Raw genomic sequence first — 115343 nt, 5'->3', positions numbered from 1 at the left:
CTGCCTACTTGTTACGCTTTGTCAAATGTTTGGTGTGATTGGTGCAGCGTGGGCAATGGCAATTGGCATGGCTATCCAGAATTTAGCTGCACTGTACTTTGTAAAACGTTACTTAGGCTTCTTTCCAATAGGTTAATTATGGCTTTAATACTGGCACGCACGAGTTTTGTTTTAGTCCTGATGCTAACCGCTTCACTCTCTTTGTGGAAAAGCTCTGACCTACACCATACTGCTTACCTGCAAATGGAAACCTACTTAGGCGGATCAAGTACGCTTCACTTTACTTTCAGTTTATTGATCGGCTTTTTATCGGTCTTCACGTTCCCTTCTCTGGTGAGCTCGAATAAAACCGACGTTTTTGGGATTCGTCTTTTGCTACTGCTGTTAGCTATCGTTTCAATGGAAGAAATAAGCCAACTTTTTATTCCAAATCGATCATTTAGTTTTGATGATCTCAGCACCAACTGGATAGGCGTTATCTCAGGTTACTTTAGTGCCAAGTTAATTCGCTTCATCCGCGCTCGATCGTTCTAGTAATACAGGAATCTCTGGGGGATTTGGGTATATAATTACGCCAAACAACCAGACTAACGAGTACATCATGCCATCTCATCCAACCAAGATTACTTTTTTTGAATTCTTAACCCCGTTGATCACGTCAGGCAAAAAGACGATAACGATTCGAGATGAATCAGAAAGCCATTACGTTCCCAATACAGAAGTCGAAGTTTTTACCTTAGAAACGGATCGTAAAGTCTGCGATATCAAGATACGTTCTGTAGAACCACTTCACTTTGAAGATATTAATGAGTTTCATGCAGAACAAGAAGCCATCGAACTACCAAAACTCAAGCAGTTAATTCGAGAAATCTACCCAAATACCGACACGCTCTTTGTTATTGAGTATGAGCTGATTAAATAACCCACAACAAATACTAGACGACTGGTCTAATCCATCCTATAGTACACTTCATGAACGCAAAGGCGAATGACACACGCCAACATATTCTCGACGTCGGATACGAGTTGATCGTAAACCGAGGGTTCACGAGTGTTGGTCTTTCAGAGCTATTAAAAAAGGCCGCAGTGCCAAAAGGTTCGTTTTATCATTACTTCAAATCCAAAGAACAATTTGGTGAAGCGATGATTCAAGACTACTTTACTAAGTATTTTGAGCGTTTAAACGCACGCTTTACCAATACTGAACTGAGTGGCTACCAACGCCTAATGAGCTATTTCGAAGAAATGGTCAAAGTAGAAGACGACGTGTGTAATGCGAACAAATGTTTATTGGTTAAGTTAAGTGCAGAAGTCTCCGATCTCTCTGAGTCAATGCGCTTGGCATTACGCCAAGGAGCAGACAAAACCATTCAAGCGATAGCGGATTGCATTGACATCGGCATTCAAGATGGCTCAATCCCCAATGGTGACAGTGCGTTATTAGCAAGGCAGATATACTACCTTTGGAATGGCGCTAGCTTGCTGAACAAACTTTATCAAGATCAGGCAGCATTGACGCAAAGTCTGACCTATACTCAACACTTACTGCAGAATACGCGCACTTGACCATAACGGGCGGCGTGGAAGCAGAATGAACACCCTACACACGTTTCACTGTCAGAAAAAGCGTCAGTGTTAACACAGTAAACCTTCCCGCTTTAAATAAGCGGGATATTTTGAAATAAATACTAGACGACCGGTCTAATCAACAAGTGAGATAGATATGACTAACGCAACAAATCGCAGAATCGTACTCGCGTCACGTCCCCATGGTGCACCGACACAAGAAAACTTTCGTTTAGAAGAGGTAACGAAACCGACTCCGAAAGAGGGTGAAATGCTATTGAGAACGGTTTATTTATCTCTAGATCCATACATGCGTGGTCGCATGAGTGATGCCGAATCATACGCTGACCCTGTTGCAATTGATGACGTAATGGTCGGTGGTACAGTTTGTCAGGTAGAAACATCAAACCACCCAGATTACGAAGCGGGTGAATGGGTTCTTGCCTACACCGTTGGCTGGCAAGACTACGCTATCTCAACTGGTGAGATGGTCATTAAACTTGGTAAAGAACCGCAAAATCCTTCTTACGCGCTAGGCGTTGCAGGTATGCCAGGATTTACCGCGTACATGGGTTTACTCGACATTGGTCAGCCAAAACCAGGGGAAACCATCGTGGTAGCAGCTGCTACGGGGCCTGTAGGCGCAACAGTTGGTCAAATTGGTAAAATCAAAGGTTGCCGAGTTGTTGGTATAGCAGGCGGAGAAGAAAAATGCCGTTACGCTAAAGAGGTGCTTGGTTTCGATGAGTGTATTGATCACAAAGCTGAAGACTTTGCAGAACAACTGAAAAATGCCTGTGACAAAGGTATCGATGTTTACTTCGAAAACGTAGGTGGCAAAGTATTCGAGGCTGTATTGCCACTTCTGAATACAAATGCGCGTATCCCACTTTGTGGTTTGATTTCTCAGTACAACGCGACAGAGCTGCCTGAAGGTACCGACCATCTTCCATTACTAATGGGTAAGCTCCTGACCAAACGAATCAAGGTGCAGGGCTTCATCATTTTTGATGATTACGGACATCGTTACGGTGAATTTGCGCAAGATATTAATCAATGGTTGGCAGAAGGAAAGATCCAATACCGCGAACATCTAGTACAAGGACTGGATAATGCGCCAGAAGCATTCATCGGTCTGTTGGAAGGTAAGAATTTCGGCAAACTTGTAGTACAGATTAACGACCCATTATAAAAAGGGATATGTAAATGATTAAACTTCACCACCTCAATCAGTCTCGTTCAAAGCGCATCATTTGGTTACTTGAAGAGCTAGATGTAAATTACGAAATTGTACCCTATGTCCGTGATTCCGTGACCTTCATGGCACCGCCAGAACTAAAAAGTGTTCACCCATTAGGAAAGTCACCTGTTCTTGAAGATAACGGCGAGATTATCATTGAGTCAGGTGCAATGACCGAATATTTGATTGAGAAATACAGTGACGGAGCCTTTGCTCCTGAGCGCGGTACAAAAGCACACACAGAATATTTGCAATGGATGCACTTTGCAGAAAGCTCCGCAATTTTACCTATGCTGCTAAAAATCTTCGTAAGCAAAGAGCCAAATGAAACTCAGTTTTTATCAGGCTATGCCGACAAGGAAGCAATGAATGTACTAGGCTACTTCGAGCAATCCTTAGAAGGCAAAACTTACCTAGTAGAAGAGCGTCTGACTGGCGCAGACATCATGATGTCTTTCATTGTCGAATTGGTTCAAAAGTTTGGTTTAGTTAATCACTTCCCTAATATTGAACGTTATGGGAAACAGCTCGCGACACACCCTGCATTTGCAAAAGCTGAACAACTTGAAGTGAAGTACTCTTAATTACTTCCCCCCTTTCGCCCCTTTGATGACACGTAAAACTTCATTTAAGGGGCGATATTACTAGCATCGCAGACACGCTAACTGGATAGCGCTCCCCCCAGTCAATCGCATTCGAGAACGTCGATTGTTATGTCAATCAAGCTAATGTAGTAAATTTCTGATTCTAATATAGTTTCGACCATAGTCACCATCTATTGAATTGATAAGCAATATCAGTTTTCTCCCCCAGCTTTTCCGTAATAACCTCCTCTACAGTTTCTAAGGTATTGAGCCCTGGAGGGGGAAGAAAAATGACAAACAAGAAATTGACTACAGCAGCAGGTTGCCCTGTCGCACATAACCAAAACGTTATGACTGCAGGTCCTCGTGGCCCTCAACTATTACAAGACGTTTGGTTCCTTGAAAAATTGGCACACTTTGACCGCGAAGTGATCCCTGAGCGTCGTATGCACGCAAAAGGTTCTGGTGCTTACGGTACGTTCACAGTAACGCACGACATCACAAAGTACACGCGCGCTAAGATCTTCTCTGACATCGGCAAAAAAACAGAACTATTCGCTCGCTTCACTACCGTAGCTGGTGAGCGCGGTGCAGCAGACGCAGAACGTGACATCCGTGGTTTCGCACTAAAATTCTACACTGAAGAAGGTAACTGGGACTTGGTTGGTAACAACACACCAGTATTCTTCCTACGTGACCCACTAAAATTCCCAGACCTAAACCACGCAGTAAAACGCGACCCTCGCACTAACATGCGTAGCTCTACCAACAACTGGGATTTCTGGACATCACTACCAGAAGCATTCCACCAAGTGACTATCGTAATGAGTGACCGTGGTATCCCCGCTTCTTACCGTCATATGCATGGTTTTGGTAGCCACACATTCAGCTTCATCAACGCAGAAAACGAGCGTTACTGGGTGAAATTCCACTTCAAAACTCAGCAAGGCATCAAAAACCTAACTGACCAAGAAGCAGAAGCAATCGTAGGTAAAGACCGCGAAAGCCATCACCGTGACCTTTACGAAGCGATTGAGCGTCAAGACTTCCCTAAATGGAAGATGTACGTACAGATCATGCCTGAGCTAGAAGCGGATGAAGTCAACTTCAACCCATTCGACCTAACACGTATATGGTCTCAAAAAGACTACCCACTGATCCCAGTTGGCGAGTTCGAACTGAACCGTAACCCAGAAAACTTCTACGCAGAAGTTGAGCAATCAGCGTTCAACCCAGCTGCAGTCGTACCTGGTATCGGCTTCTCTCCAGATAAAATGCTACAAGGTCGTCTGTTCGCTTACGGCGATGCTCAGCGTTACCGTCTAGGTGTGAACCATCATCAAATCCCAGTGAACGCACCTCGTTGCCCTGTTCACAGCTACCACCGTGATGGCGCAATGCGCGTTGATGGCAACTTTGGTTCAACACTGGGTTACGAGCCAAACTACAAACAAGAATGGGCAGAGCAACCAGATTACTCTGAGCCACCTCTACGCATCAATGGCAACGCTGATCACTACGATCATCGTGTAGACGAAGACTACTTCAGCCAAGCGGGTGACCTATTCCGTCTGATGAGCGAAGAGCAACGTCAAACTCTGTTCGATAACACAGCTCGCGCAATGGACGGTGTGCCAGAGTTCATCCAACAGCGCCACGTTCAACACGCATACGAAGCGGACGAAGCGTACGGCAAAGGTCTTGAAATTGCACTAGGCTTAAACAAGTAAGCGAACGCTGCAATCATTACACTGTGTGATTTAAAGACGAAAAAAGGAGGTACTCTACAGCACCTCCTGATTTCAAATCACTAATCCTTAATCACAAGTCACAAAACATGCTCAAGGTGATTCATTATGATTAACTTAGATTTCTTTAAGCTCTTTGATACCAAAGAACTGTTTATCTATTACTGATTCATCAACTACTGATTTTTAGCTACCGCTTTGATCAGTACTGATGTATCCATGCGACCTAAACCATCACGTTGAAGGTCTGCGTATTGCTCATCCACTTTCTTAGTCAGTGGAAGTTCTAGACCCACTCGCTCAGCTTCTTGCAGACAGAAACCTAAGTCTTTGCGCATCCAATCAATAGCGAAGCCAAAATCGAACTTGTCTTCAGCCATCGTATTTGCGCGGTTTTCCATCTGCCAAGAACCTGCAGCGCCATGCTTAAGTGTTTCTACAACTTGAGCAATGTCCAAGCCTGATTTTTGTGCTAGCAACAAAGCTTCACTCAGACCTTGTAAAACGCCTCCAATACAGATTTGGTTTACCATCTTACAGCGTTGACCCTGACCGTTTTCACCCAGTAGCGTCATCTGCTTCGCGTACACATCCATCGCCGGAGACACACGGTCAAAAATGCTTTGTTCACCACCACACATGATGGTTAGAACACCATTTTCTGCGCCCGCTTGACCACCAGAAACTGGCGCATCAATAAAGTGATTACCGTACTTAACACACGCTTCAGCCAGCTCAACCGCTAGGTCTGCAGAAGTGGTCGTGTGATCGACTAGCACTGCGTCCGCTTTCAAGCCGACCAGAATGCCCTCTTCACCGTAAACAACGCTACGAACGTCATCATCATTACCCACACAGGTAAAAACGATGTCACAGCCTTCCGCCGCTTCACGTGGTGTTTCACAAGCTACGCCTTGGTATTCTTCAGCCCATTTGTCGGCTTTCGCTTTTGTGCGGTTGTATACTTTGGTTTCAAAGCCCGCTTTACTTAGGTAACCAGCCGTTGGGTATCCCATCACACCCAGACCAATAAATGCTACTCGTTGTTTTTCCATTGCACGCTTCCCTTAGTTCACCTGACTGAAATGTTTCGTAACATGCTACTAAAGAATTGAAATCATTACTCGTGATTTCTCTTTCCTCGGTCTCGATGATCCTGCATTGCAGTCCGTTTATTGCGCCTTCTACACCCCTTTACTTGACGATTAGCGTAACAGTCAAAGCACTTACATAGGTTCACTACTGCTTAGCATGGAACATCGCTTGCCCACTCTTGTCCTTGTTCGACCAGAAATTGATGTTGAACTGAGCATCATCGCTCATCTCAATGCGGTGCCAGTACTGCGGTGGACTTGTAGCAAACTGGCCTGCATTAATCACCACCACTACTTCTGCTTCTGTGGCATTTTCATCAGCAAAGCCGTAGTAAGTCACTTGCCCTTCCATGACGCACAGTTGTCCAAACACTCCCTCAGCGGTATTGTGATGAGTCAGTAGCGCTGGTGGCACATTGTCTTTAGTGAAGAAAGGTGTTGAACGTTGAACAGTCCAGTCTTTAGGAATTCGTAGATGCGACATAATGATACCCTCTCTAATTACAATTCTTTTCGTTTAAATCGGTTAAGCCTGACCGGCTTGAGACAACTCTCGAAGTAATGGAAATGCTTGCGTAACTTGTTCTCCCGTCACGACGAAGCCCATGAGTCGGCTATTTTCATCTTCTGCTTTCGCGGCAATGCCAGTTTGAGAAATCTGCACGCTCCAGTTCGTCACCGAACTAAAATCGCCTGCCAATTGAATTGGGTAGCTCGGCGTTTTGACCTTTACCATCATAGGCGGTAGTTTCAACTCTGCTTCTTGCCCCAGTAGTTGTTTGCCCAAAGCATTGGCACTTAGCACGATCGGTTGGAGGTACGGCATCATTCGACCTTGGATCTCAGCACAATCGCCTAATGCGAACACATTGGCTGCTGATGTCTGTAATCGAGCATCCACCTTGATGCCTTTATTGACACTCAACCCACAAGCCTTCGCTAACCAAGTGTTTGCACGTAAACCCGCCGCTGAAATCACTACATCAGCTTCAATTGCTTTACCTTGGCTCAAGCTTGCCACCAGCGAATCATTTGAGTGATTGATCGCGACAACTCCAGTCTCCAAGGCAAGTTGAATACCTTGCTGCTTAAGTTGGTTCTCCAGTGGCAATGCGACGAATTCAGGAATCAAGTTAGCGAGCAAACGGGGATTTGGCTCAACCACCGTAACCGCTTTACCACTGGTTGCGAGATCCATGGCGATCTCCACGCCGATCAAACCACCACCCATTACTAGAATTCGTTTCGCACGACTAATTTGCTCTTCCGCTAATTGATATTCTTGTAGCGAGTTCAGCGTTATCACCTCAGGTGCTGCATCACCAGATATTGGCGGCACAAAGGCTTTCGCGCCTGTCGCAAAGACCAGTTTGGAGTAAGGATAGGTTTGGCCGTTGGCGACCACTTGCTGAGCTTGCACGTCGACATGCTCAATCATGGTATGGGCGAACAGTTCGATGTTGTGTTCCTGTGCGAACGCCTCACCACTTTTAACCACTAAGTCTTGGGCGGTTTGCTTGTTGCTGAATACATGACTCAAATCAGGCTTGTTGTATTCCGCGCCATCATCAGCAGTAAACACTTGCAGCGGAATATGTGCGTCCATTCGACGCACTGTTTTCACCAATTGGTAAGCCGCAAAGCCGCTACCAATAATCACAAGAGGTGCTTGCATATTCCCTCCTAACCGTTGTATTCAACGAAAACGTCTTTACCTAAATGGCATTCTGGGCACAAGAAGTAATCTGGCACTTCCGACCAAGCTGTACCCGGTTCAACACCTTGGTTAGGCTCGCCTTTAGCTGGGTCGTATACCCAATTACAAACCGTACAAACCATGCATTGACAATCTGCGGGATGCGCCTCAGTACTAGGGTTGCTAGGAGCAGCATCTACTACCGCTTGTGTTGTCACTGGCGCAACGGGTTGTGATTGAACTTGTGGTACAGATGCAGTAATCGCAGGAGAAATAACAGGACTTGTCAGGTCATGCTTTGCCCACAATTTTGCGATGTTCTGACCATGTTCGCGACATTCACGCATCGCTTTACCATCTGGTCGCCATTTGGTTTTCAAGCTCACTGCGGTTTCAAAACCTGCGTCAGTCAATCGAGCATGGATACGATCCACCGCGCCACCATTCCAACCGTAACTACCGAATGCTGCGGCCTTCTTCGCTTTAAAGCGCAAACCAGTAATTTCTTCTAGCATGCCTGCGATCTTCGGCATCATGACGTTATTCATGGTAGACGAACCAACCAAGATGCCTTTTGAACGGAATACGTTGGCGAGAATTTCATTCTTATCATGCTTAGAGACATTAAAGACTTTGACCGCCACGCTAGGGTCGACATCGTGAATGCCTTGCGCGATTGCATCGGCCATCATTCGGGTGTTATTTGACATAGAATCGTAGAAAATCGTAATGCGATCTTCTTGATAATTGTCTGCCCACGCCAAGTATTGCTCGATGATTTGAACCGGATTATCGCGCCATACAATACCGTGTGACGTTGCGATCATGTCGACAGGCAAATTGAAACTCAGCACTTCTTTGATTTTTGCGGTTACCAAGCTGCTGAATGGCGTTAGGATGTTTGAGTAGTAACGCAAACACTGTTCCATCAACTCATCTTGATCCACTTCATCATTGAATAAGCGTTCATCGCAGTAGTGCTGACCAAATGCGTCATTGCTGAATAATACTGCATCGCCAGTTAGGTAAGTCATCATGCTGTCTGGCCAATGCAGCATCGGCGCTTCCACGAACACCAATTGCTTACCGTTGCCAATATCAATGCTGTCGCCTGTTTTTACGGTTTTGAAGTTCCACTCAGGATGGTGGTGATGACCCACAATCGAATCAATCGCCGCTTCTGTACAGTAAATTGGCGTGTTCGGAATCTTCTCCATTAATGCCGACAATGCGCCTGAGTGATCTTCTTCTGCATGGTTTACCACGATAAAGTCGATAGACTTAAGGTCGATTTCCATTTCTAAATTTTGGATGAATTGTTGACTGAATCGATGATCGACCGTATCAATCAATACGGTTTTCTCTTCACGAATTAGATAACTGTTGTAGCTGGTACCTTTTGTCATTTTGTATTCTGTACCGTGGAAGTCTTGAACTTCCCAATCGCGTTGACCTACCCAGTGGATGTTGTTTTTTACGTGAATTGTCATAATTACTACCTTGAATGACGGGATAAACAAAAATAATTTCTTCTTGTATTGCACTGGGCGTGCCAACTTTTAATTGCTATACATTTCAATATCTTAATTAAAACTCAACTTTAATAACTGTCATTTAGACACAGTTGAAAATAGTCATTTAGACACTACAATAGTCATATTGACACAATCGGTATTGGCTATGACTTCTTTAATCGCGCAATGGCTACACATCACGCAAGACCTTAACTCGGCGCTCACTCAACAGGCTCGCTTTGATACGTTATTAACCACGATTCGAGACGTATTGAAGTGTGACTCTTCTGCCCTTCTTTTGTATGAAGACCAGCACTTTAAACCTTTAGCGATCAATGGATTGGCGAAGGAAGTGCTTGGACGCCGTTTCTCCATTGAGCAGCACCCAAGGTTAGAAGCCATTGCCCGAGCAGGCGACATCGTGCGCTTTCCCTCCGACAGCGACTTACCTGATCCATACGACGGCTTGATTCCAAACCACGATGACAAACTGCATGTCCATTCCTGCATTGGTTTACCTCTGCTGATCGACGATCAACTGATTGGTGCCATTACGATTGACGCCTTCGACCCCAACCAATTTGATGGGCTACGCAACCAAGAGTTACGTTTTGTCAGCGCATTGGCAGCAGGTGGCTTGCACACTGCACTCCTACTAGAACAGCTCGAGACACAAGCGAGCCTGCCACGCGACTCTTACGCCGAGAAACGCACCTTAAGTAATGAAATCATTGGCAACTCTCAGGGCATGAGGAATCTTCAAGAGCAGATTGATGCCGTCGCCGATACGGAATTGTCTGTGTTGGTCATGGGAGAAACAGGCGTAGGTAAAGAGTTGGTTGCCAGCGCTATTCACCATCGTTCTAGCCGATCGAACAATACTTTGGTTTACCTCAACTGTGCGGCGCTGCCAGAATCAGTCGCGGAAAGCGAGTTGTTCGGCCATATCAAAGGCGCATTCACAGGCGCAATCAGCAATCGTAAGGGTAAGTTTGAACAAGCCGATGGCGGCACACTGTTTTTAGATGAAGTCGGCGAACTGTCGTTAGAACTGCAAGCTAAGTTACTTCGAGCTCTACAATACGGCGACATTCAACGTGTGGGTGATGACCGCCATATTCGAGTCAATACACGCATTGTCGCCGCCACCAACCGTATATTGCATGAAGAAGTGACTGCTGGTCGCTTCCGAGCCGACTTATATCACCGCCTAAGCGTCTTCCCGCTTCATGTTCCACCTCTTCGTGAACGTGAAGACGATGTGGTGTTACTCGCAGGCTTTTTTGCCGAACGTTTAAGAAGCAAATTGGGATTGAACAGCATTCGTTTGTCCCCCACTTTGGTGCAGGCACTCAAAGACTATTCATGGCCAGGCAACGTGCGAGAGCTTGAACATGTCATTAAACGTGCTGGTGTTTTGGCAAAAGCGCGTACCCACGCCATGGACATTGAGCTAGTTGAGCAAGATTTTGACATCCGAACGCCGAATCAGAACATCAAGAACGTTGAAGAAACGGAACAAAAATCTCGGCTTGAGCTACCAGAAGGCGGATTAAAGCCTGCCACAGACGCCTTCCAAAAAGCGATGATTGTTCGAGTTCTGGAAGAGAACCAAGGTAACTGGGCAGCAACGGCACGTCAGCTTGAATTAGATAACGGCAATTTGCACCGATTAGCAAAACGGCTAGGGATAAAATAGACACTAACGAATATCACCTAATATGGCATATTCATCGCCAAATAAAGAGCCGATGCCCAACCGCTCACTCAGCCCAATATAAGTAGTGAGCTGAGTGCTCAGATAGAATAGCCACCTAAGTTTGACGGTATTTTCTTCTAAATTTTATTGTCTTGAACCACCTCACAGATTTAATAACCCTTAACAATAAACACAATAATAGTTAAGGTATTTTTATGAGCCAGATCTAATAAAATTAAATATATAGTATTTATTTTAAGAATCTAAACTTTCAAAGTTCATCATAATAAATACAACCTCTATGTATACACTTTACCTTCAAAAAACATCAAAATATAATCCCTTCGATAAAAACACTTAAATGAATTTAACTGTATAAAAGTGAGGAGAATAAAATATGGGATATGGGGCGACAGTATATTCATTAGATACTGAAAAGGTTTTTAACGTACTAAAGAATGAGCGTAATCCAGAGCTAGAAAAAGCCATCATGGAAAGGTGTCAAGACTCCTTTAAAGTGATTAATGAAATGCTGGAAAGTAGTGGCGAAAGCATCCGAGCTGAAGAGCTTCTTATGCAGATGCTGTCTGAAGAGATAAAATACAGTCACTTGGGTTACGCCTATGCTTACTTGCTTGAAGCTATATGTAAGATCACTGGTTATTACTTATCCAATAACTCTTGGTATCCTTGCGATGTAAACGATTTCTGCGATATTCCATTCACTAATACCGATTATCCCATAAAATTCCCATTCCCTGACGATTTCCCTGTTGTTTTTATGATAAAAAATCAAGATATTCACCAAGATAACGTTGACTTCGGAGGCTTATCAGAGCAACAAATATCTGAAGTCAAGAGCTGGTACACTCATGCAGTCGTAAACAATCGTGACTTGGTATTATTTTATTATTAATTTTAACTATTAATAAATTATCCAATAGTTAAAATAACAATAGAATATTAATAAAACTCTAGCTTATATTAAGATAGAGTTTTATCTATTTAACTGAAATTTTTATAATTTTAAAAATATTATATTTCACACCTAATTTATAGACTCTGTGTATAGTGTGCTCAGAGGCAATGTGAACTCATAGGATCAAAATCAAGTTCTAATTTTTAGAAGAAAAACCGATCTGCTTGTGTCAAAATGCGCCATCCCAACCAAAAAGTCTTAATGTAATGAACTACCAAGCTGCTATTTTTGATATGGATGGTTTGCTCCTTGATACTGAGCGCGTCTGTATGCATATTTTCCAAGAAGCATGTGAAGCCCAGAACCTACCCTTCTATAAAGATGTTTACCTTTCAATCATTGGTCGCAATGCAGCGGGCATTGAAGTGATTTTTCGTAAAGCTTATGGGGATGATCTTGACCGCTTACACCAAGAGTGGCGCGACCGTTACGACGCTGTGGTTAAGCACCAAGCGATACCGGTAAAAGAAGGGGTGATTGAGCTGCTTGAGTGGTTGAAAGGCCAAGGGTTGCCAATTGCAGTCGCCACTTCTACAGCAAAAGAAGTGGCACAGAAGAAGTTGGAGTTAGCGGGCCTAAGCAAGTATTTCGACAACTTAACGACAGGCTGTGAAGTGTCACACGGCAAACCTGATCCAGAGATCTACCTGCTTGCAGCAAGTCGTCTAAGCGTAGATCCAACCAAATGTCTCGCCTTTGAAGATTCAAATAATGGCGTACGTGCTGCGGTAGCAGCGAACATGATCACTTATCAAATTCCTGATTTGGTTGAGCCTTGTGACGAAATAAAGCAATTAGGCCATACTGTCGCACCTTCACTGCATGATGTGTTGCACACGTTAAAGCAAACTCGCTAGGCCTACTTGTCGTCTGTTATCTAGAAGCTCAGCAATTTAGCTGAGCTTCTTTCTTGAAACCTCTCCAATACCGTAAAACCAAACAATTCTGCCACCCGTTTAGAGAGATTATTTTCACCTTAACTCTGGCTAATCACGACTTTTGATTTAACTCACGCAATCGCATGAAATAAGGCATTTGAGTGATCAAATAGCGGAACTGACCAGTACAAGCTTGCAACAAAACGTCAATATACCGATTGAAGCACGTTTTTGGAGTGAAAATTGGCTGATAATGAGAACTATTGGATAAGATCAATCCAAGTCAGCCTAAAATACAAAATGGAGAGTGTTATATGTCTTTACGTTTATTAGCAACAACCTTCGCATTAGTAGGAATGAGCTTTGGTGCCCAAGCCAGTGCCGAGTGTGAAGTGTCATTAGATGCTAACGATATGATGCAGTTTTCTACTAAAACATTGAGCGTACCAGCCACTTGTAAAGAGGTAAAACTAACGCTGAATCACACAGGTAAGATGCCAGCGCAATCGATGGGTCACAACGTGGTCATCTCTGACACAGCCAACCTACAAGCAGTCGGTACTGATGGCATGGCAGCTGGAGCAGAAAATAACTACGTAAAACCAAATGATGATCGCGTCTACGCTCACACAAAAGTAATTGGTGGCGGTGAAAGCACCAGCATTACGTTCAGTACTGAGAAAATGAAAGCCGGCGGTGACTATTCATTCTTCTGTTCGTTCCCGGGTCACTGGGCAATCATGCAGGGTAAATTTGAGCTAAAATAAAAGATTTAGCCAAGCCAAAAGAAGACTCATTATAGGGAAGCCAAGGCTTCCCTTTTTGATAGATAAAATAGCAATTGAGAAAGGTCTAACACGTCTGGAAACGTGACCAAGAAACATAGCAAGTATGAAACCCTTGCTCCATTGAGATTAAGTTCTTTTGCGAAAAGTTATGGTTAAAAATCAGATTTTTATTTTGCCTTTCCGAAACACAACTAAATGATAAAAGTCATTTAATACCATGTAACTCTTTCCAGTTTCCTGGATGAACCACATAGCCGAACAGAGCATGCCCACCATAAACCAATTCAGTCCCTTCCGGTATCCACAGCATCTGACCTGGGTGCACAAAATGTGTTTCACCATTTGCGGTCAGCTCGAAACAGCCTTCAATCACGAAAATAACCTCATCATAAAGCACTGTCCAAGCCACTTTAGCGCCTTCCCATTTAGCAAAGCCTACGCCTATGTTTGGTGAAATTTCTGGGCTTAACGCCCTGGCAACATACGCCATTCCTGGCGTATCACCACGAACATTGAAATCTAGACTTTTACTATCAACAAGTTTGACTGGCTTCATAATTCACTCCGGCTTTGCCATTTTGCTAATTGGATACGCGTTTTTACTCCCAAACCTAAAAAAGGCTCTGGCGGATTCAAACAAGGCATTCCTGTCACTTGCTGTATGTCATCCAATGATTTAGATGTCGCACCAACGACATAGTCAGCTAACAGTGTTCCAGAAATGGTTCCCCACGCAGCACCAACACCATTGTCACAAGCGCTGGCATAAACACCTTCATCTAATTGACCGAAAAAGTTAGTAAAGTTACGAGAGATTGCATACACCCCACCCCATGTGTGAGTAAATGGTACGTCGGCCAGCTCGGGATAACGCGCCAGAAAGACCTGACGATGATCGTCGCGAATTTGTTCTCTGACTTTATCGTTCAAGCTTGAGCCATATTTCGGCACGTGTTTGTAAGTATTGCGGATCAAAATACGTCGATCGGCGGTCATACGTAACGTCGTTCCCGCATGATCAGCTGGAGTTAACCCCCAATTCAGCTCACCTCCGTATCGTTGCATTTCTGCGTCGGTTAATGGACGCGTCCAGCTTGCAAACGTCATCACTGGAAGTAGTCTGTTTTTAAGATAACCAAACTCCCGAGTAAAAATGCTGGTCCCAAGCAGCAGTTCAGGGGCTTCAACAGAGCCACTATCTCCATGTAATACCCAGCAACCGTTTTCTTTACTGAGCTTGCGGATTGGCGAGTTCTCTAACACCTCGACGTTCTCTGGAAGGCTTTCCCCTAGCCCACGCACCAAAGCAGCAGGTTGCATTAAATAACCACCTGGCGTGTAAATTGCGCGGCTGTAGTAGTTTGTTCCCAAGACTCTCGCCAGCTCACTGCCATTAACATGGAAGTATGGTTCGCCAAGGTCTTTCATTAGGTGCTCAAAGTGATCGAGATACGCTTCACCGCGCGCCCCTACGGCTCCTTGATATTTGCCCTTTGCTGACCACTGACAAGAAATACTGTGCTTCGACACTAAAGTGTTTAGCTGAGCAATCGCAGAACGGTTGAGTGATAATAACTTTTGCTTGTGCTCAGGGTCGGGATGCTCAAGTGAAAACTTATGAGGCAAATCGATAACAAAGCCCGAATTTCTTCCTGACGCCCCTTGGCCGATACGTTGCGCATCAATCAGTATAATTCGTGCATTAGGCATAAGTTCAGCTATACGTCTTGCCATAGCTAGGCCTGCGAAACCGGCACCTAACACGGCATAGTCAGCACTTTGTTTACCTTTTAACGCCGATTTTTCTGGAATACTTGGCAACGCATGGTACCAACCACACGTCACGTCATCATTGGGTAAATGAATCATCTTTTTTCTCCGCTACGCTGCTGACAGTTTCAATGACAATTGATCTAGCCAAGGGCCGCGTAATGACTGTACTTTTCTTCCTAGCAACGCAAAACCGAGCATTGCTCCTTCTGGTGAATAAAACGCAGCGGTCAATTCATCTGCTTGGTTCTCGATGTACCATTGTCCCTGTTCTTCAGAGGCTACCGGGAAAATCGTGAGTGGAAGAATCGGCGTTTTTACAATCACTGGAGTTGGTGTTAACGAGATAGGGGCGACATCGCCTAGCAAGCTTTTCGCTACAGAAGGGATCATTTGATTAATCGGTGCAATATAGGGCTGCCAACCTTGCTCAGTTTCAACACAGTCACCTAGCGAGTAAATATTCTCATCACTCGTCTGGCCGAATTGATTCACTTTAATGCCGCGGCCCACTTCGAGCCCTGCTTGCTCAGCCAGAGAAACATTTGGCTTGAGTCCAACCGCGCTCAGCACTAGATCTGCTTCAATCTGCTTGCCACTGTTTAGATGTAAAACCGCACTAGATTCCGACCTTGGTTCGATTCTGGTGATACTGTCTTGTAGAGCCCATTGCACGCCTCGATCGGCAAGTGCGCTTTGTAATGATTCACCCAACTGTTGCGGGATCAAACGCTCCATTGGCCATTGACCCAACCCGATAACTGTTACTTCATAACCGCTTTCGATCAGATCATTTGCGAACTCACAGCCAATTAAGCCATCACCTAGGATCGCGATGCGCTTTTTGTCTTGCAGCTCCGCTCTGAAACGGCAGTAATCAACTAAGTCGTTCACACTCATAACCCAAGAGCGATCGCCCTCAATTGGGATTTCAATCGGTGATGCACCTGTTGCCAGTACCAAGCGGCTGTAGGCGTATTTACCGATGGAGGTATGTAACGTTGAATTGGCACGATTGATCTGTTCAACACGGGTATGCGGGTAAACTCGGATATTGAGACGGCTTTCCCACTCCAACGCGCTCTCACTTTGTAGCGCGTCGCCGTCTTTATTCATGACCAGTGCATTAGACAATGCTGGTTTGCTGTACAAAGCGCCATCATCAGCGGTAAAGACGGTGATAGCAACCGTCTCGGATTGTGCTCTAAGTGCCGCCGCCAACTGGTAACCACTGTGGCCACTACCGATGATAACGATAGGGTCATTTGAGAATACAGGTTGAGTAACTTCAGATGGAAGAGGCTGAGCCGTATTTGGCTGAACAGACGCTTCTACCGACACCGAAGACACCGCTGCAACCTCTTCTAGTGGCGCATCGTCGGTAATTTCGATCATTTCAAAATCGGCCTTACCCACTAAACAGTCAGGACATAACCAGTCATCCGGTACATCTTCCCATGCTGTTCCTGGTGCAATGCCATCGGATGGCCAACCTTGTGCTTCATCATAGATTAAGCCGCAAATAATACAGAGCCACTTTCTCATCACTTATACTCCAACTACCTTGTTCAGAATTTCCGTGTTTACAAACCGTTGTCAGATTTGTTGTGATTCCATCAACCTCGCCCTAGCTTGTGGTCTGAAGTCCAAGCCGGTACGAGGTGATGAAAATACAGTTACACGGTGGCTATACGTTGCTGTCTTGCTGCAAACGAATGGCAATATTGCGTGTCTGGACGTAGCTATAAATCGCTTCTTGTCCTTTTTCTCGCCCAAACCCGGACAAGCCCACGCCACCAAATGGTGTTTCGATGCCACCAGCAAACCATTCATTGATGAACACTTGTCCACCACGCAGTTGCTGTGCCACTCGCAATGTTTGGTTTAGGCTTTCACCAAAGACACCAGCAACCAGGCCAAAATCGGTGCCATTCGCGATTTCAACAGCCTCTTGTTCGGTTTCAAACGGTGTAATTACCAGTACAGGGCCAAACACTTCTTCTTGAGCAATACGCATATCTGGTGAGGCTTCAATCACCGTCGGTGCCACAAAGTAACCCGACAAATCAGGGGCGTACCCACCCGTTAGGATGTTCGCGCCGTCGGCTTTTGCTTGTTCAATCATCTCAAGCACGCGTGCTTGCTGATCAGCGGAAACCAGTGGCGTGATATCTGGTTGGCTCTCGCCTTGGCCAATAGTTAGGCCTTGTGCCATTTCCACTACAGCCGCTTTCACTTCTTCATAACGTTCTTTTTGAACAAGAAGTCGAGACATCGCTGAACACACTTGACCCGCATTAAAGAAGATGCCGACTTGTACGCTTTGTAAAAGCGTTTCGAGACTCACATCTTTCAGTGCGATAGCGGCCGATTTACCACCCAGCTCCATCACAGATGGTGTGGCGCGTTGCGCTGAGTCTTTCAGTATGCGTTGGCCGGTCGGCACAGAACCTGTAAAGACAATTTGATCAACGTCTTGATGCTGCACCAAGTGGCTGCCAACTACGGAGCCTTTCCCACATAGCAAGTTAATCGCGCCTTTTGGGAAGCCCGCTTTTTCAATCGCTTTAATCAACAACGTCATAGCGAGTGGGGAAATCTCTGGCGATTTGATCACCACTGCGTTACCAGCAGCTAATGCAGGTGCTAATGAGCGTGAACAAATAGAAACTGGGAAATTCCACGGCACAATCTGCACTGACACACCAAACGGCACATATTGGGTGAAATCGACATAATCTTTACCCAACGGAATTGACGAGCCTTCCAGCTTGTCGGCCATGCCAGCGTAGTATTCGAAGTAACGTGCCGATTCTAAAAACTCATCTTTGGCATCTTGCAAAGATTTCCCATTTTCACGGCAGGCAACTAGCCCACCTTCATCAACCATTTCACGAATAGCCGCGGCGGCTTTTAACATCCACTCGGTTCTGACGGCTGGACGAACGTCCGAAAGAAGACCTTGATTGACTACTCGACGTGCCGCTGCCATTGCGCGATCTGCATCGATGATAGTGGCTTCTGCAATCGTCGCATACGCTTCGGCTGTGCCAGGGTTCATGACGGTCAGCGCTTGCTCTGAATCGCACCACTCACCATCAATATAATTAAGGTAATGCATCATATTACTGCTCCAGTGCCGCTTTCACTTGCTTTGCCAACCAGGTTTGGAAGAAATGCGTCGGAACATCCATTTCTGGTGAGAACACACCACCACCAAAGCCAGGTGAGTAACGACCTTCCTGCATGCCCTCGACCGCTCCAATATCTTCGCCGAATACGACTCGCCATGACTCAACGGTAGCAGTACGGCACGCAGCGAACTCATCTTTCGTTGCTTCATCACCCACATAGAAGACACGTAGGTGCTCAACACTCTTATTCGCAGTGATTGGTTCAATCATCATCGCAAAGGCATGATCGGCTTGAATACCAAGCAACACGTTTGGAAAGAGTGCAACATATTCTGCATGACGCAGTTTATCTTCTGGCCAGCTTGGAAATTTAGGTAAGTGTGTTCCTGCAGTATCAGAGAGGTTGTATGCGAGACTACCTTGGCCAGCAAAACGCTCTGCAAACATGATGTTGTAGTGATCCTCTAGGCGAGAATAACTGTTCAAACTCGGATGCACCCAAGGTAAGTGGTAAGCTTCACAGTAGTTTTCTACGGCAAGCTTCCAGTTACTTTTCACTTCTATCTCTAAGTTGCCACCCATGTTCACGCGGCGAAGAAGCCCTAATCCTTCTTCACCTAAGAATTGCTGCCAACGTTGCTCTAGCGGCGCGATATGCTCTTCAAAGCTTTCTGCTTTGCCCGATAAGTTGACGAATACCATGTCCATCCAAACAGCTGAACGAAGTGGCTTAAGGCCATGCTTTTCACACTTAAATCGGTCATCTTTGTGTTTTGCGATACCACCGATGTGTGGTGTGCCTTTTAGATTGCCGTCAAGATCGTACGTCCATGAATGGTAAGGACAGCGAATCATGCCTTGAACTTCGCCTGCCTCATGAACCAGCTTCATACCTCGGTGGCTACACACGTTGTGGAAGACTTGGACTTCACCTTGACGATTTCTCATCATGAGTAGTGGAAGATTCATGAAATCAAGTGGCATTACATAACCATTTTTAAGCAGGTCTGATGCAAAACCAATGCATACCCAAGTGTTACCAAACACCTGATCACGCTCAAAAGTAAAATACTCTTCGCTGGTGTAGGCCTGATTCGGCATTCCTGTTGCTTCACTGATTGGGTTCAGTACATTATCAACAAGTTCAACAGGAATAATGGTTTGGTTGACATTGCTCATATTCTTATCTCCGAGAGTCGAGTTGCATCCAGTGCGTACAACATCGTGTTGTGTTAGTGGAGATGATTTTGATTAACAACCCGGCAACAAACAAACGACTTTTTCGCCGGGCTTGGATGAGTTTTTGTCATTCATGCATTGATCTTGAACAAAAAACAACCTTTTAATTAACAATGATCTTCTTGTCATGATTAATACTCATTAACCGATGAGTATTAATCAGTTGAAACACAAAAGCCCTCTCTCTACTCTCTTTCAAAAATTAACAATAACGCAACAAACAATAACGCTAAAACAAACGCACTGTGAGGGATGCCTATGAGAGCAACATCTGGGATATTGAAAGGACTCAATCCGACTGTGACAATCGCATCAAAGATCGTCGTTATCGGTTTTGTACTTTTCTGCGCCATTCTCGCCAACCAAGCGGGCCAATACTTCGAAACGATTTCCGGCATTTTGCTACAGAATATGAAGTGGTTTTACATCGGACTTGTTTCACTCGTTGTCGGTTTTCTTCTTTACCTTATGGTTAGTCGATATGGGCATATTCGTTTGAGTAAAGATGACGAAAAACCAGAGTTTAGTTATTTGTCTTGGGTATCCATGCTTTTTTCCGGAGGCATGGGGATAGGCTTAATTTTCTGGTCGGTCGCCGAACCGATGTGGCATTACGCTGACAACCCATTTACTCAAGGCCTGACCAATGAAGCCGCAACAACATCAATGAAACTGACATTCTTTCACTGGGGTCTACATCCTTGGTCTGTCTTTATCATTGTGGCACTCGCATTAGCTTACTTTTCCTACCGTAAAGATCTGCCTTTTACCCTACGCTCTATCTTGTACCCTTTGATTGGCGATCGTATTTATGGGCCTATCGGACACACGGTTGATATCCTAACAGTCGCGGTGACTGCTTTCGGTATCTCTCAAACCTTAGGGATGGGAGTTATCCAAATAAACTCTGGTTTGAATCAAGCCTTTGGTCTAGACATTAGTTTGGGGATTCAACTCTTTATTATCGTTTCCCTTTGTACTTGTGCGGTTGCGTCGGTGCTATCTGGTGTAGGAAAAGGTATTCGCCGTTTATCAGAATGGAACATGCTGCTTTCACTCGCACTCGTGCTAGTCGTACTTTACATTGGTCCAACTCGCTATATCTTAAATACGCTACTCGAAAGTACGGGGCTTTATGCACAAAACATTGTCGGTATGAGCTTATGGAGCGATGCACAGAATGACTCTGGCTGGCAAAACTGGTGGACGGCTTATTACTGGCCTTGGTGGATGACTTGGGCACCTTTCGTTGGCATGTTTGTGGCTCGTATCTCTAAAGGACGCACAATACGTGAACTTATCGGCGGTGCTCTCATCGTACCCACGCTGATCACGTTCTTATGGATTTCAGTATTTGGTGGTGCAGCGTTGAAGGTAGAGCAAGACGCTCGTGTTGCTCATCAAGAGCAAGTCACTGCGGCACAAGAAGCCAAACAAACACCACCTGCGGATTTTTCTGGCGGCCCGATTCTTGAAGCGACTAAAGCCGATACGACACGCGCTTTGTTTACGCTATTCGACAATCTAGATACAGGTATGTTTGGTAAACTACTTAGCGTGCTTGCGTGTCTATTACTCGGTACTTATTTCATTACCTCCGCAGACTCGGGTACCTTGGTTCTATGTACCCTCGATGCCGCTGGGCACAGTGAGCCTCCTACCTCTATACGCGTATTGTGGGGGATCATGATCGCAGCCATTGCGGGAGTACTTCTATACGCAGGAGGGTTAAAAGCAATGCAAACTGCCTCCATTATTGCCGGTTTCCCTATCGCGATTTTTATCGCGGTGATGAGCTTAACGCTGTTCCATAGTATTCGACGCGAACCTAAGCCATGGGCAATGCTTCCTGAGCATGTTCACCCAGAGCAAGAGAAACTTGATGGTCCTGTTGAACCGCTTGTTGAAAGCAAAACTGTGGCTTTCGAGCCTATCGCTTCAAGATCCTCGCTGAAAGATGATTCCACACTTAATCAGGGACCAGTACTAAGTTAGTGCGTCGTTTCATCAATCAATTAAAAAAGCGGGAACTGATATTCCCGCTTTTTTAACATTACCAAACTCTGTTATTTTCTCTGCTTATTGATTTAAGCTAAGCCTCGATCACCTACCTCATCTGGCAACTGATGCAAAAGCCATTCTCTAAAACGTTTGACGCTGGCTGGGATTAAACCTCTATTTTTAGGTTCAAGCATAGAAAAATTGGAAGGTGTTGAAAGCACGTGTTCGACTGGCCTAACCAAAGCGCCGCTTTGTAAATAGTCGTCCACTAATGACCCCCAGGCTAACGCGATTCCCTGACCATTAATTGCCGCTTGTAACAGCATTGGATAGTTATTGATGTTCATGCGATTACGAGGCGAAATATTTGGCAACCCCACACTTGCAAACCACTGCTCCCAATTCACCCAATCTCTTTGAGACTCTTCCAGATAGAGTAACGTTTTATTGAAGATTTCTTCTGGCTCACTAGGCTGGCCGATTTTCTCTAAATAAAGCGGGCTACACACAGGGAATACTTCTTCTGAAAATAGCGTTGTCACATCCATTTCCGCAGGTGGAGTGCGACAATAAAACAAGGCGAGATCGCAATCCAATCGGCGTAAGTCCAACACATTATCTGAGGCCAATATCCTTATATCGATGTCATCATGTTCATTTTGAAATTGAGCAACCTTAGGCAACAACCACAAGGCTGCCATTGCATTTGTCGTCGCAACCGTGATCTTTTGTTCGCCCTGCCATTTCTTCACTTCACCCGTGATTTGAGCAATATCGAGCAAAGATTGGCTGACAGCTTGATAATATTGAAGACCTGTAGGCGTTAAATTAATGCTTCGATTGGCTCGCGTGAACATAGCCTTGCCTAAGTATTCTTCTAATTGTCTAATTTGGCGACTGATAGCACCTTGGGTCACGTTTAGCTCGTCAGCGGCTAACGTAAAACTCAAGTGCCGCGCCGACGCTTCAAACGCAACGAGGCTATTTAAAGGAGGGAGGGGTTTGATTTTCATGTATCTTCCAGTAAGGCAGTATTGTAATTATTTTTATTCCCGGCAATCTTATGTTGCACGTGGATAATGCCATTCTGGACAACACCTCAAAAACGACAATTTATAAATGATAAAAAATAGAGATGAATCATAAATTGTTGTGAGAGAGACTGCCGTATACAGTTTCGTGGCTACAACGAGCACAAAAAGAGGAGCAGTTACTCCTCTTTTGCCTAGCCTTTTGCTCACTTTCTTCGAGTTAGCCCATCTACCCTATTGCCAGTTTAGTACTCGCGTAACGCGCTTTTTTCTTTCTTGGACTGGCTAAGAAGTACGCTAATGTAAGAGGCCCTAATCGTCCCATAAACATCATGAAGATGATCACTAACTCACCTGGTTCGGACAAACTGCCCGTTAAGCCTCGCGATAACCCAACCGTACCCAGTGCCGAGACCGCTTCGAACGTAATATCTAACATAGACGCTTTCTCTGTCAGTAACAGCGTGAATATGGCAAACCAAGTCACCCCCACCGAGATCAGAGTCAGCGCCAATGCCTTGCTGATGGTCTCTTTGGGAATCTCGCGTTGAAAGGCATAGGTTGCTTCATCGCGACGCAAATAGCTGTAAGTTGCCAAGACCAATACCATAAATGTCACAACTTTAATGCCACTTGCCGTACTCAATGATCCACCGCCGATAAACATCAACACCAGAATGATCGCCGTTGTGGCATCTTCCAACTGATCGATAGCTAAAGTGTTGAACCCTGCCGTTCTTGGCGTCACCGCTTGAAACCACGATGCCCACCATTTCCCTGCTTCGCTCAAAGGGCCAAGCGTATTGGGGTTCTCATATTCAATCAGGTAAATGGCGATAAGTGCCACCACGTTAATGATCACCGTGCCTAAGATCATCATTCGACTGTAAACGGTGAGTCGGTGCCAACGGCGATTGCGTTTTAAGTCAATCCAAACCGAGAAGCCTAAACCACCAATAATGAACAAACTGGTAATGGTGAAGTTAACGACCGGGTCGTCCACATAAGGCATTAAGCTATCGGCACTCAACGCAAAACCTGCATTGTTAAACGCACTGATGGTGTAGAAGAAACCATGGAACAAACTGGTTTTCCAACCCAGCTCTTCACTCCAATAAACGCTCAAAATAGTGAAACCAATAAGTTCAACGAGCAGAGCGAACATCAATACAGATTTAGCGGTGGCAATGAGTGTCGATGAGTCAGTTTGGTTGAACGCCTCTCTCGCGACGGCTCGCTCCAAAAAGCCAATTTTTCCGCCCAGAGCCAGCAAGGTCACGATGGCAAACGTCATTAAACCTAGGCCACCACATTGAATCAGGAAAGCAATAACCACTTGCCCAAAAGGCGTAAACGCCGTGCCCGTGTCTACCACAACTAATCCCGTCACCGTAATGGCCGATGTCGCAGTAAACAGGCTTTGAATCCAAGTGATGGGCTCTGTGGTGGCAATCGGCAGTTTGAGTAAGACCGTGCCGAGCATGATCAAGCACGCAAAGCTGAGGCTAAGTATCAATGGCGGTGCGCCCAACAGTTTTTTGCCCGCTTTGGGCTTTCGTTCTATTGGGATAATAGAGGGATGCCACAAAACCATGTTACACCAACCTTGGAGCGACGTATTTCAGCTCAGCGCGACTACCACAAAGCAACAGCGTGTCGAACTCATTAAGCACAAACTCATCATTGATATTGGTGTAGACGGCTTCTTCGCGCTTCACCAAGATAGGCTGAATGTTGTAACTGCCTCGGCTGATCAACTTAGAAAGCGGCGTATCGTGCAGATTGGATTTAACGTGGATTTCCACCACATACAAGCCATGCCCCATTTCTAAATAGTTGTTCACCATCGGATAGTTGAGTGCCTGCGCGACTCTTACGCCCATCTCCTCTTCAGGATGAATAATACGTTGTACACCAAGCTTAGACACGATGGTATGGTGCGCTTTGGTGCTCGCTTTGACCCAAATGGATTTCACACCCAGATTTTTCAGCGCCAGCGTACACAACAAACTGGCTTGCATGTCTTCACCAATCGCCACCAACACCACATCACTGTTCGCTAGCGCTAACTCTCTGAGTGCACCTTCGTCTGTTGCGTCACATATGACCGCTTGCGTTAACTCTTCGACGTATTTTTCGACGATTTTCGGGTCGCTATCCACCCCCGCTACGGTGTGTCCAAGATGAATAAGTTCTAAGCTGGCGGCAACGCCAAATCGCCCTAAACCAATTACTGTAAAGTGAGCCATATCAATACCTAACTGTGTTTTATGTATAGAAAATGCTAATGCGTTAAGGGCTAGACTGATTTTCCGTCGCGGAAAATAGGCAACACGAATCCTGTTCGAGTGCTGATAACCAGCACTAAACCTTGGCATTAACGTTGATTAAATTTGGAATTTAGTGGTGCTTGGACGTCTCAAGCACTAAACGATAACCCAGCCCCGGCTCGGTTTTTAATAGCCGCTGTTCGTCAGCACTATCGTTCAGTTTTTTGCGTAGTTGACTCACTAGCACGCGTAAGTAGTGAGTATCTTCGACATGACTTTTTCCCCAAATCACCGCTAGCAAATGAGTTTGCTCAATGAGCTTTCCCGGCTTGAGAATCAATTGTTCAATGAAAGAAAACTCTTTCTTGGTGAGTGGAATTTCCCTCTGATCCAACCAAAATTGGTGAGTGCTTTTGATGATTTTGACTCGGCCAGCCACCAGCTCATCAGCGATGGATTGCTCATCCACCAAATCTCGAACCAGCACTTTGATGCGCGCGATGAGCTCTTTTACGCCAAAAGGCTTGCTCAAGTAATCATTCGCGCCCGCTTCTAAAAGGCGGATTTTTTCCTCTTCTTGATCGCGAGCCGTCAGCACTAGCACTGGCGTTTTATACGTCTGACGAAGCGTAGTGAGAAACTCCTTCCCATCGCCGTCGGGCAAGCCTAAATCTAGCAGAATGACGTGTGGCGAATGTGCTTCGAAACACGCTTTGGCTTCTGCAATGGTACTCGCGCCAATGTAATCAAACCCTTCAGCATACAGCGAAATTCGAATAAAGGTATGAATGCGAGGCTCATCGTCCACGACTAAAACTTTGTAACTCACGCCTGCTCTGCTCCTTGATTGAGTGGAAGTAGAATGCGGATCAGCGTCCCTTCTGATACTGGCATAGATTGAATCTCTCCTTGGTGTGCGATGATGATGCCTTTGGCAACCGCGAGTCCCATTCCGGTGCCTGAATCGGCCGATTTGTTGTTCGCGCCGGAATAGAAAAGGTTGAATATTTTTTCCGCATCTTCAGCTTTGATGCCAATCCCCATGTCCCGAACATCAATCACGCACGACGAACCCTGCTTAGAAAGAGAAACCTCAACAGATTCATTCTCTGGTGAAAATCGCATGGCATTATCCAGCACATTAAAAATCGCTTGTTCGATGAGCGAACGACTTACTGACAAATAATCAACGGAATCATCCATATTCATGGACACTTTCTCGGTGTAATTTGGCAAACGAGAAACCGCACCCCGAACAATATCTGCAATCAACTCATCTTTTTTGGTAATTTTTAATGTGCCGTGCTGGAGCTTAGTCGCCTGTAAGAGGTTCTCGATATATTGATGCAAGCGATGGCTTTCTGAAGTCGCACTGTCGAGCAATTCTTTACGCTCTAAGCCATTGAGCTTGGGCATGTACTCGTTGAGTGTGGTCAATGTTCCAATAATGGTTGCCAGCGGCGTGCGTAAGTCATGGGACACCGATAGCAGGATGCTGTTTTGCAGCTTGGTTTGTTTTAACTCGCCCTGCTGGCGACGATAAAGATCCGCAAAGGTGCTGGTGATAAATGCCACCACCATAAACACGACTAAATTAAAAATGTCTTCCGGACGAAACATCTGCAAAGAGTAACGAGGCGTCGTGAAAAAGAAGTTGAAGCTCAACGCTTCGATCACCGCCGCCGCATAAGCGAATCGCGAGTTGCATTGAAACGCCACTACCACGACCGCTAACTGTAAAATCAGCAGGACTGCGGCTGTAGAGCCAAACAGTTGGTCTAACAACCATGAGACGACAACCGCGCCAACAATCACGGTAGTAGAAAAGAGAAAGGTGTTATCTCGCCATTGAACAAACATAAAATACATCAACCAAAATTCGATGTAGAAAACTTTAGCAAAAGCCCATTCGGAGTTCGCGTAAAAAAAGCGTAAAAAATTCAATAACGACAGTGAGTTATAAACATAATCATCATTAAGTTAGCCTAACTTAATGAATAATCACAAGTTAACGTTGCCCATTAACGCCTACTTACTCGGTATAAACGACAGACACAAAAAAGAGGAGCATTTGCTCCTCTTTCGTGTAGCGTCATATTAGATGACTTGCAGTTGAGCATCACCTTGCTCAGACAAAAATCCGCCGGTTTGATGCTTCCACAACTGAGCGTAAACACCACCCAATTGCAGCAGCTCGTAATGCGAGCCTTGCTCAATGATTTTGCCGTCATCCATTACAATCAAACGATCCATCGCGGCAATCGTTGATAAACGGTGAGCAATCGCAATCACTGTTTTTCCTTCCATCAGAACTTCAAGGTTTTCTTGAATTGCCGATTCTACTTCTGAATCAAGTGCAGACGTTGCTTCATCCATGATCAAAATTGGCGCGTTTTTCAGCAGAACGCGAGCAATCGCCACACGTTGACGCTGACCACCAGACAGCTTCACACCGCGTTCACCCACTTCAACGTCATAGCCAACGTTACCTTGCTCGTCTCGTAGAGATTGAATGAAATCATGAGCATGTGCTTTCTCAGCAGCTGCGATAACGGCATCCATTGAAGCACCTGGATCACCGTAAAGAATGTTCTCTTTAATTGAACGATGCAGCAAAGAGGTGTCTTGCGTGATCATACCGATGTGTTGGCGAAGCGACTCTTGTTCAACTTGAGAAATGTCCTGTCCATCAATACAAATCTTACCGCTATTTACGTCGTAAAAACGCAGCAACAAGTTGACCAACGTGGATTTACCTGCCCCAGAACGACCGACAATGCCGACTTTTTCGCCCGGTTTGATAGTCAGGTTCAAGTTCTCAAATACCGCCTTCTCGTCACTGTAGTTAAAACCTACGTGATCAAAGCAGATCTCACCTTGGGAGATTTGCAAAGGCTTAGCATTTGGTACGTCTTTCACTTCAACATCGTTTGAAATCGTATTGATGCCGTCCACTACCGTGCCAATGTTTTCAAACAGCGCGCTAACTTCCCACATGATCCACTTCGACATACCTTGTACGCGCAATGCAATACTGATGGCAATCGCAATAGCACCAATTGTTACAGCGTGATCTAGCCATAGATAAACCGAAATGGCACTAATAGACATCAGCAGCAAATAGTTGATGGCATCCACACTAAACAGTAAACAAGCCACCATGCGCATTTGGCGGTAAACCGTCACCAAAAATTGCTTCATGCTACTTTCTGCGTATTCCAACTCTCGTTGCGAGTGCGCGAATAGCTTTACGGTAGATATGTTGGTGTAAGAATCGACAATGCGCCCAGTCATTACAGAACGAGCATCCGCTTGCTCTGTCGCTACTTGTTTCATTTTAGGGATAAAGTAGAACTGGATAACCGCGTACATTCCTATCCAAATCACAATAGGCAACATTAGCAAACCATCGGCTTCGCCCATCATCCAGAGCATCGAAAGAAAATAAACGCTGATATAAACCAGTACATCCACCAGCTTCATGACCGTTTCTCGTACCGCTAACGCACTTTGCATCACTTTGGTCGCAACTCGGCCTGCAAAGTCACGCTGGAAAAATCCAACCGCTTGTTTTAGCAAGTAACGGTGAATCAACCAACGGATAGACATCGGGTAGTTACCCAATAACGTTTGGTGCATCACCATTGAGTGGACAAAACCGAGAGCTGGCATCACAACCGCCACTAAGAACAGCATCATTAGCATGCGATCACCCTGGTCTTGCCAGAATGTTGCGCGTTCTTGATTAGAGAGAATATCGACGAGCTCGCCCATATAACGCAACAGCGTCACCTCAGTAATGGCAATAAGCGCACTGAACACAGCCATAACGAGTAAAGGGGCTTCAAAGCCACGAGTGTAAAAACGACAAAAGCCAAATAGCGTCTTCGGTGGCTTTTCGGTTTCCATCTGGGGAAAGGGTTGGGTCAGTTTTTCAAACCAATTGAACATAACAATGACTTTAGGTACCGCGAATGAATTTGCGAACGTTTTACTATCTTTTGATACAAAAGTCAGTAAAATACCGAAACAAAAGCTCAAATGATAATAATTACAATTAAGCTTAGCGTTAATCATAATTATCGGGAATAGATTTATGCAAAAGAATAACTCACTGACCATCGCTATCCGCAACGCGTTGGTTTGTGCTTTAGCACCTACAGCAGTGGTTGCATTCACAGCACAAGCTCAAGAAGACGTCGTACAAGATGACGTGATTGCCATGGAGACCATAACGGTCACCGCGCAAGCACTTAAAGTAGAAACCCCGGCAGCAGAAACGCCGCGCAGCGTATCTATCATTTCTGAAGATGAACTTCGTGTTCGTGCACCGAAAAAACTAGATGAAGCATTACGCTACACATCTGGTGTAACCGCTCAGCCTTATGGCGCAGACAACGACACTGATTGGTTCAAAGTTCGTGGATTTGATGCAGCGACTTACCTAAACGGCAACCGCCTATTCCGCGATGGTTACTACACATGGTTGGTCGAACCTTACGGCCTAGAAAGTGTAGAAGTCGTTAAAGGTCCATCGGCTATTCTGTTTGGTGAATCGGCACCAGGCGGTATCGTGAATGCGGTGCAAAAAAAACCAACGTTTACGCCTCAAGGCGAAGTAAAAGTCGAAGTTGGCAACAACCAACACCAATCCGTAGGTTTTGACATTGCTGACGAAGCAAACGACGCAGGCACTGTGCGCTATCGTTTGGTTGGCTTGATGACAAGCCAAGATGGTGAACTGGACGGCACAAACAACGAGCGTTTCTACCTAGCGCCAAGTGTCGAGTTCGACATTTCTGACCGTACAATGCTGACCGTTTTGGCAACTTACCTTCGTGATGACGGTGTACCAACTAACCCATTCTTCCCAGCAGCAGGTACTCTGATTGGTTCTAACTTTGGCAAAATCGATCCTTCGACTAACCTTGGTCAGCCAAACTACGATAAATACGAACGCACGCAGTTTTCTCTGGGTTACTTACTAGAGCACGACATCAATGACACGTGGTCACTCTCGCAAAACCTCAACTACGGTTCGAATGAGTTGTACTTGCGCAGCTCTTACGCGTTCTCAAACAACGATCCAGCGAAAGAAGAATTAACGCAAGGCATCGTATTCCGTGACGGAAAAAACCAGAGCATCACGTTCGATAACAATGCTGTCGGCAACTGGATGACAGACAACGCAGAGCACACAGTGCTTATCGGTATGGATCTGCAATTCCACAAAACCGATGGCGACGAGCAGGACAACTACGCATTTGGCACCATCAATCCGTGGAACCCAGTTTACGGCAACTTCACCCCTCTTGATCCTGCCGACAACGTGAAACGTGAGATTGAGAAATCTCAAGCAAGTCTCTATTCACAATACCAATTGAAACTGCATGAACAGTGGATTGGTAACATCGGTGCTCGTTACGACTGGGTGAAAACAGAAAACTCTGGCAAAGGCGCTACCGTTGATCAAAGTGAATCTCGTGATGATGGTCAGCTATCTCTAAGTGCGGGTGTGATGTACCTTGCAAACAATGGCCTGTCACCTTACGCAAACTACTCTCAGTCGTTTGAAGTGATCAGCACTATTGATACGGCAACCAATGAACTTTACAAACCGCTGGAAGGCGAGCAAGTAGAAGTGGGGGTGAAGTATGAGCCAAGCTTTATAGATGGCTTTATCAACCTTGCATGGTTCGACATCACGCAAAAGAACGCGTTGGTCACTAACCCATCAACATGGATTGCGACACAAACAGGTGAAGTGACATCTCAAGGTGTTGAGCTAGAAAGCACGGCGCAGCTAACAGACGATCTAAAACTGATGGCAAGCTACACCTACACTAAAGCGAAAACAGATGAGAGCTTTGGCCAAGGTAAAAAACAAGCCGCACTTATTCCTGAGCACCAAGCTTCTGCATGGGTAGACTACAGCGCCTACAGCCTGATTCCAGGCCTCAATATCGGTACTGGTGTGCGCTACGTAGGTGAGTCAAAAGATAACCCTAAGAGCTCGAACCTAACGGTTCCTTCAGTCACTCTTTGGGATGCGTCAGTCACTTACGACATCACTTCACAGTGGCAAGCACAGCTAAACGTGAACAACATCCTAGATAAAGAGTTTGTTTCAGGTTGCGATTACTGGTGTTACTACGGCCAGTCTCGCTCTGTTATGCTAAACGCAAACTACCGCTGGTAATTGTACTTCTACTCCCCTCTATTGAGGGGAGTTTTCTCCTAAGAGCCATCCATGTTTCAACTGTCTAATATTGAGATCGTGCGAGGTGGACGTCAGATCCTCGGCATCGAACAACTTAACATCCCAACAAATGAGCTAACGGTCGTTTTAGGCCATAACGGTTCAGGTAAGTCGACACTGGTGAACCTGCTTTCTGGTCAAATGTCGCCAGATAAAGGTACGGTAACACTAAACGATACTTCCCTTTCATCACTTAAAACCAAAGAGTTGGCAAAACAGATCGCCTATTTGCCACAAAAGCTGCCCTCTTCAGCTGGTTTAACGGTCGAAGAGCTAGTGCGCTTAGGTCGCTTTCCGTGGCGTGGGGCACTTGGTCGTTGGAAAACCGAAGACAAACAGATCATCACGCAGGCTATGGAACGAACAGGGGTTACACCTTTTGCTCAAGCTTTGGCGGATGACTTATCGGGCGGTGAGCGCCAACGTGCTTGGGTGTCTATGCTACTGGCTCAACAATCGCCAATTTTAATTCTCGATGAGCCAACCTCGGCGCTCGATGTTCACCATCAGTTTCAACTAATGGCGCTGCTGGCAGAACTGAATCGAACCGAGAATGTAGGCATTATCGTGATCCTGCACGATCTGAACTTAGCACTGCGCTACGCCACCCACATTGTTGCGCTCAAAAAAGGTAAAATTGCCTTCGAAGGCAACGCCGACATGTTGTTAGACGAGGCACGCCTTTCTAAACTATATGAGTCACCAATTAAGCTGATTGAGCACCCAAGCCCGGCTAACACATTAGCGAGCCAAAAGGTGGCTGTTGTATGCGCATAATGGCTCGTTTACTTACCGTGGTTACACAATCTGCTTTTCTCCTCGCATTTTTTATGACCAATGCACATGCAGTCATCACCGTTACCGATGAATATGGTGAGCATAGTTTTGAGCACGCGCCACAACGTGTTGTTGCCTTAAACTGGGACATCTTAGAACAAGTTTTGGCGCTAAACGTAGAACCAATCGCAGCCCCAAATTTACCAGGCTACCGCCAATGGGTCGTCAATCCAACTGCACCAGAGTCAATTGAAGATATTGGAACCCGAGCAGAGCCCAACTTAGAAAAAATAGCCAGTTTGAAACCAGATGTCATCCTTGCTGCGTCTCCACAGCAAGACTTGATTCCGTTACTCAAACAAATTGCTCCGGTAATCTATTTACCTAATTTTTCTGAAAATGAGGCCGCAGCTGAAACGGCCATTCGTCACTTTCGTACGCTCAGCAAGCTATTCAATAAAGAGGCACTTGCTGAACAGAAACTGGCAGAATTAGATGCTTCATTTGCGCAGATGCGCCAGCGAATTCGCCACTATTACTCTGCTCCACTCAGCGTTCTTGTGATGCGATTTTCAACCCCGAATACTGTATTACTTGCAACCGAAAACTCCACCACTGACTACGTGGTTAGAAAACTGGGATTACAGGCTCCAATTAAAGAGGACCCACGTGCGTGGGGAGTAAAGCAAGATCGAATCAATCGGCTTCAGGGCCTCAAAAACAGCTACGTTCTCTACGTACAGCCTTTCCCAGAAGAACGAAAACTGAAAGAGTCGCCACTTTGGCAAGCGATGCCGTTTGTGAAAAAGCAGCGGGTAAATTCAGTCAGAGCAGTGTGGGCGTATGGCGGTGCCATGTCTTTGCAATACACCGCCGAAGCGATTACCGACAGTCTAATAGAGTTGGCACCAGAACAATGAGAACGAAACATTATATTGGTTATCTGGCGCTGATTACGTTACTTAGCGTCTTTAGCCTACAAATTGATACTAATTTATCACTTTTCGAACAATGGCAATTATTAACAAAACCAGAGGTAGCAACCGAGTTTCGTGATGTATTCTTTACGCAAGCGCAGCTTCCTAGGTTAAGTATGACCCTGCTTGTTGGTGCCATGCTTGGTCTCACCGGCAGCTTAATGCAGCAATTAACGCAGAATAACCTCACCTCGCCGTTGACTCTTGGCACCTCTTCTGGTGCTTGGCTTGCATTAGTCGTGGTAAATATTTGGTTCGTCGATTGGGTAGCCGATTACTCTGCATTAGCCGCAATGGTGGGGGCTTTAGTGGCGTTTGGCCTGATCGTATCAATTGCAGGTGTGCGTAACATGACAGGTTTGCCGCTGGTCGTTTCGGGGATGGTGATCAATATCTTGCTCGGTTCTATCGCCACAGCCATTATTATTATAAACGCCCAGTTCGCACAGAATATTTTTATGTGGGGAGCCGGAGATCTTTCTCAATACAGCTGGGATTGGTTTGAGTGGTTATTGCCTCGCTGCGCTATCGCAATCGTAATTTTGATCGTCGCACCACGTATTCTGACCTTAATGAAACTAGGACAAGAAGGCGCAGCAGCCCGAGGCTTAGCGGTATTACCCGCGTTTGGTGCGTTAATGGTGATGGGTATTTGGCTGGTATCTGCCTCAATCACCGCAGTTGGCATTATCAGCTTCATCGGATTACTGACACCCAATATTGCCAGAGCGATGGGGGCAAGAACACCGCGCGACGAATTGATCAGCAGCATGCTTTTGGGCGCAATGCTACTAATCATCACAGACTCTGCCGCTATTTCGCTGAGCTTATGGTTAGAGGAAACCATTCCTAGCGGTGTAGCGGCTGCAGCTATTGGCGCTCCCGCTTTAATTTGGTTTACTCGTAAAAAGCTGACGGCAACCGATCAACTTAACCTTTCAATGAGCCAAGGAAAAACGGCGCTTTCTAAACGCGCGGTATGCAGCATTGCGCTATTCAGTCTGGTTGGGATTCTAGCTTACTCATTCGTTACCCATGGTATAAACGGAATTCAATGGTCTGTGCCAGGTGAGTTCCAATGGCAATTGCGTTGGCCGCGAATGTTAACCGCACTTTCTGTCGGTATTGCGCTATCCGTTGCCGGAATCATTTTGCAACGCATTGTTTATAACCCTCTGGCAAGTCCCGATATTCTCGGTGTGTCTTCCGGAGCCACGTTTGCCATTATAACGACAGGAGTCATCGCTGGGTCGCTTCTCTCCGCATTTAGCTGGGGTATCGCTTTTTTCGGAAGTATGTCCGTATTGATGTTATTGCTGATTATCGGTAAACGAAGCCATTTTAATCCATCTAACTTCGTGTTGTCCGGCATCGCACTAACGGCACTACTAGAAGCTCTTGTTCAATTTTCGCTAGCTCAAGGTTCTGGTGACAGTTACAAAATTTTATTGTGGTTAACTGGTTCAATTTATCGAGTCACAGCCCACACCGCACTGATGTTATGTTTGGCCATAATAGTTCTGCTTGCCGCTGTATTCTCGATTTCTCGTTGGCTAACACTAATTTCCATCGGGCGACAATTCTCAAATGCACGAGGGCTTAACCCTACCGTAGCCAATACGCTTATGCTCACCATCGTTGCTTTGTTATGCGCCTTTTCTACGGCTACAGTTGGTCCAATATCTTTTGTTGGCTTGGTCGCTCCCCATATGGCGATGATGTTAGGAGCAAGAAAAGTGAAAGAGCAACTGTGTGTCGGTGCCTTAATTGGCGCAACCCTAATGTTGTGGGCAGATTGGCTAGGACAAATCGCTATTTATCCAAGTCAGGTCGCAGCTGGCACGTTGGTCGCTATTATAGGCAGCACTTACTTCCTATTTTTAATGCTGAAGAGTAAATTCAGCTAAGTTGGGAATATTGTTACAGCCCAAAAATACGCTAAGAAAAACAAACCCCGCTATTTTGATAGCGGGGTTTGAAATTAAAGGCGAAGTACGATGCTCTATTCTTCTCGCACTACAGGAAAACGCTGCTCATAAAGTTCCATAAAGTCCTTACGAATTAAGTGCTCTAAGTGGTTCGCTTTATCGGTTGGGCAGAAAATCATCACGTGCAGAATTTGTTCACCATTAATGTTGCTAGAAATATGCATATGTGGCTCAGAACCAGGAAGGTCAACACCGGCATGTTTTTCAATCATCGCATTGTAACGATGTGCAACATCAGCAAAGTAACTGCAATGTTCTTCAATTTTATCAGTTAAAATCGGTAACAGTGGATACAAATTGACGAAGTCTTTCACCACTACAGAAAAGTTGTGGTAAACGTACCGCTTCATGAAGTTGAGGTTCTTTACTGGATAGGTAAAGAACATACTATTAGGCAATGTCGCTGTTTTGCCGGTGTAATGATATTGCCCATGATGCAGGTCGATCTCTTGAATCACCGTCGCCATCATATTGTGCTCAATCACTTCACCACACAACTTTCCGACCTCAATCCAGTCTCCAACGCGAAAAGAACGCGAACTTGCTCTTTGAATCGAACCCGTAAAACACAAAATGATTTCTTTGGATGCCACTACAATGGCAACGGCAATCGCCGTTACACTCAGAGCAAACTCGTTAATTTCTGATTGCCATAAAATAAATAAAATCAGTAATGTAACAGCAAAGGTGCCATTTTTAGTTCTGGACATCCAACTACGCTGATCTTCTGAGAGAAAAGCGTGATCACCACGAATCATCGATAAAATTGCACGACGAATTAACCACATAATCGCAAAGATCAGTGCGGTAAAAATCAATTTATGAGTGAGAAGAAAATCGACAACTAACTGCACTTTCTCCATTCCACGGCTCCCTCGAATAAAAATACGGCCCAGTAACAGCTAACGATAACAAATTATTTTGTCTGTTGTCCGTGCTCACTCAAGTCTTTTTGAAATTACTCCTCTCTAAAGGCGCGATTCATGCTTTCCGTAATTGGCTTTATTAGGTAGCTCAATGGCGTTCGTGGCTCAGATAAAATCAGCACTTCGGCATTCATGCCTGAGGTTAAACGATGTTTTGTCACGTCTTCCGGTGAAATTGCAATTCTAGCGAGATAAAAATCTTCTTGGTTTTCTTGCGAGAGCTTATCGGCAGAAATCGTCAGCACAGTACCGTCTAAAGGTGCCAACGTCCGTGCATTCAGAGCGGTCAGACGAACATGCGCTTGCTGGCCTGGATTCACTAAATCAATATCCTGAGGATTAACACGAGCCTCGACTAACAACTTATCGTCTTGCGGGACCAGTTCTAGTAACGTTTCACCCGAGCCAATCACACCTTTTTCGGTAAACACTTGCATGTTGACTACGCGACCAGAAATAGGTGCGTTGATCGTTGTTCTTGCGACAATATCTTGAGCGGAGCGATATTCTTCCCGAATTGCGACAATTTCCGTTTTGGTATTTCGTAGTTCCTCGACAATCTCATTCAGCCTTTCAAGCTTCAACTCTTCAATTTGCGCTAGGTTCTCATCTAACCTTTTTCTAACGGTGAGCGACTGCCTATCTAACTGGCTTAAGGTACTTCTCACCTCCGCTGCTAAGCGCTTGAGTTGAAGTAAAGTAGATTTTCCCGAGAAACCTTTTTGCACCAAGGCTTGGTTGCTGTCTATTTCTTCAGCAATAAAGTTGAGCCGTTCCGTCTCAATCACTTTGGTTTGCTGAAGGTTTTCAAGCTCTAAATTTGCTCCAGAAATACTCTGCTCAATGATACTCAGTTTACTATCAAAGAATCGCTTTCTCGCTTCAAAGATCTTGTTTTGAACCAGTTGTGCTTCTTGTACGATATCGACACGGGGAATGCTTTCAAGATCATCAGACCATACAATCGTTGGAAGCTCATCAAGCTCCGCACTTAAACGGTTTTCCTTTGCTAGAGTATGGATAAAACGACCACTTAACGAGTCCAACTTAGCCATAGCTTGACGCTTAGAAAGTTGAATTAATAACTGACCTTTTTCGACTAAATCCCCTTCCTGTACATATAGCTTTTCAATAATACCGCCTTCTAAATGCTGAATTTCTTGTCGCTTAGTGAGAACTGACAAATCACCATAAGCAATCGCTGCACTTTCTAATTTGGCTGTTACAGCCCAGTAGCCAAGACCTCCAAGAAAAACACTTAAGGTCACCACACCGAGTAAAATTGGTTTTCGAAAGCTTAGTCTCGCTTTGGGGCTAAAACGATATACGATCTCAGTAGAACTCTGATTAACGGTTGGCAGTTGATTGCTCATTTCTTACCCTTGGGATATCTGTTCTTTCTTCGCCCATCAAACGTTTTAATACTTCATCTTTAGCGCCGTATAACTTGACTCGGCCGTCAGCCAAATACAACAGCCTATCCATTTGTCGCAACGTACTCGGATTGTGGGCAATGACGATAATCGTTGTACTCTGTGCTTTTAAATGGGCAATCAAACGTTGATAAGCAGCCTCTCCCTCACCATCGAGGTTGGCATTCGCTTCATCGAAAATCACAATAGATGGGTCGCCATAAACGGCTCTTGCAAGAGCGATTCTCTGCCTTTCCCCCCCAGATAAACCACGGCCATTTTCACCAATAATGCAATCATAGCCTTTGTTTTTCTTGAGTATTAATTCATGACATCCTGCTAGTTGCGCCGCCTTGATGACTTTAGCGGGGTCTTCTTCTTTAAAGCGTGCGATGTTCTCTCGAATTGTGCCAGGAAATAACTCCACCTCTTGAGCGAGATACCCAAAATGTACGCCGCGATCTTCAGATGCCCATACGGAGACTTCCATACCATCAAGAGTCACTTTACCCGCTAACGGCTTAACCGTACCTAATAGCAGCCGAGCAAACGTCGATTTACCCGTACCAGAAGGGCCAATCACCCCAACAGCAACACCCGGAGGAATCGATAAGCTGAGCGATGAGAGCACTGGTTCAGTTGCTCCAGGATGGCGATAGGCCAGTCCGGAAAGCTCATAGTGTCCTTTTGGTTTAGGCAGTGGCATATCTGATTCATCTTGGCGCACGATCGCATCGATTTCTTTCAACCTTTTATAGGCGCCTTTAGCAGACATCGCGCTTCGCCACGTGCCTATCGCCTGCTCCATCGGCGATAATGCCCGACTCATTAATATGGAGCTCGCGATCATCGCCCCTGCCGTTATCTCATGTTGGATAACTAACCATGCACCACCTCCCAGTAAAAATATCTGTAATGAGCCACGCACAAACTTAGAAAAGTTAGCCATGTAGATAGACTTACCTGCAACTCGCTCTTCAAGCACATTCACTTCGCTCACGCGCGACTGCCACTTCTCTAAAAATGCATTCATCATCCCCATTGCGAGAATTGAATTGGAGTTTTGCGTGGCTAATTCAGCGTTGTTGATATGAGAAATCGCTCTGACTTCGCTCTCTTGCATTGTTTTACGCGTCATTAGCTCATTAAGTAGACCTAGGCTAAACAATACGATAGATCCAAGTAACGCGATGTGACCTAATATCGGGTGCAATAAATACACAAATAAAATAAACAGCGGTGTCCAGGGCGCATCCAACAGTGGGTAAGGTGCTTGACTGCTCAAAAAGCTTTTGATGTTCTGAATGTCTCTCAGAGTTTGCGAGGTATAACTCTTCCCGGTATGTGATTGATATTGAATCGTGCGCTTGAGCATGAAAGCGGAGAGTTTTGTGTCCATCCAATAACCAAAAGATTTACTCATTTGTGCTCGTGCAATGTCGATGATGGACATGGTTAACAACGCGACAATTACGATGACAGTGAGCAAGAATAAAGTATCGGTTGAGTAGGAAGATATCACTCGGTTGTACACTTGAAGCATGTACAACGGAATCGAGAGAACCAATAAGTTGATAAAAAGGCTAAAAACGATCAGCAAGCCCGCAAGCGTGCATAGTTTTTGTTTCACTTCTTTGAAAACCGTTTTTTGCACGACTACTTCCGTTTAACGTGAAAATTGTAGGCGCCAGAAATACTAGCGCCTAGCTTAAGGTAACCTCAAATCGCTCTAGAGTGTCCGATTAGTGCACCTCAGCATGGCAGAGCCACGCAAACTAATTCCCATCCAGAGTTATTTTCAGTCGTTTAGATTACGAACAGATCTGCACCATAGGTGTTGATGTCAGTTTCAGTCACGCCAATAAGTTTCACTGTTAGATCAGCCCCATCGGTAAACACTGCATTCCCAACTGCATCGTAGCTAAAGCTTAAATCACCAAAGTCAGTGACAGAGTCGCTAATGATGTGCAAAGAGTCTTCACCAATGGTGAAATCAACAACTTTGGCTTCGCCATGGCCACCAAACTTATCCGTGAACACAAACTTATCGCCATTGCTGCCGCCAACTAAAACGTTGTCACCAGAACCAGCAACAAGAATATCTTCACCGACACCACCATTTAATTTATTGTCGCCCAGCAAACCCAACAGCAAGTCATTACCGGTACCACCGCCGAGGTAGTCGTTTCCTGTACCAGCCCTAAGGATGTCATCTCCAGCACCACCAGTTAGGCGATCATCGCCGTCACCGCCGATCACATAATCATTACCGCCACCGCCAACAAACGAGTCATTACCACCAAAACCGATAAACAAATCATCGCCGCCATCGAAATCAGCAAATTGGTTATTTACACCTGCATCGCCTAAATACGTGTCATTGTCACTTGCGCTCATTTTTATTCCCTCTTAGCTTATTAATTGAATAGACCTTCTGTTCCACGTCTGACTAGATTCGTCACGACATGAGAAGTCTAATAGTCAACTGAATAGGAATAAGTTTGAATATGGGATGATATTTCAGACTGACATTTTAATAATAAATATAAAATTTAGTACTTTATAGAGTATTTTCTTTTTATTACAGCAAGTTAATACTAGTACTACAGGTTTCTCTTAGCCCAACTTGTAGCTTGCGTACGGTTCTTTACTTCTAACTTTCTAAAAATATTGTATAGATGTGATTTAATAGTATGCTCGCTGATAAATAAAGAATCAGCGATTTCCATATTTGAACCACCTTCTTTCAACATTTTTAAAACCTGAACTTCACGCCGAGTAAGCTCAACCTCAATAGCAGGTTCGATAATGCTATTTACTTCTCTGCCTCGATAATAATTTACTAGCTGATCAAGTAATCTTCGAGACAGCCAATTATCCCCTTTTATTATTGCTTTTAATCCCTGACAAACCTTGTCCATTGAATCTCCTGGACCAAATATACCTTTTACATGAGGCCAAGAAGCGAGTTCTTCTGTGTCTAAGTCATAACCTAGATTAAGCATTATGGTTCCTAGCACTTTATTACTATCTTTTAAATAAACTAAAGTTTCGGAAGGAATCTCAACTGAAAAATCAACAAGCAAAAAGTAGCGTTCCGGAATGAGTTCATGATAGCTAGGGTTTTTAGTATCAATGATCGTTATTTTAGTTTCTGTATTTTTAGAAAGCATTTCCTTAAAGTTTTCACTCTGTAAACTTTGTTGAGTGAGCATTAGGATTTCAGGCTTTTCCATATACTGTTCCATAATGTTTCTCATACTTTCAGTGACTTAACATTCTTAAATTAGTAGTTAATCGTCAGCACTTAGTTTGATATGTAAGTGCTAGTTCACAGAGTAAAGTTATTTGCTACTTTTTTAAATTCTAAAGTTATTAAAAAGAGAATCAAAAAAAGTGTTTCTCATAAAAGAAACACTTTTAACACATTCAGGTCACAGAAATTATTAAGAGTTTACTAAATTAGGCAACCTAATATTGCAATAGCATTACACCGTTAACGAGTTGTCTGAAATATTTTCCTTTGCCCAAATAAGTGCTTGAACCCTATTTTTCACATCAATCTTCTTGAAAATATTATGTAAATGCGTTTTTACCGTATTCTCGCTGACAAATAATTGTTCGGCGATTTGTTGATTGGACGCCCCCATGGAAAGAAAGGTAATTATTTGTTGCTCTCGTTTGGTCAGAATAGCGGAAACATTCTTATTTATAGGTTTGCAATGTCGACGAAGGTAAGTAATGTACTGCTGAGAAAACTTACGGCTGAACCACATATCTCCTTGAAGCACCTTACCAATACCAACTTGCAACGTTTTTATATCATCAGAGGTATAGAAAATACCGGCCAAAGTACGCCAAGCAAAGAGATCTTCTGTCGATATGGATTGCTCACAATTAATTAAGATTTCAAGCGTGTCTTTCTGCTTGGCGGCTTTAAACTCCGCATAACGGCGAAAAATTTCATCCGTGATCACGCTGCAATCAACAATAATGGCTGATGCAAGAGATTCATGTAACACTCCGTGAATCAGATTATCTGGCGTGATTAGAGCAACACTAATACCGAGTTTGGTCTCCAATACATCTTTCAACAGAGATGACTGTAGACTTCCCTCCGTGATTAAAATAACGTTTCTTTTTTTTTGCTGCTCCATCCTGATCGCATTCCCTTGGTCGTTTTTATTGAAATACGCAATAGATTTAGATAGAGCGGTAGTATTGTCAAGTATGAAAATCACTAGTACTAATTAATAACTCATTGAAGTGTCAATAATTTTTAAGTGGCAAGTATGTGAGAGGTATTAGCATTTTTCAGACATTAAAAAAGGGAGTATAAACTCCCTTTTTGTGTTTGAGCAGGTGATTTAATCACGCACGTTAGAGGCAAAACACCACCTAACTTAGTGGATTGGAACAGCGTTTTTTTGGTTAAACTTACCAAAGTGTTGTTCTAACACTTCTGGCGTCAGCTTACCTTCCGCTTCCAGCTTTTTCAGCTCAGCGACGATCGCTTTTTGCTCTTCTAGCGACGGCAGTTTTACTTCTGGCTCCTGAGCGGTTTCTTGAGAAATTTGCTCTAGTTCTTTTTCGAAGTCATTCATAGTACTTACCTAAAATTAATGATTGAACTTTTAAACTTCGCCTATTCTATCCAACTCTATAACTTGAAGCTACCAACCATCTTGTCTAAACGAGAAGAGAGCGCTTGAAGATCGCGACTTGCATCCGCCAACTCTTCTGCTGTCGCGGTTGTCATTTCATTTATCGCGTTGATTTCTTCGATATTTTGATTAATGGTATGCACCACCGTGGATTGCTCTTCCGTCGCCGTTGCAACTTGTGTATTACGATCAGAGATGTCGGTGATTCGTTCAGAAATACTGATTAATACCTCGACTGCTTCATCGGTAGAAGTAACCCCTTCTATGGTGACCGCTTTGCCCGCTTCCATAGCATTTACCGCGTCTTGTGCGTCACTTTGAAGCTGATTGATCATGCGCTGAATCTCTTCTGTAGAATCAGCCGTGCGTGAAGCTAGGTTTCTTACCTCATCAGCAACAACCGCAAAACCACGTCCCTGCTCACCAGCACGAGCAGCTTCAATTGCAGCGTTTAGCGCAAGTAAATTCGTTTGCTCAGAGATGTCACGAATTACACCCAGAATCGAGCCAATATCTTTGGTTGTCGATGCCAACTGCGTAACAACAATATTGGTTGTTTCAACATCATCGGCTAGGCGGCTGATCACCTCTTTTGCTTTCATCACAACTTCTCGACCAGTTTGAGTGTTATCTGAAGCCTGATTTGCCGTATCAGCAGCGGTAGCAGCGTTCGATGCAATTTCACTGATGGTCGCACCCATTTGGTTGATAGCTGCAACTACTTGAATGGTTTGATCACGCTGCTCTTGGCTGTTGTCGTGTGTGGATGTTGCTTTCGTTGACACACTTTCTGCCGCTTGACTTAATGAGCCACTGGTTAAAGCAACTTCTTTCATCGTGGCATGAATCTTCTCAATAAATCCATTAAAGCCTTTTGAAAGCTGAGCAATTTCATCATTACCCTTAATTTCAATACGCTGCGCCAAATCGCCTTCACCTTGCCCAAGGTCGGTAAAACGATCGGCAATCAGTCGGATTGGTTTCGTAATGCTGTTTGCCAACCATACGCCCATGAGGATGAATACAACGGCAACAATGATGGTCGTAAACAGCATTTTTTTAGCTGTCGCATTAAGGTCTGCGAATACTTCATCAACGGGAACCACGCCAATAACAAACCAGTTCATTGAAGGAACATACAAACTAGAAACAAAAGTATCCTGCCCTTCAAACTCCACATTAATTAGGTTGAAGCTATTTTTGTTCAACAGCGCACTTGCGTCACTACCAAATAGTTTAGTGATAGAAGTTTGGTTCTTACCTTGTTGGCGGTGTATTTGAATCTGGCCTTGTTCATTAGTGAGGAACACGTAACCCGTATCTTCAATTTTAAACCCATTGAGCAAAGCAACCATGTCTCCCATAGATTTAGAGAGACCTGACATTGATGTACCATTAAGATCTTGGAAATTGGCAAACATTTTCACTTCGCCATTTGCCTCTTGGAACACACTCACGGACGTTTCTTGACCAGACGACGTAAATCCAAAGAACCAAGCATCTTGCGTTCGGTTAAGTTGACGTAAGAATCCGTTTTGATTCCAGTAATATGCCGTTTGACGATTCGCTACCGACGCATCATTAAGACCATACTGTGATTTAACGTTATTGAGCTGCTGAACCAACTGAACTTCTACTGACGGATCACGGTCTGTATTAGATAGGGCTTCAACAATAAATTCGTTTGTAGCCAGCTGTTTTGCCGCTTGTTGCATTTCGACAACTTCGCGGTCAATTTCGGTATTGATTTGCTGCAACATCGCAGGTAGCTCGATGTCAATAAGACGATGGCTCAATACATCTCTCGCATGACGCTGAGCCATAACACCAACAATGATTGTTGATGCTAGAACAGCAAACGTAATGCCAAGTACAACCTTCTGTTTGATGCTCAAGGAATGAAGTTTCAACATATTCGGACCTTTTAAAAGAATCACTTGTTATTGGCCCCACAAGGGGAATCAGGTGCATATCTCATGACACGCACACCACGGAATCTTTATCGGCTCATATGTACAAAACTAGAGGCATTTCTCATTATATTATGAAAAATAAATGTAACACACTGTCAAATAAGCACTTTCAGAGATAGCACGTACTTGCAATTCTCTGTAGCGTCCCAATATTGAAAAGATAAATTGCAATAGAGCGTTGGAACTTTTTTCACATGGAAAATGACCAATACTCAACACGAAAATCACATGGATACCGAGAGTCCAAAGCATGCATAAATCTAACTTCGAAACTCTTCAGCAATACTTAGAGTCGCAGATCATCGGACAGCAAGATCTGGTAAAGCAACTGCTTGTTGCGCTTCTTGCGGATGGGCATATTTTAGTTGAAGGCCCTCCTGGGTTAGCAAAAACCCGTGCAGTAAAATCACTCTCAGACTGTGTTGAAGGCGACTTCCACCGCATTCAGTTCACCCCTGATTTGCTGCCAGCCGATTTAACCGGCACCGATATCTTCCGTCCCGAAACCGGAGAATTCACTTTCCAATCAGGTCCTATCTTCAACTCGCTTATTCTTGCGGATGAGATAAACCGTGCGCCAGCCAAAGTACAAGCGGCAATGCTTGAAGCAATGGCAGAGAAACAAGTCACAGCAGGTCGTCATACCTACCCGCTGCCAGAGTTGTTTTTGGTTATGGCAACTCAAAACCCGATAGAGCAAGAAGGGACCTACCCCCTTCCTGAAGCGCAGCTAGACCGCTTTTTATTGCATTTAGAAGTGGAATACCCAGATGCGGAGCATGAGCTATCTATCTTGCGTATTAACCGCGGAGAAGCAAAAGGCGAAGCAAAGGTTGAACGCCCAATGTTAAGCCAACAAAATATATTCACCGCACGTAAAGAAGTGTTGGATATTCATATGGCGGAAACGATAGAGCAGTACATCGTCCGTTTAGTTATGGCGACACGTCAAGCCAACGAATATGACACTGAGTTGGACAAGTGGTTGTCAATGGGTGTGAGTCCGCGTGCCACCATCGCTCTTGATCGCTGTGCACGTGCGCACGCTTGGCTTGCTGGTCGTGATTTTGTCTCTCCGGAAGATGTTCAAACCATGGCTTATCCGGTACTGCGCCACCGTTTATTGTTGAGTTACCACGCTCAAGCGGAAGGCATTACGGCAAACCAGGTCATCGATAAACTGCTAAACCTTGTTGGCAGTGCATAAACAGGTGAGTGATATGTCCGCTACACATTCATTACCACCTCATGCGAATGGGGTGACATTAACCCTTGAAGAGCTGCTCCAATATCGCACTCAATCTGTACGTTGGTTACCACCAGCACAGAGTCTCTGGTCGCAGATGAGTGGTAACCATACCAGTCGCCAAAAAGGGCGAGGTATGGATTTTATGGAGGTGCGCCAATATCAACCTGGCGACGATATTCGCAGCATTGATTGGCGAGTCACCGCTAGGACCGGTAAAGCACATACAAAATTGTTTGCAGAAGATAAAGAGCAAGCGGTCATTCTTTATCTTGATCTAAGTTCTAGTCTACATTTTGGATCTAAGTATGTACTCAAATCCGTTCAATTGGCCCACTTTGCCAGTGTTCTAATTTGGCTAACTCTAGCTAAAAAAGATCGCATCGGCGCAGTGATTGATGACGGACATCAATGTCTTGAATTTCGCCCCTCTTCTTTACAAAGACAAGGGCTGCGGATTCTTAACGCCATAGTCGACATACATAATGCGCAAGTAACTCGTACTGCAAGCAACGACACTCGTACACTGCCTTATACACAAGTATTGGAGACACTTCATACGCTCACCCCAAAAGGCAGCGAATTGATTATGCTCAGTGACTTTGCCCACGTAACACCAACGGAACTGGCACAACTACGTCGACTCAAACAACACAATAGCGTAAGGGCCGTTCAGTTTTATGATCCGTTAGAAAGAGGCGAAACAGACTTTAGAGGTCAAGTGAAAGCTTCGGATGGGCTGCATAGTCAATGGTTTAACTTTGGCTCTAAAGGACAACGAAGAGAACTCGAAAGCCACTTTACCCAACATCAAGAAACCATTAAGCAGCAGTGCCATTCGATAGCAATTCCATTTAACACGCTATCAAGTGGCTGGCCCTTAATTTCACAATTAAGCTAACAAACTGACAAGCAGTATTTATTAAGCAGTAATAATAATGACAACAAACAACCAAAGCCTAGACCTTGAACCTTTGATTTTGCCAAACGCTCCGGATTGGTTTCCGCTCGCTTGGGGATGGTGGGTGGTGCTTGCAGCCACCTTGCTCTTCGTTTTCGGCATTTGTCTTTATGTGAGATGGCGTAAAAAACACTTACGCGCAAAAAAGACAGCATTAACACTTTTAACTCAACCTACCACGCCTCATACCCCCTCTTCTGCTCTGGAAATATTGCGCCAGGCAGCATTGAGTTACTTTCCGCGTGAAGAGATCGCACCATTAACCGGAATCGCTTGGTATAAATTTCTCGATAGCCATACCAAAGAAAGTCGATTCGTAGACAAACAACATCAGTGGCAAGAAGCGTTGTATCAGAATTCTTCCCAAGGGCAGCATCAAAGCTTGGTAGACGATTGTGTCTTTTGGATAACCTACGCTTTGCCACCAAAGAAAAAGGCAAATAACCGTGACTGAGCAAACACTCATAACCGATCTTGCCCAATGGCTAAACATTGAATTTGTCTGGTGGTGGGCACTGTTTTTGTTGCCCATCCCCTGGCTGGTATACAAGTTTCTGCCACAAGAATCTCAACAAGCCGAGATCAAATTGGCGTACTTACCAACTAATGAGAATCGCAGCAAGCCTAAGCAAGCGCTGCAAAAAGCACTTTCAATCGCGATCTGGGGCCTTCTTGTCGTCGCTTGTGCGCGTCCAGTTTGGTTTGGCGATCCCGTTGAATTCCAACCCAAGTATCGGGACTTGATGTTAGTCGTCGATCTGTCCGGTTCGATGCAGCAGGAAGACATGGAACTCAACGGCGAATATATCGATCGCCTCACAGCAGTCAAAAAAGTTCTGTCTGATTTCGTAGCAAAGAGAAAAGGTGACCGTCTCGGAGTTGTTTTGTTTGGCGACCATGCTTATTTGCAAACACCACTCACTGCAGACCGCAAAAGCGTCATGCAACAGATTAATCAAACCGTCATCGGCTTGGTTGGTCAACGAACCGCCATTGGTGATGGTATTGGGTTAGGCACAAAAACCTTTGTAGACAGTGATGCTCCCCAACGAGTCATGATTTTGCTCAGTGACGGCAGCAATACTGCAGGGGTGCTCGAGCCGCTAGAAGCAGCGGAAATTGCGAAAAAATACAACGCCACTATTTACACCGTGGGCGTGGGCGCTGGTGAAATGATGGTGAAAGAGTTTTTCATGACTCGCAAAGTCAACACCGCAGCCGACTTAGATGAACAAACACTGACTAAAGTGGCAGAGGTGACAGGTGGACAATATTTTCGAGCGCGAGATACGGAAGAGCTCGAAAAGATTTATGACACCATCAACCAGCTAGAACCCGTATCTAGCGACACACAAACTTGGCGCCCACAGTCTGAATGGTTTCCATATCCATTAAGCGCTGCATTTGTATTATCGGTATTGTTATTCCTATTAAGGAGAAAACATGGCTGAGTTTATTTTCCTCAATCCTTATTGGCTTTTGGGGCTCATCGTGATCCCTATAGCACTCTTGCTTAATCACAAATTTAGAGCCCAAAAGTCCACACTGATTGCCCCTCACCTATCGCGGATGCTCGGACAAAACACGCAGTCTAAGCATTACTTCACTCTATGGGGTTTAGCTTGGGCAATAACTTGCATTTCATTAGCGGGGCCAAGCTGGCAGTCCAATGCTCGACCAAGCTTTGAGTTAAACCAAAACCGAATCTTGGTGCTTGATATGTCTCGCTCTATGTTTGCTACAGACATCAAACCCAATCGGTTAGCACAAACACGTTATAAGGCGCTCGATTTGCTGCCTAAATGGAAAGAGGGAGCCACTGGACTTATTGCTTACGCTGGCGATGCCTATAACTTAAGTCCACTGACAACTGATTCCAGCACGCTTGCGGGCATTATCGAAAATTTGTCACCAGAGCTGATGCCTTTTCAAGGAGCAAACCTGCCTGCCGCGATTGAACTTGCGATCAACCAGTTTTCTCAAGCTGGCACGCAACAAGGCGATATCATCGTGTTAGCGGATGATCTTGATACGTCAGAGCTGTCTCGCGCGTTAGATTTAGTCCAAGGTACAAAGTTTCGCATTTCTGTTCTTGCCGTCGGGACTCCTAACGGTGCGCCTATCGCGCTGCCCGATGGCTCTCTGCTAAAAACTGCACAAGGCACAACCGTCGTAGCGAAAACAAACCTGAAAAATCTACAGACGCTAGCGAATAAAACTGGCGGTCTATTTGTTCCTATTCAGCACACCAACCGTGATGTTGAAAATATCGCGGCCTTTACTAATAACATTGGTAGCCAGCTTTCTGCGACCCAAAGCGAAGAAGTTAAAACTGATTCTCGTCTCAACAGTGGCTTTTGGTTACTGCCGTTGTTACTTATTCCTGCGGCTTTACTGTTTCGACGCGGCCTGATTTGGGTGTTAGTTGCGACTGTAGTCCCAGTAACGTGGACACCGCATGCAGAAGCTAATCCGTTCTTAAATGCCGACCAACAAGGAGCGGAACTCTACAAGCAAGGTGAGTATGAACAGGCGCAAAACCTATTTACAAACCCAAGCTGGAAAGGAGCCGCCAGTTATCAAAAAGGTGACTACGAAGCCGCTATCGAAGCATTTTCTCATGATGCCTCCCTTAACGGCCGCTATAACCTCGCCAACTCGCTCGCTCAAAATGGTCAATTAGAAGATGCGGCTGATTTGTATAAAAAACTGCTAGAGGAAAAGCCTAACTTTGAAGCCGCGAAGAAAAACCTATCGGTTGTAGAAGAAAAGCTAAAACAGCAACAGCAACAGCAACAGCAACAGCAACAGCAACAGCAACAGCAACAGCAACAGCAAACAGCAACAGCAACAGCAACAGCAACAGCAACAGCAACAGCAACAGCAACAGCAACAGCAACAGCAACAGCAACAGCAACAGCAACAGCAACAGCAACAGCAACAGCAACAAAAGTCTCAAAACGAAGGGAAAGAAGCGCAAGGACAACAGTCACAAAATCAGCAAGATTCTGAAAATAAAAAAGAAAAACAAAAAACGGAACAACATCAACCGCAACGAGATGACAAGCAAGTGAAGGATCAAGGTGAACCAATACAGGCTAAAGCGCATCCCGAAAAAATGCATCAGGATGATCCTGAGTTCCGTCGACTAGAAGCAGTAGAAAGTGCTCGCGACCCAAGCTTTTTGATCCGTGCGCAAATGCAACTTCAAGCGCAACAAAAACAACCTCCACAACAATCTCAAAAGGAGTGGTAAGCCTGTGATGAACAAAGGCGTAAAACTGGTCTTTATTTTTGTGGCCAGCCTAATATCCAGTTTCTCGGTGATGGCACAGACACTTCAAGCTAGTGTGAATAAAACACAAATAGCCAAGAATGAAGTGATTAACCTCAGAATCATTTCAGATACTGAGCTCAGCTCAGACTCAATCGACTTCAATGTTCTAGAGAAAGACTTCTTCTTGGGTCAACCTCGTTATGGCCGCTCTAGCAATAACATTAACGGAAGAAAATCAGTGCGTACCGAGTGGAGTATCTCAATTGCACCAATGAAAGAAGGTGTTCTGACTATTCCAAGTTTTTCCGCTGATGGTATGAAAACGGAGCCGATCAAACTACGTGTCAACGCGAGCCAAACAGACCCCAATCTTGATGATCTATTTAGCTTCAATATTACGGTCGACAACAGTACGCTCTACCCTCAGCAATCTGCAACATTACGTATACAGCTTCTAATCAAAGCGGACACTCGACGCCTAGATAACCCGCAAATAGTACCTCCGCAAATTGAAGGCATGAAGCTTGAGGCACTGGGTGGCTTACAGCAAAGACAGAAGATCTTAAATGGGTTAGAAGTAGCGGTCATAGAGCAGTCGTTTCGCTTAACGGCCAATCAACCAGGCACTTATACCTTGATAGGTCCTAAACTGACCGGTTCTTATATTTATGGCGACAGCTTGACGGGCTCAACCAAAATAATGCCTATCAATACCAAAGCGGAACGCATGCCAATAACGGTCAAACCGATTCCGAGCGAATTTAAAGGTGAATGGCTTCCTGCTTCAGCGTTAGAAATGACACAGAGCTGGCAAGACGATCAAGGTAATCTACTGTCGACTAACGCGATCAACACAGTAAAACAAGGCTCTTCACTCACTCGAACCATTCAAGTTAAGGCTCGCGGTACACAAGCCGAATATCTGCCACGAGTCAATATTAGTTACCCGAGTTCACTGCGCGTGTATCCCGAACAACCTAAGTTCGATAGCGCGAGAGATGGCACCGTTACCATGACGGTGAAGCAAGTCATTATTCCTACAGAGGCCGGGAAATATACCTTACCAGGATACGACTTGAACTGGTGGGACAGTCAAAATGATGAAGCGAAGAAAACAACGTTACCAGAGCTAACATTAGACGTAGAGAAAAATGACACTGGGCTAATCACGTTGCCGGAATCGCCTCTTTCAGCGCCTTTAGTGTCAGCCCCTAGTCCTGAATCAAGCGGCGATGTAAACAGTCTCTGGCGAACATTAACCTTTGTTTTCTTAGGGCTTTGGATAATGACATTGGGAATCGCTACTTGGGCATGGAAAAAGCGGTCAATAACAGCGAGTGGAACGGTTTCAAATACTGAACAACCACTTTGCATCGACGCGCTAAAAAAAGTCATCGAAGAGGGCGATGCTGCGAAAATTGAACGCTCTGTAAATGAGTATTTAACCACTCATCAAGACAGGTTAAACCCTGGTGACGTACAAGCAATTAAGCAAGAGCTTAATGCCATGAATCAAGCGTATTTTAGTGCTAACCAACAACCTTGGAGCCCTGATTCGCTGCTAGCGAAAATTCAAAACCTTGGCAAAGCAAACGTAACGAAAACCGACCACCAACTCGAAAAGCTATAAATAACTAGATAACAATGGCAGCTCTCATGAGCTGCCCATTCTCTTATGCGGTCAAATTTGCTTTAGCGGTTTTATCTAGAGCACCAACCGCCGCCCCCTTCCCTATCAAGTTGCTCTTATGAACATCACTCACTCAACAAACACTTGGGGCTCGTATTCGTATCGCCTTACACAATTTCGCCCATGATTCTTCGCTTGATAGAGTGCCTTATCCGACAACTGATATAAATGGTCGAAATTAAAGTCTTTGCCTTTCGCTTTATAACAGGAGTAACCGACTGAAACGGTAAGTAACTCCCCTTCTGGGTTATGTCGATGCTTTATCCCCTCGCCCTCGATACATTGACGAATGCACTCTGCTCTCAGTCGAACCTCCTCTTGCTCAGAACCAATCATGAGCAATGCAAACTCTTCACCTCCGATACGGCAAAAAACTTCATCTTCACCTTTGGTATGATGATCCAAGATATAGCCAATTCGCATCAATGCGATATCGCCTTCGAGATGACCATAGTGATTATTGAATAAGCCAAAATGGTCAATATCAATCAGGATCAGGCCAAACGACATGTCGTCTTCACACTCTAGGGCACAATATTTTTGCATCACATGTTCTAACATGCGGCGATTACCAAGACGCGTCAAAGGATCGAGCTTAGAAAGTACCTCAAGCTGTCGATTGGCTTCCTCCAACTCTTTTGTTCGGTTCTGAACCTCCAGCTCTAAGTTTTCGTTTAATTCGCGAATCGCCTCTTGAGCTTGAGTACGTTGCAATACTTCAGCTAAGCTGGACGCGAACATACGAATCACTTCACGTAACTGAGAAGTTAAGGGCGCACGTGTCAGCAAATTATCAACAGCGATAAAGGCGATAGGACCACTGCTATTTGAAGTCAATACCGTCATCGCAGCCCAACCAAAGCCAACAATATTACAGTCATGATAAATAGGCACTGATTCTTCAAATGCGACTTCGTTTGGCATTGAGCGAGCCAGATTTATAAGAGAGAAATCTTGGGTTTCGCCAAAGAAGTAAGATTCATCCACCACGTTACCTTGAATATCGGTACCCCACGTTCCTTGCATGTAAGAGCAATTTTCATCAGTTAAAAACACCGCCATTCGGTCAATGCCAAGATTTTTAATGGCGAAAGTGACGGCCGATTTGCATACTCCACTGACAGTAGTGCAACGTGATAACTCAACCATGCTTGAATGCAACATGCGTACGTTTTGTTCTTGGCGCTTACGAATGTAAATTTGAGAGAAAAGTGAACCAAACGAGTCCAACATCTGTTTTTGATATGCCGTTATCGGCTTACGATGAATAAAGTTATCTAGCGCGAACCACCCAAACGGTTCATTGCCATCGCGTAAAATCAACATCGCATTCCAGCCCTGCCCAATGACCTTGCCTGCTGTGTATATTGGCGCGTCTTCTACAATCACTAAGTTGCTCTCGAGGCTAGATAACGCGGTGATATACTCCTCGCTAAGTTGATGTAAATCGTATTGTGTGTGAAATTCATCAATCGTAATTCCTGACTCATCCGTGCCGTATGTACCACTGAAGCTGCGCTTTTTCATATCGAGAAGCATCAGTGTAGAGCGATCAAACCCAAGTCGTTCACGTAACGCTTCGACGGCTTTGTAGTACAAGTCCTTTAAAGAATCAGGATTAGAGATTTCGAGTGCAACTTGCTGAACTAACTTCATATTTTCGATAAAGCGCTCGCGTTGGCTAATCTCATCAACATATTGCGCTTCACGAATATCTCTGTGCCTGATCTCTTTCGAGGCATTTTTTTCAGCACGAATACATTGCCAACGCGCCGCTGCGAGCTGCATTGCGTCGTAACTTTCTTCATAGATATTATGTGCTGTGCGAGCATGTACAGATTGAATCAGTAGGTAGGTACGTTTGATAGGCGTGTTGTCGAGCATCATGATGTAACTATCACCGCCTAAATCTCGGGTGTGATTCCAGTTACAAGTGTTGATCGCCAGAGGTATGATGCTTTCAGAGGTATCAAACTGACTTGCCCACTCCCAGAATGTCTCAGGATAGTTTTGGGTTGGGTAAAGCTCTCCGCGAGAGAAGCTCATCGAATGACGAGGGTTAATTGAAGGATCTTCAAAAATAGCGAGGGCTTGAGGGGAGAACAGACTCTCTAAATGATCAAAGATTGCCTCCGCTAGCAACCGATGGTCCCTCGTTGAAGACACTTTTCTTGTAAAACTTCTTAAACTCACCCTACCAACCTAATCTACTTTTTTATCCTCGATAAAAAACTACTTAGGCCATGATATGCAATCAATACGTTCAAATTTGAGCTGTTAAGTCATTCGCAAAATTATCAGACTTAGTGTTACATTCGAGAGCTCTTCAGCACTTTTAAAGCCATGTTTCACATAAGTTACATACTTTATAAACTGGGGAGGAAAGTTGTACTTATTTACAAGATTTTTTGTGTTGGTAGGCGTTATAAGCCCACGACTTAAAAAGAAAAAGGCCCCTCATCAAGAGGGGCAAAGTTACCATCGCTTATAGTTATTTAGTTATGCTTGTAAATACGGTGGATTAACCGAAATCACCATTTACGTAGCCTTGAGTACGGTCGTCTTGAGGGTTGCTAAAGATCACTTGCGTATCGTTGTGCTCGACCAGTTCTCCCATTAGGAAAAACGCAGTGCGGTCAGAGATACGACGCGCCTGTTGCATTGAGTGAGTCACGATAACGATGGTGTAGTTCTTCTTTAGCTCTTCCATCAACTCTTCGATTTTGTGTGTCGCAATTGGGTCAAGTGCCGACGTTGGTTCATCCATCAGAATCACATCAGGCTCCATCGCGATTGTACGTGCAATACATAAACGTTGCTGCTGACCACCAGAAAGACCGAATGCGTGTGATTTAAGGCGATCTTTCACCTCATCCCAAAGTGCAGCACCGCGCAGCGAACGCTCTACCACTTCATCAATTGTCTTTTTGTCTTTGATACCTTGAGCACGTAAGCCGTAAGCCACGTTCTCGTAAATGCTCATCGGGAATGGGTTTGGCTTTTGGAATACCATGCCGACTTTGATGCGAAGGTCAGCAACATCAATGTTGCCGTAAATATCTTCGCCGTCCATCGCCAATTTACCTGTAATTTTCACGCCTTCGATTAGATCATTCATTCGGTTCAAACAGCGTAGAAGCGTTGATTTTCCGCAACCTGACGGGCCGATAAGTGCAGTTACTTGGCGAACTGGAATTGGTAAGTTGATCGATTTCAGTGCTTGGTTGTCACCGTAGAATAGGTCTAGGTTTTCAATATCAAATTTGTTCATTGTCTTAATCTCTTAATTCTTGAATTCGTGTCTTTTAACGTGCGTTCTTAATTAGTGTTGTTAGTAAGTTGCGGTGTTAAAACGTCTAGCAATCAGTTTCGTTACCATGTTGATCAAGAGAACAACTACGATAAGCACTGTTGCCGTACCGTAAGCCTGATTCCATTCTTCAACGGTAAACAGTTCGGTAGTCAGTTTGTATAGGTGAACGGTTAGCGTACGACCTGAATCCAATAAAGAATCCGGAATACGTGCAACCATACCTGCTGTCAGGAATACTGGAGCAGACTCACCAATGACACGACCAATACTTAGAATGACCGAGGTTAAGATACCTGGCATTGCGCTTGGAAGAATCAAACGCCAGATAGTGTAAATCTTAGAAGCACCGAGGCCATAAGAGCCTTCACGGTACGTTTGTGGTACTGCCATCAACGCTTCTTCCGTTGTACGGATGATAACTGGCAGGATTAGGATACTTAGCGTCAATGCACCCGACAGAATCGAGAAGCCAAGGCCAAGAATCGCCACGAAGAAAGTCATACCAAACAGGCCGAAAATGATCGACGGGATACCCGCCAATGACTCGGTACAGAATCGGATGATTTTCACCAAACGACTGCCCACTTTCGCGTATTCGGTCAAGTAGATTGCCGTCATGATACCGAGTGGCGCTGCCACTGCGATAGAAGCGATAACCATGTAAATGGTCGCCACAATCATTGGGAAGATACCGTGCTCTTCACCTGTGCGCGTATAGTTATCAGTAATGAAGTTCCAATCTACGTGTTGTAGACCGTTTGATAGGATGTACCAGATAATCCAGAACAAAAAACCTACCGTTAGTGCTGCCGAGATCCAGACAAATGCGTTAAAGACATTATCTTTGAACTGGCGTGCTTTTTTTAGTTTTGCGCGATCCATAATAGTCACCTTTAACGAGCGATTACTTCGCTTTTTCTCGGTTTAGGTACAGTAGTACAGCGTTCAACGACATGATGAAGACCAGAAGTACTACACCTGTAGCGTAAAGTGCGTTCGCGTGAACACCACTTGCGTAAGACATTTCAATAGCGATGTTTGCAGTTAGTGTACGAGCCGAATCAAGGATGCCTTCTGGCATTGCCGGCGCGTTACCCATAACCATGATAATCGCCATGGTCTCACCCAATGCACGACCGATACCCAGTATCACACCTGTCATGATGCCTGAGCGAGCCGCTGGAACGAGCAACTTAAAGATGGTGTAGATTTTCGATGCGCCCAGTGCCAAAGAACCTTCTTTATAAGTACGAGGGACAGCGCGGATAGACGTTTCAGAAACCGTAATTACTGTTGGTAGAATCATCACACCAAGAACAATAATACCGGCCAAGATAGTGTTACCTGCAGGTACATCAAATACTTTCTGAATCAATGGAACGATAATAACCAGACCGAAGAAACCGTAGACCACTGAAGGAATACCGGCTAGCAGCTCAACCGCTGGACGGATGATGTCTGCTAATCGCTTTGGTGCGATTTCAGCGATAAAAATGGCGGTCAGAACACCAATTGGAACCCCAACAATGACAGCACCAGCCGTCGATACGATAGATGCCACAATCATGGTTGCGACACCGTAAAGCGCAGGTGGTAACCAGTTTTGTCCTAAGACAATGCCCGATACGCCTGCTTCTTGGAATGCCGGAATACTCTCTCGAACGATGAAGTATGCAATAACGGCTAATGAAACAATGCCGATTACGGCACTCGTTAGGAACAAGCCGTGGAAGATGCGCTCTTTCCAGTCTACACGACGCTTCTCGCGTAGGCCTGACTTGCTGATAGCTCTAGCGTCAGTATTCATAAGCTTTTCACTATTTGTTGCGATGGTCATTTAAAAATCTCACGGTTCTGGGCAATGCCGTTGAACACAATGGATAGAAAAGGCTCAGCCCGAAACGTTGGGCTGAGCAAACTTTAGAGTCCCGATGGGATTAGTTAACTGAGATGTAACCTTTTTGGTCAACTAGCGCTTGCGCTTCGTCAGTTAGCATCCAGTCTAGGAATTTTTGCGTTTCTGTTGATGGCTTGCCTTCTTTGTAAAGAACAAGGAATGGACGCGCTACTTTGTAAGAACCGTTTTTAACGTTAGCTACCGTTGCATCAACGCCGTCGATTGCTAGCGCATTAACAGTGTTGTCTACAGTACCAAGAGAAATGTAGCCGATTGCGTATGGGTTAGATGCAACCATTGTTTTCAGTGCGCCGTTACCGTTTGCAACTTGAGCACGTTGAGAGATAGCTGATACCTTCTTACCAGAAATCTTCATTTTTAGAGACATGATGTCTTCAAATGCGCCACGAGTACCAGAAGCTGTGTCACGAGTAATGGCTACGATTGGCTTGTCTGCACCACCGACTTCTTTCCAGTTTGATACTTCGCCTTTGTAGATTGCAGTCACTTGCTCGGCTGTTAGACCTGGCAGTTTGTTTTGTGGGTTAACAACCACTGCGATACCATCACGAGCAACCACTTCTTCGATTAGTGTTGATTCTTTTTCAGAGTCTTTTAGATTACGAGAAGACATACCAAGGTCTGCTGAACCATTTTTCGCTGCTTTTACACCAGCTGAAGAACCAGGACCTTGAACTTCGATAAATACGTTAGGGTTCTTCTTCATGTACGTTTCAGAGAAAACTTCCATCAGTGGAGTTACGCTGCTAGAACCCACTGCAGAGATAGTTTCTTTAGCAGAAACAGGAGTCACTGCCATTGCGCCTAGAAGTGCGATTGCACCGATTACTGTCTTTTTCATCACAATTTCCTTAAGTGGCTTTATTGCCGTTGTGTTTCACTTGAACGGTGCTCACTTTAGAATTTGAATATGACAGTTGTGTTTCACTTAGTTGAACCCTCTATGACACGTTGTCATTTCTAACTATTAATTCCGCGACTTATCCCTCTCTCAATTTGAACGTAACGTTTTTATAACGTTGCCTCATGTTCAAGATGATAACCCCATCGATTTTGGTACATTTCATAACAATTAGATATGAGTAACTCATTGATTTGGCAAATGTAACAATTAAAATCGAAATGCTTATTTATAAAAAAGATAATAATCAAACCGATAGAGGGTCAATCTCATGCGTCAATTTCTTAGTACGCTTTCTATTAAACTTCAGGTTTTTCTGCCTGTTCTATTCACAGTTATATTACTCATCATTGGACTGAGTGTCGGAATCGGTAAACTCGATCAAGCATTCAATAAGGTTTCGGCTTCCACCCATAAGCTAATCATTCACAAAGAGGAACTTAGCGGCATCGTAGACAACACTTACGCCATGCGCATCAAAGCCATTTATAGTCTATTTAGAGCCGAAGATGTTCAGTCTCTCAACCAAGAGCTTTCTGAGCGACAAAACAAAAACCGCGATTTTCTTAACTCCATCGACAATCTCCCTGGCGTTCAAAATGAAGTCAATGCTATGCGTAAAGCCATGAATCACTATGTTGATTTCACTCGCGTTACCATGACACCTCTGCTCACCACTAAACACTCTTCTGATTACACCACCTCTGATTTCAATCAAAAGTACGAATCTGCAATGGCTGAGTATCGATTAGCTGGCGAAGCGATGATCAACGCCATCGACAAACTATCTAAACAATTGAATCAAATCGTCACCGATGAAGTCGAAACGAATGGCGAACAACATTCAACCACGCTAACTTACAGCGCCGTCTCGCTTGCGGTGATCTTGAGTGCCGCTTCACTTATTAGTTGGGTACTCGCCAGCTACATCGTTGCGCCGATTCGTAACCTTCAAGTAACGATGCAGGAAGTCGCGAAGGGAAACCTACTAGTTAAGGCCGAAGCCATCGGGAAAAACGAAGTGTCTCAGTTGGCTCGGGATGTAAACCAGACCATAGAAAAACTGCGTGAAACTGTAAGCGCATTGGTTCGCATTAGTGAAGATGTGGCATCAGCATCAACCGAGTTAGCAACTGTTATGACTCAAAGCAGCGTCAACTCGGATCAAGAAAAGCAAGAAGTTGAGCAAGTAGCCTCGGCGATCAATCAGCTAGAGTCGACCGCAGCTGAAGTATCGACCAATGCACAAGAAGCCGATAGTGCATCAAATCAAGCACGTACGTTAACCTCACAAAGTATAAGCATGTTTGGGGAAAGTACTCGCGCAAGTGAAAAGATGGCGGAACAACTTAACGAAGCCGCTGCCGTCGTGACTTCGCTAAAAGATCAATCAGAACACATTGGTCGCGTGATCGAAGTGATTGAAGGTATTTCTGAGCAAACGAATCTACTTGCACTGAATGCAGCGATTGAAGCTGCACGGGCGGGCGAAAGTGGCAGAGGCTTTGCGGTAGTGGCCGATGAAGTACGTATGCTGGCAGCGCGAACTCAGGAGTCCACCAAAGAGATCCAAACCATTATAGAAGAGCTACAGCAACAATCTGGTCACGCAAATGAAAGTATGCATTCCAGCTTAGCCATGTTGTCAGACAACCAAGCTCTTACACAAGAAGTTAGCCAATCACTTGCTAATATCAGTAATGCTATCGCCGATCTGAACTCAATCAACACTCAAGTTGCGACCGCATCAGAAGAGCAGAAACAGGTTACGGCTGATATCAACAACAACTTAACGAACATCTATGAACTAGTGAGCCAGAACGTCACTGGCATTACGCAATCCGCCGCGGCAGCGCAAGAGTTGTCTGGTTTAGCAGAAAATCAAAAACATCAACTTAAGCAGTTCCAAGTTTAAATACTCTGCTCAACACGATAAGTTCCAAAGGTTAGAAAAGAAAAAGCTCCGCACTGGCGGAGCTTATTAACATCTGGATTCGTGAAAATCCAACGGGGTGATTACTCCTCGTCAGTAACCAGCAGAACAGAGGAAATGTTCGTTGACTCTAGTGGGTTCCAGTTGTAAACCTCACCATTAAATGAATCAAACACCATAACGTTTGAGCCATCACCGTTTGGTGTGTTACTCCAGATGTAACCAGCATAGTCACCCACCTCTAGCGTGTAGCCACTTGCGAATGCAGTGCCGTTCATAGCAGGGCTATGGCAAGCACGTTCTGTCAACGCGACTAACTCCTTAATGTTTGGTATGCGCCAATTCTTTTTGCCAGCGAAGTCATATAAAGCATGATTACCTGATTCATTGCGGATTTGCTCAGCGGTTGATAGCGCTAACTGCCATGACATCTTAGTCGCAGCGCCATCACAAGCTTCGTTTGCCGTATTCCACGTTGAACCAACAGGGCAACGCATCCATGTTAGACCTGTTTTCAGGTCAGTTACGGTACCGCTCTCAGAATATGTATAACGCGTGTTAGGTGCCGTTTTAGCAAAGTCAGTAGAACACTCTTGTGCAGCCATTACAGTTTGAGAAGCCAAAGCAAGAGATAGTACAGTTATTAATTTCTTCATCTTATTGGCCCTTTACTGCTATTAGACGGATTGGGAATTGGAATGACGTGCCTGTGTCACGCTCTACTTTGTCAGAATAAATTTCAACAAAGCTTACGTGGCCACGGTCAGCGCCCCTCGCTGCAATCACTGCAAATTGAAGTGCACCTTCGTAGTTAGCAGGAGAGTAATTATTAAATGTGAAATCACTTAGCCAAATAGCACCTGAATTAGCATCTGGGCTGCCTTTACCCTGTTGAGGGAAGTAAGCTGTCGTCATACCATAGACATTGCCGTCGGCATCTTTCTCTGTCTCACCTAAGTCTAGAACATCGTAGAACTCTTGGTATGTTGGTAGGCGCCAGTCACTAATGCCACATAGTGATTGCTTGTTTATATGTTCAACATATTGGCTTGTTGAACAGATGCCATCAGCAGCATCCACACAACCAACGACTTCAAGATCTTCGTAATACGGCTTAAATGTTTCAGACTCAAACGCAAATAGGCGATCTTTAAATTGAACCGAGCTCGCATCCGCACTCTTATTTTCCCAAACAAGACCAGTACGTTCGTCCATAGTACAAGCCCACTCAGTCGCATCTGCAGCTAAAGCTGCACCTTGTGAATCTAGCTTAACGAACTTAAAGCCAGCGCCTGTCGACGTTTGCTTGTCTTCTTTGTCGAAGCCGTATTCTGCATCTTGACCAGGGTAAGACGCTTGAACCTCAGCAACGTCTGCTGCTCCTTCAGCAAAATAAAGAACGGCGCCCGTATCGTTACTACCAACCGTTTGTTCAGCAACCGCTACAATTTCTTCAGCAAATGCACTTACTTCCGCTTCAGACAGAAGATCAGAGGCCAACGATTTACCTTGAAAGCTAAGATTTTGAGCAAGCAGCGCTACGCCTTTGATCATTTGCTTTGGTTGCATCGCAGCTAATAGCACAACCGTGTTTTGCTCTAGCTTGTCTAGCTCGCTAGCTTCTGCGTTAGACATCACCGTACCAGAAAGAGAAACGCCGGCATCGGCGAGTTGCGCTTTCACAATCTCTTCAGCTTGAGCAACGGTTTTACCGTCAATTACAAGACCCGCGAGCAACGTTGTTACACCATTGACCGTGTTACCCGTTGCTAAATTTTGACCCGGAGCCGCAAGACGCAACGTTTGGTTTGAACCTTGATCAACTTGAGCAAGAATGGTGCTGGTTAGTACGTTTTTGTCGCTTGAAGTCAGGCTAAATTTACCGGCATTATCCGTTTTAGCACTCGGTTCAGTGGAATCACAGACGTAGTTTTGGTTTAAATCGATACATACTGGCGTATCAAGAAGTGTACCTGCAGAAACGATGGTGCCAGCTACATCATAGGTCGGTGCCGACGTGTCACCACCAGAACCTCCGCCACAGCCAGCTAGGGCTAGTGACATAGCAACGAAAGAATATTGAAACTTCATAGATTTTATCTTCTTTTGATTTTAATTAACGAGAGCGAATCACTCTCACCATTGAAAGCAGGAAAAGTCCTAACAAGGTCCAAGGCGAACCACTGCCACCTGAACCACCGCCACTGCTTTCTTTAGTGGTATCAGCACTACACTGATACTGAGCAAAGTGACTCACACCCCACTCTTTCAACACCCCAGAGTTCCCTGACACGCGGTCAGACACTTCGAGACGCCAAGTACCCCAACTCGGTTGACCGACAAGTGCTTGTAACTCCTCGTCATACTGAGCGGTGAAGTAACCTTTAAATCCTTTGGTATTGCTTGATTGATGGCTAAGTAGCACGACCGATTTGCCTTGTGGAGACACTAGCGTCACTTGCAGATCTTGCAGTGAGTCATGTTCGATGTTCAGGTAAACCGCAAACGAATCATCAATCGTGCGTGACTTGTCCGATAGCGTCTGAGAGAACAGTCTGTCGCCCTGTTCCGGCAAAGCGGAGTTCACTGGTTGAGGCTGGATATCGAGCTCTGGCGTACCATTAACCAGCATCACCTTTTCACTCCACTGGTGAGTCTTTAGGCCTTCAGAAAATTGATAATCCAATGAAATAGAGGAATCGAATTGCGTGCCACATGTTAGACCGCTTGGTAACGCCACCTTCATTGAGGTCGAGTCAGAAAGCGTTTCATCAAAGTCGAAAACAGATGCGTTGTTTAGCTGCCATTGCCCTTTGATGCTCGCTTCACGGCCAGTTTGGCTCAGGCTCAAACCAACGTCTTGACCTTGTGCGATGTATCGAGCGTCATAGCGAACACGAAGAGGCGCTTTAAGTAAGTTGTGTCTGTTGAAGCTGTCCGTCAGGAGTTGGGCGTAGTTTTTATTTGGGAACAAGGTGTTTGCGGCAAACACGGTCGATTCCGCCAGATCATGCATTTTCACGCCACGACCAATGCCGTACATACCTTCAAGTACAATGGCGTCAAACTCGCGGAACACGTTATCGGTATCATCACCGTATCGTTCAACCAATGCTTTAAGCGCTTGAAACAGCGGCGTTGACCATAGCTCGTCACCTAGTTCACCGCCCACACTGACGTGCGCTGGATACTCTGAGCTCTCGAAGTAACGTGCTCTTTGGTTCCATAAGCTACGAGTTGTTTTGCGTGTTCCGAACACACCGTCCCAGTTGAACACCGTATCTAACTCGAATTCTTGACCACGACGCGAAGCATCCAAATATTGAATGCGGTAGCTCGCGCTGCCCGCCCAGTAATCAGCAAAACCCTCTGCGATAGCACCAGTGTGACCGTACGCCCAATCCGGTACGATTTGGTAATGAATGCCATGCCCAAGCTCGTGTATCACGACATCAGCATCGACTGCATCCGGAGAAACACCACCGACACCCAGCATGAGTGCTTTCGGACCGTAATAGTAAGTAGAGTTATCTTTTGATAAACCGCGAGCGTCAAAACGAAGCGGTTCGTCAAACAAGTCGTAAGTCAGGCTTGTCAGATATTGGATCGAGCTATCAAGATGATAAAAAGCCATCAACTGTGGGAACGCATTGTCACCAAACTCGGTGCTTTGCATCTCATCAACACTGTCAAATGCTTGAACCCCTTCTGCGCTGAGGAAGTCCAACGTATCGAGTACAGGCGCTTCACCAGGTGCTGGGGCTGCAAATAAACCCGTCGCATCCACTTGCTTTAATCTTGGGTTAGAGAGGTAGAACTTACCGCCGGACTTTAAAACCTCAATCGACTTGGTGACGTACTCGATCGGCTGAGGGTAATCAGACAGTGCTGACCACGTCGATTCTGGTGCCGCTTGCTGTTGCATGGTGCGAAGATCTGGGTTGAATAAAGCAACCTCAACATTAACCAGACTTCCAGAGCTCAAAGCAGGTGGCTCTTGTGCTTGCAGTTGGCGAGGTGATTCCAATTCCATTGCAACCGTTGGTTTACCGTTGCGAATGATCGTATCTTCAAGGCTCTTAAACACTCGCACAACGTGATGATTTTTATCAGTTGTTACTACTAAGGTGCGCTGTGCTTGATATTCACCGTTTACCCAAACATCAAAATTGTAATGCTCACCAAGCTGAGACTGGGTTTTGTAACGGAACTTAAACTCACCCGCTTCTGAGTAGTGGCTGTCTAGATAAGTTTTCGCTTGCGCTTCATTGGTCACCACAGAATCCGTTGAGGGATAATCCCACTCTGCAGCCAGCGCCGCAGGGGTACATGCAATAAGCAGTGAAAACGCCAATGGTTTTAGCTTCATGATTTCGTCCTAGAATTCGTATTTTGCAGTCAGCGTGAAGTAGCGCCCTGGCTCAGTTGAGTAACGCTTACTTTCCTCAGCGATACCCGCTACGTCTTGGTATCGGATGTATTCTTTGTCGAACAGGTTGATGATGTTTGCGCTAACACGAAGGTCTTTGGAAACGTGGTAAGTTGCGCCAATATCAAACGTATTCCACGCACTTGTCTGCGCGCAATCTGTCGCTAGGCCAAGCGTGGTCTGGCATTTAGGAACGCGATCCATTGCCGCGGCCCAGTTCCAAGTCACGTAAGCATTGAAGTCTTGGTTGGCGTATTTCAGTTGAGCGTTACCTTCGAATGGCGTAATGCTTCGAACGTATTCACCTTCCGCGTCTTTGCCATCTACGTAACCAAACTTGGTGCTGATGTTCCATCGCTTAGTGATCGCGTAACCCGCAGAAAGCTCTGCACCATACGTCTCGACACCATCGAGGTTTTGGTATTGTTTAATGTAATTACCATTGCTTGAGTCAAAGCCCGTGGTCACAACGTCGATGAAGTTTTCAAACTTGTTGTAGAACAAAGACGCATAGACATACGCACGACCGTTATCGAACTTGTTACCGATTTCAAATGAGTCGGAAGTTTCAGCCTCTAGATCCATGTTTGGTGCAATGACAAACGGCGTGAGCGGCACAAAGTCGTGGCTTACGAAGCCATACGCTTTATCGTATTCCGGAGCACGGTAACCATGGTTATAAGATACATAAGCAATGTTGTTGGCAAATACTTCACGAGAAACCGACAGACTTGGAGATACCTCTGAGCTATCCATATCTTTTAATGGGAAGCCGCCCACTTCACCCGCACCGTCTGGCGTGAGACGGTGCGCATCAAAGCGTAGGCCACCTGTGATGGTCCATTTATCCAGTTCCACCATGTCTCGAACATACAAGCCAATGTTATAAGCACGAGCAGGAGCGAAAGGTTGTTTGGTCGAAGGCGTTACCCCGTTCCAATCAATCTTGGAATCGCTATCTGTGCGCTCGTAATAGTCTGTAGAAAGCTCAACACCGTAAGCCAATTGGTGCTCAGCATTTGCTGCATAAATCGTATTGGTGAAATCGCCACGGAAGCCAATTGTTTCGTCAATGAAGGTTTTGTGTTCCAGCTCGCGACGCTTGGTGATCAAACCATTGTGATCCACTTGGCGCATTAAACGGTTGGTGTCTTCCACCACTTCGGTGTGACGCCAGTAAACTTTGGTATCCAACTCTTCGAACCAAGTTGGATTAATCGGAGTCACCTCTGCACCAATATAAGCGCTGTACTCTTCTGTGGTTTCATCCTCAGCAAAGTCTTCAATATGCCAAATTCCATCAGGTTGAATGGACGGTGAACCCTCCAAACGCTCTTGGTTCTGGGTGTAGAGTTCCGCTTTGGCTTTCAACATCACCTCTTCATTGAAAAAGTGGTTGATCGTATAAGCACCGCTGTAACCATCGAGGTCGCGGTTATACAAATCTTCATCAAAGTTACGTGTCTCTTGTCCTTGCCAGTATGAAACGTTAAACAAACTCTCTGTATCACCGGAACGAAAAGCTAGATTACTCGTGCCTTTGTACTTGTTGCTGATATCGGTGTAAGTACCGGAAACATCGGTGTAGAAGTCTTTGTCTTTTAAGAAATCACCCGGCTGACTGGATTCTAAAATCACCACACCGCCGATCGCGCCAGAGCCATGCACCGAAGAACTTGCCCCTTTAATGATTTGCAGCGATTCAAAATTGGATAAATCAAAAGTATCTCTCCCAACTGCATCATTAATGTCATTCGCACCGAAGCCATCCGCAGAACGAATGCCATCACGAACGATCATAATGCGGTTCCCCGTCATACCACGGATGGTAATGTTTTGCGGACGTCCTGCACCGCCCGTCACACTTACACCAGGTTCGTTACGCAGCACGTCATATAGCTCGGTCTCGCCTCTTTCTTCGATTTGCTCGTTTGTGATAACCGCGACACTACCTGCCACTTTTGACAATGGCTGATCGATTTTATTGGCGGTTACCACCACCTCTTCCATTGAGAAAACCTTAGATTCGGCGTGCACTTGACTGGCAGCAAGTACCGAAAGTACTGCCGCTGACACTGGGGTAAGCTTCATTTACTGCTCCGCTTTAGATGTTTTAATGAGTGATAGTAGAAATGCGTATTCTTTTGCTTGTTGTTCTTGCGCTTGTCGTGGGTCCATTTGGTGGCCCGAATTAAAATCAGTTTGCAACAAGTACGGCCCGTTGCGCTCACTTAACGCTGAAACTTTAGCCAGATACTTTGCGCCTTCCCAATATGGCACGCGCTGATCAATTAAACCGACTTGAACCAACATGGGTGGGTAAGCGTTTTTATGGATATTGAGAATCGGATCGTACGCCTTCATTAACGCCAATTGTTCAGGTTTGGTTGGGTTACCCCATTCGCCATACTGCTGTGTGGTAAGCGGAAGTGAGGTATCCGACATACTTGCAACCACATCAACAAAAGGCACTTTAAGTACGACACCTGAAAACAATTTAGGATCTTGATTAACCGCTCCGGCCACCAACGTACCACCAGCACTAGAACCGATGGCGAAAACCTCTCTATTGCCACGTTCGAATGTTTGCAGCGCCTTCGCGGCCGCGACAAAATCACCAATAGAATTGGCTTTTCGCACACCACGGCCTTGCTCGTGCCATTCATCGCCAAAGTACCCACCGCCACGGACATGGGCGATAGCGTAAATCACACCTTGGTCGAGTAAACTGATAACCTGAGGCATAAAGTACGGTTTCATCGTAAAACCATACGCGCCGTAACCGTAAATCATCACAGGAGATTGTGGGTGCAATTTGTCTTTGCGATACGCCAAAGAGACCGGGACAGAAACGCCGTCGTGCTTAATAAAAATACGTTGGGATACATAACGCTGACTATCAAAGTCTTGGTAAGCATCTTGAGAGTACAAGGATTTATTCAGCGTTTTTACATCGAACTCTTCCCACTGAGGAGGCGTAGTCATCGACATGCTTCGGATACGAATTTTGTTTGATTCAAAATCGCCCAATGTGCTTAGCCAAGCGACATTACCATCGTGTTCCAATGGCAGTATCACTTTTTCCTGCCCTTGGTAAGAATACACCGTCAATGTCGACAAGTTGTTTGGCTTACTAAGTGCCACAACTCCTGCATCATAAAGGTAGAACTGTTCAAGCGGCTCACGAGGATTGGTAAAGCGTTGCCATGTTGCGCCAAGCGGTGCGAGTTCGGCTTGGTAAAGGGCGAACTTTCCTTCCAGGTTGCTTTTAAGATAAATGTAACCTTTCGCCACATCCGCGTAATATTCCACACCCACTTCAGGCTTTCGCAATGAATCTGAGACAGTGCCCGTTTCTAGGTCGACAAGCTTCTGCTCTGTTGTTGACTCGTTGTTGCTTTGCAGCACAGCATAACGGCTATCTGCCGCACGATAGAAAGAAAGTAACCAATCTGACTTGGGTTCATTCCATAGGACTGTTTTTGCCAAAGATTCAGTGGAGATACGTAAGATCTGATGAGGTCGCTGGGTGCGCTTTTCTTTTGCAACGAGGAATGCCACTTTCCCGTTAGGTGACAACAATACGCCACTATCGACGTGCGTCGCCAGTTCCGTAGATTGACCGGAGAGTAAATCAACAACCACAGCACGATATTGTTCGCTGCCGTCGATATCTTCCGTGAAAAGGAGCGTGTCACCATTCACTTGCCATTGACCAAGTTGGTAGTACTGATGCGCAGATTGTCGTTCATCGAAATCGAACACCACGTTTTCTGGTGCATGTTGACTCGCACGGGATAACAGTAAGTAACGACCATCGCGACGCGTTAGCGTCCACTCTCTTCCACTCACGATCGACCATGGCTTATCACCTTTGTCTGCCACCATGGTATCCCACTGCGTGAGTAGGTTTTTTGTCAACGTCTGATAACTTTTTTGGTGCTGTTCAGTTTTGTGGTTTTGTTCTGTTAGGTAGGTAAGAACTCGCTCATCTTTACGAGCATCATCTCGAAGCCAGTTGAAATCATCAGCAGCAAAGCCAGAACTAGAGGTAATTATGAGCCCTAAAAAAACATGAGTAAATTTCATATAGAGAGCGAATTCATTTATAGGATTAATACAATGGCGCGTATTCTGCCCTTAAATAAAAATGAGATCAATTATCATTTTCATGATCATGTAAGATTTTTATCTAGTGTGTGAGGAAAAACGTTTGCTTTGACCGAGGTTATAAAACTTAATAACTTCCTAAATTAGCGTTCTATGCTGTTTATATACAACCAGACAGATATAAAAGCTGACTAACGAGTGAGTATGGAAAGACGCTATTTCACCTAGCGACAGACATAAAAAATCCGAGTGCGAACACTCGGATTTTTAAGAACTAAAATCAATGGGAAACTACAGCAGCTTTTACTCTTCAGAGCTCGGTGCCGCTGGTTTTTTCTTAGGGATGAAGACATCATCACCCACAGATACGTTTTTGTAGAAGCTCTTGTCACGCTTAGCTGGTTTTTTCGCCGATTTTTTCGCTTGAGGGCGAGCTTTCTTTGCGGTCGCTTTCTTATTGCGGAAATCTGGTTTAGGTGGCTTAAGGCCTTTAAACTTACCTTTCAAATCTTCGAACAATGAAAACTCAAGATCTTGTTGTAGGTATGCTTCTACACGTTTAAAGCTATCCCAGTCTTTTGGACCAACAAGAGAGATTGCATCCCCTTTGTTTCCAGCACGACCAGTACGACCAACTCGGTGTACGTATTCTTCGGTATGCTTTGGCATATCGAAGTTGATGACGTGTGTCACAGTTGCAATATCCAAACCGCGGGAAGCAACATCAGTCGTTACAAGGATCTTAAATACTGCGCGCTCAAACTGACTCATAATGGTGTTACGTTGAGTCTGGTTCAAGTTACCACTTAGTGCTACAGCCTTCAGTTTCTTTTCGTTCAGCTTTTCTGTTAGTCGCTCAGTATCATCACGCGTTGCCGTAAAGATAATAACTTGACGGTATTCAGCCTCAGAAAGAACACGATCTAAAATTGCCTCTTTATGATCTAGGTGATCACACAAGTAAAATTTTTGCGTGATATCTTTATGTTCTTCGTTAGAAACGCCGATAGCAATTCGCTTTGGCGCATTGAGCATTTCAGCCGCGATTTCATTGACGTCTGCATGATCTAATGTCGCAGAGAACATCAACGTTTGACGACGACGATGCTTGGCTGCTTTATGAATGCGACGAAGCTCTGGTGCAAAGCCCAAATCCAACATACGGTCTGCTTCGTCCAGAATTAGCGTTTCCAAACCATCCAGATAAAGCGAACGGTGCTCTAAGTGATCAGCCAAACGTCCTGGTGTCGCCACGATAAATTTCGGGTAACGACGCAGAGCTTTTACCTGATCGTTAAAGTTCTCACCACCCAAAATCAGTGCTGCTTCATAAGATAGGCCAGCTAGCATAGAACGAAGCTCACCATATACTTGTTTCGCTAGCTCACGAGTAGGAGCAAGGATTACCGCGCGAGGGTCTTTCGCAGAAAACGATTTTGTCTTTAAAGACTTATGAAGCATTGGCAATACAAACGCCAAAGTCTTGCCCGAACCTGTTTTCGAAGATGCCAATAGATCCTTGCCTGCAATCGCAACAGGAATCGCCTGCTGCTGAATGTCAGTCGCTTTTTTAAAATCGTAGTGTTTTAGGTTCTTCAACAATCGGTTGTCTAGGCCTAGATCTTTAAATTGCAAAGTATTCTCCAATAAATCAGTCAGCGTCTGAGCGCTCTGTAGTGTCGTTTCCGCTCTAACGCAGCAAAAAAATAAAGCTCGGTATAATACCGCAAATCATAGGAGTATAGATAGAGATCACACAAACTAATTCCCTGTGGTAACGGTAAAACATCATTTGTGGCTCAGTTCAGAGTAAAGACTAGCCTTTTTGATGAGCAGCTGGACAGGAAGTTTAGAGAAAAGCCGTTCAAATATGCCTTCTATCCATCAACAAAACGACTTAAATAGCAGTTATTTGGGCCAATAAACTTTCATTTGTGTCAATATCGTCTAAATTATTGATATCAGGAACGTGGCAAATACACCTGCTATGAAAACTGTTGTGAGAACGAAATAAAGGATAGGTAGTTAAACTTTGTTAAGTTCAGGTAAAAGTTGACGTCAGGTACTCCATGAAATTCTTGGGTTTTTTTGACTTTTGCTACATCATGTACTGATAAAATGTAACCACATTTAACCTCGCTACTGTATAAAATAATAGCTAGTGGCGAGACTTTCACTATAAGCAAGGAGTTCTTATATGAACAAAACGTTGATCGCAGCTGCAGCAACTTCAGTACTTCTACTAGCCGGTTGTGCTTCTTCTGATGACGCAGCTACAGCAAATGCAGCAAAATTAGACGAACTAAGCAACCAAGTTAGCCAACTAAGCCAAGACGTACAAGCTCTTCAATCTGACGTTCAAAAATCAGGCGCAGCAGCAATGGCTGCTCAAGAAGAAGCTGAGCGTGCTAACGAGCGTATCGATAACATCGCTCAGTCTTACACTAAGTAAGATTTGATACCGCGTCTTAACGCCCGTTAAGGCGCGGTTATTTCGACGGGAACCCCATTCTGTGCAGCGATTGCTGCTTTAGCCTTCACGTTTTTCATACCGAATTCATCCAGCCACCACTTTAACTCTTTCGGCACTTTGAGTTCATCTTTCTCGCCATTACTACGAGTCAAAGGCTCATGTGCTTCTAAGAACACACTTCTGTCAGGCTCAAGTGTCATTTTGATAGGCTGGTTAATGATGTTAACGTCTTCGCCGTTACGAACCTTGTCAAATAACCACTCAATGTCACTTGGGTCCATACGAATACAACCCGCGCTGACTCGCATACCAATCCCAAAGTCCTTGTTGGTACCATGAATTAGGTATTCGCCATTCCCGTAAGCTAAACGCAATGCAAACATACCAAGTGGATTATCAGGCCCCGCAGGAACAACGGCTGGTAGGTCAATGCCCTTTGCTTTGTACTCGGCACGAATAGAGGCTGGAGGAGTCCATGTAGGGTTCGGTCGTTTTTGGCTGATACGCGTTGTCATTACTGGGGTATCGCGCCCTATTCGGCCAATTCCGACAGGAAATACATGGACAATATTCTCTCCTTTCGGAAAGTAATATAAGCGCAGCTCGGCTAGATTAATAACGATACCTTTATAAGGTACGTCTGGGAGGATTAGCTGTGTCGGAATAGTAAGAACATGCCCCTCTTCTGGTAAGAAGGGATCCACGCCTTTGTTTGCGGCCATTAAACCTAGCATACCCACATCGTAGAGCTTAGCGATATTTGCCATGGTTTCGCCTTCTTGCACGACGTGGTTTTCAAGGCGACCAATTAAACGGCTTCCATCCTCTGGTAATTCGTACATCTTAGCGAATGATAGACCACTCACTAAAGATAACGACACAGATAGCAGGGTACGTTTTGCGAAACTCATTGATCGCTTTTTGCTAAGCATTTCACTCTATTCCTTGGCACTTTTAAAGAGCTGTAAGGTTATCTCTCTTTCTGTCTTGTGATCAACCATCGGCTTGTGATATTCCAGTAAAGAAAAGCCCTCCCAAGTCCAAGGTTTATGGATGTATTTGTTCGGTACACTTTTGATTTCTGGTACCCAGTGGCGCACAAATTCACCATTAGCATCGAACTTTTCGCCTTGGCTTATCGGGTTGAAAATACGAAAGTATGGCTGCCCGTCACAGCCCGTAGAAGCAGACCATTGCCAGCCACCATTGTTCGCTGCAAAATCGCCGTCCACCAGCTTACTCATGAAGTACGCTTCTCCCCATCGCCAATCAATATGTAAGTCCTTGGTAAGAAAGCTCGCGACAATCATACGTAATCGGTTGTGCATCCAGCCTGTTTGATTGAGCTGACGCATTGCTGCATCAACGATTGGGTATCCTGTTGTTCCTGTCTTCCATCGCTCAAAGGCTTTCTCATCATAGGACCACTGGATTTTATCCTCCCAATCGATAAATCCTTTGCCTTTGACGAGTTTTGGTTCGAAAACCAATAGGTGCTGATAAAACTCACGCCAAATGATCTCACTTAGCCAAGTTGCTTTCCCTTCTGTAAGGTCATTTTGTTGATTTTCAGCATACAAACGAGCAATACACTGCCTTGGTGATAGTGCGCCAATCGCAAGGTATGGAGACAGTTGGCTAGTGCCATCAATAGCTGGAAAGTCTCGCTCGCTTTGATACGCGTCACTGCGCTCCCGTGCAAATTCCCTAAGCTGCTTCAAAATATCATTAGTCGAAGCCAGCCAGTCTTCACTGGATTCTCGAGGATAGCTAAATGTGAAGCTTGAATTAAATCGAGCCGACTCTAATTGTTCGAGTACCTTTTTATTGAGTGGCGCTTGCTCGTGAGGTTTTACTACCGTCGGCATATGGAACTGCGTTAACCAAGCACGCTTGAATGGCGTAAATACCTTAAAATATTCGCCTTGCTTATTAAGAACCGTCGTTGGCGCGTGCACACATTTGTCATGAAACAGTTCAAATTCGATATCGTGAGAAGCTAACGCTTCACTTACTTGTGTATCGAGCTCTCGTTCGTTCACCTCATAGTGAATGTTTGCCATGACAGACGTGGCTTCAAGTGTTTCCGCCCACCCACTAATCACATCTGTACAATCGGAAAACGACGGCACCTCTTTGTACAAAAAAGGAATATTAAGGCTTTCAAGCTCCTCGTTAAGACAAGCTAAGCGACGAGCAATGAGGTCTGCCTGCATCGGCGCCATGTGATGCTCCCGCCACTGCTCTGGCGTCGCGATAAAGCAAGCGACGACAGGCTGACCTGAATCCAATGCCGCTTTGAGTGCCGTGTGGTCTAACGTACGCAAGTCACGTCGAAACCATACTAAAATCATGGTAGCTCCTATCTTTTGTCTACTAAGTTAGGTGTAATTTCTCTATCACTTCAGAGCACCCCATCCGATCACCTAGCTGTGCGTGAAGCATTTTGATGGACGCTACTTGTTTAGCAGCTAGTGCTTTATTGGAGAAAAGGTAGATAAACGAACCATTTTCAATGACCTCGTGATCTAGTAGACCAGAAACATCATCAACCTTATCGATCAAAGTCGTGTGATACCCTTGTTCACAAAGCTTCGCTGCTTGAATCCAACTCTCAGATTCTCTGTTTTGTTCAAAGCTAATGAGCAGACACTTTCCTTTGGAAGCGGCTTTGTTTTCAGAATCGATAACAAGGGCAAGACGAGTGATCAAACAAGTCTGAAATAACCCCACCTGCAAGGATCGCAACGATCCTTTTACCATATCTAGCGCATCAAATACTGGGCTAATAAACTGATCAATAACGAGTTTTAGTGGGTACTCTTTAAGAACAGAGGCAAGTAAACTCTCTGCTTTTCCTCGATTCAGGGTAGACAGCGCAAGCAGCATGTTTTCAACTTCTTCGAGTGTGCGAACCTCGTTTTTGACTTCGACATCGGCGCTTTTTCCTAGCAGCCCCTTCACTTTACCAATCGAAATCCCCTTCGCGAGCCAACTCTGGACTTCGCGAATCGTATCGAGATCTTGCTGGCGATAGAGTCTGTGTCCTTTTTCAGTTCGCTGAGGCTGGATCAAGTTGTATCTTCGTTGCCAAGCTCTCAGCGTAACTGGTTTTACACCCGTGATTTCTGCGACATCTCGGATCGCGTATAGTTTTTCTTCTGAACTACAAACCATAGCGTAATCTCATCTCCTGCGGATACGGTTCTAAAAACTTCTGTTTTGATAAATACTCGTCTGGGTAAGTATTTAAGTAATGCTTAATCAACGTAAGTGGTGCTAGCAGAGGCAGCATTCCAATACGGTAGTCGTGAATCACTGTCGCTAACTCTTCTTTTTCTTCTTTAGTTAGTGAGCGTTTGAAGTACCCTTGTAAATGCATCAACACATTTGTGTTATTTTTGCGGCTAGCCCGATTCGTTAACGCCTTCATCAGTCCTAAACGATACTCTTGGTAAAAGTCTTCAATTTCATAATTAGCGACATCGGCAACTAAGCGGCCAAGGGATCGGTATGACTCTGGGTGGTGTGCCATTAACGTCAGTTTGTAGCGCGAATGAAAGTCGATGATTTTGCCACGAGTAGGCTCACCATCCATCGAGTCGTAAAAGTCATTTAGACAAAATACTCGAGTAATAAAATTTTCTTTCAATACAGGGTCGTTAAGTCTGCCATCCTCTTCAACAGGCAACCAAGGCATTTTTTGCATCAATGTTTGTGTATACAAGCCAACACCTTCTTTCGCAGCACTGTTCTTGCTGTAAACCTTGACTCGCTCCATGCCACAAGTTGGTGACTTGGCACAAACGATGTAACCACAAAGCTGCTCGCTTTGAAGTTCATCTACTTTATTGGCCGAGTAAGTGAGCATATTGTCGGTATGATCATTTTCTGGATTTTTGGTTTCAACCAATGCAACACGCTCTTCATTAGAAACAAGACGAATTGTTGGACGGGGTACTGGCATACCTACGCCGACTTCAGGGCATACCGAAACAAAGTCAAAATACGGGCTGAGCTCTTTAGTCACAAAGTTGCTCACCTTATGACCAGAGTCAAAACGCACTCGTTCACCCAAAACACACGAACTGATACCTACTTTGATTGAAGATTCCATGATGACGCATCCCTATACAAAAAGTTTTGTTGTATAACTTATAGCAAGCCTTTCCAGATTGTACAAGAAAATAAGTTGTACAATTTAATCGTTTTACTTCACTCGAAAGTATTTCGATCAACCAGCTTTCAGAAAAAAGTTTGGCCCAAAAACAAAGAATTTGTGCGCGCAATCGACAAACTGCTCAAAAGCAAATCGATTGCTCTTTTGGTTTCAACAGATTTAGTTATCAATAGGAGTTGCAGTTTCTAAATACGTGGTTTTTGTGACTAAGCTCTCAAGGGGCTACTGTACGTCCCGATATTATTGCCTCAACGAAAACGAACAAGTTCAACAGAATTGGTAATAGCGTTCTATAATAGAGGCGTTTTATCAAAACAAAACTTTGGAGAGCACTTATGGCAACCCCACACATTAACGCACAACCAGGTGATTTCGCTGAAACAGTTCTGATGCCAGGCGACCCGTTGCGCGCTAAATACATCGCTGAAACGTTCCTAGAAGATGTGAAACAAGTTTGTGACGTTCGCAACATGTTCGGCTTTACTGGCACTTACAAAGGCAAAAAAGTTTCTGTAATGGGCCACGGCATGGGTATCCCGTCTTGCTGTATCTACGTACACGAGCTAATCGCTGAATACGGCGTGAAAAACGTTATCCGTGTAGGTAGCTGTGGTGCAGTACGTGACGACGTGAAACTAATGGACGTTGTTATCGGTATGGGTGCTTCTACAGACTCTAAAGTTAACCGTATCCGTTTCAACAACCACGATTTCGCAGCAATCGCTGATTACGGTCTTCTAGAAGAAGCAGTTAACCAAGCGCGCGCTCAGGAAGTGCCTGTAAAAGTAGGTAACGTATTCTCTGCAGACCTGTTCTACACACCAGAAGCAGACATCTTCGAGAAGATGGAAAAACTAGGCATCCTAGGTGTAGACATGGAAGCGGCTGGTATCTACGGCGTAGCAGCTGACCTAGGCGCGAAAGCACTGACTATCCTGACAGTTTCTGACCACATCATCCGTGGTGAAAAACTAAGCTCAGAAGAGCGTCAGAAGTCGTTCAACGACATGATGAAAGTTGCACTAGAAACTGCAATCAACATCTAAGAACAAATAGTAAGTAATAATTTGCAGCCAGAGTTATGCTGGCTGCCCGAATTATCCCGAGGGGGCGATTGTGTCTAACGGCGAACTGCCAAAAGACGCAGATGGGTTACAACTCAACTTTTGTAAAACATTGGCGTGTGACAACTTTGGATTGAGTGATGCAAAGCGTTACGTTCTGCAACATGCGAACCCTAAGCGTCCGGCGATGGTATGCCGTGAATGTGGAGCTTTCCCCCCCTTACTTAATAATCGCGATGTCGTGAACGAACTTCATCGCCTGCGGCACGTCCACAGTGACGGGTTGCCTGCTTGCCGTAATGATGATTGCGACAACTTTGGACTTTCTGTCCACACTCACAAACACCTCTATCACGCTTTCGGTTACAGTGGCGATCGCCAACGTTACCGCTGTAAAGTGTGTCAAAGTACCTTTGTCGACAAGTGGTCTGGTGCCAACAAGAAGCTTCAATTTCAAGAGAACTTGATGGGTTTATTGTTTACGGGATATTCCGTACGAGAAATCTGCCGCAAGCTTAGTATTAACCCAAAAACCTTTTACGATCATGTTGACCATATAGCTAGCCGCTGCCGCCGCAAGCTGGCAACCATTGATGCGCGCTGGGTAAACCACGCAACGTATTATGAATTGGCCTCAAACTATATTGCATTGCAACCGAACAGCAATAATGGTGTGTATTGGATTGTTTCTGGCGAAGCGCATTCTGGCTATATTCTTTGCCAGCACGTCAATTATTCCGCTGATGAAGAGCCAATCGCAACGCTCGATCATAATCCTTACGATGAGGTGTCTCGTTTTGTTTCCCAGGAGTATGTAGCGGAAGCAAGTGAGCCGCTTGCGGAACCTTCTTATCACCTCAGAGAGCGAATTGACCAAAAATACCAAACAATTTTGGCTCGCGGTAACGTAGAAGACCCTCTTGGTAATCTATCTGTATTTCATTACCCTTCAAAAGGGGCATTAGTCCGTCCGCCATACACCTCGTATGCACACTATTTGCACGTACTTGATATGTGCTGCCCAAACAAACGTGTATCTCTATACATGCCTCAAGATCCCCTACTACGTTCAGCTGCACTGAGCGTTTGTTTACCTCGTATTAAAGAGAAAAGTGTCGACTTGATGTACGTAGAAGAGGACGCTAGTTGGGACATGAGCACTCCCTTTGGCAAAGTCGATATCGCCTATATGAGTTGGTGGCGCGATCGTTGGGCAATCTCTAGTCAAAACGAAAACCACAAAGGCATTTGCTACCTCGCTGGCGATCAAAATGAGCCTGAAAAATGGTTTAACGTTGCGACAACTCGTCATGTGAAGTTTTATCAAAACCGCTTTCAGATTCTTTTCGAAAGCTTCATTAACGAGCCACGTCGCAAATTACGACCTGCTGGTATTTTACCTCTTTTAGATATATTCAGAGCTTGGCATAATTTGTGCTATCAGGATAAACAAGGTCTTACCGCTGCACAAAGGTTGGAAGTCTCTGATGCACCTTTGACAATCAAACAGCTCCTATCGTAGCTATTCTATTGGTAATTTAGATGTAGTAATTAGGGGTTGTAACGGTATACATTACGGCCCCTGATCGTTTACCAAAACGTTATCCGCATCGCTTTGGTAAAGAAACATGCATCTAACCACTTAATATTAGGTGTGATTTCCAGTTCGATAGTCATGGATGTGAACGTTGGATAAAAACCAAATTCAGCTAGAAGATGATCTCACTAAGCTTAAAGGCCAAATAAAATCGGCCCCTAAACATACCTTTAATATTGCGCAGCAATATCGTATCCGCGCGGAACAAATTTTATTTGTGGACGGAGAGATCAAAGCCTTACTCATCATGGCGCAATGCTGTTGGTGCCTAATGGATTACCGACAAGGCTTAAAACTCGTCAAAAACGCTTACAGCAAACAAACACAGCTTGAAACCGACGATCATCTCCCGGAAATTCTCCATCTTTTTGCACTCCAATATTGGGGCCAAGCAAAGTATTATTCCGCGCAACAATATTGGATTAATGCGCTCGAACAATCTGCTCTTGTTGATGATGTTGAAATTCAAATCGAATCTCTAATTGGGCTTGGTAATGTATGGCGCATCACTAATGAACACCAACTTGCCGCTTCAACTCATGAGTTAGCCGTTAAAGTGGCAAACAATGTTCGTATTGCTTGGTTAGAAGGCAAAGCGCGCATCCTATTAGCTTGGGACTATTACTTACTAAATAAGTTTGTCGAGATGCTTACGGTACTGGATGGAGCAACCGAAGTATTAAAAGATCATGATGACAGTACGTGGCAAGCCGAGATCTGGGACTTTAAAGGGTTAGCACTGCTTGGACTAGAACGCCTTGATGCGGCCGAAGAAGCCACCCAAAAAGCCCACCAGCTCGCCATTGAGCATGACCTCGTTTGGATGAAAGCACACTCTTTTATTAGCCGAGCAAGACTTGAGCTTTTGCGCCAAAATACAGACAGCGCTGCCAAGTTGCTACTTGCAGCAGAAGAGTCTGCACTCAGTTTCGACCACGGTGAGCTACTCAGCCAAATTTGCTTCCAACAATCACGAGTCGCTGAAGAACAAGGTGACTTTGAGTCTGCGTTTAACGCGTTCAAGAAATACCGTAAGCACGCACTCAAAATGCTCAAAGAACAAACTCATCGAATCAGCATGGATAAAGCAAGAGGCTCTAAACGCCAACTAGAGCAGCGAGCACGTAAGCTGATCAATCATATTCGCTCTCAACACGAATACGACCCTGAAAAACAGTTCTCTAATGTCGTTTCTGAGACCTACTGGTGGGAACAGTTAGTTTTGTTTAAAACGGAGCTCAAACGCTCTAACCACGCCATCATTATGATTCAGCATTCAAACCCCGAAGTTCTCGATGTTTGTACCGAGCTCGTTCATGCATTGACAACCTCCAGCGACCTCATCTCGAGAATTTCCAGTAACAGGCTAGCAATGTTAATTGCAGAAAAAGGTCAAGCAGCAGAAGAGGTCTACCGCACTGTCCAAGCGATGTTAGACATCTATCCATGGAAGCGACGCGGAATCAAAGGCCCGAAACCGATACTGTATTTGCAAGATATCCTGACCTTCCCATTCACGTTAGAACAGCTCGAAGAAAGTTATATTGAGGTAATGAAGAATGGAACAACTGCTTAGCAAGGTGACTGACGCAGGTATCGATCCTTCTTCCGTTTCAGGTGAAGAAGCGATTACGCTATGGGAACACATAGGGTTACATATTGCGTCAACAAACCGAGAGAAAGCGCATTGCTATATCATTAGCGCCGAGTATCGAAGAGAGATCAAACAGCTCAACGACAGCATTAGTGAATTGAAACAAGCGCTTGAGTTGCTTGTTTTACCAGAAGATGTAGAAGATATTCTTTCTGTGAAAGCAAGCTTGAGTGAGCGTTTAGTTGAAGTAGGTGACTACAATGCGGCATTAACCGAGTATGTTGCTTCAACCAATATCGCCGTCGAGTACGGCTATATTGATGAGTACGTATTGGCCATTATTGGAATGGGTAATTTATGCGATGCCTATGGGGATCACCAACGTGCATTACGTTATTATCAAAAAATAGATGCTATCGATCACGCTATTGGCAGTCGATCCCTACGCCTTCGTTACAAGCTGTACATGCTTGCCTGTTATATCAGCTTGAACCGTACCGCAGACGCCAAAGAGCTGTTGAGTGAATGTGAAGAACTGAGCATTCTCGTCAGTGATAAAAACCTCGCCGCACAAATTCACCTCTACCGAGCCAAATTACATCGTCTGCAAGAAGACTACCCCAATGCGTTGCTGGCTATTTCGAATGTTCAGTATACAACGGGTAGTGCCACGACATACTGGTTATCCACGATGGTCAAAATTGAGACTGCGTATTGTCTAAACGGTGTAGGGCACACTTCTTTAGCTAATTTAACGTTGGACTCCATCAGTAAAAGGATTCAAAAGCAGCTATCTCCTATCGTTACTCAGCATTTTTATAACGCGATGAGTCAAGTTTACGCCTCTCAAGGGTTGTATCAAGAAGCATTAAATTGTGAAAAAAAAGCGCATAGAATCGAATCTGATCTTGTAAAACATATTCCGATCGGTGAGTTAGGGTCTGCTCAACTACGCCGACTTTCACGCTTTGAGTTACAACTCAAACTCATTTTGTCAGAGCTAGAAAACAAAGAACTAAAAGAAACCACCAAGCAGCATAAAAATACTGTTGCTCAGCTGCAGCAGGACGTCTTTACCGATCCACTTACGTCTTTACACAACCGACGCTGGTTAGAAGTTAAACTAAAAGATCTACTTCTGCACGATACTGCATTTGCATTGATGGTCATCGATATCGATCACTTCAAATCCATCAATGACGAACTAAGCCACTTGGTGGGCGACAAAGCGATCAAAAGTGTGTCACAGGAACTGGCGTCCTACTTCAGATTTAAAGGCGCATCGTGCGTACGATTTGGTGGTGAAGAGTTCCTCGTGATCCTTGAGAATACCCAACTGGAACGCGCAGAAATGCATGCCGAGAATTATCGTGAACGGATTTATCAATATGGTTGGGAGGATATTCTTGGTGAACGGGGGCTGACCGTATCCATAGGGATTACCTTGCATCGAGAAGGCGAGAATACTCAGCGAACTTTTTATCGTGCAGACAAAGCTCTTTATCGCGCCAAAGCCAACGGCAGAAACCAAGTCTGTACCGAACTTTAAACCATGCCCCGGTTGACATCTGGGGCTTTGTTATACTTTTTACTTATCCTTCCTCTATCACTTCACTGTTTGTTTAAATAAGTACTCAGCAACACCTTAACTGCCAATAAACATCAGTGGATACTTACATCGCATAAACATAATTCCTACATAAAAACCGCTTGATTCATCTGTAGTTAAGACAAATACTTAAATTGTTAATTTACGTAGATTTTCCATTTCGCAATAAGCACAGGTAGGTAAGATGTTTCTAGACTATTTTGCACTTGGGTTACTCATCTTCGTTGCTTTAGTGATCTTTTACGGAATCATTGTCATTCATGATATTCCATATGAAATCGCCAAAGAGAGAGAGCACCCGCACCAAGACGCAATTCACTACGCTGGCTGGGTCAGCCTTTTCACTTTGCATGCGCTGTGGCCATTTTTATGGATCTGGGCAACATTATGGCGCAAGGAACGCGGCTGGGGTTTTAAACAACTAGAACAAGAAACACACGACATTCATCACCGCCTTGAAGAACTCATCGATGAAGTCAACGAACTCAAAAACGAAGTATCGATGTTGAAACAACAAAAGATTCAGCAAAAGCCTTTGCCTGAACAAAGTAAAGAGGACGAATAATGGACTTATTGCTGATTCTGACTTACGCCGCTCTTTGTATTGCCATTTTTAAAATTTTCAATATTCCTCTAAACAAATGGACCGTTCCAACCGCCGTACTTGGCGGCGTAGTGTTAGTGGGCACACTCGTGCTGCTTATGAACTACAACCACCCATTTACTCAATTAGGTAACCAAGTGTTCCCGACTACGCCTATCGTCTCTGGCGTGCGTGGCCGCGTGGTGGAAGTGCCAGTCCAGGCCAACCAACCGCTCAAAACGGGCGATATTCTTTTCAAAATCGATCCTGTGCCTTTTGAAGCAGAAGTTGCTCGCCTTAAAGCGAAAGTCAAAGAAGCAAGCCAAGGTGCCCTGGGTTTAGAGTCTGATCTAAGAGAAGCAGAAGCTGCTGTATTGAAAGCGCAAGCGGACAGAGATAAAGCACAAAGGGAATTTAGCCGATATCAAAAGGGCTTTGATCGTGGCGCGTTTACTGAACAAGATTTGGATACTCGACGCCAAGCGTATAAAGCGGCAGAAGCCATGTTAGACGTTGCGATTTTGCAACAAGAACAAGCGCAAATCGCTCTGGACTCTGAAATCGGAGGCGAAAATACCCAAGTCGCGCAACTTCTTGCCGAGCTGCGTAAAGCAGAGTTTAACTTAGAGCAAACCGTCGTTCGTGCGCCAACCGATGGTTACGTTACGCAATTGGCTTTGCGTCCTGGTGTTATGGCTGTGCCGTTGCCACTTGCCCCGGCAATGACCTTCGTACATACCGAAGACATTACGTACACCGCGGCATTCAGACAGAACTCATTACAACGCTTGAAGCCAGGCTTTGAAGCAGAATTTATGTTCCGCGCAATTCCGGGCAAAGTGTTCCGTGGCGAAGTCATTGACGTGATTCCAGCCATTGGTGAAAGCCAAATTCAAGCGCGAGGCGCTCTTCTTGGGACTGATGCCTTGCGCACGAGCGGACGTGTTTTTGCGAAGCTGAAAATTACCGACGACTTGAGTGGATACCACCTACCAATGGGTACTGCGGTTGAAGTTGCAGTTTATTCAGACAGCTTTACTCACGTATCAGTGATGCGCAAAGTGCTTATTCGTATGAAGAGCTGGCAGAACTATTTATACCTCGACCATTAATGAACATATAGCGCATTCATTTATTGGTAAAAATAACATCAAACCGGCTGACGATCAGCCCCTGATTCATTCTAGCCATCCAGATAGATAGCATTCCCACTTTTATTAATATTCTGTATAATGCGCGCCTTATTTTTAATGCTTGCTAAAACCAAAGCCAGTCAAAGGGATGCGTGAATCAAATCACACATTTCCTGAAGAAAAATAGAGCAAACAATAAGCAGCTTGGTTGTTTTGAATATATGTTACACAATCAAATAACTAACGCTTTCCAACAATATAAATGAACGTTCTTTAAAATCGACTATTGAACTGAGGTTATCTATGAATCTTTCCGCTAAAACTGTTGTGGTTATTGCAATCGGTGCTGCTCTTTACGGTATCGGCGGCTTACCTATGTTTGGCATCCCTGTGTTTGCAAACACAACGCTAAAACCAGCAATGGCAGTATTAGCATTGTTCTCAGTACTATTTGGACCACTTGTTGGCTTCTTGGTTGGTTTTATTGGTCACTGGGTTACTGACCTATTTGCAGGTTGGGGCGTATGGCTCACTTGGGTACTTGGTTCAGGTATTGTTGGTTTGATTATCGGTCTATTCCCTTCTCTAACGCGCTACCGTTTGGAGAAAGGTGATTTCAATATGAAAGACTTCGCGTTATTCGTAGTACTTGCGCTATTAGGCAACGTATTTGGTTACGGTTGCTCTGCATTCCTCGACACGATTTTATACGCAGAACCGTTCACTAAAGTGTTTACCCAGCTTTCTATTATCGCGATCGGTAACACCATTCTTATTGCTATTGTTGGCTTCTTCATTCTTAAGTCTGTCGCTAAACGTAACAAGCAAAGCCGTAACTTAACAGAGGCTTAATGTCGAATGACAATCGAATTTTCTAACTTCTCTTTTAGATATGAGTCGCTGGACAAACCGACGCTAAAAAATATCAATCTAAGGATAGAGAAAGGAGAGAAAATCGTCATTATCGGTCCAAGTGGTAGTGGTAAATCTACCCTTGGGCAATGTCTTAACGGACTGATCCCACACGCAATCAAAGGGGAAACCAGTGGAACATTGACCATCAATGGTCAAGACACCGCCCCTTTCGACATGCACCAATACACTGAGCAAGTTGGCACCGTACTGCAAGATACGGACAGCCAATTTGTCGGTTTGAGCATTGGCGAAGACATTGCATTTGCGCTGGAGAACCAGCTAACTTCAAATATCGACATGTACCCATTGGTCAAAGCCACGGCCAAAATGGTCGACTTGGAACAGATGCTAGAACGCTCACCCCACGATTTATCTGGCGGGCAGAAACAGCGTGTTTCTTTGGCGGGCATTCTCGTCGATGATGTCGATATCCTTTTGTTTGATGAACCACTAGCTGCGCTTGACCCTAAAACGGGTAAAAAAACCATCGAGATCATCGATGATCTACACCGCGAAACGGGCAAAACCATCGTAATCATTGAACATCGTCTTGAAGACGTTCTGCATTGCTCAGTTGACCGTATTATCTTGATGGAAAGCGGCAAAATCATTGCCGATACAACGCCAGATGAAATTTTAGCGTCGCCTTTGCTAGAAGATTACGGCATCCGCGAACCGCTTTATATTTCAGCACTGAAAGAAGCAGGCTGCGCGATTGAGGGCGATGCAAAACCTTCTAGCTTAACTACCTTACCGTTGGAGCAATATAAACCGGCAGTACAAGCATGGTTTGATGGTTCAACAGCACAACCGCCCAAAACGCCAGCCGAGACTTTGCTTGAAGTCCGTGGCCTCACCTATTCTTACGACGGTGAGAAAAACGCGTTAGAAGACGTGAGTTTTGACATCAAGCGTGGCGAGTTTGTCTCTGTACTTGGCAAAAATGGCTCGGGTAAATCGACCATCACCAAACTGATTATGGGCGTTATTGAAGCGGATAGCGGCTCAATGAGTATGAATGGTCAAGATCTTAACGAACTGACCATCTTCGAGCGCAGCCAGAAAGTGGGCGTGGTGATGCAAAACCCGAATCACATGATTTCCCATCACATGATTTTCGACGAAGTGGCCTTCGGCCTCCGTAATAGTGGCGTTGAAGAGAAACAAATCGAAGCTAAAGTACTTGAAGTCCTTGAGCTGTGCGGTTTGAGCAAATACCGTCACTGGCCAATCGAAGCATTGAGCTACGGCCAGAAAAAGCGCGTAACCATTGCGTCAATTTTGGTATTGGAACCAGAGCTTCTGATCCTTGATGAACCGACGGCAGGTCAGGACTATCGAAACTACACGTCTATGCTGAGTTTCATCGAAAAGCTCAATCGCGAGTTGGGCGTAACCGTGATGATCATCTCTCATGACATGCATTTAGTGTTGGAATACACCACGCGCTCTATCGTGATTGCAGACAGTAAATTAGTCGCGGATGCACCAATGACGCAGGTATTCAGCAGTCCAGAGCTACTAGACCAAGCAAACCTCACCACAACAAGTCTGTTTGAGTTGGCTACAAAAGTTGGCATCGAAGACACCAATGGCTTTATGCAGCACTTTATCAATGTAGAAAAAGCGCACCGCCAACAAAAAAGCGACGACGTAAACCAACTAGAGAAAGCGGTGGCATGAAAGACAATAAGATGAAGTTTGGTATCAACTACATCGATACCCAATCACCACTTCATAAGTTGAATGGCATTACTAAGTTCTTGCTTTTCATTGCTTGGGTAACGGTGGTGTTGACCACATTTGACTTGCGAATCATCGCGCTGTTGATCGTGCTTGGTTTAGGCTTACTGAAAATGACCAAAGTGCCCTTTCATGTCTACAAACCGCTGTTATTCGGTACTGGCACGGTATTACTGATCAATGCCCTGTTTATGTTCGCGTTAGCACCGCAACAAGGTACTGAGTTCATGAGCTCATCAACGGTTTTACTCTCGTTACCCGGTAATTACTCGCTCACTCAAGAGACATTGTTTTACCTAGTAACAGTGACGTTGAAGTACTTCAGCATGTTCCCAATCGCGTTGGTGTTTGTATTTACCACTCATCCGACAGAGTTTTCAGCCAGCTTGAACCGTTTAGGTGTGCCTTACAAAATCGCCTATGCTGTGAGCTTAACGCTGCGCTACTTGCCGGAAGTGAAAAAGGACTTTGTTAACATCATGCACGCGCAACAAGCACGCGGAGTAGAACTGAGTAAGAAGGCTCCGTTGCTCACTCGTATGAAGAACGTGGCGAAGATTCTTGGACCTCTGATTTTCTCTAGTTTAGACAGAGCCGATCAAATCTCAAACGCGATGACGCTACGTGGTTTTGGCCGCCACTCCTCTCGCACTTGGTACAGCTTAAAACCACTGACCAAAGCCGATATGATCTGCATGGCTGGGATTGCGGTGATAGTGATTGCTGCGATCAGCAAGCGTGTGATGGACACACAACTGTTCTGGTATCCGTTTTAAATTCTGAAGCTTCAAACTGAACATAACGTGGTTAGTGTTGTGACCACGTTATCTTCCGTCTTTCCCCTCGATAACTCGCCTGTTGGCTTCTTGCTTGCAAGTATTCAAAAGAAGCGGTAATTTCAGCGGCTCGCTGATGTGCCAGAAAGTTGCTTATTCAAACGACCAACATGAACTAAACTCATCAGTTTTATCAGGGGCTTAATGATCAACTGCGCACTGCCTACAATGAAAAGCCAAGTACCACTTTCAATCAACGAATCATTCAAAAAGAAAAAGCTACCAATTAAAAACCAAATAGCAATGAGTAGGTCGTTTGCAGCACCTAACGCCTCATAGCGGCGCTGAATAACGATGTGACGGCTTCCTAGATCTAAATCCAACTCTCTGCCATGTATCTGCACTGTATAGCTCCCCTCTTATTGTTTCGCGTCAGTTATGCCCAAGTTATTTCGAAATACTTAGTTCTAAACCCTAACGGACGTGGCATGCATTGACAACCATTGGAGGGATTATCTATTTGCAATAAAAAGAAAAGGGCGCATAAGCACCCTTTTTAGCGAGTCTAATTACAGGTATTCGCTTTAATGATTAGATAGTGAGTACCAACTTAACTCCACTTCAACAAGCGAGTTTCGTTGCCTTCTTCCGGCTTCGCTGGAATATTGAGTGACAACAGCAAGCTCACTGCTGCCATACCAGCGCCGATGTAAAATACGCTAGCAGGTGAAACCAGCCAAATCACACCAAACGTAACAGGTATTACAACCGCCGCAATATGGTTAATCGTAAACGCAACGCCCGCGGTCGACGCCATATCTGCTGGGTCGGCAATTTTCTGGAAGTAGGTTTTAATCGCAAGCGCTAACGCGAAAAATAGATGATCGACAACATACAATGCTGCCGCCCACTCAGCCGTTTGCACCAAACCGTACCCGACAAACACGAAGATCAAACCGACGTATTCAAACATCAACGCTTTGCGCTCACCTACAACGCCGATAAAACGGCCTATTCGCTTCGCAAACAAGAAGTTAAAGACATAGTTAATCAGGAACAGCAACGTAATATCTGCGGCGGAGTAACCAAACTTTTCTACCATCAAGAAACCAGCGAACACCGTAAAAATTTGACGGCGTGCTCCACTCATAAACGTAAGCGCATAGTATAACCAGTAACGTTTACGCAGGATGAGCTTCTTGTTCTGAGGCACTTTTGTCTTAAATTGTGGGAAGGCAAATGCCATCACCAAAATGAGCACAAAACCTAAACCACCAGCCATTAAATAGACCGTTTTAAAATCAAGTTTGAGCTGTTCGAGCGAAACCCAAATGGCGCCGTAGGTAAACAGAGAAGCCAAAGCTCCAACAGAAATAAACTTACCCAGCATTTCTGGCGCTTCTTCTTTAGATAGCCATTGTAAAGACAAAGACTGCTTGAGTGTTTCAAAGTAATGGAAGCCGGTGGACATTAACAAGGTTGTAAAAAGTAGACCGTACAAAGTGGGAAAATAACCTGTTAATGCCGTACCAAGCGTAAGCATCGCCAAAGATACGAGCATAAAGCGTTGCTCTCGGATAAACAGCAATACAAACACGGCGGTAAAGGCCAAAAAACCCGGAATTTCGCGCACACTTTGCAATAGGCCTATGTCGGCACCATCAAAGTTTGCTTTCTCTATAACAAAGTTGTTCAACAACGCCATCCAGGTAGAAAAAGCAATGGGCACGATAATGGAAATTAACAGGAGGAAATTTTGCGGCGTTCTCCAGCCGTGCGATGAGGTAGTCATGATGTTTCCTTTAAATATGAAGGCATCATCATAGCTTTAAATGTAACAAATTCGCAATATCATTATTATTTTCAACCCAGAGCAAGCTGATATGGCTGAGGAATATTGTTATGAAGATAAACATCGCACTCAATTCCTTGGCTAAGCGCGATGTTCAAGTATCAAGAGAACTAAAGCATGAGTAAATGTGCTCAGTGGCTTAATCAATGACTTTTACTGATAGGCGATTTTTAAATTCAAACACATGTTCTGGACACACATCCAAACAACGGCCACAGCTAATGCAGTTTTGATCCATAACTCGACGATCTCCCTCTTTCAAAGGCTGCCGAAGCACTTCTGGTTCTGGGCAAACGTAAAAGCAATCCATGCATTTGGTGCAATCTTCGCGCCGAACAGCAGTAACGCGCAACAGGCTTTTTCGGCCTATCACGCCATAGGTAGCCCCCAGTGGACATAAGTGCCCACACCACCCATGCTCAACCAAGAGTAAATCCAACACAAACACTAGGGCGATTAGCACCCAACCTGCGCCCATACCAAACACCAACCCGCGATGCAGTGCCGCAACTGGATCTAACCATGTCCAAAGAATCGCGCCAGATAGCGCACTGCCCAACATCAAAACAGGGATCAGCCAATAACGAATCATGGGAGACCAACGATAGCTCGCTTTAATGTTGAACTTTCGACGCAACCACGCCGCCAAGTCTGTCACGATGTTCAACGGGCACACCCAAGCACAAAATGCGCGCGGCGCCAAAATCGCGTAAAACACCACGACAATCACTACGCCTAACAACGCATTAAACTCCGGAACATGCCCTGTCGCCAAAGCTTGAAGCACAATTAACGGGTCACTTAACGGCACGTTATCGAGCAACATACTTGATGACAGATTACCAGTTAGAATTCCCAGCGTCGGCCCAGCCATAAACAGCGCAATGATGGTGAACTGACATAGCCGACGTAAAATCAAAAACCGATGCGCGCGCCACCAACCAAGCTTTTCAAGCGCTTCTTTGCCAGCATTTTGAGCTAAATTCTTTGCCATTACTTACCTCCTTTTAGCGATTCAAGCGCACCTTCCGGCACAGGCGTCTCACTAGGGAGGATATTTTCGAGTGGTTTGTCGAGCTCTTTCCAACCAAAATTGTAGTGGCTGCCCACTTTGCCTTTCGCCAAATCCGTCGGGACGACTTTAATAGCAGCGACATCCAACACGCACGCTTGTTCACACTTACCACATCCGGTACACACTTCGGAATTCACTGTAGGGATAAGTTTGGCGTGATAGCCAGTTCGATCGTTGTGAACCATCTCTAACGTGATGGCTTCATCAATCAGCGGACAAACGCGATAACAAACGTCGCATCGTAACCCTTGCCAGTTAAGGCAAGTTTCATGGTCAATAAGAACCGCTGTACCCATTCGAGCATCATCAATATCGGTTAGTTTCGGATCCAGCGCCCCACTCGGACAAGCGACAACACAAGGAATGTCTTCGCACATTTCGCAGGGAATATCGCGTGCAGTAAAGTAAGGTGAGCCAGTCGCGACGGGTGAAAGTAATGTCGCAAGTTTCAGGGTATCGTAAGGACATGCCTGAACACACAAGCCACATCGAATACAAGCTGATTCGAAATCGCCTTCCGGCAATGCACCTGGCGGACGAATAGGCACACCTTTGGTTTCTCGAGCTTGGCTTTGTAGCGATTGTAAGCCCAATACACACGCAGCTGCGCCAACACCAGCCGCAGTTCGAGCTGTATCACGCAAAAATCGGCGCCGACTTTGCGATATTTTAGACTGAGAGGATTTCATGCTATTTCCTCAACAAAACTCCCTTATCAAGTTAAGCATAAGTAGCCCTAAACGTGTCGTTTCCCTATACCTCATAGGAGGTAACTCCATCCTCTATTGATTCAAGTCAACTGACGCACAGTGCCGTCGTCACAGTTTGACTAAATGCGTTTATTTACTGCGACATGAAATTCACCACGATACTCTGCAGTACGCGCCATTCTCAGTACAATAATTCAACACCTTTGCAATCTACTCGTTCAATTCGATGACAAATCACTACTAAAAATTCAAAAAAACACATCATAACAAGCTAATTTAAAAGGCATTTATCCATTAAACATAAAAAAACACTATCCAAATAAGAAAACTGTGGTTAGATTAAAAATTAAAACTAAAAAGCGAAGGAGAGAGGCATGGAAATTATCGTACGTCCAACGACCGTCGAAGACGCAGCGGCACTCGTAGAAATCTATTCACAACCAAAAGCACAACGTGAAACCCTGCAACTCCCAAAGCCTTCGCTCGCGATGTGGGTGAAAAGATTGTCAAACATACCTGATGGTGTTTATAGCTATGTCGCTGAAATAGATGGTAAAGTCGTCGGAAATATTGGCTTTCACCACTCTCTACGTCCAAGAACGATGCACACGGCATCGTTTGGCATCGGAGTACATGATAGTTTCCATGGACTCGGTATTGGTAGCAAATTGATAGAAACAGTCACTGAACTAGCAGATAACTGGTTAAATGTGAGAAGAATTCAGATAGAGGTCAATGCCGATAACGACGCCGCCATTGGGCTTTATAAAAAGCATGGATTTCAAATTGAAGGTGAAGCGATTGACGGTTCCTTCCGTGATGGTGAATTCATCAATACCTATTACATGGCGCGCATCAGACCAGGCCAAAGATAAAACAAAGCCTCCTACTAATTGGAGGCTTTTCTTTTTAAACTTCGACTCACTTTCGTAAGTAAGCCAACGCTCTGCGAGTCAATGCTTCTGTGTAGGGATTGATCTTCCAGTGGTCGGGACTCCAACCTTTCACAAAGCGCTGAAAGTCTGCCCAAGCCACAGCAAACAAAGGACGCCATTCACGCTCGACTTCATTAGGGTCAAGATTCGGTTGATAGACCATTAGCGCGTGTTGCAACTGAGCAAAATACGTATCCAAAACCCAAACTTCCATCTCTGCACAACGTTCTGGCTTAACGGCGCTACTCATAAACAGTACCACATCTTTCATTGCACACCCACATCCAACGTATTGAAAGTCAACCGCAGCAACGCTTGATTCTTCTTCATCAAAACAGAAGTTCGCCAATTTGGCATCACCGTGTACTAGTGTTTTAAACTTAGCTTGCGAAAGCGTTTGATCAATCAATTGAGCCGCATTTTGTAGCTCAGTGTCTTGCAATGCTTCAAGCTCGTCGGGTCTGGTTGCTAAGTGCCAGTATGTTCCGGTATGCCACAACTTATCCGAACGAACATCGATGTATCGCGCATGAAAGTTCGCCAACCAAGTGAGGCAGGCTTGTAGATGCTCTAGCTGTGCATCTGTGATGACTTTTGGAAAGCCCACCTCGGCGAGATCTTCCATCACAATGAGCCATTCATTCTCCGATTGGAACGTTTTTAGACCTTGTGGTACTCGGCAGCGAGTATCCACCCCTCCGGAAAAATACTCATACCAATTCACTTCCACCTGATAAGAGTGCAACTTTCTTTGATGAGAACGGTCCGTATTCCAGCCTCTAGGATGCTCTGAAGGCTTAGGGAGTTTTACATGCTTAATGATCACCGAACGAGTAGAATAAGTAGCTCGGACTAACTCCCCATAACCTCCCCATAGCGATTGTATGACTTCTACAGAGCGGTAAATACCGAGATTGAGTTCCTGGCCAATAGTTTGGTAGCGTTGGTGGTTGTTACTCATCATGCGAGCAGATGTGACCACGTTTGGTTCTTCTCCATGTAGTGAATAACATATGGGCAAACTGGTTTGATTTGATAACCGAGTGACTCAATTTCTGGCAACACCGCTTCCATCATCACTTTTCCGTACCCCTTACCTCGCAGTGCTTCAGGAACAACCGTTGATGTAATGTGCATGACATTACCCTCAAGCTGGTAAATCACCTTGGCTTTATAGCCCTGCTCTAAATCAACCCAGAATGTACTATTCGTGGCTTCATGAGTTACTTTATGCATATCTTGCTCTCTAATTTTTGTTACAGATTGATTGAATCAAACTATATCACTGAATAAAATCGATACCATGCGAGAGTGCTGCTTCGCCTCACGCGATTACCTTCTTACATCAGGTACGACAATTATAATGAGAAATATGAGCCCAATTGCCAGAGACGGCAAACTACCTCTGCAAAGCAAGAAGGCACCAGAACGTCAGGCAAGTACATTAAATAGCACCGATGCAATGGCAATGGTCGAACATGGCAGTGAAGTGAGCTTAAACGTCACCACCCCCGTTGGTACAAAGTTTATTACAACCAGCACATTTGTTGGCTGTCACTCAAATAATACTGCATTGATAGAGGTTCCGAACATCTCCGATGAAGACTTGAAGTTCTATTTTCAAGAAGGCTTTTGGATCAATGTAAAAGCCTACTCTCATCGAGGTGAAGGGGCCGTTATCCCATTTCGGGCCCAATTACAGCATCGACTAGGCGATCCGTACCCAATTTTGGTGCTAGACCTACCCAACACTATGCAGGTCTTTCAGCTTCGCAAAGAAGTGCGTTACGAAGTAAATTTGAGAGCGCGTGTTTGTTTAGAAGCCTATCGAACTGAATGCGAAATAAGAGATTTATCTCGTAGTGGCTGTCGTTTTGTAACATCACCAATGAGCCGGCCACTTCAGGTTGGTGACCACGTTTCATTGGATCTAACGATGCCCGGAGAGAGTCGTATGCTAGCGCCATTGCGAGGTCGTATTTGTAATTTACAAAAATCAACGCACTATGCTCGCTACGGAATGGAGTTTGATGAGGTTGGTAAAAACAACGCTAAAAACCTCCTCAGTCACCTCAAATTTGATGGTACTAAGCTCACACTAAAAAGATAGATTTGATACCCCCTATCGCTTATCAAGAAGCTTTGAAGTGCTAGAAAACAAGAAACCCCTTACTTTTCAGTAAGGGGTTTTTATTTACTAAGAATAAGGCAGTATCTTAGATAAGAGTCATGACTTAGAAGTCGTAACGTAGACCTAGCGCTAGCTCATCTTTTTCATCAGCGCCTTCGTTATCCATTAGATCGAAGTTGTATGATGCGTAGCCACGGAAGTTAGGCTTGAAGTAGTAAGTTACATCAACAGCTAGGTTTTCTACAGTATCTGCGTCTTCTAGTTCACCTTTGTTGAACGTAGAAGTGAATACAGTTTGACCCATAGTGTAAGCAGCGGCTAGTTCGTAGCCTTTGTAATCAAAAGTCTTGCCTGCAACATCCATATCCGCGCCAGTGTAGTTACCAGCGAAGTAGAAGTCACCTACAGAGTATGCAGCTACCAGCATGAACTCATCGCTGTCGTTTTGATCTGCGTAACCAGCACCTAGTTCAAAACCAGTGTTAGCAAACGCGTAAACACCAGATAGAGAGAAGCCATCTTCCTCGTTGTCTGTAAAGCCTTGTGCATCTGTTGTGCGATCAGCAAAACGGTAGCTAGCGCGTACAGCTAGTTGCTCGAATTGGCCTTTGTAAGACAGCATGTTATCTGTACGGTCAGAAACAGGCAGTTTAAGTGCTGCTGTGTTACCGTGGTAAGCCATAATATCAGTAAAGTCAGTAAGAACCACTAGTGCGCCGTCGTTTTTACCGTAAGTTACTTCACCGTATTTGCCACCCAGACCCGCATAAGCGTAACGAGTTTCAAGATCACTATTGTTATCTACGGCACCTTCTTCTTTTGTTTTGAACTCACCTTCCCAAAAACCAACGCCGTATAGGTTTTCATTGATTTCCTGTTTGCCTAGGAAGTTAAGACGGATGCGAGTACGGTCTTCTGCCTTACCATCCATCATAGAAAGACGCGCTTCAGCGCGGCCGCCCATCTCAAGAGAAGTGCCATCTTGGTTGTATAGTTCTGAAGCGACAACTTGAGATCCTGATGCCATTAGCGCCACTGCTACAGCTAAAGTTTTTAATTTCATTGTTATTTTCCATATCATTGTTTTATATGTGTTTTCTCACCAGAAAAACAGGACTTTTCTGTACCAACGAGAAAACTGGCGGCATAGTAGCAGCTGTTATTTTTCACGCAACGTGTTGAATAAACAGCGCTTATAGAAGAAAACACCACTTAAAATGACGATATGAATACCTCTCAACCATCAAGTTATCGGTTGAGTTAAAAAAAATGTTCGCGTCAAAAAAAAATTGACGAAAAAAATGTAAAAACAATATCACAAAACGTGATATTGCCCGCAAAAAAATCTTGTTAACTGACTGTTTTAGATAGACTTATTGATAATAAATCCGATTATTACAAACAAAAAAATCCCTGAGCATTCACTCAGGGATTTAGAGATTTGATAAGTAGATGATGAATTAAAGCTTAAAGAAACTTAATTGCTCTTTCTGCTTCTCTGCAAGTAATGAAAGCTCAGTACTCGCACTTGCACTCTGGCTGATGCCCGCTACGTTTTGGTTTACAAGCTCCGACATGTTAACCACGTTGCGATTGATATCTTGCGTAACTTGAGACTGCTCTTCGGCTGCGGTTGCTACTTGCGTGTTTGAATCGTTGATGTTGGCGACTGACTCGGTAATTCCAACCAACGCTTCATTAGCTTGTTGCGTCAGCTCGTTGTTGCGGCTAAGCATATCAAGGCTGACTTGCATACTGTCATTCGCAAGCCCAGACTGCGCTTGAAGCTCTTCAATGATCGTTTGGATCTCTTGTGTCGAGTCTTGAGTACGCGCTGCTAGCATTCGTACTTCATCAGCTACTACCGCAAAACCACGACCAGACTCACCAGCTCGCGCCGCTTCAATCGCAGCATTCAATGCTAGCAAGTTGGTCTGCTCAGATACGCCGCGAATCACTTCAATAACATCGTTGATCTGTACAGATTGCTCTTTTAGACGCAAAACAACTTGCGCTGCATCGTTCAATGCTTGAGACATTTGCGCACTTGCTTCCGCACTTTCTTGGAAGATAGCCAAACCTGATTGAGCAAGTCCATCAGCTTCACGCGCGGTTGCGTCAGCAGAGGTCGCGTTATCACTCACATTATTCGCAGTGCTTGCAAGCTCGTTAACCGCAGATGCAACTTGCTCGATCTCCGCCAACTCTTGTTGAGCGTTCGCTTCCGCTTGCGTCATTACCGCAGCTAATTCGGTCGATGCAGATGCAACTTCCTCACTAATACGGGTTAACTGGTCCACAGTGTTGTATAACTGCTCTGCGGTTTGGTTTACATCTTTGCTCAGCTTAGAGATCTCATTGTCCCCATCGACATCTGCACGTACTGATAGATTACCCATTGCTAACTGACGCATCACTTCTTGCAGCTTTTGGATTGGTGTAACAATCATGCCAGATAGGAACCAAGCGCCTATCAATGAGAAAGCAAATACCGCTAAAACCGTCAACATAGCGTTATTTTGCACACGTTCATTTTGCTGATGACTTCTGATAGTAGATTGTTCAGCTTGCTCGTTTACATGCTTTGATAGTGTGTTAATTTGTTGGACCATTTCTCGGCCAACATTGCGATACTCTTTGACAAATGCACGGTACTCGCTATCCGATTTCAAACCTTGATCGTATTGGTTGAAGAAAGCAACTGAGCGCTCTGAATATCGCACATAGGATTCAATTGCTTGGCGAACTTTAACGGCATCGTCACGGAATAGGTTTCGGGCTTCAATTGCGCTTAAATCGGCATCAACTTGCTTTAAGCCTTCTTTCAATTCGGTTAGAAAATTCTCACGACGAGAAGCATCGTAAATAGCGTAAACCGCGCTTATGCGCAGAGGGTAAATTTGGTCGTCAATACTCGCCAATGTGTCTTTGTGAAAAACCAAAGATTCTTGGTTGGAAGCAATAACATCTTGCTCTGCTTGAAGATTGTTTTTAGTAATCCAAAGAGCAATAAACAAAACAATCGCGGTAAATAATACCGGAACCAAAATTTGCGTTCGTACTGACAAATTTTTCAGTGATAACTGCATGACAGGGCCTCAGTTGTATGCGTGATGTCTATATCCAAACAAACTCGAGCAGTGCTTATAACAACGTTACTTTTCGGCAGTTTGAATATCTATGCTTCCTTGCGACGGGATAAATCCCAGACGAATAAACAAGTGGCGAATATTAGAGGTCGATCACACTTTTGTCTAGTACAAAAACTCTCCATTTTCAATCTGTTATTGACAATATCCCGACAGTAGCGTCGGGATATTGTCGTTATGATAACTTATGATCACTTATGATGAGATACATTCACATTTAGGACGGTTTCAGCCTATTTTCTCAACGAATTGAGCTTAGCTTGAGCAAGGCCAAAAATGGTATCGATTGGATAAGAACCTTCATCGGTTGGCTCACCAGCAACTTTCCCCGTAAACAATTCGATAGCTTCAGTAACATGGTCAATCGCCCAAATATTAAACTCGCCTTTTTCGACTGCTTTCACGATGTCGGAACGAAGCATTAGATTGTGAACATTAGAGCGCGGAATAATGACTCCCTGCCCGTCATGACGACCTTTAATTACACACACATCATAAAAGCCTTCGATCTTTTCGTTTACGCCACCAATAGGCTGAGCTTGACCAAATTGATTCATCGACCCTGTTATCGCAATGTCTTGTCGGTTTGGTTGCTTTGAAAAAGCAGACACAACCGCACATAACTCAGCCATGCTGGCACTATCACCATCAACACCACCATAAGATTGCTCAAAGGTAATGGTTGTCGTTAATGGCACTCGTGCCGTTTTACCAAATACGGAAGATAAGTAGGCAGACAAAATCATTACGCCCTTAGAGTGAATACTGCCCCCCAAATCCACGCTGCGCTCGATATCGATAACATCCCCATCACCGTAACACGTCGTCGCTGTGATGCGATTCGGTGCACCAAACATGTAGTCACTAGTGCTCAATACCGAAAGTGCGTTCACTTGGCCTACGGCTTCTCCTTCGGTGCGAATCAGCGTTGTGCCGTTAATAAAGGTTTCCATTACGTTATCGCGTAATCGGCTTACTCGCATTTCTTGGTTATTGAGCGCCTCTTCAACATGCCCAATACGGATCATGTTGGAGTTGGCTTGACGAGCAACGTAGTTCGACTCTCGAAGCAAGTTGGCGATATTAGCCGAATGTAGAGATAGCTTGGATTGGTCGCCAGACAAACGTGAGCTGTATTCGATGATCCGAGCAATGGCTTTGCGATCGCAATGCAGCATATTGTTGTCATGCACCACGCTAGAGATAAAGCGCGCGTAATGCAGCTCAGACTCCGGCGTACGTTTCATTTCGTCTTCGAAATCTGCCGTCACACGGAACAACTCGCTGAACTCTGGATCGTAATGTTGGAGTAATTGGTAAGTTCGGTAATCACCAAATAAGATAATTTTGATATCAAGCGGAATCGGTTCAGGATCGAGTGATACCGCTCCCGTCAATGTGACTTCTTTTTCTAGAGACGTAAAACTCAATTGACGAGCACGCAATGCGCGCTTCAAACCATCCCAAACGTAAGGCTGTTCAAGTACTTTCTGAGCATCCATTAATAGAACGCCGCCATTCGCCTTATGCAAGCTCCCTGCACGAATCAGCGAGAAGTCGGTAAACACCGTTCCCTTGAAAGTGGCAGTCTCAATCGACCCGAAGAGTGAATGATAGTTGGGATTTTCTTCAACAACGATAGGAAATTCGCTGCTTTTACGGCTTACCAAGACATTCACTTTATAACGACGTGGCAATTTTTTATCCAAGGATGCCGTCGCAATTTCGCCTTGCTCGCCACTTTGGTCAAGGAAGATATCTGCGTTTTCAACAATATCTTTTTGCAGCTCAGTTAAGTAGGTTTTGATTTCGGAATATTGCGCGTAATCCACTTTGAGTTTTTTGATGAAGTGAGTAATCACATCAAGCGTCACTTCATCATTGAGCTTTTTGATTTTATCGCTGTATGTCTCTTCCCACTCCGTAAGCTCACGAACCATCGAGCGCAATCGCACTTCGAGTTCATCAATAGCATCGCTGAATTGCTCTTGTTCTTTTTTGCTTAGTACATCAAAAGACTCTTCCGTATGAAGCTCATCACCGTTCATGGCGACAAACTGATAATCCCCCTGCGTAGTCAGTGTTAGGCTGATGCCCTTTTCTTTTGCCTCTCGACTAATACGATCCAGCTCGTTTTGTTGCTTAGCTGCCAATTGATTTTTTAATCGCTCAGCGCGGCTAAAGTACATTTCATTGTCGAATGCTAGGGGTAAAGCATTTAATAATTTGCCCATTAAAGCTTCAATATCAACACGTAGCTTATTTCCGATACCACAAGGCAGCTTTAATACCTTTGGTGTACGGGTATCCTCAAAGTTCGCAACGTAACACCAATCAAACAGGGCTGCTGCATCGTGCTGGTGACGATTCAGATAGCGCAAGATCATGGTGCGTTTACCTAGCCCATTCTGACCAATGGCGTAGATGTTATACCCTTTCTCTTTGATGGACATCGCAAACTCGACCGCTTTTTGCGCGCGCTCTTGGCCCACGATTTCATCAATTGGAGGTAACTCCTTGGTCGACTTACATGGCATATTCTCTAGATCTGCTACAGAATATAGCTGCTTAGCTTCCAATCTTAGTATTGCCATATCCACTTCCTTTTTTCTTATTTTCGTTATTTGAGTGTAGAGATTATTTGCTTAATTTTAAGTGATTTACCTTCCACCCTAGATTGATTGGACATTTTATGAACACATAAGTGATATTAACACGCACTTGCAATTGATAATCAATTTCATTTAATATCTAAACAAATCAAATGTTGTGGAGATGGATATGAATATTGAGCAATGCTGGATGCGCTACTTAAAAGCGGAGCAACTGATGGAACAAGGCCATTGGCCAGAAGCTCATCGTTTATATGACGACGTGCTCAACAATCTACCCAACCACATTCATCTAGCGCTAGAAAATGCACAAACTAAACCTTGCCAGTTTGTATGTCTCATTACGGGGCTTAGAGATGCCAGCGTGACGCAATCAGAGATTCTCAACAAACTCGGCTTACAGCATGATGCGTTCTCAATACTCAATCAAACTTACGCGCTATTTCAATTTTTGCAGCTAGAGAGCCATGAACTGATTGAGCGCGTAGGTCACCTACTTGGTCAACAGAGCGAAGACTTGTTAGCTCACATGGCGGCATTTTGCTCTGCCCAACGTAATGCTCAATGGATGATAGAACTCGAGCACGTAACGCGCGCACATGAGCAGTTCTTACATTTGCAAGCAATGAGTTCGGCAAAATCTTCGCCTTCTCACCTGTATAATTAATCTAAAGCTCAAGCATTGAGGACAACTAGGTTTGTGCTGTCCATTACTTGAGTATCATTTGCTTTATCAACCACAAGGATCTGTGATGTCTTCTAAAACCATTCTTTCGGTGAACAACCTATCAGTCAGCTTTACGACAAACGATGGTATCGTCGATGCAGTAAAGAATGTTAGCTTCGATTTAAAAGCAGGCGAGACGCTGTCCATCGTTGGCGAATCTGGCTCTGGCAAGTCAGTATCAACCAATGCACTGATGAAACTACTGCCAGACAACGCTATTTTGCATGAAAGCTCATCCATCATGTTTGAGGGTAGCTCCATCTTGGATAAAACAGAGCGTGAAATGCAAAGTATTCGCGGTGATCGCATTGGCATGATTTTTCAAGAGCCGATGACCTCACTAAACCCGTACATGCGGGTGGGTATCCAAGTCGCTGAGGCCATCATGTGTCACCGCCCGGTCGACAAACGAACAGCAAAAGCAAAGGTGTTAGAGCTGTTTGAATTGGTTCATATGCCAAACCCAGAAAAAGCGTACAACAAGTACCCACACGAATTTTCTGGTGGTCAATTGCAACGTATCATGATTGCGATGGCACTGATTAACGAGCCCGATATTTTGATCGCCGACGAACCAACAACGGCGTTGGATGTCACGGTTCAAGCAGAAGTGTTGCACCTGATTAAAGAAATTCAGGCTCAGATGGGCATGGCAATCCTATTTATTACTCATGACTTAGGCGTCGTAAAACACTTTGCAGACCGTGTCATTGTGATGTGTAAAGGAGAAGTCGTCGAAGAAGGCGAAACACAAACACTCTTCAAGGACCCAAAGCACGAATACACACGTATGCTAATCAATTCGATTCCTAAAGGCAGTAAGGAGCCTATTAGCGAAAGTGCTACGCAGCTGTTAAAGGCTGACGATATACGAGTCAAATTCTTGGTAAAGTCGCATTTTATTGCGAGCAAGAATGAGTACTTCGAAGCGGTAAAAGGCATTTCTCTTGAGCTTAAACAAGGAGAGACCCTCGGGATCGTTGGGGAGTCCGGTTCAGGTAAGTCTACACTCGGCCGAGCTTTGATAGGTCTACTGCCCTCAACTGGCAAAATAGAATATAAAGGCCAAGATATGGCCTTGCTGACAAACAAAGAACGTTTTGAGCTGAAAAAAGACGTTCAGATGGTATTCCAAGACCCTTATGGTTCGCTTTCTCCTCGTATGACTATCGGCGAGATCATCACTGAAGGATTAACTGTCCACCAGCCAATGTTGAGTAAAAAAGAACGTATGCAGAAAGCACGCGACGTGCTTCGAGAGGTTCGCTTAGATCCCGCGTCCATCAACCGTTATCCACACGAGTTTTCGGGAGGCCAGCGTCAGCGTATTGCTATCGCGCGAGCACTAATTCTTGAGCCTTCGTTTATTTTGCTTGATGAGCCAACCTCTGCATTGGACCGCTCGGTTCAACTGACTGTGATTGATCTCCTGAAAGATTTGCAGAAAAAACACAATATTGGCTACTTGTTTATTAGCCACGATCTATCAGTAGTTAAAGCACTCTCTGATCGTGTTCTAGTCATGCAAAAGGGCGAGGTCATGGAACAAGGTACGGCCGAAAAGATTTTCCAAAACCCTAAAAATGACTACACGAAAAAACTGATAGATGCCTCATTTGATCTTGAAAACAGTGAAAATCAGCACAATGCGGCTTAGGTTCATCACAGTTTCATATTCATAAACTAGGATTAAGAAAAGGTGATAAATTCATCTTGTCTTAAGAATGGCGTAGCTGCCTTTCGGTTTGGCCGCCGAGACTGGTTGGTTCAAGAGTCAGACTTAGTCAACCTGGCTCAAATACTGGCAAACAGTATGAATTGAGTTCCCCCAACCATGAAAAATGCCGCGACACTGTCGCGGCATTTTTTTATTCTCAGAAGCTTCGAACAACTAGGGCATTAAATCGACTCAATACCCATATTATGTAACGTAAATGCATACACGTCTGTGGTGAGGTCAATTTGCTTACTCAGCGGCATTCCTGCACCATGACCGGCATTAACATCAATGCGTATCAATACTGGATTAGCGCCTTGCTGCTTGTCTTGCAGCTCCGCAATAAACTTGTACGAATGTGCTGGAACCACACGATCGTCGTGATCGGCGGTTGTCACCAATGTCGCAGGATATTGCACGTTTTCTTTTACATTGTGAACAGGAGAGTAGCCAAGCAAGTATTGGAACATCGCTTCGCTTTGCGAAGACGTGCCATAGTCATACTTCCAGCCTTCTCCAGACGTAAACGTGTGGTAACGCAGCATATCAAGCACACCAACCGCAGGCAGCGCGACTTTGAATAGTTCAGGGCGTTGCGTCATACACGCTCCAACTAACAAACCACCATTAGAACCACCGCGAATCGCTAGGCGATCCGAGCTCGTGTAGTCGTTTTCAATCAGGTATTCCGCCGCCGCAATAAAGTCATCAAACACGTTTTGCTTTTGCTGCTGAGTGCCTGCGTTGTGCCAGGCTTTACCGTATTCACCACCGCCTCGCATGTTGGCGACAGCGTAAATACCACCCAATTCTAGCCAGTTGGCTACATTGCCAGAAAACATTGGAGTGAGGCTGATGTTAAAACCGCCGTAACCATACAACATGGTTGGTGCTCTACCATCAAGTGCAATGCCCTTCTTGTATGAAATGATCATCGGTACTTGCGCGCCGTCTTTTGAGGTGTAAAACACCTGTTTTGATTCATACTCATTACGATCGAACGGTGCCTTTGATTCCTGAAACAGTGTCGATTCACCAGATTCGACATCAAATGAGAAAATCGTCGGAGGCGTCACGTAGTTAGTGAATGTGTAATAAAGTGTGGTTTCTTCTTTTTTACCCGCCAGACCATAAGCCGTGCCTTCTCCCGGCAATTGTACATCTCGAATCCACTCACCTTGGTAGTTAAACTGCTGCACTTTAGAAAGCACATCTACCATATAAGTCGCAAACAGATAACCGCCACCTTTGCTGATTTCTAACGGCTGTTCTTGTTCAGCAATCACGTCAGCCCATTGTTCTGTCTGAGTGTTGTAGCTGACAACTTTGCCATTCGGCGCGTCTAGGTTGGTGTAAAGCAGCAAGGTTGCGTCTTGGCTATCAATTAAGTAGGTGTCGCCTTGCGTTGTATCGCGCAGCGTCACAATTGCCTGTAACTCAGACTGTAAATCAATATAAAACAGACGATTACCCGATGTGGATTCTGCGCCAGAGATAATGAGGAAGCGATCGTCTGTCGTCGTCGTACCAGACACATAACGATGAACTTGCGTATCCAACTCACCAAAAATCACTTTATCTTCAGATTGAGGGGTACCAAGTTCATGATAATAAAGCTTGTGATGCTCAGTTCGAGCAGACAACTCGCTGCCTTGCGGCTTATCGTAGCTTGAGTAATAGAAGCCTTTGCTGCCCAGCCAAGAAATCGACGTAAACTTCGCATCAACAATCTCAGGCTCTAACTGTTCTTTGGTTTCCGTATCAATGACAAAGATCTTACGCCAATCACTACCCCCTTCTGAGATGGAATACGCGACCAAACGGTAGTCTTTAGAGAAGCTGACTTCGCCAAGAGAGGTCGTGCCCTCTTCGGAGAAAGTATTTGGATCAAGGAAAACCTCGGCTTCTCCCTCGCCTTTACGTCGATACAATACGCTTTGGTTTTGCAAACCGTCGTTTTTGTAGAAGTAGGTGTAGTCACCACGTACAAATGGCTGGGAATATTTTTCGTAGTTTTGACTGTTCGCCACTAAGTCACGGATTTGTTGGCGGTACGGTATCTGACCAAGGAAATCGAAGGTGACCGAATTTTGACCCGAAACCCATTGTGCGGTTTCTTCACTTCGATCATCTTCTAACCAGCGATAAGGGTCGGTAATGTCGTGACCAAAATAAGTGTCCACGACAGAATCTTTACGTGTTTTTGGGTAATGCATAACGTCCGTGTTACTCCGTTGTTTTTATTAAGTTGTTTATCTTCAATCGTTTTATTGCGGTGATTACCTTAGAGCACCCAATTTTGATTTCAACGACATTGTTTTAAATCTATGAAGAACCTAGAAATAATGAGATATCGTTAAGTATCGGTCACGAATGTGCTCAATAAGCAGCTTCACTTTGTTCGGTGGTTGACGAGTAAACGGATACACCGCGTAGATACCCAACTTTTTACCTACTAATTCAGGAAAAATATCCACCAGTTGACCATTACGAATATCGTGATACACCAAGCAGCGCGGGACGTAAGCAATACCATGGCCGCCCAGAGCGGCTTTACGTAATGCGGTCGCGTTATCAGTTGAAAAGCAGCCTGATACTTTGACGATGTAATTACCATCTTTTCCTTTAAACTCCCAATCCGTTGCACCTGTGGTTTGGTAAGCGTATTGCAGACAATTGTGCGTGGTGAGATCAATCGGTTCGATCGGTTTCCCATTTTTAGCGATATAAGAAGGGGACGCGCATACCACCCATTGGGAATCGAGAATATGTCGTGCGATCAAACTGGAGTCGGCTAGGTAGCCAGTTCGAATGACTAAGTCGTAACCATCAGCCACTAAATCGACAAAGCGGTTATCCAATGACATGTCCACGGTCAGACCCGGATGAAGGTTACAAAACTCGGCAACAGCATCAGCAAGTATCAAATCTCCAGAGATACACGGCACGGACATTTTTATATGACCGCTCACATTCTCTCCAAAGCCTGCAACAGCATCCATAGCCTCCTGAGTGGCCTGCTTCACATTTTTAGCACTGTGGAGTAACACCTTACCTGCCTCAGTCAAGGTTAATTTGCGCGTTGTTCGATATAATAGCTGAGCCCCTATTTCTTCCTCCAACCTCGCCATTCTTTTGCTAACTACCGAATTTGTAAGGTTATTTGCCTCTGCAACCTTGCTAAAGCTGCCAAGTTCGATTACTTGAGAAAATAGAATTAAGTCGTCTGCTCTCATACCATTATGTCACTTTTGGAATTAATTATTTTCATTATTTCCCTATATCAACAAAAAATAAAGGAGTAAATTCACGCCAAATTAACAAAACCATTACAACAAAAAGTCACCTCTACAGCGGATTGACACCGTTCGAGAAGTCAGCGTACGAAGGATGTACAAATGAGTGAAACCCTACTTGCCCTAGTGGCATTTTCGCCAATTGTTGTTGCCGCCATCTTATTGGTTGGTCTCAACTGGCCTGCTAAAAAAGCCATGCCTGTTGCGTTCGGTCTAACCGTCGCTATCGCACTAATGTTTTGGGATATGTCAGCCAATCGCGTACTGGCCTCCGTATTCCAAGGACTGGGCATTACTGTCTCTGTTCTATGGATCGTGTTTGGTGCCATCTTCTTGCTCAACACTTTAAAACACACTGGAGCGATCACCACAATCCGTAATGGATTTACCGATATTTCGGCTGACCGCCGTGTACAAGCCATCATCATTGCTTGGTGTTTTGGCTCGTTCATTGAAGGCGCCTCTGGGTTCGGTACCCCGGCAGCAATCGCTGCACCACTACTGGTTGCAATCGGCTTTCCTGCGCTAGCCGCTGTCCTAATGGGCATGATGATTCAGTCTACGCCTGTTTCATTCGGCGCGGTAGGCACGCCTATCATCGTAGGTGTAAACAAAGGTTTAGACACCCATAACATCAGTGAGTCGTTGGCCGCACAAGGTGCAACGTGGGAAATGTACCTGCAAGATATCACAGCGCACGTTGCTGTCATTCACGCAGTCGTAGGTACGATGATCCCAGTATTAATGGCGATGATGTTAACACGTTTTTTCGGCAAGAACAGAAGCTGGAGTGAAGGCCTGGATATTCTACCATTTGCGCTATTCGCTGGTGTCTCTTTCACCGTTCCATACGCGTTAACCGGCGTATTCTTGGGCGCAGAGTTCCCTTCACTTATCGGTGGTTTGGTTGGTCTGTCTATCGTTGTTACCGCAGCGAAAAAAGGCTTCTTAGTACCAAAGACTAAGTGGGATTTCGAAAGCGAAGACAAATGGCCTGCAGAGTGGTTAGGCTCGCTAAAAGTCGATCTAAACGATAATCCGGGCAAGCCAATGAGCATCGTAAAAGCTTGGGTTCCATATGTAATGCTGGCAGTTATTCTCGTCGCAAGCCGCGTTAGCCCTGAGCTGAAAGGCTTTGTACAAAGCGTAAGTTTGTCGTTCAGCAACATTCTTGGTGAGACTGGCGTTAGCGCTGCTATTCAGCCGTTATACCTTCCTGGTGGCATTCTGGTGTTTGTCGCACTACTTGCTGCAATGTTACAAAGCGGCAGTGTAAAGCCATTGCGTGAAGCGTTTGGCGAGTCAAGCAAAACACTGATTGGGGCGGGTTTTGTCTTGGTATTTACCATTCCGATGGTTCGTATCTTTATCAACTCAGGCATCAACGGTGCTGACCTAGCAAGTATGCCCGTCACAACCGCAAACTTCGCCTCTGACCTTGTTGGTTCTGCGTTCCCAGCGCTGAGTGCCACCGTTGGTGCACTGGGTGCGTTCATCGCTGGCTCAAACACGGTATCAAATATGATGTTCAGCCAGTTCCAATTCGAAGTGGCACAAACGTTGTCTATTTCGAGTGTGATTGTTGTATCACTCCAGGCCGTCGGTGCTGCTGCAGGTAACATGATTGCGATTCACAACGTTGTTGCCGCATCAGCCACGGTAGGTTTGCTTGGTCGAGAAGGCGCAACATTGCGTAAAACGATTATCCCTACGTTCTACTACATTGTAATGACAGGCATTATTGGATTGGTGCTGATTTATGGCTTCCAAATGACAGATGTCTTAATGAAGTAACGCGAAATGCAGGGTTTACAGCCCTGCCTAATTTGACACAGCTGTCTGCACTACTACCCCGACATGTTGATTTAGCTTGCTACATCAATTCCCCCGACAGCTGTGTCACCCTTTCCAGTTTGCATAACTGATTGAGTGATTTAATAAAATTTTTCAACCAATTATGTAAATGGGTTACCAACATCACCGATTCAAACGTAAGTGAACCATAGGTAACTATACTCATTTTGATGTCTTCACTGCTTTGCGATGAAGGCTCAACGAAAGAGCAAATTGCTCCACAACTTTGCTTAGAATAACCGCTAGGACACCATTATGATTATCTCAGCTTCTACTGACTACCGCGCTGCCGCGAAAGCCAAGCTTCCCCCGTTTCTATTCCATTATATTGATGGCGGCTCTTACGACGAACGCACGCTGAAGCGTAATACTGACGATTTAGGTGATGTCGCTCTTCGCCAACGCGTCCTACGCGATATGACAGATTTGAGCCTCGAAACCGAGATCTTCGGTGAGAAACTGGCAATGCCAATCGCGCTAGCTCCTGTTGGTCTAACTGGTATGTACGCGCGCCGAGGCGAAGTGCAAGCAGCAAAAGCAGCCGAGAAAAAAGGCATCCCGTTTACTATGTCGACTGTTTCGGTTTGTCCGATTGAAGAAGTCGCACCTGCAATTGAACGTCCAATGTGGTTCCAGCTTTACGTACTTAAAGACCGTGGCTTTATGAAGAACGTGCTTGAGCGTGCAAAAGCTGCTGGAGTCACAACGCTGGTGTTTACCGTTGATATGCCAGTTCCTGGCGCGCGTTACCGTGACATGCACTCAGGTATGAGTGGCCCTAACGCAGCCATGCGTCGTGTATTCCAGGCGATGCGCCACCCAAGCTGGGCACTGGATGTGGGTCTACTTGGTAAACCGCACGACTTAGGTAATATCTCAACTTATCGTGGTGAACCAACAAAGCTAGAAGATTACATCGGCTGGTTAGGCGCAAACTTCGACCCTTCTATCTCCTGGAAAGATCTTGAGTGGATTCGTGATTTTTGGGATGGCCCAATGCTTATCAAAGGCATTCTAGATGAAGAAGACGCGAAAGATGCGGTACGTTTCGGCGCGGATGGCATTGTGGTATCTAACCATGGTGGCCGTCAGTTAGATGGCGTACTTTCAAGTGCTAAAGCACTACCAAGCATTGCTGATGCAGTAAAAGGTGATCTTAAGATCTTCGTAGACTCTGGTATTCGTACTGGTCTTGATGTCGTTCGTATGCTCGCACTTGGTGCAGACTGTACGCTTCTTGGCCGTTCATTTGTGTACGCATTGGCAGCACAAGGCGGAGCAGGCGTTGAAAATCTACTGGATCTGTACGATAAAGAAATGCGTGTAGCAATGACGCTGACTGGCGCTAAGTCTATCGCGGATCTTTCACGCGATTCGCTAGTGAAAATCCCATAATCTTTGCGAGCGAGCAAAACAGAAACGAAAAAACGAGCCAACAGTGGCTCGTTTTTTATTGCTCTTCAACCCGATAATTTGACGAGCAAGCTAGCTAACTTGGTGAACGTACTCGATCACGACTTGGTTTCCGTCGATAAACACGTTACTGATATCACCATCCACCGTCACACGATTTTGTAAATAAACGGTACCAGATGCAGATAGATCACGCTCCGTCAAAGACGGAATCACCTGACCAGGACGTACATGTAGCTGCTCGCATAGCTGTTTTACAAAACCTAGCGTCAGTGGAGAATTACCACGTAACAAGCCAGAAAACTCGTGTAGACTCAAACCAAGGCGCTTAGCCATTTCCATTTGAGTGATGTGCATTTTGGCTTTTTGTGACATCCAGATGTCGTAGAGCGCGTTTCGATCCAGCTCTGTAAATTCCATATCTGCCTCCGCTAATTCAAGAGCCAATACACTCTCACACTTACTTAAGATAAATGTTAGCGATAAGTCAGAGAAGTTATAATTGATCGTCCAAATATCAACCCTCAATCATTGGTAGCGTACCTCTGAACATGCATGAGGCGGTCGCTCAACAGAACATTGAGGTGACTCTCTTGTCATCGGAAGGAAAAGTCCATCTCGGACGGTTTAGACATAAGTAAATGATTTAAAGGAAATCACTGGGGTGAAGGAGTAATATCTGCTACCTTTCCTTCCATGGTTCACTAGAAATAAGTTACATATGCCACAGTGGTTTACCGAATTACAAAGCTACATTGAAACGTCTCATCAAAATTGGAGTGGAAGCGTCCTTTTCATTACGCTCGCTAGCTTTATAGCTTGGATAGCTTGGCGGCTGATCCGCTCTCGCCTCGCTGCGCTCGTAGAGAAAACGCCCTTCCACTGGGATGACATGTTGCTTGATGCGCTAAAAGCGCCAGTCAGTACACTCATTTGGTGTTGGCCAGCAACCGTCTCTATCGGCATCATATTAGAGAGCGAGCTCAACGATAAAATAAACTGGTTAAGTACGCTGAAACTGATTTTAATCATCAGCATCTTCGTATGGACCGTTATGCGGCTCATTACCAATGTTGAAGAGCATGTTCTCGAACAAAAGAACCGAGATGAAACAACAGTACAAGCGATAGCTAAGGTTGCGCGCCTGTTCTTTATTACCGTCGGAATTCTAACCGTAATGCAGGCATTTGGTCTGTCACTATCGGGCCTACTTACCTTCGGTGGTGTTGGTGGTTTGATCGTCGGTTTAGCGGCGAAGGATTTGCTGTCTAACTTTTTTGGAGGTCTTATGATCTACTTCGATCGTCCATTTAAAGTTGGCGATTGGATCCGTTCTCCAGACCGACAAATAGAGGGGACGGTAGAACCCATTGGCTGGCGTATGACCATTATCCGAACTTTCGATAAGCGTCCACTGTATGTGCCAAACTCAGTGTTTAGCAGCATTGTCGTAGAAAACCCATCTCGCATGCTGAACCGACGTATCTACGAAAAAATTGGACTTCGTTACGACGATGCTGAAAAAATGCCGCAAATTATCACCGCGGTAAAAGAAATGCTGAAAAATCACAAAGACATTGATGCACGCCAAACACTTATCGTCAACTTCGATACATTCGGTCCATCATCATTGCACTTCTTTATCTATACCTTTACTAAAACCGTGAATTGGGTGAGATACCATGAGGTTAAGCAGGACATACTGCTTAAGGTAATCAACATCATTAAAGAACACGATGCAGATATCGCGTTCCCTACTCAGACGCTTAAGCTTGATCCTATACAAATGGTAAAAGCGGAAGAGCAAGAAGATCACGGCTTCTAGTTCTCACCAATACCCAAATAATCAAGCCCGCTGTGTTTAAGCGGGCTTTTTATTTTTCTTCGCATGAAGTGGTTATTGTTGCGTTAACACCATACGTGCATTCAGCGGTTGGATTGGGCGATTGTTTTTCCCCATTACTTCCGAAAAAGATTTTATCTGCTCAGGAGAAATAGTTTGTGCTTCTTTCATCACGAACCAACGTACACCTTCAGAGCATGGCGGTGTCGTTAGTGAGCCGTTAAAGCGGTAGTAGTCTTTATCACTTGGGATAAGGGCATCAGCATCAAATGGAACCTTGATGGTAACATCTTGATCTTTAGTTGGAATGTTAGCTAGCATCTTAGCTAGATCTGGGTTCGCGTCACCCAGTTTAAAGAACACCGCGACAACAGCTAGATGACCTACTTTGTCGGCATGCACAAAGTGTGCTTCTAGAGGGTATTCTTTACCGTCCACATGGTTTTCAGATGGCGTATGGAAGTGGAACTGTTTCAACGTAAACTCTTTCCCATCAATGGTGAGTGTGTTTTTACCTTCTAAACCAGTCTGTAAAGTGTGACCGTTGTTCAGCAGTGAAATTGCCTTACCTTCGTAGTCGAAATTCAATTTTTCTAGCTTCGCTTCGGTCGCCGATTCAATGTTGATTGGGCTCTGGTTTTGACCTTTTGCGCACTCAGATGCAAACTCACCCCAATGAGCTGGCCCATGGTTTCCCTCGTAGCCCCAGCTTGCTGCATAAGCTGTTCCTGTAAATACCAGCGCCAAACCTAGTGTTGTTAGTGACTTCTTCATCATTTTCCTTATTTCTGAAAGTTAAATTCCGTGAGAATAAAGCCATACTAATCTCACAAAATTAAGCAGTGACAGAGTGAAAACTATGATTACAAAAGATTTTTGGAATAGAAGCCTCTAATGATGTAATTGACATGATGCTCAAAATTGAACGTCAACGATTATTGAATCGGTGTAAGTACCTGCAGGAGGGGTCGTTTGGCTGGTTAGTATCTGCGCGCGATAATTATAATTCTGTGGAGTGACACCATCCGGAATGGAGCCGCCAGTATCGACGTCACCGTGTTCACGACGTTCAGAACTGGTGCCTCCCCAGCGCTCCATCGTTGATGACTTATAGATTTCATACTCCAAATAGTGACCACTAGAAATCATTCGCCGCTGACCGCCGGACGCATTTAGGCCGTCATTCAAGCCAATGGAGAAGGAACTATTCTTGGTACAAGTTAACGATATAACCTGACTGACTGGTTCAAAACCGGCCACTAATGGGGACGAACCAAAATCAATATCTGGCGCTGTGATCATACAATCAGGGGTCACTTCCAACTCAACCGTAATCACGCTTTGAGCGCTGCCATTGGCGCGGCCAATGCATACCCCTAGAACCCCGATACCCTTACAGTAATCCCAAATCCAGGATACGGTGATTTGGTCTTTATAAGTCCCAGCGGAAAGATTACTACCCACTCCCGTCCGAGCATAGAGCGGAAACTCGGCTTGAGTGCCAAACAACCCGAGTAAATCGAGTAACCCGATTTCAAAAAAATTGTAAGTTTGGCCGAATACATACTCTTGTGAAAGACCTGGATCGCCAAAAATCTGATAGCTGAGCTCCGAACTCGGATCATCCTCATTTAATAGCAAACCATTATTTATACTGTTAAACGTTGCTGATACGTAGTCGCCACTTAACAAAGACACAAGTGTAGAAAAGTCACACGTAATCCCCGCATGAGGCTGAGCTGAGCTTTGCTGCTGAGAGCTTGAAACAGTAAACGAAGAAACATTGCCAAACAAGATTAAAGGTGCTGCCGCCGTGAGCTGACAAGCCATTGTCGAGCACGAGAAAAAGAGAAGTAGGCTAGCAAACCAGCTGCGCAAAATCATAGTGCGGTCTCTTCTTCGGCTTTGATACAAACCTGCTCAGGCAATGTTTGTATTTTTTGACTCTCACGCTGATACAACCCCTCAATAAACACTGTACATGGCGGCTGTCCTTGAGGATAAAACTGAATGTAGCGGCCTGGGTCAACGCCTTCAAAGTAGGTAAAACCATCCCACCAATTTGGCTTGTTAAGCCCGTTTCTGAGCGGCCATATGTACCAATCGGAAGGAACAAATGATTTTCGTCTACCACCGTCATGCTCAGTGCAACTTGTAGCTCTATTGGGAACTCTAACAGGTAGCCGTAGCCCGAATGTATCGAAGCAAACTGCTCTGTTGCAGAAAACGCAGCATTGGCAGGTAAATTAAGTGGATCGATTTCATATTTGGCGGTGTAATACGCCGTAGCCCAAGGAACAAGTAAGTAACCTTCATCGTCTGTCACTCCGACAATTTGATTTTCATATTTAACCGGAATACCTTCAAAACCACTGGTGCTCACCACCGCGAAGCTGTCATACACTTCATTCGCCGGGAATATTTCTCCATCCAACGTAGAGACCGAACCTGCCATTTCCGCAAAATAATCATAGTCGCCACTGGTGCCATTTAACCCCGCTCTGAACTGCGCCCATGACGCACGGTAGGTCAAATCGGCCTGTTTACGGTTTTCTGGGTGTTCGTTAATATCATGCGCTAAATTGACGCCCCACCCACCTCGTATTGGCGCAAGGCGGCTGTAACCCACTCGCCCTCTAACATCGCCATCGTCCTCTCTTTTCAGCGTTAGCCCCGAACTTCCCCCCAAAGAACTGAAAGGTAGAGAGAATTGAGCCAACGTAACACTCTGACCACCAATACTATGGTTGTAAGAAAGGGACATATTGATATTAAAAGGCAGAGCGTAGCTATAAGTAAGATTTAGGGTACGTGAATCTGAGTCGGATTGTTGAATATCAAAGTACCCACCAGAAAGTGAGCCCCAATCTCCCAAACGGACTCCCATATTGATTTGTGATAGATGGCGCGACGCGAGTGAAGCGTCCTTGCCTTCATCGAGCATTTCGTAATTTGGTAAATGAGATAAGGTATAAAAGTCGGCTTGTTCTACTTGAGTTCGAGCAGCGAAGCTAAACAGCCGAGACTGATAACTATAACCTAGCGCATATGAGGTAGATTGATCCTGAAAATTACTCACACGAAACGAGGCATCCACCGTACCCAAGTTGAAAGCATTGGTGACAAAGCCCAGCCCCGCAACGATCAGGTCATCTTTTGCTTCAGCTTGAGCTTCTAATGTTAACCAATCAGTCATGCCATGACGCAGAGCGGTAACCACGCCACCGTCTCCATAGTCGTTAGATGCATTACCGAAATTTTCTCTGATCGCACCAATACTCGCACTGTAAGATGTAAATCCGGTCTTGAGTAGATCGGAAGAGAGAAAAAATGGGCTGGTCATGACCGTTTGCTTACCTTGAGCATCCGTTGCAATTACCGTTGCTTCCCCAGCACCAGAGAGCATTGGAATATCGTTAATAATGAAAGGACCGGGCCCAACATTCATTGAGTCAGTTTTAAAGCCATTGATAAACAAATCTAACGTAGTGGGCGCTGTGACCTCACCGTAAAATGCAGGTAACGGCGTCGTCACGACATCCGGACGCATAGAGAAATCATGCGACAACTGAATACCCGCCAGTCTTACTGGTTGGCTCCAAGATAAAGGGCGAACAATATAGTCCCCTACCTCCATACGAATTCGCTTCTCTTGATTGACGTACTCGTAACTCGTATCAAAACGAGTGTACTGGCTGCTTTGCTGGGACTGAACATCGCGATGAAAGTTAGATTTAAATATCCCGGTAGTAGAAAAAACGCCAAACTCAGAAAAGGCTCTGACTTCATGATTTATAGAAACCTCCTTTTGTCGGCTTTCGTTCTCGTACACACCAAATACGTTGTAGTTAAGCAGGCCACCACGCCCAAACTGAGCCGGGGAAAATCGCCCCATATCCTGCGCTGATAAGCTCTGCATCGGTAACCAATTAGGCGGTACGTCAATTGCAAGTTGCAATGACGATTGCAAGTAACGCACGTTAACACCTGGGATAGACGTAACCTCAAGTCTCTCTTCGGTTCCAGGCAACGACGTGGCGGCAACCCCAACTGAAATGAGGTCCTCCCGGAGCAAAAAGAACTGATCGCCAACTCGCTCAACTTTCGCAACAAGCCCTGTTGCTCTTTGATTGATCACCAACTCCAGATTGAGGCTAATATTCTCAAACTTTTCTAATGAGAAATTTTCAGGACTCGGTAGCTCAGAGAAGTGGTTTGCTGAATTTGCACAAAGACCAATACTGCTCCACGTTACGCTAAGTAATACCAACCAAAAGAAAGCATTCATTGTATTAAATCTATTCATTATTGCTTCAATGGTATTTGGTAACGTTTACCTCCAATATTCGCGCTCAAACTCAAGGGTCTGACATTACTATGGGGAATAGACCAAACCTTATACTGTTCAGGAAGAATATAGCCAGCTAGTCCATCGGAAATAACGACAGGATCTTTATTTGGTAGATTCAACTGTAAATTCACTAAGCGAACATGGTGTTTTCCTGAATTTTTAATGTGAACAAAACGCTGATTATTTTTCTTAATAAACTGTGCCTGTAAATCACCCCATAATTCACTGTCACGGTTTGGTTTTTGAGTATCAGTCAGCCCTTTCCCGTAAATAAACAAAGGTATCGAGTAACGCATTCGGACTTTGACAGCGAGTTCATTTTCCGTCAATTCTGTTTGAGGGTTTTGAGTTGGCGGTAATTCATCTATGATCACTCGGTATGCATACTCCTTACCCGCAGAGGCCTCATCTTGGTTGATGATGCGGATTAACTGCTTTTCACCTGGTTCAATTTTGACAAACGGAGGAGTTGCAATTAACTGGCTTTGACTTGAATAACTATCTTCTCCTTCGTTTTGTTCCCACTTAAAAATTCTCACCTGTAAATAAGAATCAACACTGCCTTTATTTACCATCCAAAGTGATGTTGCATTACTCTCCTCTGATATTTTGGGGTAAATCGGCCAAATTAATAATGAGTTAGCGTTGGCATTTGAGAAAAAAACAAAAAGGAAGGTTATTAATAATAGTTTTTTGAGTATGAATTCCATTTCACCCCTCCAAAGTTCACTTACCACTCTAATGTCAGCGTAAGCGTATCCATATAAATTCCAGCCATTTCATTCCCATTTATTGTCGCCTTTGCCCAGATAGGAAACTGAATATTATCTGGGTCTTGGTCGGTATCGACGGAGTATTGCGTGTCAATATCAAGCACCTGCGTATAATTTAGATCTTGAAACAAAAAGTAATCTACCGTTGTCGCTTCTTCACTGTGCTTTAGCTTACGTACACCGTCCAATGCATTCATCCCGCCATTTACGGAAACATTCATCGTAATACCCGGAGTACAACTTAATGTGAGTGATGAACTGTAAGTGATGCTGCCTTGTACTTCCGTCGCGTAAACTGAAGAATGCTCACCAAAATCTAACGTGCCTATTTGCCCGGCTTGGGTTGCGCTTTCTTCTTGTACTGCGCCGTTAATCAAACAACCTGTATCTACGGTGGCAGACACCTGAAAAGTTTGTGTCGCATCAGCCAGCACAGTTAAAGAACACAAACTCATCGCGACAAGTGAAAAGCTCCTAACAACCAGCGTCACGTTTTACCAGCTTAGCGTCACACTGATGGTATCGGAGTATGTACCGGCAATGCTGCTCGTACCGTAAGCTTTCGCAAAAAGCTCAATAGTTTGCGATGTTGCACTAGTAAATTCAGACAGAGCTACCGTCCCGCCTTGTATAATTTGTGTGCTTCGGTCTGAGTCGGTAAACAACGTATAATCAATAAATTGCGCGCCATTTGACATCGCGTAGGTACCAACGGTCGCACTTGCATCATACAATCCGGTGCCCAATGTAAACGTCGGTGTCACACCGTTACTACAAAGCACTTCAATACCCGTCGCACTACCACCATTTACCACACCATCTTGTTCACTGAAGATTGCAGGCACGTCTCCAAAGGCGAGTGAGCCAAAGCCAACGCCAGAAGCTGCATCTACCGCATTATTTCCATTAATCACGCAACCTTGTACAAGGTTAATTGAAACATCAATCGTACCGCTCACTGACGCTCCACTCGCTTGCCAACTAAATGAGGTTAAGAGCAGAGGCATCATCAGATAAAATCTTTTCATATAAAGCTCCATTTTTACATTCCACTGTATATCGGTAACCTTTTTATTAGTTATAGCTCAATTATGACAAACCAAATGCATATAAAATGTAAAACAATAAAAAGAAGCAGGATAAGGATAAAGACGAACAGCAAATAAAAACATTAAACTTAAAAATGACGCTTTTTAAGCATATGATGCTAAAAAATAACCACTAAAAACAAATGGTTATTATCTTATTCCAAA

At 44.8% G+C, this 115343-nt stretch carries 93 protein-coding genes and 4 pseudogenes (1 of these 97 running past the window's edge); 40 read left to right on the top strand and 57 right to left on the bottom strand.

The annotated features are described in order from the left end of the window. From H9L11_RS18840 to H9L11_RS18810, 7 genes are all read left to right on the top strand, one after another. On the top strand, nucleotides 1-136 hold the final stretch of the coding sequence (locus H9L11_RS18840) for an oligosaccharide flippase family protein (RefSeq protein ID WP_205391388.1). It extends 1172 nt beyond the left edge of the window; only the last 136 of its 1308 coding nucleotides appear in the window; the start codon falls outside the window, past its left edge; it ends in the stop codon at nucleotides 134-136. A 2-nt stretch (nucleotides 137-138) separates the two neighbouring features. Beyond that, complete coding sequence (locus H9L11_RS18835; protein WP_033906760.1) at nucleotides 139-534, top strand: VanZ family protein; 396 nt, start codon at nucleotides 139-141, stop codon at nucleotides 532-534. 67 nt (nucleotides 535-601) lie between these two features. Continuing rightward, nucleotides 602-922, top strand: a complete 321-nt coding sequence (gene yqfB / locus H9L11_RS18830; protein WP_005385855.1) for a N(4)-acetylcytidine aminohydrolase — start codon at nucleotides 602-604, stop codon at nucleotides 920-922. Nucleotides 923-972: 50 nt separating this feature from the next. Continuing rightward, entirely contained in the window at nucleotides 973-1566 is a 594-nt protein-coding gene (locus H9L11_RS18825) for a TetR/AcrR family transcriptional regulator (protein ID WP_205391387.1), read from the top strand. Nucleotides 1567-1723: 157 nt separating this feature from the next. Then, entirely contained in the window at nucleotides 1724-2758 is a 1035-nt protein-coding gene (locus tag H9L11_RS18820; RefSeq protein ID WP_054577065.1) for an NADP-dependent oxidoreductase, read from the top strand. A gap of 14 nt (nucleotides 2759-2772) precedes the next feature. After that, the gene (locus H9L11_RS18815) at nucleotides 2773-3390 is read left to right on the top strand and encodes a glutathione S-transferase (protein ID WP_005375238.1); all 618 of its coding nucleotides are present in this window, start codon (nucleotides 2773-2775) and stop codon (nucleotides 3388-3390) included. Nucleotides 3391-3680: 290 nt separating this feature from the next. Further along, entirely contained in the window at nucleotides 3681-5120 is a 1440-nt protein-coding gene (locus H9L11_RS18810) for a catalase (protein ID WP_205391386.1), read from the top strand. A 194-nt stretch (nucleotides 5121-5314) separates the two neighbouring features. On the opposite strand, the gene H9L11_RS18805 is transcribed toward H9L11_RS18810, so the two are convergent. The 4 genes and pseudogenes from H9L11_RS18805 to norV all read right to left on the bottom strand — a co-directional run bounded on the left by H9L11_RS18805 (nucleotide 5315) and on the right by norV (nucleotide 9418). After that, entirely contained in the window at nucleotides 5315-6193 is an 879-nt protein-coding gene (locus H9L11_RS18805; RefSeq protein ID WP_205391385.1) for an NAD(P)-dependent oxidoreductase, read from the bottom strand. Between the two features lie 184 nt (nucleotides 6194-6377). Further along, a complete protein-coding gene (locus tag H9L11_RS18800) occupies nucleotides 6378-6716 on the bottom strand; it encodes a DUF1971 domain-containing protein (protein ID WP_005375231.1) in 339 nt (112 codons plus the stop codon). 42 nt (nucleotides 6717-6758) lie between these two features. Continuing rightward, nucleotides 6759-7907, bottom strand: coding sequence for an NADH:flavorubredoxin reductase NorW (gene norW / locus H9L11_RS18795; protein WP_205391384.1), 1149 nt, complete (start codon nucleotides 7905-7907; stop codon nucleotides 6759-6761). Continuing rightward, nucleotides 7879-9418 (bottom strand): annotated as a pseudogene (gene norV / locus H9L11_RS18790) (anaerobic nitric oxide reductase flavorubredoxin). Before norV ends, norW begins: the two are co-directional and overlap by 29 nt. A 190-nt stretch (nucleotides 9419-9608) precedes the next feature. Between norV and norR the strand changes: the two are divergent. The 4 genes from norR to azu all read left to right on the top strand — a co-directional run bounded on the left by norR (nucleotide 9609) and on the right by azu (nucleotide 13765). Next, nucleotides 9609-11141, top strand: a complete 1533-nt coding sequence (norR, locus tag H9L11_RS18785) for a nitric oxide reductase transcriptional regulator NorR (protein ID WP_205391382.1) — start codon at nucleotides 9609-9611, stop codon at nucleotides 11139-11141. 397 nt (nucleotides 11142-11538) lie between these two features. Next, nucleotides 11539-12057, top strand: a complete 519-nt coding sequence (locus tag H9L11_RS18780; protein WP_005375218.1) for a hypothetical protein — start codon at nucleotides 11539-11541, stop codon at nucleotides 12055-12057. A gap of 269 nt (nucleotides 12058-12326) precedes the next feature. After that, complete coding sequence (locus H9L11_RS18775; protein WP_005385872.1) at nucleotides 12327-12977, top strand: HAD family phosphatase; 651 nt, start codon at nucleotides 12327-12329, stop codon at nucleotides 12975-12977. Between the two features lie 335 nt (nucleotides 12978-13312). After that, entirely contained in the window at nucleotides 13313-13765 is a 453-nt protein-coding gene (gene azu, locus H9L11_RS18770) for an azurin (RefSeq protein ID WP_005375211.1), read from the top strand. A 226-nt stretch (nucleotides 13766-13991) separates the two neighbouring features. Here azu and H9L11_RS18765 read toward each other — a convergent pair whose 3' ends face one another. The 6 genes and pseudogenes from H9L11_RS18765 to H9L11_RS18745 all read right to left on the bottom strand — a co-directional run bounded on the left by H9L11_RS18765 (nucleotide 13992) and on the right by H9L11_RS18745 (nucleotide 19869). Further along, the gene (locus H9L11_RS18765) at nucleotides 13992-14342 is read right to left on the bottom strand and encodes an ethanolamine utilization protein EutQ (RefSeq protein ID WP_033906751.1); all 351 of its coding nucleotides are present in this window, start codon (nucleotides 14340-14342) and stop codon (nucleotides 13992-13994) included. After that, nucleotides 14339-15655: an FAD-binding oxidoreductase gene (locus tag H9L11_RS18760; protein WP_169628847.1), complete on the bottom strand. Its 1317-nt coding sequence runs from the start codon at nucleotides 15653-15655 to the stop codon at nucleotides 14339-14341. Before H9L11_RS18760 ends, H9L11_RS18765 begins: the two co-directional genes overlap by 4 nt. Nucleotides 15656-15667: 12 nt before the next feature. Beyond that, the gene (locus H9L11_RS18755; protein WP_240199947.1) at nucleotides 15668-16951 is read right to left on the bottom strand and encodes an FAD-dependent oxidoreductase; all 1284 of its coding nucleotides are present in this window, start codon (nucleotides 16949-16951) and stop codon (nucleotides 15668-15670) included. Next, a pseudogene (locus H9L11_RS23590) lies at nucleotides 16940-17101 on the bottom strand (rubredoxin); the annotation flags it as partial. The pseudogene H9L11_RS23590 and the gene H9L11_RS18755, both read right to left, overlap by 12 nt. Before the next feature lie 142 nt (nucleotides 17102-17243). Next, on the bottom strand, nucleotides 17244-18680 hold the full coding sequence (locus H9L11_RS18750; protein ID WP_064376745.1) for an aldehyde dehydrogenase family protein: 1437 nt from the start codon (nucleotides 18678-18680) through the stop codon (nucleotides 17244-17246). Nucleotide 18681: 1 nt separating this feature from the next. Next, a complete protein-coding gene (locus H9L11_RS18745) occupies nucleotides 18682-19869 on the bottom strand; it encodes an aromatic ring-hydroxylating dioxygenase subunit alpha (protein WP_017635305.1) in 1188 nt (395 codons plus the stop codon). 318 nt (nucleotides 19870-20187) lie between these two features. On the opposite strand from H9L11_RS18745, the gene H9L11_RS18740 reads away from it, so the two are divergent. Next, entirely contained in the window at nucleotides 20188-21924 is a 1737-nt protein-coding gene (locus H9L11_RS18740) for a BCCT family transporter (RefSeq protein WP_240199945.1), read from the top strand. A 92-nt stretch (nucleotides 21925-22016) separates the two neighbouring features. Here the strand turns inward: H9L11_RS18740 and H9L11_RS18735 are convergent, their stop codons facing one another. From H9L11_RS18735 to H9L11_RS18710, 6 genes are all read right to left on the bottom strand, one after another. Beyond that, nucleotides 22017-22943: a LysR substrate-binding domain-containing protein gene (locus tag H9L11_RS18735; protein WP_054578636.1), complete on the bottom strand. Its 927-nt coding sequence runs from the start codon at nucleotides 22941-22943 to the stop codon at nucleotides 22017-22019. 247 nt (nucleotides 22944-23190) lie between these two features. Continuing rightward, nucleotides 23191-24555 carry a TrkH family potassium uptake protein gene (locus H9L11_RS18730; protein WP_205391380.1) on the bottom strand — a complete coding sequence of 455 codons (1365 nt, stop codon included), beginning with the start codon at nucleotides 24553-24555 and terminating at the stop codon, nucleotides 23191-23193. Nucleotide 24556: 1 nt separating this feature from the next. Then, nucleotides 24557-25210 (bottom strand): TrkA family potassium uptake protein, encoded by a 654-nt coding sequence (locus tag H9L11_RS18725; RefSeq protein WP_205391379.1) that lies wholly within the window; start codon nucleotides 25208-25210, stop codon nucleotides 24557-24559. Between the two features lie 151 nt (nucleotides 25211-25361). Continuing rightward, nucleotides 25362-26060, bottom strand: a complete 699-nt coding sequence (locus H9L11_RS18720; protein WP_205391378.1) for a response regulator transcription factor — start codon at nucleotides 26058-26060, stop codon at nucleotides 25362-25364. Further along, nucleotides 26057-27091, bottom strand: coding sequence for a DUF4118 domain-containing protein (locus H9L11_RS18715; RefSeq protein WP_205391377.1), 1035 nt, complete (start codon nucleotides 27089-27091; stop codon nucleotides 26057-26059). Before H9L11_RS18715 ends, H9L11_RS18720 begins: the two co-directional genes overlap by 4 nt. A gap of 237 nt (nucleotides 27092-27328) precedes the next feature. Beyond that, entirely contained in the window at nucleotides 27329-29182 is a 1854-nt protein-coding gene (locus H9L11_RS18710; RefSeq protein WP_205391376.1) for an ABC transporter ATP-binding protein, read from the bottom strand. 145 nt (nucleotides 29183-29327) lie between these two features. Between H9L11_RS18710 and H9L11_RS18705 the strand changes: the two genes are divergently transcribed. From H9L11_RS18705 to fhuB, 4 genes are read left to right on the top strand one after another with little or no spacing between them, the layout of a single operon-like run. Further along, a complete protein-coding gene (locus tag H9L11_RS18705) occupies nucleotides 29328-31430 on the top strand; it encodes a TonB-dependent siderophore receptor (RefSeq protein WP_205391375.1) in 2103 nt (700 codons plus the stop codon). Between the two features lie 51 nt (nucleotides 31431-31481). Then, a complete protein-coding gene (locus H9L11_RS18700; RefSeq protein WP_005375174.1) occupies nucleotides 31482-32267 on the top strand; it encodes an ABC transporter ATP-binding protein in 786 nt (261 codons plus the stop codon). Next, the gene (locus tag H9L11_RS18695) at nucleotides 32258-33187 is read left to right on the top strand and encodes an iron-siderophore ABC transporter substrate-binding protein (RefSeq protein ID WP_052767716.1); all 930 of its coding nucleotides are present in this window, start codon (nucleotides 32258-32260) and stop codon (nucleotides 33185-33187) included. Before H9L11_RS18700 ends, H9L11_RS18695 begins: the two co-directional genes overlap by 10 nt. After that, nucleotides 33184-35151, top strand: coding sequence for a Fe(3+)-hydroxamate ABC transporter permease FhuB (gene fhuB / locus H9L11_RS18690; RefSeq protein ID WP_205391374.1), 1968 nt, complete (start codon nucleotides 33184-33186; stop codon nucleotides 35149-35151). Before H9L11_RS18695 ends, fhuB begins: the two co-directional genes overlap by 4 nt. Nucleotides 35152-35246: 95 nt before the next feature. Here the strand turns inward: fhuB and H9L11_RS18685 are convergent, their stop codons facing one another. The 8 genes from H9L11_RS18685 to H9L11_RS18650 form a co-directional block, all read right to left on the bottom strand. Beyond that, nucleotides 35247-36095 carry a mechanosensitive ion channel family protein gene (locus H9L11_RS18685; RefSeq protein ID WP_005375171.1) on the bottom strand — a complete coding sequence of 283 codons (849 nt, stop codon included), beginning with the start codon at nucleotides 36093-36095 and terminating at the stop codon, nucleotides 35247-35249. Nucleotides 36096-36190: 95 nt separating this feature from the next. Next, nucleotides 36191-37531, bottom strand: coding sequence for an HlyD family type I secretion periplasmic adaptor subunit (locus H9L11_RS18680; protein WP_064376403.1), 1341 nt, complete (start codon nucleotides 37529-37531; stop codon nucleotides 36191-36193). Continuing rightward, on the bottom strand, nucleotides 37506-39224 hold the full coding sequence (locus tag H9L11_RS18675) for a type I secretion system permease/ATPase (protein WP_025768544.1): 1719 nt from the start codon (nucleotides 39222-39224) through the stop codon (nucleotides 37506-37508). The genes H9L11_RS18680 and H9L11_RS18675 overlap by 26 nt, the downstream gene beginning before the upstream one ends. A gap of 152 nt (nucleotides 39225-39376) precedes the next feature. Then, nucleotides 39377-39967 carry a calcium-binding protein gene (locus tag H9L11_RS18670; protein ID WP_005375168.1) on the bottom strand — a complete coding sequence of 197 codons (591 nt, stop codon included), beginning with the start codon at nucleotides 39965-39967 and terminating at the stop codon, nucleotides 39377-39379. A gap of 206 nt (nucleotides 39968-40173) precedes the next feature. Continuing rightward, entirely contained in the window at nucleotides 40174-40830 is a 657-nt protein-coding gene (locus tag H9L11_RS18665; protein ID WP_031777174.1) for a LuxR C-terminal-related transcriptional regulator, read from the bottom strand. Nucleotides 40831-41058: 228 nt separating this feature from the next. Beyond that, nucleotides 41059-41727, bottom strand: a complete 669-nt coding sequence (locus H9L11_RS18660; RefSeq protein WP_021707603.1) for a LuxR C-terminal-related transcriptional regulator — start codon at nucleotides 41725-41727, stop codon at nucleotides 41059-41061. A 246-nt stretch (nucleotides 41728-41973) separates the two neighbouring features. After that, complete coding sequence (locus tag H9L11_RS18655) at nucleotides 41974-42174, bottom strand: restriction endonuclease subunit S (RefSeq protein WP_005375165.1); 201 nt, start codon at nucleotides 42172-42174, stop codon at nucleotides 41974-41976. A gap of 56 nt (nucleotides 42175-42230) precedes the next feature. Further along, nucleotides 42231-44147, bottom strand: a complete 1917-nt coding sequence (locus H9L11_RS18650) for a methyl-accepting chemotaxis protein (RefSeq protein ID WP_053303850.1) — start codon at nucleotides 44145-44147, stop codon at nucleotides 42231-42233. 310 nt (nucleotides 44148-44457) lie between these two features. Here H9L11_RS18650 and H9L11_RS18645 point away from each other — a divergent pair, with 310 nt between their 5' ends. The 6 genes and pseudogenes from H9L11_RS18645 to H9L11_RS18620 all read left to right on the top strand — a co-directional run bounded on the left by H9L11_RS18645 (nucleotide 44458) and on the right by H9L11_RS18620 (nucleotide 51321). Further along, nucleotides 44458-45414, top strand: coding sequence for a MoxR family ATPase (locus H9L11_RS18645; protein ID WP_064376401.1), 957 nt, complete (start codon nucleotides 44458-44460; stop codon nucleotides 45412-45414). Between the two features lie 13 nt (nucleotides 45415-45427). Further along, entirely contained in the window at nucleotides 45428-46354 is a 927-nt protein-coding gene (locus H9L11_RS18640; protein WP_025768548.1) for a DUF58 domain-containing protein, read from the top strand. 37 nt (nucleotides 46355-46391) lie between these two features. Beyond that, nucleotides 46392-46868 carry a DUF4381 domain-containing protein gene (locus H9L11_RS18635; protein WP_047103940.1) on the top strand — a complete coding sequence of 159 codons (477 nt, stop codon included), beginning with the start codon at nucleotides 46392-46394 and terminating at the stop codon, nucleotides 46866-46868. After that, nucleotides 46861-47865 carry a VWA domain-containing protein gene (locus H9L11_RS18630; RefSeq protein ID WP_050550100.1) on the top strand — a complete coding sequence of 335 codons (1005 nt, stop codon included), beginning with the start codon at nucleotides 46861-46863 and terminating at the stop codon, nucleotides 47863-47865. Before H9L11_RS18635 ends, H9L11_RS18630 begins: the two co-directional genes overlap by 8 nt. Continuing rightward, nucleotides 47858-49670 (top strand): annotated as a pseudogene (locus H9L11_RS18625) (VWA domain-containing protein). Before H9L11_RS18630 ends, H9L11_RS18625 begins: the two are co-directional and overlap by 8 nt. Nucleotides 49671-49674: 4 nt before the next feature. Next, nucleotides 49675-51321: a BatD family protein gene (locus H9L11_RS18620; protein WP_205391373.1), complete on the top strand. Its 1647-nt coding sequence runs from the start codon at nucleotides 49675-49677 to the stop codon at nucleotides 51319-51321. Between the two features lie 129 nt (nucleotides 51322-51450). Here H9L11_RS18620 and H9L11_RS18615 read toward each other — a convergent pair whose 3' ends face one another. The 5 genes from H9L11_RS18615 to H9L11_RS18595 all read right to left on the bottom strand — a co-directional run bounded on the left by H9L11_RS18615 (nucleotide 51451) and on the right by H9L11_RS18595 (nucleotide 57453). After that, entirely contained in the window at nucleotides 51451-53574 is a 2124-nt protein-coding gene (locus H9L11_RS18615; RefSeq protein ID WP_025768552.1) for a GGDEF domain-containing protein, read from the bottom strand. Between the two features lie 328 nt (nucleotides 53575-53902). Then, entirely contained in the window at nucleotides 53903-54652 is a 750-nt protein-coding gene (pstB, locus tag H9L11_RS18610) for a phosphate ABC transporter ATP-binding protein PstB (protein ID WP_005375156.1), read from the bottom strand. Between the two features lie 60 nt (nucleotides 54653-54712). Further along, complete coding sequence (gene pstA / locus H9L11_RS18605; protein ID WP_005383923.1) at nucleotides 54713-55576, bottom strand: phosphate ABC transporter permease PstA; 864 nt, start codon at nucleotides 55574-55576, stop codon at nucleotides 54713-54715. A 22-nt stretch (nucleotides 55577-55598) separates the two neighbouring features. Then, nucleotides 55599-56531, bottom strand: a complete 933-nt coding sequence (pstC, locus tag H9L11_RS18600; protein ID WP_005375154.1) for a phosphate ABC transporter permease subunit PstC — start codon at nucleotides 56529-56531, stop codon at nucleotides 55599-55601. A 100-nt stretch (nucleotides 56532-56631) separates the two neighbouring features. Next, on the bottom strand, nucleotides 56632-57453 hold the full coding sequence (locus tag H9L11_RS18595) for a phosphate ABC transporter substrate-binding protein (RefSeq protein WP_005375153.1): 822 nt from the start codon (nucleotides 57451-57453) through the stop codon (nucleotides 56632-56634). Between the two features lie 331 nt (nucleotides 57454-57784). Here H9L11_RS18595 and H9L11_RS18590 point away from each other — a divergent pair, with 331 nt between their 5' ends. Next, nucleotides 57785-59428, top strand: coding sequence for a methyl-accepting chemotaxis protein (locus tag H9L11_RS18590; RefSeq protein WP_005375152.1), 1644 nt, complete (start codon nucleotides 57785-57787; stop codon nucleotides 59426-59428). Nucleotides 59429-59529: 101 nt separating this feature from the next. Here H9L11_RS18590 and H9L11_RS18585 read toward each other — a convergent pair whose 3' ends face one another. The 6 genes from H9L11_RS18585 to H9L11_RS18560 form a co-directional block, all read right to left on the bottom strand. Continuing rightward, entirely contained in the window at nucleotides 59530-60102 is a 573-nt protein-coding gene (locus H9L11_RS18585) for a DUF1566 domain-containing protein (RefSeq protein WP_017820503.1), read from the bottom strand. 1 nt (nucleotide 60103) lies between these two features. Further along, nucleotides 60104-61537 carry a DUF1566 domain-containing protein gene (locus H9L11_RS18580; RefSeq protein ID WP_017820504.1) on the bottom strand — a complete coding sequence of 478 codons (1434 nt, stop codon included), beginning with the start codon at nucleotides 61535-61537 and terminating at the stop codon, nucleotides 60104-60106. Between the two features lie 25 nt (nucleotides 61538-61562). Further along, nucleotides 61563-63815, bottom strand: coding sequence for a proprotein convertase P-domain-containing protein (locus tag H9L11_RS18575; protein ID WP_205391372.1), 2253 nt, complete (start codon nucleotides 63813-63815; stop codon nucleotides 61563-61565). Between the two features lie 9 nt (nucleotides 63816-63824). Continuing rightward, the gene (locus tag H9L11_RS18570; RefSeq protein ID WP_017820506.1) at nucleotides 63825-65966 is read right to left on the bottom strand and encodes a TonB-dependent hemoglobin/transferrin/lactoferrin family receptor; all 2142 of its coding nucleotides are present in this window, start codon (nucleotides 65964-65966) and stop codon (nucleotides 63825-63827) included. Further along, nucleotides 65967-67964, bottom strand: a complete 1998-nt coding sequence (locus H9L11_RS18565; RefSeq protein ID WP_017820507.1) for a prolyl oligopeptidase family serine peptidase — start codon at nucleotides 67962-67964, stop codon at nucleotides 65967-65969. It lies immediately after the preceding gene. A 324-nt stretch (nucleotides 67965-68288) separates the two neighbouring features. Then, nucleotides 68289-69632 (bottom strand): DEAD/DEAH box helicase, encoded by a 1344-nt coding sequence (locus H9L11_RS18560; protein ID WP_017820508.1) that lies wholly within the window; start codon nucleotides 69630-69632, stop codon nucleotides 68289-68291. Between the two features lie 550 nt (nucleotides 69633-70182). Here H9L11_RS18560 and H9L11_RS18555 point away from each other — a divergent pair. Then, nucleotides 70183-70437 carry an Lpp/OprI family alanine-zipper lipoprotein gene (locus H9L11_RS18555; RefSeq protein WP_005375145.1) on the top strand — a complete coding sequence of 85 codons (255 nt, stop codon included), beginning with the start codon at nucleotides 70183-70185 and terminating at the stop codon, nucleotides 70435-70437. 26 nt (nucleotides 70438-70463) lie between these two features. Here H9L11_RS18555 and H9L11_RS18550 read toward each other — a convergent pair whose 3' ends face one another. The 4 genes from H9L11_RS18550 to H9L11_RS18535 are packed head-to-tail and all read right to left on the bottom strand — an operon-like array spanning nucleotide 70464 to nucleotide 74575. Continuing rightward, nucleotides 70464-71390, bottom strand: coding sequence for a L,D-transpeptidase family protein (locus tag H9L11_RS18550; RefSeq protein ID WP_017820509.1), 927 nt, complete (start codon nucleotides 71388-71390; stop codon nucleotides 70464-70466). A 6-nt stretch (nucleotides 71391-71396) separates the two neighbouring features. Beyond that, a complete protein-coding gene (phrB, locus tag H9L11_RS18545) occupies nucleotides 71397-72812 on the bottom strand; it encodes a deoxyribodipyrimidine photo-lyase (RefSeq protein ID WP_005383934.1) in 1416 nt (471 codons plus the stop codon). A 22-nt stretch (nucleotides 72813-72834) separates the two neighbouring features. Beyond that, entirely contained in the window at nucleotides 72835-73635 is an 801-nt protein-coding gene (locus H9L11_RS18540; RefSeq protein ID WP_005375142.1) for a MerR family transcriptional regulator, read from the bottom strand. After that, a complete protein-coding gene (locus H9L11_RS18535) occupies nucleotides 73625-74575 on the bottom strand; it encodes a DUF523 and DUF1722 domain-containing protein (RefSeq protein ID WP_005383935.1) in 951 nt (316 codons plus the stop codon). Before H9L11_RS18535 ends, H9L11_RS18540 begins: the two co-directional genes overlap by 11 nt. A gap of 398 nt (nucleotides 74576-74973) precedes the next feature. Here H9L11_RS18535 and deoD point away from each other — a divergent pair, with 398 nt between their 5' ends. The 9 genes from deoD to H9L11_RS18490 all read left to right on the top strand — a co-directional run bounded on the left by deoD (nucleotide 74974) and on the right by H9L11_RS18490 (nucleotide 85652). After that, entirely contained in the window at nucleotides 74974-75684 is a 711-nt protein-coding gene (gene deoD, locus H9L11_RS18530) for a purine-nucleoside phosphorylase (protein WP_005375140.1), read from the top strand. Between the two features lie 70 nt (nucleotides 75685-75754). Then, a complete protein-coding gene (locus H9L11_RS18525; RefSeq protein ID WP_017820510.1) occupies nucleotides 75755-77224 on the top strand; it encodes a lactate dehydrogenase in 1470 nt (489 codons plus the stop codon). A gap of 166 nt (nucleotides 77225-77390) precedes the next feature. Next, nucleotides 77391-78875: a hypothetical protein gene (locus H9L11_RS18520; RefSeq protein WP_205391371.1), complete on the top strand. Its 1485-nt coding sequence runs from the start codon at nucleotides 77391-77393 to the stop codon at nucleotides 78873-78875. Beyond that, nucleotides 78859-80442 carry a GGDEF domain-containing protein gene (locus H9L11_RS18515; RefSeq protein ID WP_054574921.1) on the top strand — a complete coding sequence of 528 codons (1584 nt, stop codon included), beginning with the start codon at nucleotides 78859-78861 and terminating at the stop codon, nucleotides 80440-80442. Before H9L11_RS18520 ends, H9L11_RS18515 begins: the two co-directional genes overlap by 17 nt. Nucleotides 80443-80686: 244 nt before the next feature. Continuing rightward, nucleotides 80687-81067 carry a DUF3302 domain-containing protein gene (locus H9L11_RS18510; protein WP_005375135.1) on the top strand — a complete coding sequence of 127 codons (381 nt, stop codon included), beginning with the start codon at nucleotides 80687-80689 and terminating at the stop codon, nucleotides 81065-81067. After that, a complete protein-coding gene (locus H9L11_RS18505) occupies nucleotides 81067-82197 on the top strand; it encodes an HlyD family secretion protein (RefSeq protein WP_205391370.1) in 1131 nt (376 codons plus the stop codon). The genes H9L11_RS18510 and H9L11_RS18505 overlap by 1 nt, the downstream gene beginning before the upstream one ends. A gap of 324 nt (nucleotides 82198-82521) precedes the next feature. After that, entirely contained in the window at nucleotides 82522-83070 is a 549-nt protein-coding gene (locus tag H9L11_RS18500) for an ECF-type riboflavin transporter substrate-binding protein (protein ID WP_005375133.1), read from the top strand. Between the two features lie 6 nt (nucleotides 83071-83076). Continuing rightward, nucleotides 83077-84816, top strand: coding sequence for a DUF3744 domain-containing protein (locus H9L11_RS18495; RefSeq protein ID WP_205391369.1), 1740 nt, complete (start codon nucleotides 83077-83079; stop codon nucleotides 84814-84816). Continuing rightward, nucleotides 84813-85652: an energy-coupling factor transporter transmembrane component T gene (locus H9L11_RS18490; RefSeq protein WP_205391368.1), complete on the top strand. Its 840-nt coding sequence runs from the start codon at nucleotides 84813-84815 to the stop codon at nucleotides 85650-85652. The genes H9L11_RS18495 and H9L11_RS18490 overlap by 4 nt, the downstream gene beginning before the upstream one ends. A gap of 122 nt (nucleotides 85653-85774) precedes the next feature. Here H9L11_RS18490 and H9L11_RS18485 read toward each other — a convergent pair whose 3' ends face one another. The 4 genes from H9L11_RS18485 to napG form a co-directional block, all read right to left on the bottom strand. Next, nucleotides 85775-86056, bottom strand: coding sequence for a YrhK family protein (locus H9L11_RS18485; RefSeq protein WP_025768568.1), 282 nt, complete (start codon nucleotides 86054-86056; stop codon nucleotides 85775-85777). Nucleotides 86057-86262: 206 nt separating this feature from the next. Beyond that, nucleotides 86263-87444 carry an MFS transporter gene (locus tag H9L11_RS18480; protein ID WP_005375129.1) on the bottom strand — a complete coding sequence of 394 codons (1182 nt, stop codon included), beginning with the start codon at nucleotides 87442-87444 and terminating at the stop codon, nucleotides 86263-86265. A gap of 199 nt (nucleotides 87445-87643) precedes the next feature. Beyond that, nucleotides 87644-88498, bottom strand: a complete 855-nt coding sequence (gene napH, locus H9L11_RS18475; RefSeq protein ID WP_104976443.1) for a quinol dehydrogenase ferredoxin subunit NapH — start codon at nucleotides 88496-88498, stop codon at nucleotides 87644-87646. Continuing rightward, nucleotides 88498-89268, bottom strand: coding sequence for a ferredoxin-type protein NapG (gene napG, locus H9L11_RS18470; protein WP_064376387.1), 771 nt, complete (start codon nucleotides 89266-89268; stop codon nucleotides 88498-88500). Before napG ends, napH begins: the two co-directional genes overlap by 1 nt. Nucleotides 89269-89663: 395 nt before the next feature. Here napG and H9L11_RS18465 point away from each other — a divergent pair, with 395 nt between their 5' ends. Next, nucleotides 89664-90164 (top strand): GNAT family N-acetyltransferase, encoded by a 501-nt coding sequence (locus tag H9L11_RS18465; RefSeq protein ID WP_205391367.1) that lies wholly within the window; start codon nucleotides 89664-89666, stop codon nucleotides 90162-90164. Nucleotides 90165-90210: 46 nt separating this feature from the next. Here H9L11_RS18465 and H9L11_RS18460 read toward each other — a convergent pair whose 3' ends face one another. Both H9L11_RS18460 and H9L11_RS18455 read right to left on the bottom strand, forming a co-directional pair. Beyond that, nucleotides 90211-91188 (bottom strand): phosphotransferase, encoded by a 978-nt coding sequence (locus H9L11_RS18460; protein ID WP_104980145.1) that lies wholly within the window; start codon nucleotides 91186-91188, stop codon nucleotides 90211-90213. Next, the gene (locus tag H9L11_RS18455) at nucleotides 91185-91460 is read right to left on the bottom strand and encodes a GNAT family N-acetyltransferase (RefSeq protein ID WP_104980147.1); all 276 of its coding nucleotides are present in this window, start codon (nucleotides 91458-91460) and stop codon (nucleotides 91185-91187) included. Before H9L11_RS18455 ends, H9L11_RS18460 begins: the two co-directional genes overlap by 4 nt. 136 nt (nucleotides 91461-91596) lie before the next feature. On the opposite strand from H9L11_RS18455, the gene H9L11_RS18450 reads away from it, so the two are divergent. Beyond that, nucleotides 91597-92334 (top strand): flagellar brake protein, encoded by a 738-nt coding sequence (locus H9L11_RS18450; RefSeq protein WP_005375123.1) that lies wholly within the window; start codon nucleotides 91597-91599, stop codon nucleotides 92332-92334. A gap of 124 nt (nucleotides 92335-92458) precedes the next feature. Here H9L11_RS18450 and H9L11_RS18445 read toward each other — a convergent pair whose 3' ends face one another. The 3 genes from H9L11_RS18445 to H9L11_RS18435 form a co-directional block, all read right to left on the bottom strand. Next, nucleotides 92459-93418 carry a porin gene (locus H9L11_RS18445; protein ID WP_171344177.1) on the bottom strand — a complete coding sequence of 320 codons (960 nt, stop codon included), beginning with the start codon at nucleotides 93416-93418 and terminating at the stop codon, nucleotides 92459-92461. A gap of 397 nt (nucleotides 93419-93815) precedes the next feature. Next, a complete protein-coding gene (locus tag H9L11_RS18440; protein ID WP_005375120.1) occupies nucleotides 93816-95444 on the bottom strand; it encodes a methyl-accepting chemotaxis protein in 1629 nt (542 codons plus the stop codon). A 293-nt stretch (nucleotides 95445-95737) separates the two neighbouring features. Further along, entirely contained in the window at nucleotides 95738-98098 is a 2361-nt protein-coding gene (locus H9L11_RS18435) for an ATP-binding protein (RefSeq protein WP_005375118.1), read from the bottom strand. Between the two features lie 187 nt (nucleotides 98099-98285). Here H9L11_RS18435 and H9L11_RS18430 point away from each other — a divergent pair, with 187 nt between their 5' ends. Both H9L11_RS18430 and H9L11_RS18425 read left to right on the top strand, forming a co-directional pair. Continuing rightward, nucleotides 98286-98783, top strand: a complete 498-nt coding sequence (locus H9L11_RS18430; protein WP_005375116.1) for a hypothetical protein — start codon at nucleotides 98286-98288, stop codon at nucleotides 98781-98783. 85 nt (nucleotides 98784-98868) lie between these two features. Next, a complete protein-coding gene (locus H9L11_RS18425; protein ID WP_005375114.1) occupies nucleotides 98869-100500 on the top strand; it encodes an ABC transporter ATP-binding protein in 1632 nt (543 codons plus the stop codon). Between the two features lie 242 nt (nucleotides 100501-100742). On the opposite strand, the gene H9L11_RS18420 is transcribed toward H9L11_RS18425, so the two are convergent. Beyond that, nucleotides 100743-102776 (bottom strand): prolyl oligopeptidase family serine peptidase, encoded by a 2034-nt coding sequence (locus H9L11_RS18420; protein WP_205391366.1) that lies wholly within the window; start codon nucleotides 102774-102776, stop codon nucleotides 100743-100745. 120 nt (nucleotides 102777-102896) lie between these two features. Continuing rightward, complete coding sequence (locus H9L11_RS18415; RefSeq protein ID WP_205391365.1) at nucleotides 102897-103796, bottom strand: LysR family transcriptional regulator; 900 nt, start codon at nucleotides 103794-103796, stop codon at nucleotides 102897-102899. Nucleotides 103797-103958: 162 nt separating this feature from the next. On the opposite strand from H9L11_RS18415, the gene H9L11_RS18410 reads away from it, so the two are divergent. Both H9L11_RS18410 and lldD read left to right on the top strand, forming a co-directional pair. Then, nucleotides 103959-105650 carry an L-lactate permease gene (locus tag H9L11_RS18410; RefSeq protein WP_005375111.1) on the top strand — a complete coding sequence of 564 codons (1692 nt, stop codon included), beginning with the start codon at nucleotides 103959-103961 and terminating at the stop codon, nucleotides 105648-105650. Nucleotides 105651-105965: 315 nt separating this feature from the next. Further along, nucleotides 105966-107105 (top strand): FMN-dependent L-lactate dehydrogenase LldD, encoded by a 1140-nt coding sequence (gene lldD / locus H9L11_RS18405; protein WP_205391364.1) that lies wholly within the window; start codon nucleotides 105966-105968, stop codon nucleotides 107103-107105. 90 nt (nucleotides 107106-107195) lie between these two features. On the opposite strand, the gene H9L11_RS18400 is transcribed toward lldD, so the two are convergent. Next, nucleotides 107196-107543, bottom strand: coding sequence for a helix-turn-helix transcriptional regulator (locus H9L11_RS18400; RefSeq protein WP_005375109.1), 348 nt, complete (start codon nucleotides 107541-107543; stop codon nucleotides 107196-107198). Nucleotides 107544-107844: 301 nt separating this feature from the next. Between H9L11_RS18400 and H9L11_RS18395 the strand changes: the two genes are divergently transcribed. Next, nucleotides 107845-108948 carry a mechanosensitive ion channel family protein gene (locus H9L11_RS18395; RefSeq protein WP_205391363.1) on the top strand — a complete coding sequence of 368 codons (1104 nt, stop codon included), beginning with the start codon at nucleotides 107845-107847 and terminating at the stop codon, nucleotides 108946-108948. Nucleotides 108949-109020: 72 nt separating this feature from the next. Here the strand turns inward: H9L11_RS18395 and H9L11_RS18390 are convergent, their stop codons facing one another. From H9L11_RS18390 to H9L11_RS18365, 6 genes and pseudogenes are all read right to left on the bottom strand, one after another. After that, on the bottom strand, nucleotides 109021-109740 hold the full coding sequence (locus H9L11_RS18390) for a carbonic anhydrase (RefSeq protein WP_042521660.1): 720 nt from the start codon (nucleotides 109738-109740) through the stop codon (nucleotides 109021-109023). 141 nt (nucleotides 109741-109881) lie between these two features. Beyond that, nucleotides 109882-110850, bottom strand: a complete 969-nt coding sequence (locus tag H9L11_RS18385) for a spore coat protein U domain-containing protein (RefSeq protein ID WP_205391362.1) — start codon at nucleotides 110848-110850, stop codon at nucleotides 109882-109884. Beyond that, nucleotides 110847-113254: pseudogene (locus H9L11_RS18380) on the bottom strand (fimbria/pilus outer membrane usher protein). Before H9L11_RS18380 ends, H9L11_RS18385 begins: the two are co-directional and overlap by 4 nt. A gap of 17 nt (nucleotides 113255-113271) precedes the next feature. After that, nucleotides 113272-114027 carry a molecular chaperone gene (locus tag H9L11_RS18375; RefSeq protein WP_025768578.1) on the bottom strand — a complete coding sequence of 252 codons (756 nt, stop codon included), beginning with the start codon at nucleotides 114025-114027 and terminating at the stop codon, nucleotides 113272-113274. Between the two features lie 20 nt (nucleotides 114028-114047). Next, nucleotides 114048-114545: a spore coat U domain-containing protein gene (locus H9L11_RS18370; RefSeq protein ID WP_017635493.1), complete on the bottom strand. Its 498-nt coding sequence runs from the start codon at nucleotides 114543-114545 to the stop codon at nucleotides 114048-114050. A gap of 39 nt (nucleotides 114546-114584) precedes the next feature. After that, nucleotides 114585-115130 (bottom strand): spore coat U domain-containing protein, encoded by a 546-nt coding sequence (locus H9L11_RS18365; protein ID WP_005375099.1) that lies wholly within the window; start codon nucleotides 115128-115130, stop codon nucleotides 114585-114587. Nucleotides 115131-115343: the final 213 nt, after the last annotated feature.

It is taken from the genome of Vibrio sp. sp1 (genome assembly GCF_016920955.1).
Lineage (GTDB): Bacteria > Pseudomonadota > Gammaproteobacteria > Enterobacterales > Vibrionaceae > Vibrio > Vibrio alginolyticus.
This window is presented reverse-complemented; position numbering and strand designations above follow the sequence as displayed.

Coding starts and splice junctions, on each gene's coding strand:
- H9L11_RS18420 (WP_205391366.1), bottom strand. CDS start 102,776: ATGCATTACCCAAAAACACGTAAAGATTCTGTCGTGGACACTTATTTT.
- H9L11_RS18580 (WP_017820504.1), bottom strand. CDS start 61,537: ATGAAGTTTCAATATTCTTTCGTTGCTATGTCACTAGCCCTAGCTGGC.
- H9L11_RS18430 (WP_005375116.1), top strand. CDS start 98,286: ATGAATATTGAGCAATGCTGGATGCGCTACTTAAAAGCGGAGCAACTG.
- H9L11_RS18635 (WP_047103940.1), top strand. CDS start 46,392: ATGACAACAAACAACCAAAGCCTAGACCTTGAACCTTTGATTTTGCCA.
- H9L11_RS18680 (WP_064376403.1), bottom strand. CDS start 37,531: ATGAGCAATCAACTGCCAACCGTTAATCAGAGTTCTACTGAGATCGTA.
- norR (WP_205391382.1), top strand. CDS start 9,609: ATGACTTCTTTAATCGCGCAATGGCTACACATCACGCAAGACCTTAAC.
- H9L11_RS18500 (WP_005375133.1), top strand. CDS start 82,522: ATGAATCTTTCCGCTAAAACTGTTGTGGTTATTGCAATCGGTGCTGCT.
- H9L11_RS18370 (WP_017635493.1), bottom strand. CDS start 114,545: ATGAGTTTGTGTTCTTTAACTGTGCTGGCTGATGCGACACAAACTTTT.
- H9L11_RS18710 (WP_205391376.1), bottom strand. CDS start 29,182: ATGTTCAATTGGTTTGAAAAACTGACCCAACCCTTTCCCCAGATGGAA.
- H9L11_RS18575 (WP_205391372.1), bottom strand. CDS start 63,815: ATGAAGCTAAAACCATTGGCGTTTTCACTGCTTATTGCATGTACCCCT.
- fhuB (WP_205391374.1), top strand. CDS start 33,184: ATGAGAACGAAACATTATATTGGTTATCTGGCGCTGATTACGTTACTT.
- H9L11_RS18490 (WP_205391368.1), top strand. CDS start 84,813: ATGAAAGACAATAAGATGAAGTTTGGTATCAACTACATCGATACCCAA.
- H9L11_RS18760 (WP_169628847.1), bottom strand. CDS start 15,655: ATGATTCATTTACCCAATGATGACGTGACGTGTGGTTGGTACCATGCG.
- pstB (WP_005375156.1), bottom strand. CDS start 54,652: ATGAACAAATTTGATATTGAAAACCTAGACCTATTCTACGGTGACAAC.
- H9L11_RS18670 (WP_005375168.1), bottom strand. CDS start 39,967: ATGAGCGCAAGTGACAATGACACGTATTTAGGCGATGCAGGTGTAAAT.
- H9L11_RS18415 (WP_205391365.1), bottom strand. CDS start 103,796: ATGAGAGCAGACGACTTAATTCTATTTTCTCAAGTAATCGAACTTGGC.
- H9L11_RS18765 (WP_033906751.1), bottom strand. CDS start 14,342: ATGAAGCCAGTCAAACTTGTTGATAGTAAAAGTCTAGATTTCAATGTT.
- lldD (WP_205391364.1), top strand. CDS start 105,966: ATGATTATCTCAGCTTCTACTGACTACCGCGCTGCCGCGAAAGCCAAG.
- H9L11_RS18465 (WP_205391367.1), top strand. CDS start 89,664: ATGGAAATTATCGTACGTCCAACGACCGTCGAAGACGCAGCGGCACTC.
- H9L11_RS18740 (WP_240199945.1), top strand. CDS start 20,188: ATGAGAGCAACATCTGGGATATTGAAAGGACTCAATCCGACTGTGACA.
- H9L11_RS18700 (WP_005375174.1), top strand. CDS start 31,482: ATGTTTCAACTGTCTAATATTGAGATCGTGCGAGGTGGACGTCAGATC.
- H9L11_RS18510 (WP_005375135.1), top strand. CDS start 80,687: ATGTTTCTAGACTATTTTGCACTTGGGTTACTCATCTTCGTTGCTTTA.
- H9L11_RS18440 (WP_005375120.1), bottom strand. CDS start 95,444: ATGCAGTTATCACTGAAAAATTTGTCAGTACGAACGCAAATTTTGGTT.
- H9L11_RS18775 (WP_005385872.1), top strand. CDS start 12,327: ATGAACTACCAAGCTGCTATTTTTGATATGGATGGTTTGCTCCTTGAT.
- H9L11_RS18480 (WP_005375129.1), bottom strand. CDS start 87,444: ATGACTACCTCATCGCACGGCTGGAGAACGCCGCAAAATTTCCTCCTG.
- H9L11_RS18385 (WP_205391362.1), bottom strand. CDS start 110,850: ATGATTTTGCGCAGCTGGTTTGCTAGCCTACTTCTCTTTTTCTCGTGC.
- H9L11_RS18695 (WP_052767716.1), top strand. CDS start 32,258: ATGCGCATAATGGCTCGTTTACTTACCGTGGTTACACAATCTGCTTTT.
- H9L11_RS18835 (WP_033906760.1), top strand. CDS start 139: ATGGCTTTAATACTGGCACGCACGAGTTTTGTTTTAGTCCTGATGCTA.
- pstC (WP_005375154.1), bottom strand. CDS start 56,531: ATGACCATCGCAACAAATAGTGAAAAGCTTATGAATACTGACGCTAGA.
- H9L11_RS18735 (WP_054578636.1), bottom strand. CDS start 22,943: ATGAAAATCAAACCCCTCCCTCCTTTAAATAGCCTCGTTGCGTTTGAA.
- H9L11_RS18640 (WP_025768548.1), top strand. CDS start 45,428: ATGTCCGCTACACATTCATTACCACCTCATGCGAATGGGGTGACATTA.
- H9L11_RS18585 (WP_017820503.1), bottom strand. CDS start 60,102: ATGAAGAAATTAATAACTGTACTATCTCTTGCTTTGGCTTCTCAAACT.
- H9L11_RS18805 (WP_205391385.1), bottom strand. CDS start 6,193: ATGGAAAAACAACGAGTAGCATTTATTGGTCTGGGTGTGATGGGATAC.
- H9L11_RS18540 (WP_005375142.1), bottom strand. CDS start 73,635: ATGGTTTGTAGTTCAGAAGAAAAACTATACGCGATCCGAGATGTCGCA.
- phrB (WP_005383934.1), bottom strand. CDS start 72,812: ATGATTTTAGTATGGTTTCGACGTGACTTGCGTACGTTAGACCACACG.
- H9L11_RS18595 (WP_005375153.1), bottom strand. CDS start 57,453: ATGAAAAAGACAGTAATCGGTGCAATCGCACTTCTAGGCGCAATGGCA.
- H9L11_RS18660 (WP_021707603.1), bottom strand. CDS start 41,727: ATGGAGCAGCAAAAAAAAAGAAACGTTATTTTAATCACGGAGGGAAGT.
- azu (WP_005375211.1), top strand. CDS start 13,313: ATGTCTTTACGTTTATTAGCAACAACCTTCGCATTAGTAGGAATGAGC.
- H9L11_RS18460 (WP_104980145.1), bottom strand. CDS start 91,188: ATGATGAGTAACAACCACCAACGCTACCAAACTATTGGCCAGGAACTC.
- H9L11_RS18730 (WP_205391380.1), bottom strand. CDS start 24,555: ATGGTTTTGTGGCATCCCTCTATTATCCCAATAGAACGAAAGCCCAAA.
- H9L11_RS18825 (WP_205391387.1), top strand. CDS start 973: ATGAACGCAAAGGCGAATGACACACGCCAACATATTCTCGACGTCGGA.
- H9L11_RS18435 (WP_005375118.1), bottom strand. CDS start 98,098: ATGGCAATACTAAGATTGGAAGCTAAGCAGCTATATTCTGTAGCAGAT.
- H9L11_RS18815 (WP_005375238.1), top strand. CDS start 2,773: ATGATTAAACTTCACCACCTCAATCAGTCTCGTTCAAAGCGCATCATT.
- H9L11_RS18400 (WP_005375109.1), bottom strand. CDS start 107,543: ATGGAATTTACAGAGCTGGATCGAAACGCGCTCTACGACATCTGGATG.
- H9L11_RS18685 (WP_005375171.1), bottom strand. CDS start 36,095: ATGGAGAAAGTGCAGTTAGTTGTCGATTTTCTTCTCACTCATAAATTG.
- H9L11_RS18665 (WP_031777174.1), bottom strand. CDS start 40,830: ATGAGAAACATTATGGAACAGTATATGGAAAAGCCTGAAATCCTAATG.
- H9L11_RS18655 (WP_005375165.1), bottom strand. CDS start 42,174: ATGAATGACTTCGAAAAAGAACTAGAGCAAATTTCTCAAGAAACCGCT.
- H9L11_RS18705 (WP_205391375.1), top strand. CDS start 29,328: ATGCAAAAGAATAACTCACTGACCATCGCTATCCGCAACGCGTTGGTT.
- deoD (WP_005375140.1), top strand. CDS start 74,974: ATGGCAACCCCACACATTAACGCACAACCAGGTGATTTCGCTGAAACA.
- H9L11_RS18820 (WP_054577065.1), top strand. CDS start 1,724: ATGACTAACGCAACAAATCGCAGAATCGTACTCGCGTCACGTCCCCAT.
- H9L11_RS18780 (WP_005375218.1), top strand. CDS start 11,539: ATGGGATATGGGGCGACAGTATATTCATTAGATACTGAAAAGGTTTTT.
- H9L11_RS18515 (WP_054574921.1), top strand. CDS start 78,859: ATGGAACAACTGCTTAGCAAGGTGACTGACGCAGGTATCGATCCTTCT.
- H9L11_RS18395 (WP_205391363.1), top strand. CDS start 107,845: ATGCCACAGTGGTTTACCGAATTACAAAGCTACATTGAAACGTCTCAT.
- napG (WP_064376387.1), bottom strand. CDS start 89,268: ATGAAATCCTCTCAGTCTAAAATATCGCAAAGTCGGCGCCGATTTTTG.
- H9L11_RS18565 (WP_017820507.1), bottom strand. CDS start 67,964: ATGAAATTTACTCATGTTTTTTTAGGGCTCATAATTACCTCTAGTTCT.
- H9L11_RS18725 (WP_205391379.1), bottom strand. CDS start 25,210: ATGGCTCACTTTACAGTAATTGGTTTAGGGCGATTTGGCGTTGCCGCC.
- H9L11_RS18555 (WP_005375145.1), top strand. CDS start 70,183: ATGAACAAAACGTTGATCGCAGCTGCAGCAACTTCAGTACTTCTACTA.
- H9L11_RS18570 (WP_017820506.1), bottom strand. CDS start 65,966: ATGAAGCTTACCCCAGTGTCAGCGGCAGTACTTTCGGTACTTGCTGCC.
- H9L11_RS18745 (WP_017635305.1), bottom strand. CDS start 19,869: ATGAGCAATGTCAACCAAACCATTATTCCTGTTGAACTTGTTGATAAT.
- H9L11_RS18750 (WP_064376745.1), bottom strand. CDS start 18,680: ATGATGCATTACCTTAATTATATTGATGGTGAGTGGTGCGATTCAGAG.
- H9L11_RS18450 (WP_005375123.1), top strand. CDS start 91,597: ATGAGCCCAATTGCCAGAGACGGCAAACTACCTCTGCAAAGCAAGAAG.
- norW (WP_205391384.1), bottom strand. CDS start 7,907: ATGCAAGCACCTCTTGTGATTATTGGTAGCGGCTTTGCGGCTTACCAA.
- H9L11_RS18505 (WP_205391370.1), top strand. CDS start 81,067: ATGGACTTATTGCTGATTCTGACTTACGCCGCTCTTTGTATTGCCATT.
- H9L11_RS18810 (WP_205391386.1), top strand. CDS start 3,681: ATGACAAACAAGAAATTGACTACAGCAGCAGGTTGCCCTGTCGCACAT.
- H9L11_RS18410 (WP_005375111.1), top strand. CDS start 103,959: ATGAGTGAAACCCTACTTGCCCTAGTGGCATTTTCGCCAATTGTTGTT.
- H9L11_RS18535 (WP_005383935.1), bottom strand. CDS start 74,575: ATGGAATCTTCAATCAAAGTAGGTATCAGTTCGTGTGTTTTGGGTGAA.
- H9L11_RS18590 (WP_005375152.1), top strand. CDS start 57,785: ATGCGTCAATTTCTTAGTACGCTTTCTATTAAACTTCAGGTTTTTCTG.
- H9L11_RS18550 (WP_017820509.1), bottom strand. CDS start 71,390: ATGCTTAGCAAAAAGCGATCAATGAGTTTCGCAAAACGTACCCTGCTA.
- H9L11_RS18650 (WP_053303850.1), bottom strand. CDS start 44,147: ATGTTGAAACTTCATTCCTTGAGCATCAAACAGAAGGTTGTACTTGGC.
- napH (WP_104976443.1), bottom strand. CDS start 88,498: ATGGCAAAGAATTTAGCTCAAAATGCTGGCAAAGAAGCGCTTGAAAAG.
- H9L11_RS18455 (WP_104980147.1), bottom strand. CDS start 91,460: ATGCATAAAGTAACTCATGAAGCCACGAATAGTACATTCTGGGTTGAT.
- H9L11_RS18715 (WP_205391377.1), bottom strand. CDS start 27,091: ATGTTTGTTCAATGGCGAGATAACACCTTTCTCTTTTCTACTACCGTG.
- H9L11_RS18390 (WP_042521660.1), bottom strand. CDS start 109,740: ATGAAGAAGTCACTAACAACACTAGGTTTGGCGCTGGTATTTACAGGA.
- H9L11_RS18645 (WP_064376401.1), top strand. CDS start 44,458: ATGCATAAATCTAACTTCGAAACTCTTCAGCAATACTTAGAGTCGCAG.
- H9L11_RS18755 (WP_240199947.1), bottom strand. CDS start 16,951: ATGATCGAAATTACCGACGATGCGCCACTAGAAGAGGTTGCAGCGGTG.
- yqfB (WP_005385855.1), top strand. CDS start 602: ATGCCATCTCATCCAACCAAGATTACTTTTTTTGAATTCTTAACCCCG.
- H9L11_RS18445 (WP_171344177.1), bottom strand. CDS start 93,418: ATGAAATTAAAAACTTTAGCTGTAGCAGTGGCGCTAATGGCATCAGGA.
- H9L11_RS18800 (WP_005375231.1), bottom strand. CDS start 6,716: ATGTCGCATCTACGAATTCCTAAAGACTGGACTGTTCAACGTTCAACA.
- H9L11_RS18365 (WP_005375099.1), bottom strand. CDS start 115,130: ATGGAGCTTTATATGAAAAGATTTTATCTGATGATGCCTCTGCTCTTA.
- H9L11_RS18425 (WP_005375114.1), top strand. CDS start 98,869: ATGTCTTCTAAAACCATTCTTTCGGTGAACAACCTATCAGTCAGCTTT.
- H9L11_RS18495 (WP_205391369.1), top strand. CDS start 83,077: ATGACAATCGAATTTTCTAACTTCTCTTTTAGATATGAGTCGCTGGAC.
- pstA (WP_005383923.1), bottom strand. CDS start 55,576: ATGGATCGCGCAAAACTAAAAAAAGCACGCCAGTTCAAAGATAATGTC.
- H9L11_RS18375 (WP_025768578.1), bottom strand. CDS start 114,027: ATGGAATTCATACTCAAAAAACTATTATTAATAACCTTCCTTTTTGTT.